Genomic DNA, 115,343 nt, shown 5'->3' with positions numbered 1-115,343 from the left:
CCCGCACCGATGGCGACCGCATCCCCTACCCACTCGCCGTGCGCCTGTCGGCTCGCGATACCGCAGAGCGCACCGCCCAACTCCCCGCCCTCAATCGTTGGTGCGATGAGACTCTCGACGCCGACCTGGAAGGCGCATTGCGGGTGCTGGCCCGTCCCACCGTGCGTATCGAGGTCTTCGGCGAGCGCGATACCGCAGAGCCATCGGCGGGAGTCGATGGCGGGCAGGACGGCACGGTCGAGGCGACGGGTTTGGTCGAACAGACCGGTCCCGTAGTCGCCCAGCCGAGCATCGCGGCGCAATCGCGTCCGGTTCGGGTACTCGGTGCGATCGCCGGAGATATCGCGGTGGTCGCGGCGCAACGCGCGGGCGCGACCACCGACCGCGGCGGCGATATACGACTTTTCGTCGATCGCGTGAAAAACCTTTCCGCACGGGTGATTTCGGTGCTGCCGGAGAATACGTCCGGCACCACACCGCAATTGACCGCACCGCTGGCCCGGGTCAACGAGGACAGCCGGGATCTGGTGACCGTGCCGGTAGCCGGACCCACCACGCCGACCCGAATTCGCAAGCTGCTCCGGCAATCCCGCGACGGTATCGGCCAGATCGTGGTCTCGGTGCGCCGAGCCGACGGCGAACTGCGTCCCTTCGGGGTGCTGTGCTGGATTGATGTGATCGGCGACGGTAGGTACTCGGTGCGCACCGGGATCGATGTAGATATCGTGCCGGTCACCGCCCAACGGTTCACCGCACAACTGCGGCCGATGGTCACCGCGGCCGAACGCACCCTCACCTTGGCCGAGCGTTGGTGACCGCGCCCCTGATCGGCGTGTGCGTCGGTCGGCGCTGAGGCCATGGTCGGCAATGGCACCACGGTCCTCGATCGGCGCGGGCACCTCATGCGAGGAGCGTGGTGACCTCGTCGTCTGCCAACTGGTGGAAGTCGCGGTACGCCATTCCGACGCCGCCGAGCGACCGCGGCACCCATGGGCAGACCACTTCATCCGCCTCTGCGGCCACCCGGCGCAGCGCCTCGGAGGACGACACCGGCACCGCAACGACGATCCGCGTCGGTTGATGCAGTTGGGCGACCCGGCATGCGACGGCCACCGTCGCCCCGGTCGCCATGCCGTCGTCCACGATCACCGTCGTGCGGCCGGCGATCGGGATCGGCTTGGCATCACCGCGCCACACCTCACGTCGGCGCTCGAGTTCGGCCCGTTCCAGCTCCTCGATCTCGGCGACCTGACGCGGCGTTATCCCGGTGTGCGACAACACATCCTCATTGAGAACCCGGATACCTTCCTCACCGATGGCCCCCATAGCCAACTCCGGCTGCCACGGCACACCGAGCTTGCGGACCAACAGGATATCGAGATCGCCTCCGATTACCTCGCGCACGGCGGCCGCCACCGGAACCCCACCGCGGGGCAGTCCGAGCACCAGCGGTTGCATCGCACGCAGGTGGCCGAGTTCCGAACCCAGCGCGCGACCGGCCGCTGTCCGATCGGAGTAGATCATCCGAATTAACGCTACTCCGGTGCGCGCTCGGTGACCGCGAATCGCCGCAATGCCAGGCTGGGATTGGTGCGGCGGACCGTGGCGAGCTGTTCGAGGTCGATATCGGCGGTGAGCACGCCCGGTTCGTCGCCGAGTTCAGCGAGGACGGCACCGGTCGGGTCGATGATCATCGACGCGCCAGCACCACGCGGGGCGCATTGATCGGCAGCGGCCATGTAGACGGTGTTCTCGATGGCACGTGCACGCAGCAACGTCGTCCACTGATCAACCTTCGCCGGACCGGGAATCCACTGCGCCGGCAGCACAAGCACCTGTGCGCCCGCAGCCGCGACGCGACGGCAGCCTTCCGGGAACCGAAGATCGAAACAGGTCTGCATGCCGAATGTCACAGCACCGACCGTGAAGGTGGCCGGCGCCTCGATCGCACCCGGCTCGACGACATCGGATTCGAGATGTCCGAACGCGTCGTAGAGATGAACCTTGCGGTACTTCGTCACCAGGTTCGCATCGGGTCCGAGCACGACGAGGGTATTGCGGATCCGACCCGCTTCCGGCGCCACTTGCTCGACCATTCCGGCGACCAGATACACCCCGCATTCGCGCGCGATATCGCCGAGGCCAGTGACGAACGGCCCGGTCAGCGGTTCGGCGACGGCCACGACCCGCTCGTCGAGCCGGGTCACGGCAAACATCGAGTATTCGGGCGCGACCACCACCTTCGCACCCCGTTCGGAGGCCGCGCGAACATACTCGCGCAGCGTTCGCAGATTGCTGGTCGGATCGGTTCCCGGCGCGAATTGAACCACCGCCACAGCCACCGCCGATGTCGTCGGATCGTGATGCGCGGACACGCTTTCGGGTTGCATACGTCTCACCGTATTGGCCCGGTGGCCGGGACGACCACCGGGAGGCAGTAAACTGCTGGTCAATGAGTACCAATCAGGTCGACAGCGTTCCTGGCGACAACGACAGGGACAACGACGGCCCGACCTTCGCCGATCTGGGCATCGATGACCGCATCCTCGCGGCCATCGCCGATGTGGGTTATGAGTCGCCGTCTCCCATCCAGGCCGCGACCATTCCACCGCTGCTCGAAGGCGCCGATGTGGTCGGGCTGGCCCAGACCGGCACCGGCAAAACCGCGGCATTCGCCATCCCGATCCTCATGGGTATCGAGGCGACCGGCAAACTTCCGCGCGCCCTCGTGCTGGCCCCGACGCGCGAACTCGCGATCCAGGTCGCCGAGGCATTCGGGCGATATGCCACCCACATTCCCGGACTGCATGTGCTGCCGATCTACGGCGGCCAGGCCTATGGCGTCCAACTCTCCGGCCTGCGCCGCGGCGCGCATGTCGTGGTGGGCACGCCGGGCCGGGTGATCGACCACCTGGAGAAGGGCACGCTCGACCTGTCGCAGCTGCAGTATCTGGTGCTCGACGAGGCCGACGAGATGCTGAAGATGGGGTTCCAGGAGGATGTCGAGCGCATCCTCGCCGACACCCCGCGCGAGAAGCAGGTCGCGCTTTTCTCCGCGACGATGCCCTCGGCGATCCGCAGCATCTCCAAGAAGTATCTGCGCGAACCGGTCGAGATCACCGTCAAGTCGAAGACCTCCACCGCTACCAACATCACCCAGCGCTGGGTGCAGGTCTCGCATCAGCGCAAGCTCGACGCACTCACCCGGATTCTCGAGGTCGAGTCGTTCGAGGCGATGATCCTGTTCGTGCGCACCAAGCAGGCCACCGAGGAACTGGCCGAAAAGCTGCGCTCGCGTGGATTCTCCGCCGCGGCGATCAATGGCGATATCGCGCAGAACCAGCGTGAGCGAACCATCGGCCAGCTGAAGTCCGGTGCGCTCGACATTCTGGTCGCCACCGATGTCGCCGCCCGCGGACTCGATGTGGATCGCATCTCGCATGTGGTCAACTACGACATTCCGCACGACACCGAGTCCTATGTGCACCGGATCGGCCGCACCGGCCGGGCTGGGCGCAGCGGTGAGGCGCTGCTGTTCGTCGCACCGCGGGAACGGCATCTACTCAAGGCGATCGAGCGTGCTACCCGGCATCCGCTGACCGAAATGCAGCTGCCCAGCGTCGATGATGTGAACACCCAGCGCGTCGCCAAATTCGGCGATTCGATCACCGAGAATCTCAGCTCGACGAACTTGGCGCTGTTCCGCAAGCTCATCGAGGACTACGAGCGCGAGCACAACATTCCGCTCGTTGATATCGCGGCGGCACTGGCGGTCAGCGGTTACGACGGCGACAACTTCTTCATGGAGCCCGAGCCGGAGCCGGTCGAACGCCCGCAGCGCGAACGCATGCCGCGCGGCGACCGCCCAGCGCGCGGATTCGAGGGCGAAGATCGCGGTCCATCGCATCACCGCGGCACCGGAGCCGAATTGGCGACCTACCGGATCAGCGTCGGCAAGCGGCACCGGGTGGTGCCAGGCGCGATCGTCGGCGCCATCGCCAATGAGGGCGGACTGCGCCGCAGCGATTTCGGACATATCAGCATCCGGCCGGACCACAGCCTGGTCGAACTGCCCGCCGACCTATCCTCGGAGACGCTGGAAGCGTTGCGGCGCACCAGGATCAGCGGCCAGCTGATTCAGCTGCAGCTCGATTCCGGGCCGCCGGGCGGACGTCCGTTCCGCGCCGGACCGCGTCGCGATCGCGACGGCGGCAAGCGACCCGAACGGCGTAAACCACGCTCCTGAACCGGGGACGGGTAAACCGCCTTTGGGAGCGACGGGCCCGGAGGCGGTAGCTTGCGTAACCACGCAGGGCCCCGCGGACACCGAATTCAACGCCGGTGGGAGCGACAGGCCCGGAGGCGGTAGCTTGCGTAACCACGCAGGGCCCCGCGGACACCGAATTCAACGCAGCCAAATCGGCTAGCTACAGTGTTGCCGTCCGTGTCCGGCGAAGACACAGGAGGCCGCGTTTGATCGTGTTCGGTGATCGTGTCGTCTGTTCCGCCGTCGACCTGGTACGCGCGGCGCGCTGTGAATTCGAGTTGCTGCGTGCCCTCGATACCGAACTGGGCACCATCGCTGGTACGGCGGATGTGGTGCCGGATCACGCGTCGCGCAGCGCATTCCACGATGCGCGCGCCCGCAGGCTCGCGGACTTCCGTGATCGGTTCGGCAGTCAGATGGTGGAGATCCACTGCGCCGCGCACGATCCGGTGGTCGATCCCGAGGGGTATATCGCCGCGCTGCGGACCGCCAATGCCGAGACGGTCGCGGCGCTGCGGGCCGGTGCGCATGTGCTGCACGGTGCCACCTTCTTCGACGGAAAATTCGTCTGTACCGGCGATTTCCTGGTGCGGGCTGGTCATCGGGTGCGCTACACCGTGCACGGCATCGCGGCCGGTCCACCGGATCGGATCGACGTGGCACTCGAACTCGCCGCCTGCGCCGACGCTGTGGACCGCAGCGGCGCGCTCACCGCTCCGCTGATCCGGTTGTACCTGGACGAGGACAGCGAGACCTTCGCGCTCACCGATCTGCTTCCGGTGTATCTGGCTCGGCGCGGCCGGGTGGAGCGGATTCTGGAAGACAAACTGAGCGAGTTGCTGCCCGTGCAGTGGGGCGATCCGCGCTATCTCGCCTGCGGCCACTGCCCGACCTGCACCAGCGCCATCTCGGCGGCGCGTGATCTGCTGCTGGTGGCCGGTATGCCGCGCACCGCGCGGGCCCGACTGCGCGAGGCCGGGGTGAGCACCATCGACCGGCTCGCGAGTAGCACCACCACCGCCGTGCCCGGCCTCCCGCCGCGCACCCTTACCGCATTGCGTCGCCAAGCCGGAATCCAACTGGCCCGAGAAGATTCCGGACAGCCGACCCACACGCTGGTCGACCCGATCGCATTGGGCGCGTTGCCGCCGCCGTCACCGGGCGATCTCGCGCTCACCATCGAGCAGGGGCCATCGGGGCGGCTGCTCGGTATCGAGGTGGGTGGCAACGGCACAGTCCACGTGACCTTCCGCGCCCCGTTCGGCGCGGCACCCGCACCGTATCGGGCGATGACCGATTTCGCCGACGAGGAGGCCGGGCAGCGGCGCGCGTTGGACGAGATGCTCGACTTCATCGCACAACGGCTGCGGATGTATCCGGATATGCGCGTATACCACTACACCTCCAGCGTGCGCTCGGCGCTGCTGCGGTGGACGGGTCGGTACGGAGTCGGTGAGGAGATCGTCGAAGATCTGCTGCACGCCGGTGTGCTCGTCGATCTGTATCCCATCGTGCGCAGTGCCCTGCTGATCGGCGAACGCTCCTATCGGCTCAGTCGGCTACGCCGGCTGCTGCCGAACACCGCAGGCCAGGAACGCGATTGCGTCACCGTGCTGCGGCTGCGTGACTGGCTGCTGGATCGGGCGGCCGAGCGGCGCGTGGACTCGGATGCGGTGCTGCTGGATCAGGCGAGTTCGTGGTGTCTGGTGCCGAGTCCGGAGGAGCCGGATCCGCCGCCGCCGTCGCGGCCGTCATCGATCGAGGCCGCACTCGCGGAATACGCGGCGGCACAGGGCGAGCCGCATCATCCTGCGGCATTGATGGCGGCAGCGCTCGGTTATCACCGGCGCGAACGTCAGCCGCTGTGGTGGGCGCATGCCGACCGGCTCAGCCATCCGGTGGACGAATGGGCCGACGCGCCAGGCGTATTGGTGGCCGATTGGGGCACGGTCGACACCAAATGGCATCGCAGCCCGCATCAGCCGACCATGCGCAGATACCTCACGCTGACCGGAAGGATCGGCATCGGCTGGGGCGGTAGCGAAACCGCGGGCGGCGCCGCGACAGGCACGGTGCTGACCCCGGGTGCCACTGTGTACACCTTCTACGATCAGCCGGTCGCCGCCGGGATGATCACCGCCGTCGGCCGACGAGCGACCGCCACCGCGACCGTGCTCGGCTGCTCGGTCGACGCGAATTTCGACGACACCGTGCGGCTGGAGGAACTACTGCCGCACGGCTGCGAACCCTATGACGAACTGCCGACCGCGATCGCGCCCGGCCTGCCCGCCTGGAACGAGAACATCGAGACCGCGGTCGAATTCGCGGCCCAGCAACTGCTGATGGCACTACCGCGGATCCCGGCGGGCGCGGTCTTCGACATCCTCGCCCGCCGACCCCCGCGGCTGCGGCGCGCCGCACGGCTACCGGATGTGCACGGTGACCACGCGGCGGCCATCATGGCCGCGCTGCGCGATCTCGACGATTCCTATCTCGCGGTGCAGGGTCCCTCGGGCACCGGCAAGACCTCCACCATCGCCAGGGCGGTCGAACGTCTGGTCACGCGGCACAAGTGGCGCGTCGGGATCGTCGCGCAGACGCATGCGACGGTGGAGAGCCTGCTCGACATGATCGTCGCGATGGGCGTGCTACCGGAACTGGTGGCAAAAAAGGATGCCGTGGCGGTGGCGCCGGAGTGGTCGGTGATCGATGGCACGCGCTATCCGCGGTTTCTGGACAATGCGGTCAACGGCTGCGTCATCGGCGGCCTACCAGCCGATTTCGCCGATGAGGAGGTAGTCCCCGGCAACAATCTGGACCTGCTCGTAATCGCCGATGCGGGCCGCTTCCCGCTCGCCGATACCGTCGCCGTCGCGATGAGTGCGCGCAACCTGCTGCTGCTCGGCGATCCCGCGCCGTCCGCGGCGCGCAGTGCGCATCCGGAACCGGTCGACGAGTCGGTGCTCGGCTGGCTCACCGAGGGCCGCCACACGCTGCCCGCCGACCGCGGCTACTTCCTGGACCGCACCTGGCGGATGCATCCGCGGGTCTGTGATCCGATCTCCCGGCTGTACTACGACAACCGCCTACGCTCCAACGAGACCGTCACGCTCGCACGCCAACTGGAGGGCATCGAGCCGGGCGTGGAGACGGTGCTGGTGCCGCACAGCGGCGATTCGACCGAATCGATGGCCGAGGCTCGCGAGGTGGTCCGCCGGGTGCGCGCCCTGCTCGGCGCCTCGTGGACGACCGGTGCGATGACGCGACGGCTACATCCGCACGACATCCTCGTGGTCGCGCCCTACAGCGCCCAAGTCGGCCTGATCCGAACGCTGCTGGCCCGGGCCAAGATCGAGGATGTGCTGGTCGGCACCGCCGAGCGGTTCCGCGGCCGGGAGGCGGCGGTGGTGCTCATGTCGATGACCACATCCAGCCCCGCCGACGCGCCTTACGGCATGCGATTCCTACTGTCGCGCAGTCTGGTTCAGGCGACGCTGTGCCGGGCGATGTGGAAGGCCGTCATCATTCGGTCACCACTACTCACCGAATATCTGCCGAGTACGCCGGACGATCTATCGGATCTGGCGACATTCCTGCGACTCAGCTGAATATTTCTTTCAGCATTCGGTCGGTTTGTGACCGAAATAATCAATCCGAACCGGTTGGTTCTTTTAATGGAATTCGATCTTGAAATTGCAGGCGCGCGCAATTCGCAATTAGCAGCCGGCTCAACCGAAGCAGTTGCCCTCACCGCGATAAGTGGGCACTGTCGTCCGCGTGCCCTCACCATCGATCAGATGGATCTGGTCGAACCGCTCGCACAACTCCCCCGCCTTGGCATGCCGGAACCAGACCCGGTCGCCGATCCGCAGTTCAGCGGCTCCGGACAGCGGCGTCTGCACCTCGCCGGCGCCCTCGGTACCGAGCAGCCGCAAACCGGTGGGCCACACCGGCTTCGGCACCCGCGACGCCCCGGTCGGACCGGAGGCGATGTAACCGCCCGCGAAGACCGTCGCGATGGACGGAGTCGGCTTGCGCAGCACCGATGTGGCGAAGAACAGCGCAGGACTCGGGGTGAAGGCGCGGTAGTGATCGAAGAGCGTCGGCACATACAGTCCGGAGCCCGCGGTCACCTCGGTGACATCCGGATCGGTGACGCTGACCTCGATGGATCCGGAACCGCCGCTATTAACGATCTCCAACTTGCCGACCACAGAGCACACCGCGTCCAGAACCTGCCCGCGCCGCTTGCCGATTTCGGCCGCCGAGGCCCGCTTCACCAGGCGCACAGCGATATTGGAGTCGGGTAGCCCGGCGATCTGCGCCTCATAGGTCATCACGCCGACCACGTCGAACCCACGGTTCATCGCCTCGCGCGCGAGCGCGGCGGCCTGTTCGGGGGTGCGCACCGGTGAGCGCCGAACGCCCAGGTGCAGCGGCCCGATCCGCAGCGAAGCGTCCACATCGAGGCAGATCCGCGGTCGCACCAGATCGGTACCGACCGCGGCCCGGATCAGGTCCAGCTGCGCGAGATCGTCGACCATCAACGTGATGGATCGGCGCAGCGTGTCGTCGGCGGCGAGTTCGGCGAGCGCCGCACGGTCTACGCTCGGATAGCCGAGCAGCACATCGCGCGCGCCGAGGCGGACCAGCCAGATGGCCTCCGCCAACGAGTAGGACATGATGCCCGCGAAGCCGCCGGACGCGCAGAGCCCGGTGCCGAGCACCTCCTCGAGCACCGCGCGACAGCGCACCGATTTACTCGCGACTCGGATGGACACCCCACCCGCACGACGGACCAGGTCAGCGGCATTGGCGCGGAGTGCAGTCAGGTCGAGGGCGGCCAGCGGCGGGTCCAGCTCGGCCGTGGCCGCATGCAGGGCGACAATCGGCGACGTGTCTGTCACCAGACCCACCCAACCACCAAACTGGTCAAACGTCCAGTATTGCGGGATCAGACTTCGGCAGCCCGGGTGGCCAGGCTGCTGACCAGGTCGTCGAGTACCACCAGCATCGTTTCGTCATTGCAATCCGCGAGCCAGCGCAGCACGGTGCCCTGGAGCACCGAGACCGCGTAGGCCGCGATGGCATCTGTCGGCTCCAACCACTGCGCGCCCGAACGGTCGGCACACAGGTCCAGGAAGCTTGCGACCTCGGAGTCCATCTCCCGGAACAGGGCCGTAGCCTGCGGGTCGGCGACACAGTCGGTCTGCGCCTCCCACCGTTCGGCCAGCTGATGCGCGGTCGCTTCGTACCTGCGGGCCTGCTTGGCCGGAGCCGCCTTGACCAGCGGCCAGTACGCACTCACACCAGCATGCAGCAGCACCCGAAGTGCTCGCACTCCGGTGAAATCGAGTGAGGCGGCCGCCTTCTCGACGGCCTCGCAGATGGTCGGCCGCAGCCTGACCGCCGCTATTTCTCCACGTACGCTCAACGACGACTCCCTCGAGGAAAGAACTCGCGCACCTTCGTCGGCGCGGCTCGCTGAACACGACAGGCGACTCTCATGAATCCCGCGTTAGGGAATTTCCTGGTTGCCCAGTCCAACATTCATCAATCGTAGAGGGTTTCCAGGTTTTAAGAACGGCTTCGTTGGGTATTTCCAGACTGGAAGAATGTTTTGTTACCCAAACGGGATCCCGCCGCAATCGGGCGGGGTTCACTGGAATCGCCTCCCAGGACGTCACTCTCGCGTCCGCCGCGCGCACGATAGACCATTGAGCACACTACGGTACGTAACGGTACCGCCCTGGCACTTTGTGGCGGATCCCACACCAACACCTCGCAAACTGGACGATCGACGGTTCCGCGATCGACACCGTGCCGACACCGCGAGGTAGCTAGCCTGGACCGGTGACTCTCTCGCCCTCGGCCGACCAGTTCTATCTGACCGGCACGTTCAACTTCCGCGATCTCGGCGGTCTGCGCACCATCGATGGCGCGCGCATCCGCCCCGGCGTGCTGTTGCGCTCGGCCCAATTGAGCGGACTCGATCTGCCCGGACACGCGATCCTGCGCGAGCTCGGCGTCACCGAGGTCTTCGACCTGCGCGGGCCGCGCGAGATCGAGCACATCGGCCACGACAATCTGCCCGAGGGCGTGCGACTGAATGTCACACCATTCGATTCTCGGATGGCCGAGGCGCCGCCGCACGATGCGCAGACCGGCTCCGCATTCACGCACATGCTGGAGGTCTACCGGTACTTCCCGACCCTGCCCGAGGCGAATACCGCGATCATCACCATCGCCGAGACGATCGCCAACGGCGAGGGTGCGGTGCTGGTGCACTGTGCGGCAGGTAAGGACCGGACCGGCTGGGCGATCGCGTCACTGCTGCGCGCGGTCGCGGTCGGCGAGGCCGATGTACTCGCCGACTTCATGGCCAGCAATGACGCCGTCCCGGCGCTGCGCGCCATGATGGCACCGAAACTCACTGCGGGAGTTGAACTTTCCATCGATATCCTCGGCGTGCGGGAGGACTACCTGCGCATCGCGACGGACGCGGTGCACGAACGCCACGGTGATTTCGAGACCTACCTGACCGCCATCGGGTTCACCGCGGATCTGCGCTCGCGGCTGCGCGATCGCCTACTCGAGTGAGTCACCCGGCCGGCGCTTGCTCGCGTCGGACCAGACCGTCGGCATCGATGCTGACCTGATCGCCGGTGTGGAACCAACTTCCGGTGAAGCGGTCGGCGGTGGCCACCGGATCGTTCCAGTAGCGATGGGTCACATTCGGTCCGCGACACAGCAATTCACCGTGGCCCGACTGCGCCTGCGGCCCCCACAGCGCCAATTCGGTACCGCCGAAGGGGAATCCGAGCACCGGATCGGCGCCTGGTGCGGTGTCGGTCTCGTGATCGACGACCAAGCCGATGCCGCTGGTTTCGGTCGCGCCCCAGACCGACCACTGCCGCGCGGCCGGGAACATGTCCCGCAGCGGCGCGACCAGATCAGCGGGATCGGTACGATCGGCGGCGCGTTCGCCGCGATGGCCCGCATTGCTGACCCGCACGATGCCCTCGGTGCGCAGTCCCGCACTGCGCAGCGCCGCGAGTTCGGGCAGCAGGCGGGCGAAGATGCGCGGTGTCGCGGAAACCATATCGATCCGTTCGGAGACAATGGTTTCCGCGAGACAGCGACTATCCGGGGCGAGGACGACGGTGCCGCCGACGGCGAAGGTCGGCAGCAGCTGGTCCACACAGCCGCTGGCATGTGCCAGCGGTAACAGCACTAGATTGCGCAACCCATCGGTCGGTAGATCCATCGCCGCGACGACGGAACGGATTGCCGAGAGCAGATTCTCGTTGGTCAGCTCGACGCCCTTGGGCGCGACGGTGGCATGGGCCGGACAGCCCCCCGTGCCGCTGGTGTAGCAGAGCAGCGCAAGATCGCTCAGGGCCGCACCGTCGTCGATGAAGGCGGCGCCATCGGGCAGTTCGTCGCTGCCGCCGTCGAGCGCGAAATCAGTACTGCTGTCGGCCATCACCCGCTCGGCCACCGCATCGGGCAGTCCGTCGTGCACCAACACCGGAACCGCGCCGCTGAGCAGCGCACCGAGGAAGGCCTGGACCCAGCGCACGCCCGTCGGCATGTGGATGGCGACCCGGTCGCCGTAGCCGATGCCGTGTTCTTGCAGGCCACCCGCGATGCGGGAGGCGCGGTGCCACAGCTCCCGATAGCTCAGCCGGGGGCCGCCGATCTCCACCACCGCCTCCCTGGTCGAGAAGGCATGCACCTGCAGATCCAATAGTTCGGTCAGCGCCGGGGTGAGGTTGCCGTAGCGCAGCACCCCATCGGCGCCGCGGGCCAGCGGGGCGTCGCAAGCGTGTGGACGGTTGAGTGGATATTCGACCAGAAACTGCGACATGAGTCCTCCGCACGCGCCTCGAGCCCGCAGGCTCTTGCGACTATATGACGCGAGTCACAATTTCGCTGGCATAGGAGAGGAACGTGTCCCGGCTGTCATCGGCCGGTGTAGGTCGCCTTCCCCGGTCCCACCTCCAGGAAGCTGCGCACCGCGCCGCGCAGATCCGCCGTATCGAACAGCGCGCCGGACACCTCCGGCGTCACCGAATCCGCATGCGCCACACCACCCGATCGCCACGCCTCGATGATCTGTTTCGTCGCGGCATGTGCCCGGGTGGGGCCATCGGCCAGTCGAGCCGTCAATTCCTTTGCCGCGGCGTCGACATCGTCGTGGACGGCGTTGACCACGCCCCATTCGGCCATGGTCGCGGCGTCGTAGAGGTCACCGGTCATCACGAATTCGCGAGCGCGGCCCGAACCGGCACGCTCGGCCAGGCGCTGCGGACCGCCCATCGACGGTGTCAGACCGACGACCGTTTCCACCAGACCGAATTTCGCCTTCGGCGCGGCCAGGATGATGTCGCAGGCCAGGGCCATTTCGAAGGCGGCGGTCAGGGTGAGGCCGTGCGCGGCGAAGACCACCGGACACGGAAGCGCTTCCAGCGGATGGATGATCTGCGCGAACAGGGCGCGCCACAGTTCAGCGCCCCGCTCAACCGCCGAGGGGATGGCATCCGATGGACTCGGCGGGGTGGGTGCGAGGAGCCCGTCGAAGACGTGCACGTCGACGCCGCCGGAGACCACCTTGCCCTCGGCCCGCAGCAGCACCGCGCGCGGCGGGTTGGCCGAGAGCTCGGCGAGATCCTCGACGAGCGCGTCCAACATCGACCGATCGAACAGATTCAGCGGCGGATTGGCCAGGGTGAGCGTCGCGACTTCGGCGCCGCCGTCGGTGGTTTCCCGGGTCAGCCTGGTGGCCTTCGTATCACTCATCCGGCAAGACTAAGGCGTCGATCTGCCAGACTAGGCGAGTGACCAAGTCGGTATCGGAAAACGGCTCCTACGTCGAGCCCGGTGAGTTCAACCGGGATACGAATTACATCACCACACGCATCACCGCTGACGGCCGCGACGGGTATCCGGTCGAGCCGGGGCGCTATCGGCTGGTTGCGGCGCGGGCCTGTCCGTGGGCCAATCGCACACTGATCGTGCGCAGGCTGCTCGGGCTGGAAGACGTCGTATCGCTCGGACTGTGCGGGCCGACACACGACAAGCTCAGCTGGACCTTCGATCTGGATCCCGGCGGGGTGGATCCGGTGCTCGGCATCCCCCGCTTGCGTGATGCCTACCTTGCGCGATTCCCGGACTATCCGCGCGGCATCACGGTTCCCGCACTCGTGGACGTTCCCACCGGGCAGGTGGTGACCAACGACTACGCGCAGATCACGCTCGACTTCTCCAGCGAGTGGACCGAATACCATCGCCCCGGCGCGCCGCAGCTGTATCCGCGGGAGCTGCGGGCCGAGATCGACGAGGTGAACCTGGCCGTCTTCCGGGATGTCAACAACGGCGTCTACCGGTGCGGCTTCGCTGGAACGCAGGAAGCGTACGAGGCGGCCTACGAGCGGCTCTTCGCCCGATTGGACTGGCTCTCCGATCGGCTCGCGACCCAGCGCTACCTGGTGGGCGACACCATTACCGAGGCCGACGTCCGGCTGTTCACCACGCTGATCCGCTTCGATCCGGTCTACCACGGCCATTTCAAGACCAACCGCAGCAAGCTGAGCGAAATGCCGGTGCTGTGGGCCTATGTGCGTGATCTCTACCAGACACCCGGATTCGGCGACACCGTCGATTTCGGGCAGATCAAGAAGCACTACTACGTGGTGCACGCCGATATCAACCCGACCCAGATCGTGCCGAAGGGCCCGGATCTGACCGACCTGCTGACCCCGCACGGCCGAGAAGGGCTGGGCGGCAGGCCATTCGGCGACGGCACCCCGCCGCCACCGCCGCCACTCACCGAGCGGGTCCCCGCGCTGCGCGAACCGGCGTGATGGAACCGACACGCTGGGAACCCGGCCGAGCGGGTACATCGTTGTCATGACGAGCCGATAGCGGTCGGTGCAATAAGGTCGTTGCGTACGGGCGGAAGAGGAGGATATCGCCGTGTTCAAAGGCACGTTCGAGAAGACGGTGGTCCAGCTACTCGATACCGGGTCGCGCCTGCAGGCGCCCGCGGTCGCCAAGTACGTCGACCGGCTGCGGCGTTCGCATCCGGCGGAGAGTCCCGCGCAGATCATCGAGCGGCTCGAGCACCAGTACCTACTCGCGGTCACCAGCAGCGGCGGTGCGGTCGGCGCGACAGCCGCAGTGCCCGGCGTCGGCACGATCGCGGCACTCGCGGCGGTCAGTGCCGAGACGACCTTCTTCATGGAGGCGTCCGCGGTGTTCACGCTGGCCGTCGCGGCCGTGCACGGTATCTCCCCGGAGGATAAGGAGACGCGGCGGGCGCTGGTGCTCGCGGTCGTGCTCGGCGAGAGCGGGATGGAGATCGTCGAGAAGACAGTCGGTCATTCGGCGAAGAACTGGGGCACACTGTTCGCCAACAGGATTCCCGGGCTATCGAGCATGAACGATTCGCTGCTCAAGCGATTCGTCATCCGCTTCATCACCAAGCGGGCGGCATTGATGGCGGGCAAGGTGGTGCCCGCCGGCATCGGCGCGGTGATCGGCGGCGTCGGCAACCGGACACTCGGCAAGACCACGATCAACAACGCGCGCAAGGCATTCGGCCCCGCGCCGGTGACCTGGCCCGCCGATCGGCAGCTCGTCATCGATGCCGATCCGCTGCCGGCCCTGGATCCGGGCAAGCCGCAACCCCCGACCACGCCGCGATGAGCGCGGGCCGACCGCTCGCCTTCTCCGTTCACGGCCTGACCAAGCGCTACAACCTGGTCACCGCGGTCGAAAACGTGAGCTTCACCGTGCCGTCCGGGACCACCGCCGCCCTGGTTGGTCCGGCGGGCGCGGGTAAGACGACGATTCTGCGGATCCTGCTCGGGCTGCTCCAGCCGACTTCCGGAACCGCCGCAGTCGGCGGGCCGGGTTCCCGGCGCGACGGATCGGCGGTCGTCGTCGGCGCCATGTTGCAGCCGCGAGGTCTGCATCCGGCTCGAAGCGCGCGTGATCATCTGCTGGTCTATGCGGCGGCCGCCAGGGTCGAGGACCCGCGGGTCGACGAGGTGATCCAGGTGGTCGGCCTCGGTGACTCGGCGAAGACGCGGGCGGGCGAGCTGTCGCCCGGATCGCAGACCCGGCTGGCCCTGGCGACCGCGCTGCTCGGCGACCCACAGCTGCTGATTCTCGATGAGCCCCTGGCCGGTCTCGATGCGGCGGAACGCGCCTGGCTGCCCGACCTACTGCGGCGGCACACCCGCCGTGGTGGCTCGGTCCTGTTGTCCAGCGAAAGTCTGGCGAATGTAATTCCCATGGCGGACAACATCATTGTCGTGAGCGAGGGTTCGGTGGTCTACCAGGGGACACCCGCTAGGCTACGGCGCGGTCATCCCGATCGGCTGGTCGTCGCCGCATCGACCCCGATCGCGCTCGCGACGATGTTGGCGGCACAGGGCTTCACCGATGCGGTGATCCGTCCCGACGGACGCCTGGCCGTTGCCGAGGCGAGCGAAGAGCAGATCCGTGCGGCGGCGACGGCGGCCAATGTGCGCGTGGACAATATCGTCGCCGATCAGATCCACCCGGACCGAGTGCTCGCCTCGCTGGTCAAACCGGCCCGCCCGCCCCAGCCCGCCCCCTATGCCGGGATCGCACCGCAGCAACCGACCCCCTATGGGATTCCACGATGATCGCTGTTCTGCCTCCGGACCTCGTTCCGGCCGTCAACTCCGAGGTCCGCAAGGTCAGCACGCTGCGCGCGAGCCGAATCCTGGCCGCACTGATCCCCGCGATCGCCCTCGTCGCGAGCACGGTGACCGCACTGCTGGCCGGACCCGCCGATCCGAAATCCAATCCGGCCACGGGCGCGGCGACCATCGGGCTCTATATCGGTCTCGCGGCCGCGATCGTGCTGGCAGGCGCCTTCGGTGCGGCCGGTGCGGGTGCCGAATATCGTTACGGGACAATATCGTCCACCGCCGTGTTCACCCCCGACCGGGATCGGCTGGCCGCCGCGAAGTTCCTCGTCACCGCGGGTTTCGCCTTGGCGGCGACCTTCGTCGTCGAACTCATCGCCTTCGTCTGTCTGCTCGGTTTCGGCCGCGGCAAATTCGACTTCGGAGTGCGCTTGCTGGCGGTTCTCGGCGGCGGGCTGCTCGCCGCGGTCTGCTGGTCCCTGATCGGGGCCGGTCTGGGATTGCTGCTGCGCACCTCCACCACCGCGGTCGCGGCGATGCTCGGTTGGCTGGTGATCATCGAGCCGTTGACCTGGGTGGTCGCCAAGGCGATCGGCCTCGCCGGAGTGGTCGCCGTCCTGCCCGGTTCCGCCACCGTCAGCACCGTCGCCGTCGGATCCTTCAAAGACAGCGATTTCCTGGCACCCACCCCCGCCGCCTTGGTGGTCCTCATTCTCTGGACGATCGCCGCCGCGGGCGGGGCCTGGTGGTTGCTCCGCACCAGCGACATCTGACGCCGCCCCGGCGGCGGGGAACAAACAACGGTGCGGCACGTGTCATTACCGTCGGGACAGCACGACAAGACGGGTGAGCAGCGGAGTGACCGAGCGCGATATGGGTTGGATGCGCAGACTGTGGACCGAGTGTCGGAGCCACCGGGGCACGGTCACGGGTATCGCGATCGCGTTGGCGGCCGGAGCGATGGTCGAGATCTCGGCGCCGCTGCTGACCAAGCGGGCGGTTGATGCGGCCGGAGTCGGCGATACCTCCGTTATCGGGACCATTGCGGCCCTGCTCGCCCTTGTCGCACTAGGCCGGTTCTCGGCTGCGTTCGGACGCCGCATGTTGGCCGGACGACTTTCCCTCGATGTGCAGCACTCGTTACGTGTCAGTCTGCTCGCCGCATTGCAACGACTCGACGGCGTCGGACAGGATGCGCTGCGCACCGGACAGGTGGTGTCGCGCTCGATCACGGATCTGCAGTTGGTGCAGGGGCTTTTGGCGATGACGCCGCTGTCCGGGCTGGCATTGCTCGAGTTCCTGCTGGCCGCCGCCGTCATGGTGTGGCTGTCGCCGCCGCTGGCCGCCGTCGCACTGCTGGTTGTCCCCGCCATCGCGGTGCTGGTGTATCGGATGCGGCCGCGCCTGTACGCGGCGACGTGGTCGGCGCAGCAACGCGCTGCCGAGGTCGCGCAACATGTGGAAGAGACCGTCACCGGCGTGCGCGTGGTCAAGGGCTTCGGGCAGGAAGCTCGGATGGTGCGCGTGCTGGAGGAGCACGGGCGCGTTCTCTACGCCGAGCGAATGCGCGCGGCCAAGATCAATGCACGCTTCGCACCCGTGGTGACCACGATTCCGCAAGCCGGGCTGGTCGCGGTGATCGTTGTCGGCGGACTGCTCGCGCTGCACGGCGTTATCGGTATCGGCACATTTCTCGCCTTCTCCGCGTATGTCACGACCATGACCGTGACCACCCGAACCATGTCGTCAGTGGTGATCATGGCCCAGCTGACCAGGGCCGCGGCCGAGCGCGTCTATCAGGTCATCGACGCGGCCCCCGAGATCGCCGACCCGCCCGCCCCGGCCGAGCTTCCCGATGGGCCTCTGGGTTTCGAAATCAATTCGCTGACTTTCGGATTCGACCCCGCAGAGCCCATCTTGCGTGACCTCGACCTGACCGTGCAGCCCGGCGAAACCGTTGCCATCATCGGCCCCGCGGGCTCCGGCAAGTCAACGCTGTCACTACTTCTCCCCCGCTTCTACGCCCCCGACTCCGGCAGCATCCGCCTCTTCGGCACCGAACGGGGCACCACCGCAGGTGAGTTCGCCGTTGCGAAGAACCGAACCGCCGAGACCGCCGACTCGTCTCCGGCAGCACCAGTCGTTCCACAGCTCGGCGGCCCCGCGTACGGCTCGACGGTGCGGGCAGACCCGCGAAATGCCGAGGCCGTAGATATCGCGGATCTACGGGCGACCGATCTCCGGAGCGCGATCGGGGTGGTTTTCGACGATCCGTTCCTGTTCTCCGACACCATCGCCGCCAACATCGGCCTCGGTCGACCAGCGGCAACCGATGCCGAAATCCGCTATGCCGCAAAGCTTGCCGCGGCCGACGAGTTCATCACCGAACTCTCGGACGGCTACGACACCGTCGTCGGTGAACGCGGATTGACACTCTCCGGCGGGCAGCGGCAGCGAATCGCTCTGGCCAGAGCGCTATTGGCGCAGCCACGGATTCTGGTACTCGATGACGCGACCTCCGCGGTCGACGCGGTGACCGAGGCGGCCATCTTCGAGAAACTGGCCGATGCGGGCGGGCGTACGACATTGATCCTGGCGCATCGGGAATCGACACTTGCGCATGCGGATCGGGTGATCCGGCTTCCCGGCCCGGTCCCATACGCCAATGACGAAGCCACAGTCGCTGCTACCCCAGCGTCAGCTGATGCCAAGCGCCCTACCGGTACCACCAGCGGTCCAGGTGGCTTCTCCGGCGCCGCAGCCGATCTCAGCGAAACCCCCGAATTGCGCCGCACCATCGAACGCCTGCCACCGGCCACCGAACGACCCGGCTCGGACGATGAGCGGCTGCGCCAACCAGATCCCGGATTCCGGCTCGCTCGGCTCCTGCGTCCGGTGCGCTGGTTGGTCCTGACCGTCATCACGCTGCTCGCACTGGACACCCTCATCGGCGTCGCCTTCCCACCGATCGTGCGCTACGCCATCGATTCCGGCGTGAGCGGCCATGATTCGGGCGCACTCGCCAGAGCCGGAGTGCTCGGCGCGGTCTTGGTGGTACTCGGTCTCGTGGTGGGCGCGGCGACCACCATCCTCACTGCCCGCACCGGCGAACGCGTCCTCTACGGCCTGCGCGTGCGCAGCTATGCCCATTTGCAACGGCTGGGATTGGACTACTACGAGCGCGAGTTGTCCGGTCGCATCATGACCCGGATGACCACCGACGTGGACGCACTGTCGACCTTTCTGCAAACCGGCGTCGCCACCACCCTGATCGGCGTGCTCAGCCTGGTCGGCATCGCGGTGGCGCTACTGGTCATCGATACCTCGCTGGCCGCGGTGGTATTGGTCGCACTTCCGCCGCTGCTGGTGGCGACGGCGCTGTTCCGCCGCGTCTCCTCGACCGCCTACACGGTCTCGCGCGAACACGTCTCGACCGTCAATGCGGATTTCCAGGAAAACGTCGCCGGTCTGCGCGCCGTTCAGGCCAACCGGCACGAGCCGATCGCCGCGCGCCGCTTCGCCGAATACTCCGATCGCTACCGCGCCAGTCGGATGCGCGCACAGCGCGCGATCGCCATGTACTTCGCCTTCGTCATCGCATGGGCCGATCTGGCGCTGGCCGCGGTCGTGTACTTCGGCGCGCGCGAAGTCGCCGACGCCGCCACCACCGCGGGCACATTGATCGCCTTCGTGCTCTACCTGCAGCTGCTCTTCGGCCCGATCCTGCAGTTGTCCCAGGTTTTCGACGGCTACCAGCAGGCGCGCGTCGGACTGCGCCGCATCGGCGACCTGCTGCGTACCCCGTCTTCCATCGCCGCTGATCCACCGGACGCGATCGCCATCGACCACGGACTGCGCGGCGAGGTCGTCCTCGACGACATCCGATTCCACTATCCGAGCACCGAGCAGCCCGCCCTCGATGGAGTTTCGCTGCGGATCCCGGCCGGATCCACGTTGGCCCTGGTCGGACCGACCGGCGCGGGCAAATCCACCATCGTCAAGTTGCTGGCCCGCCTCTACGACTTGCCGCGCGACGCCCATGGCGCGATCGCGGTCGACGACATCGACATCCGCGACTACCGCCTCACCGACTACCGCGCCCGGCTCGGCATCGTTCCCCAGGAAGCTCACCTCTTCACCGGCGATGTCGCCAGCAACATTGCATTCGGGAAACCTTGCGCCACCGAAGCCGAGATCGTGGCGGCCGCCACCGCCGTCGGTGCGGCCGACATGATCGCCGCACTTCCGCAGGGCATGCGCCACCCGATCGGTGAACGTGGCCGCGGCCTCTCGGCGGGCCAACGCCAACTGATCGCACTGGCCAGAGCCGAACTGGTCCGTCCGGATCTGCTGCTGCTCGACGAGGCCACTGCCACCCTCGATCCGGAGACCGAGGCATCGGTGCTGGTAGCAAGCCGATCGCTAGCTCGTGGCCGCACCACCGTCGTGGTGGCACACCGCTTGGGGACCGCCGCGCGAGCCGATCGGATCGCCGTCGTGGAACGCGGGCGAATCGCCGAAATCGGACCGCACGACACGTTGGTTGCGGCCGGTGGCCGCTATGCCCAGCTCTGGGCGGCGGCCAGCGAAACGGGGGGAATATTCTCGACTGAGGACGGGTCGTCATCTTTGGGATCACGTTTGTCCGGTGGTCAGTCGATTCACTGATTTGCTGCTGGGCCTATCCTCAGAGAGGGCGCATCGGCGCGCATCCGCTGATCCCCGTGCCGGGCACGTCACAAACGTCGCAGCGCGAAGAACGAAATGAGGCGAACACCTGCTGTGAGCAGCTCAACTTCCCAGTTCGGACAGAACCAGTGGCTAGTCGATGAGATGTATCAAAAGTACAAACAGGATCCATCTTCCGTCGATGAAAGTTGGCACGAGTTCCTCGCCGATTACACGCCCGAAGTCGCGGGTGATTCAGTTAACAGCGCCGCGCCCGCGGCCGCACCCGCGCAGGTGGCCAACCCGGCACCGGCTCCCGCGTCGGTGAAGGCGACCCCGGCCGCAGCGACCCCCGCCCCGGCACCCGCGCCCGCCGCGCCCAAGCCTCCCGCGCCTCCCGCTCCCGCGAAGCCCACCGCCCGCGCGCCGCAGACGACTCCCGCGCCGACCTCGAATGCCGCGCCCACCTCCGGCGCGCCGAAGCCCGCGGACACCGCGGCCGACGAGGCGAAGGTCCTGCGCGGACCGGCCGCCGCCGTGGTCAAGAACATGTCGGCGTCCCTGACGATCCCGACCGCGACCAGCGTGCGCGCCATTCCGGCGAAACTGATGATCGATAACCGCCTGGTCATCAACAACCACCTGGCCCGCACCCGCGGCGGCAAGATCTCCTTCACCCACCTGCTCGGCTACGCGATCGTGCAGGCGGTCAAGTCGTTCCCGAATCTGAACCGGCACTTCGCCGAGATCGACGGCAAGCCGAACGCGGTGACCCCCGCACACACCAACCTCGGACTTGCCATCGACCTGGCGGGCAAGGACGGCAGCCGCTCGCTGGTCGTCGCGGCCATCAAGGGCTGCGAGACCATGACGTTCGGGCAGTTCCACACCGCCTACGAGGACATCGTGCGCCGCGCCCGCGACGGCAAACTCGGCATCGACGACTTCACCGGCGTGACCATCTCGCTGACCAACCCGGGCACCATCGGCACCGTGCACTCGGTGCCGCGACTGATGCCGGGCCAGGGCGCGATCGTCGGCGCCGGCGCGATGGAGTACCCGGCCGAATTCCAGGGCATGAGCGACGAGCGCATCAACGAGCTCGGCGTCGGCAAGCTGATGACCCTGACCTCGACCTACGACCACCGCATCATCCAGGGCGCGGAATCCGGCGACTTCCTTCGCACCATCCACAACCTGCTGATCAGCGACGAGTTCTACGACGAGATCTTCCACGGCCTCGGCGTGCCGTATGAGCCGGTGCGCTGGCGCAAGGACGTCAAGGAGCGCGGCGTCGACAAGAGCACCCGCGTGCTCGAGATGATCGCCGCGTACCGCAACCGAGGCCATCTGATGGCCGACACCGATCCGCTGCGGCTGGTCAAGGACAAGTTCCGCAGCCACCCGGACCTCGATGTCACCCAGCACGGCCTCACCCTCTGGGACCTGGACCGCACCTTCGATGTCGCGGGCTTCCACGGCCAGGAGCGGATGAAGCTGCGCGATGTGCTCTCGGTGTTGCGCGATGCCTACTGCCGCCACGTCGGTGTGGAGTACACCCACATCCTGGAAACCGAGCAGCTGCAATGGATTCAGGAGCGCGTCGAGCAGAAGCACGTCAAGCCGACTGTCGCACAGCAGAAGTACATCCTGAACCGGTTGAACGCGGCGGAGGCCTTCGAAACCTTCCTGCAGACCAAATACGTCGGGCAGAAACGCTTCTCGCTCGAGGGCGCCGAGGCCGTCATCCCGATGATGGACGCCGTGATCGACCAGTCCGCCGAGCATTCGCTCGACGAGGTCGTCATCGGTATGCCGCACCGCGGTCGCCTCAACGTGCTCGCCAATATCGTCGGCAAGCCGTACTCGAAGATCTTCACCGAGTTCGAGGGCAATATGAACCCGGCGGCCACGCACGGCTCCGGCGACGTGAAGTACCACCTCGGCGCGCGCGGCACCTACCTGCAGATGTTCGGCGACAACGAGATCGAGGTCTCGCTCACCGCCAACCCCTCGCACCTGGAGGCGGTCGACCCGGTGCTCGAGGGTCTGGTGCGTGCCAAGCAGGACCTGCTGAACAAGGGCGACGGGCCCGAGGGGTTCTCGGTCATGCCGCTGATGCTGCACGGTGACGCCGCATTCGCGGGTCAGGGTGTGGTCGCGGAGACGCTGAACCTGTCGGGCCTGCGCGGTTACCGCGTCGGCGGCACCATCCACATCGTGGTGAACAACCAGATCGGCTTCACCACCGCACCGGAGAACAGCCGCTCCACCGAATACTCCACCGACATCGCGAAGTTCATCGGCGCGCCGATCTTCCACGTGAACGGTGACGACCCGGAGGCCTGCGACTGGGTGGCGCGCCTGGCGGTGGACTTCCGCCAGAAGTTCCGCAAGGACGTCGTGATCGACATGATCTGCTACCGGCGTCGTGGCCACAACGAGGGCGACGACCCGTCGATGACCCAGCCGTACATGTACGACGTCATCGACACCAAGCGCTCGGTGCGCAAGGCATACACCGAGAGCCTGATCGGCCGTGGCGATATCTCCATGAAAGAGGCCGAGGACGCGCTGCGTGACTACCAGGGTCAGCTGGAGCGGGTCTTCAACGAGGTCAGGGAACTGGAGAAGTACACACCGGAACCGAGTGAATCGGTCGAGGACGACCAGCAGGTGCCAGCGACGGTCGTGACGGCCGTGGACAAGGCCGTGCTGCAGCGCATCGGCGACGCCTTCCTCGGCGTGCCGGACGGCTTCAATGTGCACCCGCGCGTCAAGCCCGTGCTGGAGAAGCGCCGCGAAATGGCCTACGAGGGCAAGGTCGACTGGGCCTTCGCCGAACTGCTCGCCTTCGGCACACTGATCGATGAGGGTCGCGCGGTGCGCCTGACCGGTCAGGACTCGCGTCGCGGCACCTTCACCCAGCGCCACTCGGTGATCATCGACCGCAAGACGGCCGAGGAATACACCCCGCTGCACAACATCGGCAGCGCCAACCCCGGTTGGTTCGCGGTGCACGACTCGGCGCTGAGCGAATACGCTGCCGTCGGCTTCGAATACGGCTACTCGCTCGGCAACCCGGACGCACTCGTGCTGTGGGAGGCGCAGTTCGGTGACTTCGTCAACGGCGCGCAGTCCATCATCGACGAGTTCATCTCCTCCGGTGAGGCCAAGTGGGGTCAGCTGTCGGAGGTCGTGCTGCTGCTGCCGCACGGTCACGAGGGGCAGGGCCCGGACCACACCTCCGGTCGCATCGAGCGCTTCCTGCAGCTGTGCGCCGAAGGTTCGATGACGGTCGCCGTACCGTCCACCCCGGCGAACTACTTCCACCTGCTGCGCCGCCACGCACTGGACGGCATCCGCCGCCCGCTGATCGTCTTCACCCCGAAGTCGATGCTGCGCAACAAGGCCGTGGTCTCGGACTTGAAGGACTTCACCGAATCGAAGTTCCGCTCGGTCTTCGACGAGCCCACCTACGAACAGGGCATCGGCGACCGCAACAAGGTCAAGCGGGTCCTGCTGACCAGCGGCAAGCTCTACTACGAGCTGGTCGCCGAGAAGGCCAAGCAGAAGCGCGAAGACGTCGCCATCGTCCGCATCGAGCAGCTCTACCCGCTGCCCAAGTTCCGCCTCAACGAGGCACTGGCTGGCTACCCGAATGCGACCGATATCGCCTGGGTCCAGGAGGAACCGGCCAACCAGGGCGCCTGGCCGTTCTTCGGCCTGAACCTGCCCGAGCTGCTCCCGGAGCGCTTCACCAAGCTCCGCCGCATCTCCCGCCGCGCCATGTCGGCCCCCTCCTCGGGTTCGTCGAAGGTCCACGCGGTGGAACAAGCCGAAATCGTCGCCGAGGCCTTCGAGCCGACCGCATAGTTTCACCGATCCAGCGCCGGGCCGAATCCATTCTTCCGCAGAGTGATTCGGCCCGGCGTTGTTATTCAGGCATCATCTACGATTGACGACGAATGACCTTGCCCGGGACGCGAAACCCGGTGAAGCACAACACAATACGGGCTGCATGTCATGATCCCGATTCGATCAGCACATGCTCCAAGTGGGCGGTATCGTCGGAGTCTTCATCAACGCCGACCACTGCGACGAACTCGTGATCACCGGCGCGTCGCTGCAAGGGACTCCAGGAGTTGGCGAGATACCAGCTTGCCCCGGTGGTACCACGCGGGCCCAAGCCCGCGCAGAATATCCAGTATCGGTCGGGGTGCAGAACCGGGCTGGGTCGCACCCGCGCGATGACGCCAATACTGTGATCTCCGCTCGAGTCATACCGACTACCGTCCGTCAACTCCAATTGCTCGAAACTGGAACCGCCTTCGGCACTGATGACATTGAGAGTGAAAAGGGGGCGCTCGACGCTTTCGAGGTACATACGTGTGCAGTCGTTGCAAGTCAGTCCAAAGCTGATATAGGGGCGGTCGCTGTGCGCAACGATGTCCCGGTCACTCCGAATCTCAGTCAAAATGCCAGTGTGGCGCTGGAGCACAGAAAATACGTACAGCAGCCCGCGAACTTCCTTCTCCGGTAAGGCAGCCAGCACATCCGAGCGATGATCAGCCGCGAATGCGCGAACCTTCCCGAATGCGCACCCATAGGGAGCCTCGACCGAATCGAGTGCATGCAGCGGCCGCAGTGGTAGTTCGAAGGTCGGGTACACGAGAGTAATCCCGCTGGTGATCATCTCGGCCCCGAGGAATGCCTCGAGCTCGACATCCGTTCCGGGAGGATCCAACTCGTTCGCTCGACCGGTGACCGGTGCTGCATCCGCCATCTGAAACAAGCTCTCGATCGTCCAGCCAGGGAACATTCTGGCCAGCACCCGGCAATGGTAGTCGCGGGGAAGCCCGACCATCCCGCCCGAAAGCCACTGGTAGAACTGCGTCTTCGCGGGCCCGTAACCAGGGGGAATGGGAGGATCCAGCTGTGCGGCGAACCTATCGTACGCCGCCAGGAAATCCGAGTGGCTTTTGAGATGCTGCTGCGCCAGCAGCATCTTCAGAACGGTAGCCAATGAAACCCCCTTACCCCTGAAATCACCGCCCTGGTGGCGGCGACTCGATCTACAACCGCAGCTCGCACGGGCCAGCAACGCTGTCCGGTGACCGCCCGGACGCAGTACCGCTCGGACATGGTGTAGGAGACGCTGTTACCGATCTCACCCACCGTGGCCACGGTGAGCTGTACCGTCCCCTCCCGGCCGGGGCGAGCGCAAAAGCTGCAGTCCGGGTCGATGATCAACGCGGTAGCCCGCAATGCTGCCGACGAAAGCGATCGCAGTGGCGGTCGACAGTCCTGTCCCGGTGAGGCTGGGCTGTAGCACCGCCTGCGACAGGCCCTTGGATGGGACTGGTGCTGTTCACGGCAGGTATTGCAACGTTACAGCCACCGTTGCCGAGTCCCTCCGCGGGGGCGGTGACCTGCACCGTCCCGCAGACGCGATGGCGGTGACCTACCTATCCGAGTCGGTGGTGAAGGTGGTCGGGGTAGTACCGCATCGCGCGATCAAAGGACCGGTGAAGTCGATACCCATCACAGAACGTTTGCGTCTCTCGATGTGGGCGCCGATGTCGGAGAGCGGGAGGTTACGGTAGGCATGACGCTGGCTCCTTTGCCGCGATGGTGATTCCCCGACTGCACTGTATGGCTACTTCCAGTAAGCCTCCTACTCTGTTGCAGGGCAATGCATCTCTGATCCGTTTTCGTCCGTTTTCACATTTAGATCTTGCCTCCCGTCCTGTAATTCATTTTCCGGTGCAAGTCATTAGCCGGCGGCATAACCGGACCGAGCCCGACCGACCGCGGCAAGCCCGGGAAATTCCCATGGGCAGAGGCTTTCCCGCGTGATCCGGCAGCGTGTGCGCCCTTCGGGTGGCCGCGAGCCTGAATGACAGTGCGGCGCTGCGGCCGATGGTTCGGCGGTGGTGCGGTCGCGGCGCGAACCGCGCCTCGAACCGGACGAAGCCGCACCGGGACGAACGCCGAGTAACTATTTCCACTCGGCCGAATAGCGCATCCGTAAAGCGTGGGTCTCAATCACGCTGTGCCCGTGCGAAATGATGGTTCGACAGCAACCGATTCTCGGGTGCATCCGAAATTACGTACGGAATTCGGATTGTCGAAATATTCGGAATCGACGCACCCTTCGACGGCTCACCGACGATGTCATTGCGCACGCGGTCGGACGTGGTGCGGCGGCGTCCCGGCTGCCAGTTGCGGTGGTGTCGGCGTCGCGGGCTATACACGCGGAATCCGCACGGTGATCGCATCGGAGCACCGCCGGTGAGTGGTCGCACCGATGACGAAACCCGTTGCGGCGCAGGCCTCGAGGCTACCGGTGCGGTGTGATACCCAACGGCTGCGATAGCGCTTGCGATCACGGCTATCGGACGCAGGGCCGGTAGAGGTCGCCGACCCCGAACGGGCGTCTCCAGATCTTCGGCAGGCGACGGAAATCGGATAACGGACGAAAACGAACGCCTCAGGCCGGTCCACGACGTGTTTCAGGGACGTTAATGGAAGTTGCGGGCCGCCACAGCAACTCGGGCAACCGCTCAGTTGCATCACAGGAATTACAGCAGCAAGGAGGCATGCATCGTGCCTACGATCACGTCTATCTCCCCGACCTCGGGACCCACGACAGGGGGAACCAGCGTCACGATCACCGGTACGGGGTTCACCGGTCCCACTACTGTCCGGTTCGGCACTACCGCAACAACTTTCACTCTGGATTCACCGACGCAGATCACTGCGGTCGCCCCCGCGGGCTCAGTAGGTACTGTCCAGGTCACGGTTACCACCTCGGCGGGCACCAGTAACGGTGTCTCCTACACCTATCTCGCGGTTCCTTCCTTGAGCAGCATCAGCCCCAGCCAGGGGTCGACCGCGGGCGGAACGACGGTCACGCTCACCGGGTCGGGCCTGACGGGAGTTACCGCGGTGAATTTCGGTGGCACACCAGCCACTTCGTTCACCGTGAACTCCGACACGCAGATCACCGCCGTCACCCCGGCGGGCACCGGGATCGTCACCGTCACGGTCACCGGACCGGGTGGCACCAGCAACGCGGTTACCTACGTCTATGTCGTCGTTCCGACCATCACCTCCATCTCCCCGACCGCCGGACCCACTTCCGGTGGGAACAATGTGACGATCACCGGCACCGGATTCACCGGCCCGTTGACCGTCCGGTTCGGCACGACCGCAACGACATTCACCGTCAACTCCGCCACCCAGATCACCGCCGTCGCCCCAGCACATTCGGCCGGGACGGTGCAGGTGACCGTCACCGGCTCGGGCGGAACCAGTAACGGCGTCTCCTACACCTACGCCGCGGTGCCCACCCTGACCAGCATCACCCCCACGGCAGGATCGGTGACCGGCGGAACCACCGTCGTGCTGACCGGGACAAATCTGACCGGCGCGACCGCGGTGAGTTTCGGTGGCACACCGGCCACCTCGTTCACCGTGAACTCCGCCACCCAGATCACCGCCGTGGCTCCCGCCCATTCGGCCGGGACCGTGCAGGTCAAGGTCACGACGGCGGGCGGCACGAGCAACGGTGTCTCCTACACCTACGTCGCGGTGCCCACCTTGACCACGATCGTGCCCAACACGGGTCCGGTCGCTGGCGGGACCACCGTCGTGCTGACCGGGACAAATCTGACCGGCGCTACATCGGTGAGTTTCGGTGGCACACCGGCGACCTCGTTCACCGTGAACTCCGCCACCCAGATCACCGCGGTCGCCCCAGCCGGATCGGCGGGAACCGTGCTGGTGACTGTCACCACGGCGGGTGGCACCAGCAACGGTGTCTCCTACACCTACATCGCGGTCCCCACCTTGACCACGATCGTGCCCAACACGGGTCCAGTCGCCGGTGGAACCACGGTCGTGCTGACCGGCACGGCCCTGACCGGCGCGACATCGGTGAGTTTCGGTGGCACACCAGCCACCTCGTTCACCGTGAACTCCGCCACCCAGATCACCGCCGTGGCTCCTGCTCATTCGGCCGGGACGGTGCAGGTGACCGTCACGACAGCCGGTGGCACCAGTAACGGTGTCGCTTACACCTACGTCGCGGTGCCCACCTTGACCACGATCGTGCCCAATGTCGGATCGGTGACCGGCGGAACCACCGTCGTCCTCACCGGGACAAACCTGACCGGTGCGACATCGGTGAGTTTCGGTGGCACACCGGCCACCTCGTTCACCGTGAACTCCGCCACCCAGATCACCGCCGTCGCCCCAGCAGGGGCCGCTGGGACGGTCCTGGTCACCGTCACCACCGCAGGTGGAACCAGCAACGGCGTCGCCTACACCTACATCGCGGTCCCCACCTTGACCACGATCGTGCCGAACGTCGGATCGGTGACCGGCGGAACCACAGTAGTACTCACCGGGACAAACCTGACCGGTGCGACATCGGTGAGTTTCGGTGGCACACCAGCCACCTCGTTCACCGTGAACTCCGCCACCCAGATCACCGCCGTGGCTCCTGCCGGAGCGGCCGGGACAGTGCTGGTCACTGTTACCACCGCAGGTGGAACCAGTAACGGCGTGGCCTACACCTACATCGCGGTCCCCACCTTGACCACGATCGTGCCCAATGTCGGATCGGTGACCGGCGGAACCACCGTCGTCCTCACCGGGACAAACCTGACCGGTGCGACATCGGTGAGTTTCGGTGGCACACCGGCGACCTCGTTCACCGTCGACTCCGCTACCCAGATCACTGCCGTCGCCCCAGCAGGGGCCGCCGGGACAGTGCAGGTGACCGTCACGACAGTTGGCGGCACCAGCAATGGCGTCTCCTACACCTACATCGCGGTGCCGACTCTGACCACGATCGTGCCGAACGTCGGATCGGTGACCGGCGGAACCACCGTCGTCCTCACCGGGACAAACCTGACCGGTGCGACATCGGTGAGTTTCGGTGGCACACCAGCCACCTCGTTCACCGTGAACTCCGCCACCCAGATCACCGCCGTCGCCCCAGCAGGGGCCGCCGGGACAGTGCAGGTGACCGTCACGACAGTCGGTGGCACCAGCAACGGTGTCTCCTACACCTACATCGCGGTGCCGACTCTGACCACGATCGTGCCCAATGTCGGATCGGTGACCGGCGGAACCACCGTCGTCCTCACCGGGACAAACCTGACCGGCGCGACATCGGTGAGTTTCGGTGGCACACCGGCCACCTCGTTCACCATCGACTCCGCCACCCAGATCACCGCCGTCGCCCCAGCAGGGGCCGCCGGGACGGTCCTGGTCACTGTTACCACCGCGGGTGGCACCAGCAACGGCGTCGCGTTCACCTATATCGCGGTTCCCACCCTGACCGTGGTGGTGCCGAACGTCGGATCGGTGACCGGCGGAACCACCGTCGTGCTGACCGGCACGGCTTTGACCGGTGCGACATCGGTGAGTTTCGGTGGCACACCAGCCACCTCGTTCACCGTCGACTCCGCCACCCAGATCACCGCCGTCGCTCCCGCCCATTCGGCCGGGACGGTACAGGTGACCGTCACGACAGTCGGTGGCACCAGCAACGGTGTCTCCTACACCTACATCGCGGTGCCGACTCTGACCACGATCGTGCCCAATGTCGGATCGGTGACCGGCGGAACCACCGTCGTGCTGACCGGCACGGCTTTGACCGGTGCGACATCGGTGAGTTTCGGTGGCACACCAGCCACCTCGTTCACCATCGACTCCGCCACCCAGATCACCGCCGTCGCCCCAGCAGGGGCCGCCGGGACGGTCCTGGTCACTGTTACCACCGCGGGTGGCACCAGCAACGGCGTCGCGTTCACCTATATCGCGGTTCCCACCCTGACCGTGGTGGTGCCGAACGTCGGATCGGTGACCGGCGGAACCACCGTCGTGCTGACCGGCACGGCTTTGACCGGTGCGACATCGGTGAGTTTCGGTGGCACACCAGCCACCTCGTTCACCATCGACTCCGCCACCCAGATCACCGCGGTCGCCCCAGCAGGGGCCGCCGGGACGGTCCTGGTCACTGTTACCACCGCGGGTGGCACCAGCAATGGCGTCGCGTTCACCTACATCGCGGTTCCCACCCTGACCGTGGCGGTGCCGAACGTCGGATCGGTGACCGGCGGAACCACCGTCGTCCTCACCGGGACAAACCTGACCGGTGCGACATCGGTGAGTTTCGGTGGCACACCAGCCACCTCGTTCACCGTCGACTCCGCCACCCAGATCACCGCGGTGGCTCCTGCCGGAGCGGCCGGGACGGTGCAGGTCACCGTCACGACAGCCGGTGGCACCAGCAATGGCGTCGCCTACACCTACATCGCGGTTCCCACTTTGACGGTGATCGTGCCGAACGTGGGCCCGGTGACCGGTGGCACCACGGTCGTGCTGACCGGGACAAACCTCACCGCCGCAACGGGAGTGAGTTTCGGTGGCACACCGGCGACCTCGTTCACGGTCGACTCCGCTACCCAGATCACGGCGGTCGCTCCTGCCGGATCGGCCGGGACCGTGCTCGTCACCGTCACAACAGCGGGCGGAACGAGCAACGGGGTCGCGTTCACCTATATCGCGGTTCCTACGCTGACCGTGGCGGTGCCGAACGTGGGCCCGGTCGCTGGCGGAACCACCGTCGTACTGACCGGCACGTCCCTGACCGGAGCGACGTCGGTGAGTTTCGGTGGCACACCAGCAACCTCGTTCACCGTCGACTCCGCCACCCAGATCACCGCAGTCGCCCCTGCCGGAGCGGCCGGGACAGTGCAAGTCACTGTTACCACCGTGGGTGGAACGAGCAACGGCGTCGCGTTCACCTATGTCGCGGTGCCTACCCTGACCGTGGCGGTACCGAACGTCGGATCGGTGACCGGCGGAACCACGGTAGTACTCACCGGGACAAACCTGACCGGTGCGACATCGGTGAGTTTCGGTGGCACACCAGCCACCTCGTTCACCGTGAACTCCGCCACCCAGATCACCGCGGTGGCTCCTGCCGGAGCGGCCGGGACGGTGCAGGTCACCGTCACGACAGCCGGTGGCACCAGCAATGGCGTCGCCTACACCTACATCGCGGTTCCCACTTTGACGGTGATCGTGCCGAACGTGGGCCCGGTGGCCGGTGGGACAACCGTTGTGCTGACCGGCACAGCTCTGACCGGTGCGACGTCGGTGAGTTTCGGTGGCACACCGGCAACCTCGTTCACCGTCGACTCGGCGACTCAAATCACCGCGGTCGTCCCAGCTGGGTCGGCCGGGACAGTGCTCGTCACCGTCACGACCGCAGGCGGAACCAGCAACGGGGTCGCCTACACCTACGTCGCCGTGCCCAGTTTGACCACGGTGGTGCCGAACGTGGGCCCGGTGGCCGGTGGGACAACGGTTGTGCTGACCGGCACAGCTCTGACCGGTGCGACGTCGGTGAGTTTCGGTGGCACACCAGCCACCTCGTTCACCGTGAACTCCGCCACCCAGATCACCGCGGTCGCCCCAGCAGGGGCAGCCGGGACAGTGCTGGTCACCGTCACCACCGCAGGTGGAACGAGTAACAGTGCCGCGTTCATCTATGCCGCGGTGCCCACTTTGACCACGGTGGTGCCGAACGTGGGTCCGGTGACCGGTGGGACCACGGTCGTATTGACCGGGACAAACCTCACCGGAGCCACCGGAGTGAGTTTCGGTGGGACACCGGCCGTGTTCGCCGTCGACTCCGCCACTCAGATCACGGCGGTTGTCCCCGCCGGGACGGCGGGGACGGTCCTGGTCACTGTTACCACCGGGGGTGGAACCAGCAACGGCGTCGCCTACACCTACGTCGCGGTTCCCAGCCTGACCCTGGCGGTGCCGAACGTGGGCCCGGTGACCGGCGGAACCAGCGTCGTACTGACCGGAACGAATCTGACCGGAGCGACGGCGGTGAATTTCGGTGGCACACCGGCAACCTCGTTCACCGTCGACTCCGCCACCCAGATCACCGCGGTCGCTCCCGCCGGATCGGCCGGGACAGTGCTGGTCACCGTCACCACCGCGGGCGGAACAGTCGATGGTGTCTCCTTCACCTATGTCGCGGTTCCTACCCTGACCGTGGCCGTGCCGAACGTGGGCCCGGTGACCGGCGGAACCACCGTCGTCCTCACCGGAACGAACCTGACCGGAGCCACCGCGGTGGATTTCGGTGGCACACCGGCAACCTCGTTCAGCGTCGACTCCGCCACCCAGATCACCGCCGTCGCCCCGGCGGGGGCGGCGGGGACGGTGCAGGTGACCGTCACGACAGCGGGCGGAACGAGCAATGGCGTCGCGTTCATCTATGTCGCGGTTCCTATCCTGACCGTGGCGGTGCCGAACGTGGGCCCGGTCGCTGGTGGGACGATCGTCGTTCTCGCCGGCACGGACCTGACCGGTGCGACCGCGGTGGATTTCGGTGGCACACCGGCCACTTCCTTCACCGTCGACTCCGCCATCCAGATCACCGCCGTGGCCCCGGCGGGGGCGGCCGGGACGGTGCAGGTCACTGCCACGACAGCGGGCGGCACCAGTAACGGTATCGCTTTCATCTACGTCTGACAGTGAATGCGACTGGGCCGTCGGTGGGCATTGCCTGCCGACGGCCCAGCCGCGCGTGTCGGTGTCGTAGAACTCTGCGACACCGAGCAATCCGATCTCGGCGTCGTCGAGTCGCGGCCGCTGGAGGGTGGTCAGTATTCGTTGCCGTTATCGTGGGCCGGGTGTAACTCCAGCGCTTCCAGAGGTGGGCGCGCGATCGGCATCGGTGTGCGAAGCCGGGCTGATTCCTGGGATCCGTTCTTGCACAACGAAACTCGCGCGGGTGTGGATCGGGGCGCCGGGGCGGCGGATGTAGGGAACGACGCGGAAGTCGGTGCGCCACAGGGCATGGTCCAGGGTGACTCGGACGTATCCGCGTTGGGAATTGAAGAATTTCATGTCCGGGTTGGCGGTTAGCAGGTTGCGACCGGTGGAGTTCATGTCGGTGCCGTCACCGCCGGTAGTGATCGAGGTGCCGGTGAATTCGGCTGCTATGACCGGAGATTCGGGGGAGGTGTAGTCGGGGCGGAGTTCGGCGGCGTAGTTGTGGTGGCGGTCGCCGGTGATGACGACGAGATTGTGGACATCGCGGGCGGCGGCGGTGGCGAGAACGGTGTTGCGGTCGGCTACGTAGGCGTCCCAGGCGTCGGTGCCGAAATTGGTACCGGGACCGGGGTCGTAGTCGGATTCGGCCATGGCCACCTGGTTGCCGAGGATCTGCCAGCGCGCGGTGGATCGGGCGAGGCCTTCGAGCAGCCAATCTCGTTGCGGTGCACCCAGTATCGAGCGATCGGGGGAGAGTCGGCCGGGGCAGGCGTCGCCGATATTGCCGTTGCCGCAGGCTCCGCCGGTGCGGTATTGGCGGGTGTCGAGCATGGTGACCTCGGCGAGGTCGCCGAAGGTGTAGCGGCGATGGATGCGCATGGTCGGGCCGGACGGCAGAGCCGCGATGCGCAGTGGCTGATGTTCGTACATCGCCTGGAAGGCTGCGGCTTTGCGGCGGCGGAACAGGGCGGGGATGCGGTAGATGTCGAGGCCGAGGCCGGGGTGGTCGGCGAACCAGTTGTTGTCGATCTCGTGGTCGTCCATGGTGACCAACCATGGGAAGGCCGCGTGGGCCGCGCGCAGTGGTTGTTCGGCCTTGGCCTGGGCGTAGCGCAGTCGGTAGCCGGGGAGGTCGACCGCTTCCGCGGCGAGATAGGGCTGCACCGACATGCCCTCGCGACCACGGTTCCAGCCGCGTTCGTAGATGTAATCCCCGAGGTGCACAACGAGATCGAGGGCTTCGGCGCTCATATGCTCATAGGCGGTGTAGTAGCCGGAGGTCCACGATTGGCAGGACGCGAACGCGAAACGCATTCGCGCAGTGGGCTGTCCGAACGGCGGCGCCGTTCGGGTGCGACCTACCGGCGAAATCGCCGAACCTGCGCGGAATCGATAGAAGTACCACCGATTCGGCTCGAGTCCACCGACCTCCGGATGCACGGTATGTGCGAGTTCGCGCGTGGCGACCGCACTCCCCCGCGCCACCACGTCCCGGAATTGCTCATCGTTGGCAACCTCGTAATCGACGGTCACCGGATGCTGCGCCATCCCCCCGAGGCCATCCGGCGCCAACGGATCCGGCGCCAGCCGCGTCCACAACACCACCCCGTCCGGCAGCGGATCCCCCGAAGCCACCCCCAACGTGAACGGATCCCCCAACCACCGCGGCGCCCGAAACCGCCCACTGCTGGCCGCCGATGCTCCCACCAACACCGCGACCGATCCAGCCGTACCCATCCTCAACAGCTGCCGACGAGACAGACCCATACGTCAGGATATCCGCCGCTCGAAGTGCCCGTCAGCCGCGAATGGCGGCAGCAAGCGCGGGGTTCAGCGAAAGGGCCAAGGCGAGTAGGGATTCGACCAAGAGCTCGACCAACTGTTCGCGGGGGATGGTTTCGTGGCGGAGCCAGGTGAGGGTGGTTTCTTCTACGAAGGCGATCCAGCCGCGCATGGCGAGGATGAGACGAGGACGGTCGGCGTCCGGGATATCGACAGGCACTTCGGTCAGGATGATGTCGATGATGGCGTTGCGGGTCTGGTCGACGAGTGGAAGCACCTCGGCGCTGACACTGGCCGGGCCGCGCAGCAGCGATACGTAGGAATTGCGGTTCTCGCCGACGTAGTCGATGTAGCGCTCGATCGAATCGCGCAGCATCTCGAAGATTCCGAGGGTGCGGTCGGGGGCGACGCGTTCCAGTAGCTCGGCGTTGGCGTGGCGGACTATCGCCAGCTGGAAGTCCTGTTTGGTCGGGAAGTAGTGGAAGAGCAGGCCGCGGGAGATCCCGGCTTCCCCGGCGATTTCGGTGATCGAGATGTCTTCGATGGCGCGGTCGCCGAGCATCTTCGCGCCCAGGGTGATCAGTTGTAGACGGCGTTCGTCCGGGCTGAGCCGGGTGCGCTTGACGGTGCCTCGACTACTCACGGGGCCATCTTACTGAACGCTGGTCAATACTGTTGACTCGTGCTCAATAGGACCGTAGTCTGGGTTATATGAGTCGCAAGGTTACAGACAAAGCTGTCGGCAACCGCCACGTCAAGACCATCATCATCGGTAGCGGTTTCGCTGGTCTGGGCCTGGCAATCCGGTTGAGCAAGCAGGGCCGCAATGATTACCTCGTGCTGGAACGTGGCAGCGATGTCGGCGGCACCTGGCGCGACAACACCTACCCCGGCGCGGCCTGCGATGTGCCGTCGCACCTGTACTCGTACTCGTTCGCACTGAACCCGAACTGGTCGCGCTCGTTCTCCAAGCAGGGCGAGATCCAGCAGTACATCCAGGGCGTCGCGCGCGAATACAACGTGCTCGACAAGCACTTGTTCAACTGCGATGTGACCGCCGCCCGCTGGAACAACGCCACCAACCTGTGGCATATCGAATCCACCCGGGGCAGCTTCACCGCCGACACCGTGGTGTCCGCGGTCGGCGCGCTGTGCGAGCCCGCACTCCCGGATATCAAGGGCATCAACGGTTTCGAGGGCGAGACCTTCCACTCCGCCCGCTGGAACCACGACGCCGATCTGACCGGCAAGCGCGTCGCGATCATCGGCACCGGCGCCTCGGCCATCCAGATCGTGCCGTCCATCGCCGCGCGGGTCGCACACCTGGACGTCTACCAGCGCACCGCACCCTGGCTGCTCCCCCGCATGGACCGCCCGTACACCCTGCCCGAGCGTCTCGCCTTCCGACACATCCCGGGCTTCCAACGACTGTCCCGCGCCGCCATCTACGCCGCGCGCGAAACCCAGGTCGTCGGCCTGGCCAAGGTTCCGGCACTGATGCAGGCCTTCGAACTCCTCGCAAAAGCCAAGCTGCGGCTCGAGATTCGTGATCCGGAGCTGCGCAAGAAGGTAACGCCGGACTTCCGGATCGGCTGCAAGCGCATGCTGATCTCCAACGACTACTATCCGGCGCTGAGCCGCGCGAACGTGGACGTGGTCACCGACGGCATCGCCGAGATACGCGCCAACTCCATCGTCACCACAGACGGCACCGAGCGCGAAATCGACGCACTCATCGTCGCGACCGGCTTCCATGTCACCGATTCGCCGACCTACAACGCTATTTCGGGCAAGGACGGTCGTACGCTGGCGGAGGTGTTCGACGAGATCGGCCAGCAGGGCTACAAGGGTTCGGCCGTCGCCAACTTCCCCAATATGTTCTTCCTACTCGGCCCGAATGTCGGCCTGGGCCACACCTCGATGGTGTACATGATCGAATCGCAGATCAACTACATCGCCGACGCCCTGGCCACCGTCGACCGCCTCGGCCTGCGCACCGTCGAGGTGAAGCGCGCGGTGCAGGACTCCTACAACGAGGATCTGCAGGGCAAACTGGTCAAGAGCGTGTGGAATACCGGAGGCTGTGCCAGCTGGTACCTGGACAAGCATGGCAACAACACCACGCTCTGGCCGGACTTCACCTTCGAATTCCGCAGGATTACAAAGAATTTCGACGTCTCCGCCTATGAGACAACCAGCGTCGAAAGCTTCGGTAACGAACTGAAAGTGGTGGCAGGACAGTGAGCAATGATGCTTACTTCAAGGGCAAGGTCTGTGTGATCACCGGGGCGGGTTCCGGCATCGGCCGCGCCCTCGCGGAGAATCTCGCCAGGCGCGGTGCCAAACTCGCGCTCTCCGATATCGATACCGACGGCCTAGCCGAGACAGTGCGCCGCTGCGAAGCGTACGGGGCCGAGATCAAATCCGACCGGCTCAATGTTGCCGAGCGCGAAGCGGTACTGCTGTATGCCGACGCCGTGCAGGCGCACTTCGGCAAGGTGCACCAGATCTACAACAATGCGGGCATCGCCTACCACGGCGAGGTCATCCGCTCGGAGTTCAAGGACATCGAGCGCATCATGGACGTCGACTTCTGGGGTGTCGTCAATGGCACCAAGGCCTTCCTGCCGCTACTGATCGAATCCGGCGACGGCCACGTCATCAATGTCTCCAGCCTGTTCGGCCTGATCGCCGTCCCGGGCCAGAGTGCTTATAACGCGGCAAAATTCGCGGTGCGCGGATTCACCGAATCGCTGCGGCAGGAGATGCTGGTCGGCAAGCATCCGGTCAAGGTGACCTGTGTGCATCCCGGCGGCATCAAGACCGCCGTCGCCCGCAATGCCACCTACGCCGAGGGCATCGACAGCGAGCGCACCGCATCGCTTTTCGACAAGAAGTTGGCCATTCACACACCGGAAATGGCCGCGCAGACCATTACCGAAGGTGTCCGCAAGGGGCACGGCCGCGTGCTGATCGGTTGGGAAGCCAAGGTGCTCGACCTGTTCGTCCGGGTCACCGCCTCCGGCTACCAGCGCATCGCCGCCGCGGTGAACCGCCCCTTCCTACCCTGAACCGCGCGAGGAAACCCATGCGTGACATCAACCTTCCGCTACCCGTCGCGCGGGCGCTGCTCGGTCCGATCTTCCGGGTCTCGCTGAACGCACGGCTGCCCTGGCGGATGCAGCGGCTGCTGCTCGATCTCGGTTCGCGCGCACAGTTCGTGCCATCGGGCACGACCGTGCACCGGCTGCGGCTCGGCGGCCGACCGGCGGAACGAATCACGGCCGGCTCGGCCAGGCCGAACCTGAGCGCGGGTGCGGTGCTCTACCTGCACGGCGGCGGCTATGCGGTCGGGTCGCTGGCGACGCATCGCTCGCTGGCCGCCCGGCTGGCGCACGAAACCGGTTGCGCCGTCTACGTTCTCGACTACCGGCTCGCGCCGGAGCACCCATTCCCGGCCGGACTCGAAGATGCCGAAGCGGCCTTCATGGAATTGGTCGGCAATATCGGCTACCGACCGGAACAGGTCGCGCTGTCGGGCGATTCGGCGGGCGGCGGACTATCGCTTGCCACCGCACAGCGGCTCATCGCCGAACACGGCTATACCCCGGCGGCGCTCGGCTTGATCGCGCCATGGGTCGACCCGAATCAGGCACCGGACAAGTTCCGCGATCTGGTGATCAATCGAGCATGGTCGCGCGCGTGCGCCGCGGCCTATCTCGGCGACGGGGACGGCAAGGACGCCGGGTACGCACCGCTGCACGGTGAACTGCGGGGTTTGCCGCCGACCTACGTCCAGGTCGATATCAGCGAGCTGCTGCATTCGCAATGTGTCGAATTCGTGACGGCACTGCGGGCGGCGGGCGTACATGTCAGCTTTACTGAGAGCAAGGGGCTATGGCATGTCGCGCAGCTACAGGCCGCGCTGGTGGGTCCCGCGGCCGCCGCATTGACCGAACTGGCGGATTTCCTGCGAAAAGCCGTTCAACCGGTCTCGATCCGCGACTTAGGATAGATCTGTGAGCAGGCCGAGCTGACGTCCCGGTCACAGGTGTCGTAGATTACTGGCGAGTAAACCCACGTGGAAGGGCACTGATGCGAGAGTTCGAAGTCCCGGCTTCCTACACCATCCCGGAAGACGCGAACAATTCCGATAACGTCTTCCGGCATGCCGAGCAGTCGCCGGGCGCGGTGCTGTTCAACGTCACCCAAGACGGTGGCGGGTGGCGGGAAATCAAGGCCGCGGAATTCGCCGAGACGGTCACCGGTGTGGCCAAGGGCCTCATCGCCTCCGGCATCGAGCTCGGCGACCGCGTCGCCATCATGGCCCCGACCCGCTACGAATGGGTGCTGCTCGACTTCGCCATCTGGGCCGCCGGCGGTTGCACCGTCGCCATCTACGACAGCTCGGCCGCCGAACAGGCCAAGTGGATCCTGCAGGACTCGGCCACCAAACTGCTGGTGGTCGACAGCGATAAGCACCGCAAGGTCATCGATGAGATCGAGGCGGGCACGCTGCCGGATCTGAAGGAGACCCTGCAGATCGACAAAGGCGCGGTCGACGAGCTGATCGCGCGTGGCGCCGACCTCGACGACGCGACGGTGCAGGCGCGCCGCGCCGAGGTCAATGCCAAGTCCCCGGCGACCCTGATCTACACCTCGGGCACCACCGGCCGCCCCAAGGGCGTCATGCTCTCGCATTCGAATCTGTACGCGGAGTCCAAGTCCGACCGGATCGCGCTGAACAGGTACGTTGCCGAGGGCAAGAAGACGCTGATGTTCCTGCCGCTGGCGCATGTCTTCGCGCGTGCGGTCACGCTGGCCGCCTTCGACGCCAAGGTGATCGTCGCGTTCACCGCCGACTGGTCCACCCTGGTCGAACAGTTCGGCAGCTACCGTCCGCATTTCATCCTCGCGGTGCCACGCGTATTCGAGAAGGTGTTCAACAGCGCCAAGCAGAAGGCACACGACGGTGGCAAGGGCAAGATCTTCGACGCGGCCGCCGAGACCGCGATCGCCTACAGCCAGGCCCTCGACAACGGTGGGCCCGGCCTGGTGCTCGAGCTCAAGCACACGGTTTTCGACAAGCTCGTCTACAGCAAACTGCGGGTCGCGCTCGGCGGTCAGTGTGAGGCGGCGGTCTCCGGCGGCGGACCACTGGGTGCGCGCCTCGGCCACTTCTTCCGTGGCGTCGGCGTCACCATCTACGAGGGTTACGGCCTCACCGAGACCACCGCGGCCGTCACCGTGAACACTCCCGGCAATATTCGCGTCGGCAGCGTCGGCAAGCCAATCGAGGGCCATGCGGTCAAGATCGCTGAGGACGGCGAACTGCTGCTGCGCGGATCGGTTGTCTTCAACGGTTACTGGGGCAATGCCGATGCCACCGAGGACGCGTTCACCGACGGCTGGTTCAAGACCGGCGACCTAGGCGCCATCGATGGCGACGGGTATGTCACCATTACCGGCCGCAAGAAGGAAATCATCGTCACCGCGGGCGGTAAGAACGTCTCCCCGGGTCTGATGGAGGATTCGCTGCGGGCGCATCCGCTGATCAGCCAGGTCATGGTGGTCGGCGACGGACAGCCCTTCGTCGGCGCGCTGATCACCCTCGATCCGGAGGCGCTGCCGGGCTGGAAGGAACGCAACAACCTGCCCGTCGAGACCCCGATCGAGCAGGTGATCGAGAATCCGGCACTGGTCGCGGAGATCAATGCGGCGGTCGCGGAGACCAATAAGAAGGTCTCACATGCCGAAGCGATCAAGAAGATCCGCATTCTGTCCGTCGACTGGACCCAGGAGACCGGCGAGCTGACGCCGAAAATGTCGCTGAAGCGGGCCGTGGTGATGAAGCAGTACGCGTCCGAGGTGGAGAAGATCTACAGCTGACGCCGGTTTGCGAGGCGCCGTCCGCGAGTTGCGGACGGCGCCTTTGCTTTTGGCCGATCACCGGTCTGAGCGCCCACTCTTCGCGCAATTTCGTGCCGCTCCTGCGGAATTCGGCAAAAGTGGGCGCCGAGGCCACTCACTGCCGCACAGTGCGAGCATCCAGAAACTCGGCGATCAATGGCGCGATCTCGGCCAGGTGCGTCTCCAACGCGAAGTGGCCCGTATCGAAGACGTGCAGTTCAGCGTCGGGGAGATCGGCGAGGTAGGCGTGCGCGCCGGGCTCCGGGAAGAAGGGGTCGTTCGCACCCCAGACGATGAGGGTGCGCGGCGTGTACTTGCGCAGCCACTGCTGCCATTCGGGGTAGGCGGCGACATTCGACTTGTAGTCGAAGGCGAGGGCTACCTGGGCCTGCTTGCGGCCGGGCAGGTCGAGGAAGTACTGATCGAGGATCCACGATTCTGGGCTGAGCACGGTCGGATCGGGGACGCCGTGCTCGTACTGACCGCGGGTGCCTTCCAGCGTGAGCAGGCCGCGAATGGTGTCTTCGGCTCCTTCGTCCTCGGGACGCAGCGCGGTGAAGTCGCGAGCGAGATCCGATAGACCGGCCTCGTAGGCATTGCCGTTCTGAACGATGAGGCCATTGATCCACTCAGGGTGGCGCGCCGCGACGCGGAAGCCGACCGGAGCGCCGAAGTCGAAGACATACATGGTGAATTCACGCAGTCCGAGCTGCGCTAGGAAACCTTCGACCACATCGGCCAGTCGGTCGAAGGAGTAGTCGAAATCGGCTGCTGCGGTGGTGTTTCCGAAGCCCGGATAGTCCGGGGCGATCAATCGGTACTGCGCGCCGAGCACATCGAACAGCCTGCGGAACTGGTGCGATGCCGACGGAAAACCGTGCAGCAGCAATAACACCGGCGCGTCCGCACGGTTCGGGGCCGATTCGCGGTAGTGGACTTCGACGCCGTCGACATCGATGTGGCGGTACTGGATGACTGGCAGCTCGATCATGTGCTCACATGCTTTCTATCTGTGATGTTGCATTAGTTCTAGCTGACGGTCTTCTAATGTGTCAACTGCTCGATGTACCATTAGCTTCATGAATGAAGCTCCGCTGGTCGGCGAGCCGCTGGCATTGGACCTGGTCAATACCCGGCCGACCGGTGTCGATCTGTTGGCGACCCCGGATGACCTGGCGAATTGGCTTGCGCTGCAGGCCGCGCGGTTTCCGGAGCTGGCGGTCGCACGTCCCACTTCCGCCGACCTGGCTGCCGTTCATGCGGTGCGCGACCAGATCAGCGCCGCCCTGGACGCACGGCTGCACGATCGCCGCCCGCCAGCCGATGCATTGCGCGGACTCAATGCCGCGCAGGCCGCCGCACCAGCGATCCGACAGCTGGAATGGGATGGCGATGCGGTGATCGCGATCCAGCGCCGCGATGGCACGGTCGCCGAGAGGCTGGCCGCAGTCTTGGCCGAAGCCGCCGCCGACCTGCTCGCCGATCCGTCGATCGGCAAGTTGAAGCGCTGCGAGGCCGACGACTGCGTTCTGCTGTTCCTGCCCGCTCACCCGCGCCGTCGCTGGTGCTCGGCCGAACGCTGTGGAAACCGGGTCCGTGTCGCCCGCTACTACCAGCGGCACAAGTCCGTGGACTGACGTGCACGTCACCGAATGGTCATACTCCCCGAGCGCACCCGGCAGTAGGCTCGGACCATGGCTGAACTGCGCTTTCGGGTGGCGGCGGGCATTGTCGCCGCCGGTCTGGCACTCGGCGTCGCCGAGTTGGTTGCCGCCTTCATCGGCCCCGACAGCGCTCCACCGAACGCTCTCGGCTCGACTGTCATCGACCACACGCCGGACGGCGTGCGCGAACGGGTCATCCAAACCTTCGGCACCAATGACAAGACCCTGTTGTTCGTCTGCATGGCGCTCGTGGCCGTGCTGGTCGCCGGATTCATTGGAGTCATCGAACGAACCGACCGCCCTCGCGGATCGTGGCTGCTGGGCGCTCTCGGTCTGCTCACCGCGGCCATCGTCTTCGAACGCGCCGGATTGTCCGCCGCCTGGCCGACCGTAATCGGCGTCGCCGCAGGCATTTACGCCCTGCGCGCCCTAACATCCCGAATAGACGATGCAGTCGCGGCCGCGCCGACTCCCGGCCAAGTCCACACCGCATCCGGCGAGGACACAGCGAGTCGGCGCCAGACCGCGACCCCGAGTTCAGTCGGGTCCGAAACGCCGAAAACCGCTGCCACCGAGGCCGACTCCAGCATATCGGCCGCGCCGACAACGACCACACCCGGTGAGCAAGCGGTTGGCAGCGCGACAGCATCGTCATCGGAAACTCCCGCTGGCCACCGCGCCTCGTCCGAGCAAGGCGCGCCGGAGATACCCGCAACCGGTGCTGCCTCCGCGGACGAACAAGCGTCGAGCAGCACCGCTGCGCCAAACAACACCGCAGCGTCGGCGCCGGAAACGTCGGCTGAGCAGGCTCCAGGTGCTGGCCGGCAAACAGCCGATCGCACCCGGGTTCCACAGGCGAGCGCTACGGAGGCGGCGCCGGGGGTTCCCCCGGCCAGTTCTATCTCAGCGACCGAGAGCGAACCTGTGGTCGACGCGGCGGATTCTGCCGGGGGTCCTCAGCGACGACAGGTGTTGCGGGGCATCGCGGTCGCGGGTGGACTGGCGCTGCTCAGCGGAGTGGGCGGTCGCCTGATCGGAGCGCGGCGGCGCGATGTCTCCGGGGAGCGGGCAGCGATTCAGCTGCCGGAACCGAGTGGACCGACGGTGGCGCTCGCACCCGACGCGGATTTGAAATTGCCGGGGCTGACGCCATACCTGACGTCCAATAGCGACTTCTATCGGATCGACACCGCGCTGATCCTCCCGCAGGTATCAGTTGACGATTGGTCCTTGCGCATCCACGGAATGGTCGATCGCGAAATCCAGCTCAGCTGGGACGATCTCGCCAAACGCACGCCGGTCGAGAAGCTGGTGACGCTGGCCTGTGTTTCGAATCCGGTCGGCGGCGATCTGATCGGCAATGCAAGCTGGCGCGGCTACCGCTTGGACGAACTGCTCGCCGAGGCCGGCCCGCATCCGGACGCCGATATGGTCCTTTCGCACAGCATCGACGGTTTCACCGCGGGCAGCCCGCTTGCCGTACTCACCGACGGCCGCGATGCGCTGCTCGCCGTCGGCATGAACGGCGAACCCCTTCCCGTCGCACACGGCTATCCGGCCCGCCTGGTGGTTCCCGGCCTCTACGGATATGTCTCCGCCACCAAATGGGTGACCGAACTGGAGATCACCCGCTTCGACCGCGCCACCGCCTACTGGACCCGCCGCGGCTGGTCCGCCTACGGCCCCATCAAAACCGGCACCCGCATCGACACCCCGCGCGCTCGCGCCAAACTTCAACCGGGCAGCACCGCCATTGCCGGCGTCACCTGGGCCCAACATCGCGGCATCCGAGCCGTCGAAGTCCAAATCGACAACGGCCCATGGCAACCCGCCCGCCTGTCCACCGAACAATCCATCGACACCTGGCGTCAATGGGTCTACGACTGGAATGCCACCCCCGGCTCGCACACCATCCGCGCCCGCGCCACCGACGGCACCGGCGAAACCCAAACCGAAGCCCGCGCCTCGGTAGTTCCCGACGGCGCCACCGGCTACCCTTCGACCACTGTCACCGTCGGCTGAGTCCGATCACTTCGACGGCGCCCCACCAGTACGAGCGCGATGCGCCCTGCGGACTGATCGGCCGCAGGGCGCACTATCGACGACTCAGACGCCGACGGTATCGGCCTTGGCCAGGTCGGTCTTCGGGCCGGATACGGCGGATTGGCCGTGGCGGATGAACAGGGCCGAGGCGATTACGCCGACCACCAGGATGCCCGCGGGAAGCAGGACGGCTTGGCCGAGAGCGGTACTGAAGGCATCCTTGACGAATTCGGGGATGGGGCGTTGGCCCGCACCGCCTTCGGAGATCTTGCCACCGCCGAGGCCATTGGCGCTCATGCGGGCCGCGACCAGGGCGCTGATCGCGGCGCTACCGAGGACCGAGCCCACTTGGCGGGTGGTGTTGTAGACGCCGGCGCCCGCACCGGCCTGCTGGATCGGCAGGTTGTGCGTAGCGGTGGAAGCCAGTGGCGCCCAGATGCAAGCGTTGGCGAAACCCGCAAGCGCGGCCGAGAGCAGGAACCACACCAGTGCGGAATCCGGCGTCATCAGTGCCGAGAACCAGAAGATCGAGACCGAGAATCCGATGAATCCGATGGTCGGCACGAGACGCGGGTGCAGTTTGTCGGAGACCTTGCCGACGATCGGTGCGAAAACGCCGGTGACGATCGCCATCGGTGCGAATACCAAGGCGGACTTGGTCGGTGACATCTCCCGCACCGCCTGCAGGTAGAAGTAGGACGGCACCATAAACGAGGTGACGGCGGCACCCATGGCCGCGATGGCCACATTCGACAGCGCGAAGTTGCGCTCACGGAAAAGTCCCAACGGCAGCAGCGGCTCGCCGGTATTGCGCGCCTGATTCACCAGGAAGACCGCGAGCACGACGACACCCGCGCCGATCATCAGCCAGATGCGCAGCGACCAGTCGTAGGTATTGCCCTCCTGGATACCGAAGACCAGCAGGAACAGTCCGATTCCGCTGAGCACGACACCCGGGATATCGAACTTGTGCTCATTCGTCGGCAGTGCCGGAACCAACCAGACCGCGAGCGCGAAGGCAACGATGCCGACCGGCACATTGACGATGAAGATCCACTCCCAGCCGAGCCCGTCGACCAGCACACCGCCGAGGATGGGACCGACGAGCGTGGCGAGACCGGCGACACCGCCCCACAGACCCATGGCCGCACCGCGCTTATCCGGCGGGAAGGTCCTGGTGATCACCGCCATGGTCTGCGGCGTCATCAGCGCGGCGCCGAGACCCTGTACGGCCCGCGCGGCGATCAGCATGGTGATCGATCCGGATAGACCGCACCACAACGAGGCGGCGGTGAACACGGCCAGACCGACCAGGTACAGATTCTTGGGCCCGTAACGATCACCGAGCCGACCGGTGACCAGCAGCGGCACCGCATATGTCAGCAGATACGCGCTGGTCACCCAGATGACCTGGGAGATGTCGGCTTGCAGATCCGTCATGATCGCCGGATTGGCGACCGCGACGATCGTCATATCCAGCAGAATCATGAAGAAGCCGACGACCAGCGCGAACAGCGCCAGCCACGGATTGCGTTGAGTGGTCATGGATTTGGTTCCTATCTCGGATGTCTGTACCGGAGGCCGTGCGCACACCGGTACTCATCAGGGCGGTGACGCGCTGGTCTCGTTCCAGCGGCGCGGCACCGGGGGTGGTTCGGAACGGTCCTGGTCGGACCAGGGGTGCTGATGTTCGGTTATGCGGACGCCGGTGGCCGGGTCGAATTCGTCCCACTCCATTTCGCCGCTGTCGAGTTCGGTGATGAGGTTCTGGACCCACGCGATTTCGGCCGCGATAGTGGCCTGCAGATACGGGAGCACGAGCCAGTAGCGACGCGGCACGGCGTGCATCCCCGCCCACCGGCTCATCATCTCGACGTCGGCGAGGTCCTGCGCCAATCGCTCGACCCGCTCTCGCAATAGCGCGAGCACATCCGGCGCTGGCAGGTTGTGCGCCTCATTGAGCGCGACCGGGAACATCGGATACTCGCGCCCGGGATTGCGCAGGATCTCGGCGATCCGGGAACGCAATGTTTCCCGGCCACTTTCGGTGATCCGGTAGGTGGTGCGCTCCGGCCGATTCCCGTCCCGGTCGACCCCCTCGGCCCGTACCAATCCTTGGTCGGACAACCGCGTCACCGTGTGATACAGCGAGCCCGGCCGCAGCTTCACCAGCATGTCCTCCCGGCGCGCGATCAGCAGCTGATACGCCTCGTAAGGATGCATTGGCCGCTCTTCGAGCAGCGCGAGCACGGCGATCGCCAATGGCGTCACCCCTGGGCGCGCGTGCTGCCCCATTTCGGTCACCTCCTGCACAACACTCGCAGATGCGAGATCGAATCCCCGGGAGCACGGTAGCTGCGGCCACCGACATACTCCACATCAAATACTCCACATGGAATATACGGTGCGGAACAGTCCACCCACAAGACCGTGACTTCGAACGGAATTGTGATCGGCGACATAGCAAACGGCCCGAGCGCGAACCCGCTCGGGCCGTCGTGACCAGGGACTTTCTAGAGCGCGTGGTTGTCCAGCCAGGTGCGTGCCACCTCGGTGGTAGCGGCACCTTCGCCGACCTTGCGGGTCATCTCCGCCAAGTCATCTGTGGTGAGCTCACCCGAGACGTAGTTCAGCTTCTTGATCTGCCGATCGTCGAGCAGACCCTTGCGATACACCGCGAGCACGTTCTCGGCCCGCACCGCGTAGTCGTTATCGGCGAGCACGGTCAGCCCATCGGTCGCACCGGGGACCAGCGCGGGCGGCCCGGCCAGGATTCCGGCCTGGATTTCGCCGTCCAGCAATGCCTTTCGCAGCGCCGTCGCATCGGGATAGGGCCTGGTAGCAGCGAAGTCACAACCGGAAATCCGCACGGGCCCCGCCGTTTGCACCACACCGGGTACCGGTGCCACCCCGGCCTGGATTTCGCCACACCGGGGTGCCAGAGCGCCGAGCGACCGGACGTCCTTGCCCGCGGCTTCGGTCAGCAGCACCCGAGCCCGCATATCCGTGCCGTCGGCCGGATCGGAGACCGCGAGCCCCTCCGGTAGCGACCGGTTCAACTCCTCGGTCACCGACAGCCGAACCGGTGCGGACTTGTCCGCCTTATCGGTCGTCACCTCGGGCTCGAGCGCTCGCGCATCGGGATTCAGGAAGGTGAGCAGTTCGCCGCTGTGGTCGCCGACCACCGTCACCGTGCCCGCGTCCAATGCGGCCAGATAGTCCGCCCGACTACCGAGATCGGCGGTGACCGAGGTGCGCGCACCGGTCCGCGCCAACGCGCCCGCATAGATTTGCGCAAGGAGATTTGATTCCATCGAATCGCCCGCGCCGACCGCTATTGTCGGGCCCGGATTGTCACTTTCGCAGGAAACTGCCAGCCCGAGGGCCGTGACAACCACGACCCGCGCCAGCATCCGCCTCGACGCGGCCAACCCCATCCGGCGACACCAACCTTCGGTAGTGAACAGGAACTGCATGCAGCGGGCAATATGAACAACCAGAATGTACCGGGTGGCCGTGCGCGCACGGCTGCTCGGATCGCTCGTCATGCCGGAAGGACTCCAGTGAAAACCACGATCAACCCCGATGCCGCGCGGCACGGGCGGTTCGCGCTGCGGCTGACGCTGCGCGCCGCCCGCATTCTCGTCGCCGCCGCGGCACTGGCCGCCGCCATGATCCTGTCCGCCTGTGGTAACTCCGATCCGCTTGCGGCCAAGGGCAATTGCGAGGGTGACGGGCTGACCGTCGGCTCTGCGAACTTCCCGGAATCGGAAACAGTCGCGAATATCTATGCGGAAGTGTTGCGCGTCAACGGATTCAATGTCGACACCAAACTCGATATCGGTAGCCGGGAAGCCTATATCCCGGCACTGCGCCAGTGCGCGATCTCGGTAATTCCGGAATACAACGGCAACCTGCTGCAGTACCTGGACAAGAACGCCACCGCGACCAGTTCGACCGATATCGACGCGGCACTCACCAAGGCGCTGGGTTCCGATCTCGCTGTCGGCACCCCGGCCCCGGGCCAGGACTCGGACGCGGTCGTGGTCACCAAGGCCACCGCAGAGCGCTGGAACCTGCACAGCATCGCCGATCTGGCGACACATTCGGCCGAGGTGAAATTCGGAGCGCCCGCCGAATTCCAGGAGCGCGCCGGCGGTCTGCCCGGTCTGAAGAAGAACTACAACCTGGATATCGCCGCCAACAACTTCGTGCCGATCGCCGACGGCGGCGGGCCCGCGACGGTGCGCGCGCTGGTGGAAGGCACGGTTACCGCGGCCAATATCTTCACCACCTCCCCCGCGATCGCGCAGAACAATCTGGTGGTGCTGGAGGATCCGAAGCACAACTTCCCCGCCCAGAATGTGGTGCCGCTGTTCAACTCCGCCAAGAAGACCGATAAAGCACTCGCCGCGCTCAATGCCGTCTCGGCGAAACTCACCACCGATGAACTGCTCGAGCTCAACGAGGCGGTCTCCGGCAGCAGCAAGACCGAGCCCAAGGCCGCAGCACAGCAATGGGTTACCGCCCAGGGGTTGAACAAGCCCACCGGGTAGGAGCCAGCGTGTCCGATATCGAATTCAGCCATATCAGCAAGACCTATCCCGACGGCACGCATGCCGTCTCCGAACTCGATCTGCGCATCGAATCCGGCTCGTTCACGGTCTTCGTCGGACCATCGGGTTGCGGTAAGACCACCTCGATGCGCATGATCAACCGGATGATCACGCCCAGTTCGGGCACCATCACCGTTGGCGGCGCGGACATTTCGACGGTGAATCCGGTCGAGCTGCGGCTCGGTATCGGATACGTGATCCAGAGCGCCGGACTCCTCCCGCACCGAACGGTCGTCGACAACGTCGCGACAGTGCCTGTGCTGCAAGGGGTTCGGCGACGAGCGGCCCGCGCGGCCGCACTAGAGGTGCTGGACCGGGTCGGGTTGGACCGATCGCTGGCCAACCGGTATCCCGCCCAACTCTCCGGCGGACAGCAGCAGCGTGTCGGCGTGGCCAGGGCGCTGGCCGCCGACCCGCCGGTGCTGTTGATGGACGAACCGTTCAGTGCGGTCGATCCGGTGGTGCGCGAGGAGTTGCAGGCCGAAATGCTGCGGCTGCAAGCCGAACTGCACAAAACCATCGTCTTCGTCACCCATGACATCGATGAGGCGGTGAAACTCGGCGACCGGATCGCGGTATTCGGACCGGGCGGCGTCCTCCAGCAGTACGACGAACCTCAGCGCGTACTCGCCGCGCCCGCAACCGATTTCGTAGCGGGCTTCGTCGGACGTGATCGCGGCTATCGCGCACTGTCGTTCCGCAACGCGGATAGCTTGACACTGCACGATATTCACACCGCAACCGAACCCGAACTCGCCGAATTGCGCCTGGACCGGGGCGAATGGGTGTTGGTGGTCACCGATTCCGGTGTTCCGCGCGGCTGGATCGATGTCACCGGTGTGGAGAGCATCCGGGCCGGAAGAGCATTGCACGACAGCATCGCCGCAGGTGGATCACTATTTCCGCCCGACGGCGATCTGCGGCAGGCGCTGGACGCGGCGATTTCCTCGCCGTCGGGAATCGGTGTCGCCGTTGACGATTCCGGTGCGGCCCGTGGTGGAATCCGGGCTCCCGAGGTACTCGAGCAACTCGCCGGACAGCGCACGCTCGAGGACGACGAGCGCAATCGGCACTTCTTCGAAACCGAAAACGCATGAACTATCTGATCGACAACTTCTCCGAGATCATGGGTTTCACCAGAACCCACCTGTATCTCGCATTGGTGCCGCTACTGCTCGGGCTGATCATCGCGATTCCTGTGGGCGCGTTGGTGCGTCGAATCTCCTGGCTGCGGCGCGTCACAGTGACGGTGGCCAGCTTGTCGTACACCATTCCGTCGCTGGCCCTGTTCGTGATCATTCCGCCGCTGGCCGGAATTTCGACCATCGATCCGCTGAACGTGATCATCGCGCTCACCGTGTATTCGACCGCATTGCTGGTGATCGCCGTGCCGACGGCGCTGGATTCGGTCTCACCCACCGTCATCGATGCCGCCGACGCGGTGGGCTTCAGTTCGCTGCGGCGCACCGTGACCGTCGATATGCCGTTGGCCATACCGGTTTTCGTCTCCAGCCTGCGCGTGGTGGTGGTCACCAATATCGCCATGGTTTCGGTCGGCGCGCTGATCGGTGTCGGTGGGCTCGGTAAACTCTTCACCCAGGGCTATCAGCGCGACTATCCGGACGAAATCATCGCCGGCATCATCGTGACGCTCGCGCTGGCCCTGATCTTCGACCGCTTGGTGTATGTCATCGGACGCTGGGCGACCCCGTGGACGCGCGCGGACGCCAGGACAGCGAAAGGTGCTGCGGCATGAATCTTTTCATCGATGCCTGGCACTACTTCACCGACGGCGCGAACTGGACCGGCCCGGCGGGTATCCAACATCGCATCGCCGAACACCTCTGGTACAGCTTCCTGACCGTCGTGGTATCCGCAGCGGTCGCGGTCCCACTGGGGCTGGTAATCGGACATACCCGTCGCGGTGCCGCGGTGCTGGTCGGATTCGCCAATGCCATGCGCGCCCTGCCCACCCTCGGCCTGCTCACCTTCCTGGTGCTCGGCCTCGGACTCGGCCTGATTCCGCCCCTGCTCGCACTCGTCACGGTCGGGATTCCGCCGCTACTGGCCGGTGCTTACGCCGGGATCGCCAATGTCCCAGCCGATGTCGTGGACGCCTCGCGCGCCATGGGCATGACCGAGCGCCAGATCCTGTTCCGCGTCGAGGTGCCCAACGCGCTGCCGATCCTGCTCACCGGCCTGCGCGGAGCAACCCTGCAGGTCATCGCCACCGCCACCATTGCCGCCTTCGTCAACCTGGGCGGTCTCGGCCGCTACATCTTCGACGGCATCGCCATCTACCGCTACGACCGCGTCCTCGTGGGCGCACTGCTGGTCGCGGTCCTCGCCATGGTCATGGACGGCCTGCTGGCTTTCGCGGTCTGGGCCAGCGTCCCCGGCACGGGCCGCCTGCGCCGCAGCTCTCAGCTGCCCGTCACCGCCGCCGGAATCCAGCAGACCTCGAGCTCTCAGGCATAGGGATCGGTGATCTCGCGCAGCCGAGCCATAATGTCGCGCAGCTGCCGCATGCGCTGCGCACCGAGGTGCGTCGCCCACTCGGCCTCGATCCGGTCGGCGACGGAGTTGGCGTACGCCGCCATCTTCACCCCGCGTTCGGACAGCACGACCAACCGAGCTCGACCATCGCTCGGGTCCGGTACCCGCCGCACATATCCGGCGCGTTCGAGCTGATCGACCAGGAATCCGGCGGTTTGCTTGGTGACCTGGGCCTGCTCGGCCAACTCGGTCACGCGGCTGCCATCGGCGCCGATGCGCGCCGCGAGCCGTCCCTGCGCGACGGTGACGTCGTCGTATCCGGACTCGGCCAAGTCGGCGAAGATCCGGTCCTCCATCGATCGGTAGGCAATGAACATCAGCAGGCCCACATTCATCTCGCCGTCGGCCATCCCACTCCTTGACATTAGCCAGGTAATCTTACTACATTAATAAGTCTATCTGACCAATCTTATGCGAGGTGCGAACCCGGGAGCGCACGATGGACCGCGAAACCTGCTGGCAGACCATCGAACAGCAGCGGCGCGCGATTGCCGACCTGCTGGCTGAACTCTCAGCCAACGAATGGGAAATGCCGTCGTTGTGCGCGGGCTGGCGAGTCCGGGAGGTCGCCGCACATATCGCACTGACACCGCAGCCCCCGCCGATCGGCGTCATGCTCGCCAGCGGGATCCGCGCACGCGGCAACTACAACCGCTTTATTGATGATCTCACCAGGCGCTACGCGAAACATCCAACCACAGAACTCGTTTCGGCGATCCGTGACGACGCGGGCTCTCGCGAGCTGCCCAAGCTCACCAACTATCGCAATATCCTGTTCGACACCATGGTGCACGGCCAGGACATCGCGATACCGCTCGCCCGCACGGTCGATATCGAACCAGCGGCCGCAGCCGCCGCGGCCGCACATGCGGTAACCATCGGATGGCCGGTGTGGGATAAACACCGCATCGACGGAGTCCGCTTGGTCGCCTCCGACGTCGACTGGAGCCACGGCAGCGGACCCGAGATCCTCGGCCCGATCACCGCGCTTTTACTCCTGGTTACCGGCCGCACGGCAGCAATTGACCTGCTCACCGGCGACGGCGTCGCGTCGATGACGGCTCGCCTTCGCTGACCGTCCAGGCATTGACCAATGATGTGACATGGGTCACGATGTGACGTGGCCGCAGAAGTTTGCTTCGCGGATGCTCGACCCACGATCGCGGAGTCGAATTCTGCGGGATCACTCATCCGAGACCAGGAGGCGTACCGTGAACAGTCGCTCTATGAAGGCGCGCGACATCATGCACGAAAACGCGGAGTGGATCCCCGCCGACGAAACGCTGGATCGGGCCGCGCAGATGATGCGCAGGCTGGATATCGGCGCATTGCCGATCGGCAGCGACGACCGTCTCGTCGGCATGCTGACCGATCGCGACATCGTCGTGAAATGCATTGCGATGGGCCATGATCCGAGCAAGGTCCGGGCCGGGGATCTGGCCGAGGGCACCCCGCGCTGGATATCGGCCGATGCCGATGTCCGCCAAGTGCTGGACATGATGGAGCACGACCGGATCAAACGACTGCCGGTGATCGACGACAAGAAGCGACTCGTCGGCATGATCTGCGAATCCGATATCGCCAAGAACCTCAGCGATGCCGAAATCGCGGAATTCGTTTCGGCGGTCTTCGTTCCGCACTGATTCAGCCGCAGCACGCAATACGGGGCTGCTCACCCGGTGAGCAGCCCCGTATTTGCGGGTCGAATTACGCGACGCCCTCCGCGCGAGCCGCGGCGGCCACGGCCTCGGCCACGGCCGGAGCGACCCGCGGGTCGAGCGGGCTCGGCACGATCTTGTCCGGGGCGATCTCATCGGCGACCACGCTGAGGATGGCATCGGCGGCGGCGATTTTCATGCCCTCGGTGATGCGGCGCGCGCCCGCGTCCAGCGCACCCTTGAAGACGCCGGGGAACGCGAGGACATTGTTGATCTGGTTCGGGAAGTCGCTGCGCCCGGTGGCCACGATCGCGGCGTACTTGTGCGCGACCTCGGGGTGGATCTCCGGGTTCGGGTTCGACATCGCGAACACGATCGACTCCGGCGCCATCGAGGCGATCAGTTCCTCGGCGATGGTGCCCGCGGAGAGTCCGAGGAACACATCGGCACCGGCGAGCGCCTCGGCCGCACCACCGGCGAGCCCGCGCGGGTTGGTGCGCTGCGCCAGTTCTGCCTTCACCGCATTGAGATCGCCGCGCTCGATGTTGACGATGCCCTTCGAATCGAGCACGACAACGTCCTTGACGCCCGCGGCGAGCAGGATATTCGTGCACGCCACACCGGCCGCACCTGCGCCGGACACCACGACCTTCATGTCATCGATGGCACGATCCTGCACTTTGGCCGCGCCGTTGAGGGCGGCGAGTACCACGATGGCGGTGCCGTGCTGGTCGTCGTGCATGACCGGGCAATCCAGGGCCTCGATGAGCCGCTGCTCGATCTCGAAGCAGCGCGGCGCCGAGATGTCCTCCAGGTTCACCGCACCGAAGCTCGGGCGCAGCCGGATGATGGTCTCGACGATCTCGTCGACGTCCTTGGTGTCCAGGACGATCGGGATCGAGTTCAGTCCGGCGAACTTCTTGAACAGCGCCGCCTTGCCCTCCATCACGGGCAGCGAGCCGCGCGGACCGATGTCGCCGAGCCCGAGCACCGCGGTGCCGTCACTGACCACCACGACGAGCCGGTCGGTCCAGGTGTAGCGCTTGCACAGCGCCGCATCCTCCGCGATGGCCAGGCTGACCTTCGCGACACCGGGGGTGTAGGCGATGGAAAGGTCGCGTTGGGTCTCCAGCGGTGCGGTGAGTTCGACCGAGAGCTTGCCGCCTAGGTGGCCCGCGAAAATTTCTTCTTGGGTGATTTCTGAAAGGCTTGCGGTGGCATTCGCTGCGTCAGTCACAGGTGACACGATTTCACTCCTGATCGGGTCGGACAAGCCGGGGAACGGGTTACCGCCGGGTAATGGGTATTAGGTATTTCACACGCTCATCGAGTGCGCTGACCGGGACGTTTCGTGTCGTAAACAATCGTCGGAAATCCGACGATCCGATATCCAAACGTGGCGCGGCACTGATCCGCAGAGCGAGAGCCGGACGGGTGTGTCCGTGTAGAAATGCGGGGGGATCCTCGAGTCGCGACGGTGCGTCGCGAGGCGGTGATCGCCGTTGTTCCCGAACCCGGCGGTGGCGTAGGCGGGAATCCGCAACATTCTGCCAGCCGAGCGGACGCATTGCCAAACCGGCGTGTCGTATCCCGGTCCAGCGTCATCTTTCGAGGGTAGGGCGCGGGAATTACCAGGGGGTAAGCAGAAACTCGCAGTTCGGCAGCGGTATCCGGTGAGCTGTCACATCGGCAGCGGATCGGCCGCGGTGAGCTCCGGCGCGGGCATCGTATCCGCAACTGTCTGCCGTGCGGCCGAGTCTATCCACACCGTTTCGAGTCCGCCGCAGGTCAGCCGCACCCGCCGATCGGTCGCTGGGCCAGGATGATCGGTGCGTCGGTGCATACCCCGGCTCTCCGTGCGCGCGAGCGCACTGTATTTGGTCCAGCGCGCCACCGCCAGCAGCGCCGCCGCCTGTCTGGCCCGCAACCGGTCCGCCCCGAAGCCGCCGAGGTCAATTCGGCGCCCGGCCACATGGCATCGAGTTCGCCGATGCTGTCGCGCAAACTCCCGGCGCTGCGCCAGTAGCTACGCCGTAATGGCAAGGTGTGCTCTTGGACCAGCCCGACCACCGCGCGCGGATCGATGCGAGCCATCGGATTCAGTCCCGCACCGGCCACCTCGCGCACCGGACCGATCATGCCGCGCCCGCGTGCGAATCGCGCAGCGCCCCTCCCTGCCCATACCCCTGAGGCGATGGCCCATGCTCCGCCCTGACCGCCGAAGCCGCTGACCGCGCCGGTAATCGGCTCGCGCGTCAGCACGTCGCCCGCGCCGTAGAGTCCGCTCACCGTGGTCGCGCAGTCCGTCCCGGCGATGCACAATCCACCGGTCCCACGGACCGTGCCCTCTAACACCGCGCGTAACGGCACCCGACGGGTATGGTCGATCACTCCCTGTCTGGAGAGCCAGCGCCGGACCGGGTACGGCACATCGTCCAAGGCCGCGTAGATCCGGCGACCGTCCGCGATCGCGTTGAAGGCCGCGGCGCGATGCCCGGTGATCCGCGTGCCGGATTCGTCGTAGAGCGTCGCGAAATGCAATGCCAGCCCGGGAGCGAAGGCACTGCCGCGGGAGACCATCGGTGCGAGACCGTAGCCGCTGGAGAATTCCATACCCGACAGTTGCGCACCCGCCTCGGCGGCCAGCAGCAGTCCGTCGCCGGTATCCACATCGGTGCCAGCACCGCCGGAGAGGAAGGCGCAGCCGCCGGTGGCGACGACGACGGCCCCGGCCCGGATGGTCCATGGCCGAAAGCTGTTGCGGCGCTGCACACCGACCGCACCGGCGACCACGCCGTCGCGATCGACGAGCAGTTGCAGCGCGGGATGATGATCGAGAATGCGCACCCCGGCTTCGAGCAGGCTGCGGCGCAACCGGAGCAGATAGCCCGCGCCGTCCAGGCATACGCGCAACGACGTGGCACCGCTGGCCGCACCGGGAAACCGATAACCCCAGGCCACCAACTGCTCGACCCGTCGGTGCGTCTCGTCGAGCACCCGCAGCATCCACTCCGGTTCGGCGAGTCCGCCGCCGTGCGCGAATGTGCGGCGCATCGCCTCATCCCGCGCCGCGCCCGGCGGGATATTCCACAGCGAAGTCGTCCCGGCGGCGGTCGGCCCGCTCGCGGCACAGCGGCTCTTGTCGACGAGCGCAACCCGAGCGCCCGCGGCGGCGGCGGAGATGGCGGCCCAGTTCCCGGCGGGACCACCGCCGAGCACGAGCACATCCGTCTCGAAATCCGTCACAAATAGAAATGTTCGGCCACAATTCATCCGGCCGCAACCATTACAGATTTGTCAGCTCCACCACTGCGTCCACAGCAATATTCCGGCGACAATAAAAACGACGACCGATCCGGAAAAAGCTGCCAAACCGCGATGTCGATCCGAAAAAATCTGTGCGCCGAGGCCGATCGCCGAGGTGGCCACATGCCACGCCACCGATTCGCCGCCGGGTCCGGGAAAGCCACGACGAGCAGCGATTACCGCGGTACCGATGACGACAAGGGCCAGCACGAACATCCCACCGGCGACGATTCCGCTGAGTCCGCGCAGCACTCTCACGAGGCGATCACCGGCACACCCGTCGCTTTGCCCGCGAGTTCCTCGAATTGCGCGGAATCGGTAGTGGATTCACCTAGCCGGATGATTTTGTTCGATCCGTGATAGTCCGACGAACCAGTTGTGATGAGACCGAGTTCGGCGGACAACTGCGTGAGCAGCGCACGATCGGCCGCGGAATGGTCCGGGTGATCGACCTCGAGCCCGCCGAGTCCGAGCGTGGCCAGTTCGCGAATATCGTCGATCGCCAGCAGCCGACCGCGCTTACGCGCCCGGGTATGTGCCAACACACTCACCCCGCCCGCGCTCGCGATCATTTCGACGGCCCGGCGCAGCGGCGTATCCGCCTTCTCCGCGTAGTAGCGGCCGTGCGGTGCCAGCAATTCGGTGAAGGCCGAGTCCACGGTCGGCACCACACCGGCCGCGACGAGCGCACGCGCCAGATGCGGGCGGCCCGCCGACGGTCCGGCCGAGGCCAGCACCGCGTCCGGATCGATGGGTAGTCCGTCGTCACGCATGCGCTCGGCCATCGCGCGCAACCGCTCGACCCGTTCGGCGCGCAAACGTTCCCGTTCGTCGGCGAAACACCGATCGGTCGGGTCGAAGAGGTATGCGAGCAGATGTACCGGCACCGGCCACCCGTCCTCACCGAGCCCGACACACGACATTTCCATGCCCCGCACCAGCGTCAATCCCTTCGGTAGCGCGTCGACCGCCTCGACCCACCCGGCGGTGGTGTCGTGATCGGTGATCGCGACGACGTCCAGGCCGGCCGCCGCCGCATTGCGGACGAGTTCGGCCGGGGTATCGGTGCCGTCGGACGCGGTCGAATGGGTATGCAGGTCGATGCGCACGCCTTCTTTCATACCGTGCGCTCGCAGGGCGCATGCACGCGCACGCGACGTAGCATCGGTCGGTGCCATCGATTCCGCCGCTGCCGTCGTTCCGCGGCCAAGCCAGAACGGCCAAGCAATTGCCCCGCATACCGGTGCCGACCGCGCGCGCGATAGTCGATTGCGCGGTCTACATCGACGGCCAACGGCTGCCCGGCCGGTTCAACCATGTGGAGGCGTTGGCCGAGGTCGACAAGCGCGGCACCGGGTTCGTCTGGGTCGGACTGCATCAGCCCGACGAATACCAGATGGCCGATATCGCCGAAATCTTCGACCTGCATCCGCTGGCCGTCGAAGACGCCGTGCACGGCCACCAGCGACCGAAACTCGAGCGCTACGACGACACCCTGTTCCTCGTGCTGCGCACCGTCAGCTATGTCCCGCACGAAATCCACAGCATCAGCGAGATCGTCGAGACCGGGGACATCATGGTTTTCACTGGAGACAAATTCGCGGTCACCGTGCGCCATGGTGAGCACACCGGATTAGCCGGTGTGCGAAGGGAACTGGAAGAGCGGCCCGATCAACTCAGGCTGGGTCCCGGTTCGGTGTTGCACGTCGTGGCCGACCACGTGGTGGACTCCTATATCGATGTCGCGCAGGCGGTCGAGAACGATATCGACGAGATGGAAGAGGAGGTGTTCACCCCGCGCACCACGGTGACCATCGAATCGATCTACCAACTCAAACGCGAGGTCGTCGAACTGCGCCGCGCGGTCAATCCGCTGCAGCTGCCGCTGCAAATGCTCGGCCAGAAAACGGACCTACCACTACCCAAGGAGATTCGGCGCTACCTGCGCGATGTCGCCGATCACCACACCGCCGTCGCCGAGCGCATTACCGACTTCGACGAATCGCTGAGCGAATTGATCAGCGCCGCACTGGCCAAGATCGGCGTGCAGCAGAACACCGATATGCGCAAGATCTCGGCCTGGGTCGCCATCGCCGCGGTGCCGACGATGATCGCGGGCATCTACGGCATGAATTTCACGCAGATACCGGGGCTGGAATCGGCTTTGGCCTTCTGGCTCGTCATCGCCGTGACGCTCGCCATCTGTGTAGGGCTGTACGTCAACTTCCACCGCAACAACTGGCTCTGAGAACTATAGCGACGCAGCGCCTCTCGCGGGATCGTGCACATCGATTCCGGCCTCCGCCCACGCATCACGCAATGCCTGCGCACCGCGCACCCGCACCCAGGCCGCCTCGGTCGCGGTCACCGGAACCACCGCGAAATACCGCACCGGTTCGGCTGGCTCGGGCAGCGTGACTTCGGGAATATCGCTGTCTCCCAACAACACCGCGGTGAATGGCGCGTCGCGCCACATCGGCTCACCCAGATCGAGCAGCGCATCCGCTTGCAGCACAACGCCTTCCACGGCGGGTGCCGCGACGAGTACGCCGAGGGTGCGGGCGAGTCCGGAACTCGGGCCTACCCCGGCACGCAACGTCAGCACCAGTTCGGCCCGCGGCCCGCGCACCGGATCGGCATGCAGGTCACCGGGATCGCCCATGGGATGACGCGATCCGCCGAGAGTCACATAGTGCACCAGTTCCCCGCTAGGAATGCGCAGGATTTCGATGGGCTCGAGACCGAGGAAGGTCACCGATGCGGAGTCGACACCTGTCGAGGCGGCACCGAAGTGATCCAGCACCTCGGCGCGGACCTTGTCCACAACCTCCATGCGCTCAGATCGCCAACCGCGCCAGCATGTCCCGAGCCTGCTCGGCCGACTTCGGGTCGCACAGCACGTCATAGCGGCCCGCCACCAACTGCATGGTGGAGGCGAAGTCGCGCTGTCCCCTGGTCGCCGCGTACGGGATCGAGGTGGAGATGAGGCCGAAGATGATGCCGCCGACCAAACCGACCAGCACCGGGGCGAAACCGCCGCTGGTAGTGAACAAGCTCAGCAGCAGACCGAGGAACAGACCGAGCCACGCGCCCGAAACAATCCCACCGCCGATCACTTTGCCCCAGGTCAGTCGGTACAACACGCGCTCGACCTGCATCAGGTCCACGCCGACGATGGTCACGTCTTGCACGGGAAACTGGTTGTCGGCCAGGAAATCGACAGCCTTCTGGGCCTCGGCGTAGGTCGGATATGAGCCGACCGGCCAGCCCGATGGCGGCGTCGGCAAGCCCTGGCGCGCGCGATTCGAGTTCCCCAAGGGATTCGTCATATCTCTATTCTGCTATTCCTGGCCGGAGTTCGGGGGTGTGAAACGCGTGGTACGCGTCATCCCCGCCGCTCGGCCCTTATCGGCGATTACCTGAGCCATCTTGGCGCTGGCCTCATCGATCATTTCGTCGCCGAGCATTACCGCGCCGCGCGCACCGCCTTTTTCGGAGGTGTGGAAGGCGTAGGCATCCAGAATCAACTCGGCGCGATCGTAATCGGCCTGGCGCGGGCTGAAGATCTCGTTCGCTGCCTCGATCTGTCCGGGATGCAGCACCCATTTGCCGTCGAAACCGAGTGCGGCGGTGCGCCCGGCCGCCCTGCGGAATCCATCGATATCCCGGATTTGCAGGTAAGGGCCATCGATTGCCTGCAGGCCGTGCGCACGAGCGGCGAGCAGGATGGTCATCAGAATGTGGTGGTAGGCATCGCCGGTGTCATAGCCCTCAGGTTGTTCACCGACCACCAGCGTGCGCATATTGATACTGGCCATGAAGTCCGCCGGACCGAAGACCAGGGTCTGCACCCGCGGGCTCGCGGTGGCGATCTCATCTATATTGCGCAACCCGATGGCGTTCTCGATCTGTGGTTCGATACCGATTCGTCCGATCTCGAGCCCGCTGGCCTTCTCCAATTGGGTGAGCAGCAGATCCAGTGCCCGCACCTGACCGGCATCGGTCACCTTCGGCAGCAGAATCGCGTCCAGCGCCGCGCCCGCGCCCTCGACCACGGTGATCACATCGGCGTAGGTCCACTGGGTGGTCCAATCGTTGACTCGTACCACCCGCAGTTGCTCACCCCAGCCGGTGTCGTTGAGCGCGGCCACGATATTCGCGCGGGCCTCGGCCTTCGCCGCGGGTGCGACCGCATCCTCCAAATCGAGAAATACTTCGTCGACCGGCAAGCCCTTGGCCTTATCGATCATCTTCTTGCTGCTACCGGGGCAGGCGAGCACCGAGCGGCGCGGCTTCATGATCACTCCCGTCGATCGTGGCATGGTGCGAATACCGGTCCGCGCACCCTCTAACCTGACAGCCATGGCAGCAACGAGGGTGTACGTCGCCAGGCTGGCCGGGCTGGTGGTACTCGGCCCGGACGGCGAGTCTATCGGCCGCATCCGTGACGTCGTCGTGGCCATCCGCTACGACCGCCAGCAACCGAGGGTGCACGGTCTTGTCGTCGAATTGCCGTCCCGACGGCGCATTTTCGTGCCCATGTTGCGGGTGACCACAATTGAACCCGGCGTTGTCGCGCTCAATACGGGCACGGTGAGTCTGCGACGCTTCACCCAGCGTCCGGGTGAGATGCTCGCCCTCGCACAGATCGTGGATTCTTCGGTGCGCGTTGCCGATCCGGATCTGCCGGACCTCGCCGATGTCGATGTGCTCGTGGTCGATCTGGGTATCGAACAGAGCCGGACCAGGGACTGGCGGGTAACCAGGGTCGCGGTGCGCGGACATCGCAGGCTCGGCCGCCGCCGGACCGTGCACGTCGTGGACTGGTCGCAGGTCAGCGGGCTGACGCCGTACGAGATCGGCAGGCCGGGCCAGGATGTCACCCAGCTACTCGAGCAGTTCGAAGGCCTGCGTCCCGCCGATGTCGCGCATATGTTGCGCGAACTGCCGGAGAAACGGCGCATCGAGGTGGCGATCGCGCTCGACGACGAGCGGCTCGCCGATGTCGTCCAGGAACTCCCCGATGACGACCAAGTCGATCTGCTCGGTCACCTCGAGGTGCGCCGCGCCGCCGATGTGCTCGAGGCGATGGATCCCGACGACGCCGCCGACCTACTCGGCGAACTGCCGAAGGGTGAGCGCGAATCGCTGCTGGCGCTGATGGATCCGGAGGAGTCCGAACCGGTCCGCAGGCTGCTCGAGCACTCCCCCGATACCGCGGGTGGTCTGATGACACCGAAACCGGTGGTGCTGACCCCCGCCACCACCGTCGCCGAAGCGCTTGCCCGAGTCCGCAATCCGGATCTCACACCCGCGCTGGCCACCATGGTGTTCGTGGTGCGGCCGCCGACGGCAACGCCGACCGGCCGCTTCCTCGGCTCAGTGCATTTGCAGCGACTGCTGCGCGAACCACCGGCACACCTGGTGGGCGGCATCCTCGACACCGACCTCGCCCCACTGCGTCCCGATGCCCCGCTCGGTGCGGTGACCCGTTACTTCGCGACCTACAACTTGGTCTGCGGCGCAGTGGTGGACGAGGAGAACCATCTGCTCGGCGCGGTCAGCGTGGACGATGTGCTCGATCATCTACTACCGGAGGATTGGCGCGAGCAGGAAGATACGGGCCACGACGCGGTCGTCGGACATGAGGGGGTAGCCGATGCCGAGTGAGAAGAATCCGGCGCGTCAGCGGCTGGAAACGCCGCTGGAATCGCGGTTCCGCTTCGACTACGACGCCGAGGCGCTGGCCCGCTCCAGTGAGCGGGTCGCCCGATTCCTCGGCACCGGACGGTATTTGGCGATCCAGACGATTGTGGTAATCGTCTGGATCCTGCTGAACGTCTTCGTGATCGCGCTGCGCTGGGACCCCTATCCGTTCATCTTGCTCAACTTGGCGTTCTCCACCCAGGCCGCGTATGCCGCGCCGCTGATCCTGTTGGCGCAGAACAGACAAGACAACCGCGACCGAGTGTCGTTGGAGGAGGACCGCACTCGCGCCGCCCAGACCAAGGCCGACACCGAATTCCTTGCCCGCGAGCTCGCATCGCTGCGAATCGCGATCGGCGAGGTTGCTACGCGCGACTACCTGCGCAGGGAATTGGAGGAAATGCGAGAAGTGCTGGACCGGATCGAGGCCGCAGGGTCATCCGAGCCCGCATCGAGCCCCGATAAACCCGCGAAGGCCGTTCGCAAGAAAAGCTCCGGCAGAAAGCAGGGCACAGTTCAGGTTTCACCGCCTGTTGCTGACGATTGACAGGAAATGCTCAATAACGTTCTGACCCACGGGTAACCTGGACGACGTTGTCCCGAGCGAAGGGGCAGGGATGTCCCGGACAGGCGCTCTCACGACGTAGAGGATTGGTGTGGCCGAATGCGAATCTCTGCTCCGATAACCGTCTCGGCCCTGGTCGTCGCTGGTCTTGTGGCCACCGGCTCGGGTACCAATGCCACGCGGACCACCACTCCCGACACCGCCCCCGAGGCCTTGCTCGCGGCGTCAACCGGCGCGTCCGGCACCGACGGAACATCCGGCAACACCAGCGACGCCGCATTGTCCCGGACAGTTGGTCTCCTTCCGGTAACGCCGGAAGCACCCCGCAAACTTCGAGCAATGACTCCGCTTGCCGATGGCACCCCGCCGTTCGCGGGTTCGGTGCCGTTGCACGACATCGCCCTGCCCGCGACCGGCGGCGCACTCGGCATCCCGGAAATCGTGCTCGCCGCATATCGCAATGCCGAACTCGCGTTGGAATCCTCGATGCCGGGCTGCGGTCTGTCGTGGAGCCTGCTTGCCGGAATCGGGCGGATCGAATCGCTGCACGCGGGCGGCGGACGCACCGATGCGGCGGGCACCACCGTGACGCCGATCTTCGGACCCGCGCTGGACGGCTCGCTACCGGGCAACGAGGTGATCAAGGCGGCCGACGGCAGTGCGGTGCGCGCGATCGGGCCGATGCAGTTCCTGCCCGGCACCTGGAGCCGGTACGCCGCCGACGGCAACGGTGACGGTGTCGCCGATCCGCACAATGTCTTCGATGCCTCGCTCGCCGCGGGCAAGTACCTGTGCTCGGGCGGGTTGAATCTGCGCGATCCGCAGCAGGAACTGCGTGCGGTGCTGCGCTACAACAACTCCCTCGCCTACGCCGCCAATGTGCTGAGCTGGTCGGCGGCCTACCGCACCGGCGGCACGCCCAGCCAGGTGAATATCTCTCCCGACCTGATCCCGCCGGGTACCGCGCCGATCACCACGGGCCCAGACATGCTGGCCGCATCCTCGGCGGCACCGACGACCACAACAACCAAGCCCGAACTTCCCTCGAACACGGTGATCATCCCGACACCGACCGAGGTGATGATCACCATTCCCGGTCTGCCGCCGATCCCGTGTGGCATCTTCTGCCCGCGGCCGGTACCCAAGCCGCCGTGCGATCCGCAGCAGGTGGCTCCGGCGCAATTGCCAGCACCCGGCGATCCGGCACAGTCGCCCATCGCACCCGCGCAGACCTTCGGTGCTGCCGAAAACGGTGAGCCGAAGGATCCCGGGCAGCGGGACCAGCAGCGCCCGGATCAACAGCAGCCGCAGCAGCAACCCGCCAATTGCACTCCGGCCCAACCCGATGCGGCCCAGCCCGTGCCCGCACCGAATCCGCAGAATCCGGCGCAGTCGCCGGGCGGAGCGCCGCAGAGCACCCCGGAGAAGACACCCGAGCCCGGCGTGGCCGAGGCTCCGGAGCCGACGCAGACCGAGACAGCCACCCCGCCGCCCGCCCCTGGCATTACGCTGCCGTTCGGCATCGTGATCCCGTTGCCCGCGCCCGCGCCGGCCCCGTAGGGCTGAGACCAGGACCGATAGCTAACGGACTACGCCACGCCGAGAGCTGATAACGAAGCAGTAACAAAAAGGTCTCGGATGCGGTACTCTCTTCTTCGTCCATCACGAAGGGCTCGTTATCGAGTCAATGGGAGGGTCACCGCACAGTGGGGCGTCACCGAAAGCAGTCGCCTGCGACGATCAAGCGCAGTTCCGTTATCGCATTGACCGGATTGGTTCCCGCTGGACTGGTGGCTGTCGCCGCGTCCGCGGGCACCGGCGATCTGGCCGCATCTTCTGTCCTGCAACACATTCCGGGGGACGATCAAGACGACCAAGCGGCGAGACTTTCGGTCGCCGCGGAACCTGCGGCGACCGAATTCGTCGCGAACGCAATGGCAAAGCAGGCACCGAGTGCACCGCCGATCGTGAAAACCGTTGCGCTGCCGGATGGTAGGCAACCGGCTGCCCTGCCATCCGGCCCGCTCGGCATTCCCGGCGTCGCCGTCGCGGCTTATCAGAACGCCGAAAACATACTCGCCGCCGAGAATCCGGTCTGCGGAATGCCGTGGTCCCTGCTCGCCGGTATCGGTCGGGTCGAATCGACGCACGCCTTCGGCGGTAAGGCCGATGCGGACGGCAATCCGCTGACACCGGTCTACGGCCCGGTGCTCGACGGCAGCCTCTCGGGCAACCACGTCATTCGCGATACCGACGGGGGCGCGCTGGACGGACTCAGTGGATACGACCGGGCCATCGGCCCGATGCAGTTCCTGCCGGAGACCTGGAAGCGCTACGGCGCCGACGGCAACGGCGATGGCATCGCCGATCCGCAGAATCTGTTCGACGCGGCACTGACCGCAGGGCGGTACCTGTGCGACGGCGGGCTGAATATGCGCGATCTCACCCAGCAGACCCGTGCGATCCTGCGCTACAACAACTCCATGGCCTATGTCGCGAATGTCATGGCCTGGGCCGGGTCCTACGCCTCCGGCATCGCACCCAAGCCCAGTGACCTGCCGCGAATCTGACACAACGTAAAATTCGTGCCATGCCAGTGGTAACGGAAGCGGATGTGCGGGGAGCCCTCGCGAAGGTCGACGACCCGGAGATCCGCAAACCGATAACCGAACTGGGCATGGTGAAGAGCATCGCGATCGGTGCTGATAGCAATGTCCATATCGAGGTGTACCTGACGACGGCGGGCTGCCCGCTGCGCACCGAGATCACCCAGCGGGTCACCAAGGCGGTGGCCGACGTCGCGGGCATCGGCGCGGTCACGGTTGACCTCGATGTGATGAGCGATGAGCAGCGCACCAATCTGCGCAAGCAGTTGCGCGGCGACTCCGCCGATCCGGTGATCCCATTCGCCCAGCCCGGTTCGCTCACCCGCGTGTACGCGGTGGCCTCCGGTAAGGGCGGCGTCGGGAAGTCCAGTGTCACGGTCAATCTCGCCGCCGCGATGGCCGCGCGCGGACTGTCCGTCGGTGTGCTCGACGCGGATATCTACGGCCACTCGATTCCGCGGATGCTCGGAACCGACGCGCGCCCGACTCAGGTCGAGCGGATGATCATGCCACCGCAGTCGCACAATGTGAAGCTGATCTCCATCGCGCAGTTCACCCAGGGCAATACGCCGGTGGTGTGGCGCGGTCCGATGCTGCACCGGGCACTGCAGCAGTTCCTCGCCGATGTGTTCTGGGGCGATCTCGATGTACTGCTGCTGGACCTGCCTCCCGGCACCGGCGATGTCGCGATCTCCATCGCACAGCTGATTCCGAATGCGGAGATCCTGGTCGTCACCACCCCGCAGCCCGCGGCCGCCGAAGTCGCCGAACGCGCCGGTGCGATCGCACTGCAGACCCGGCAGCGGATCGCGGGCGTCATCGAGAATATGTCCTGGCTCGATCTGCCCGACGGCACCCGAATGGACCTTTACGGTTCCGGCGGCGGCCAATCGGTCGCCGATCGCCTCACCCGAGCCGTCGGCGCGAACGTCCCACTGTTGGGCCAGATTCCGATCGAGCAGCGACTGCGCGAAGCAGGCGACGAGGGCACCCCGATCGTCTTGGGCGATCCGGAGAATCCGGCTGCGAAGGCACTACTCGAGGTCGCCGACAAACTCGCAGTGCGGCGCCGCGGACTCGCAGGCATGTCACTCGGAATCGACACGACACGCCACCTGTAGCCAGAGGCCATACCTGCGGCTGAGACGTTGCCGATGCCGCCGACAAACCACGACGCGCCGACACGAATTCAGGCACGCCACCCTGAATCGACACGACGCAGCGGTCCACCTCACAAGCGCCACTTGTCACCACAGGCCACACCGGCCACTAACCCGCTGCGGACAAACCCACGACACGTCGCCACAGACTCCCAAGCACGCCGCACCGAATCGACACAACGCGGCGGTATCCGCGACCACCTCATTCCTCGGCACGCCGACACTCGCAGGCACGCCGCTCAGAATCAGCACGACACGCCACCTGTGGCCCGAGGCGCACCTATCACTGCGGACCACACTGTTACCGCTGCGCACCTGTCAAACGCGGACCGCCCCACATGTCACTGCAGGGCACAGCTGTCACTGGGCGGCCCGCAGGGCCGCACCGTCACCGGGGGCCGCTCGTCACCGCCGCGCACAGCTGTCACTGCGGTTCGCGCCGTCAGAGTGCGCCACAGTAACGAAGCGGGGTGATATTGCCGACGCCCCTGCGGCGCCATCGCGATGGCGGTCAGGCCCAGGCAATGCGTCGACTCGGATGGACGGGGCGATTTGCAGCTCGGGCTGCTGATGACGTGGTCGCTCGCAATTCGAGGTCCAATTTTCGCGGGCGGGCGGATGTCAGGTGTCGGCGTGGGCCAATAAGCTCGGGGACATGCTCACGCTGCTGTTGTACGTGCTGATTGTCGGCTTGGTCGCCGCGGTGCTGTTCCTGCTCGCCAGTGCGGTCTTCGGGCGAGCCGAGGAACTCGGACCACTGCCCGAGGGAACAACGGCGACCGTGCTGCCCGCCGAGGGCATCAGCGGCGCGGATGTGCGCGCCCTGCGCTTCCAACAGGTGGTGCGTGGCTATAAGGCCGGTGAAGTCGACTGGGCGCTGACCCGCCTCGCCGCCAGAATCGACGAACTGCAACTCCAACTGGCCGAAGCGCGCGGCACTCATGCCCCGAGCGTCCAGCTGCCGAAGCAGCCAGCCCAGCCGAGCCCGCCACACCAACAGCCCCAGGCACCGACCGCGCAAAACGGCACCACAACCCAGCCCCCGGCCCCGAACATCCAGCCGCCCCAGGTCCCCACTGTCCCGCCGAACGGCTCGATTCCCCAGCAGACACCGACCGTCCAGCCACCTGCGCCCCCACGACATCCCCTGACCGCCCCGCCGAACAGCACAACCCAAACACCAACCGCACAGCCATCAACCGCCCCGCCCCCGCCGCCGAGCGCTCGGCACGCCACACCCCTCCAGCCGAACCACACGATTGCTCAACCAGCACCAACCGGCCAGATCCCGGTACCAACCGACGCGAACACCCAGCCACCAGCCCCGACCGTCCAGCCCCAAGCCCCCACTGCCCCGCTGAACGGCTCGATTCCCCAGCAGACACCGACCGTCCAGCCGCCCGCGGTGCCACCGCATCTGCTGACCACCCCGCCGAACGGCACAACCCAAACAGCAACCGCACAGCCATCAGCCGCTCCGCCGCAGCCGATGACCAGCCGACCGAACCGCTCAACCGAAGCGGCGCCGATCGCACAGCCTTCAGTCGCCCCACCCCAACTGCCGACTGCCGGGCAGACCACGACTGTCCCGCAGAACAGCGCGATCGCCCAGCCGCCAACTACGCAGCCCACTGCCACCCCGCAGGCGGCCGCACAGCACGGCCCGAGCCCACTGCAAGTCCCAACCGCATCGCAGACGCCGACCGTGCAACAAGTCCCAGCTGCACAGCACGTCCGGGGCGTGGAGCACGGCCTAACCGCACAGCAGACCCCAGCGGCACGCCAAGTCCTCAGCACACAACAAGTGCCGACGGCGCAGCAGGCCCCGACCGTGCAGCAACCCCCGACGACGCAGCAAGTCCCGACTGCCCAGCAGGCCCCGAACGCACAGCACCACCCAGCCGCAGACCAAGTCCCGGGAACGCAGCACGGCCCGTCCGCGCAGCAACACATGCGGTTCGGGGTGGGCCAGTAATGACGGCGGAAACCGTGTCCGGGTCGGCGGCGACCGAGTCCGATGGGAAGATCCGTTGTCCGTGGTCGGAGGGGTCCCAGCTTTACCGGGATTATCACGACAACGAATGGGGCAAACCGCTGCATGGGGATGACGCAATGTTCGAGCGGATGTGTCTCGAGGCATTCCAATCGGGGCTGGCGTGGATCACCATTCTGCGTAAGCGCCCGGCCTTCCGTAGCGCATTTGCCGGGTTCTCGATCGAGCGGGTCGCCGCCTTCGGGGATGACGATGTGGCGCGGCTATTGACCGATCCCGGTATCGTCCGCAATCGGGCCAAAATCGAGGCGTCGATCGCCAACGCCCGAGTGGCCGCCGACCTCGATATCGGACTGGACGAGTTGATCTGGTCCTTCGCACCGGCCGCCCGGCCGCGTCCGCGCGTGATTGCCGAGGTGCCCGCGACCACCCCCGAATCCATAGCTCTGGCAAAAGAATTGAAGCGGCGCGGGTTCCGCTTCGTCGGTCCGACGACCGCCTACGCGTTGATGCAGGCGACCGGAATGGTCGATGACCACTTGGTCGATTGCTGGGTCTGACGAGGACGGCCCAACACAGGCCGAGCGGTCACATTTCGAACTCAGGTATCCGTCCACTCCGGCGATAGGGAAGAATGGGACGGGTGTAGCTCGCCAAATGCCGGCGAGCTCACTAGTTGGTGACAACTGGAGTTCCAAGAAAGTGCGCAGCATATCGCGCAGATCTGGAGGGAGCAGAGGATGGCGGCCATGAAGCCCCGCACCGGGGACGGTCCCCTCGAGGCAACCAAGGAAGGGCGTGGAATCGTGATGCGGGTTCCACTCGAGGGTGGCGGGCGTTTGGTCGTTGAGCTCACGCCGGATGAAGCGGCAGCGCTCGGTGACGAACTGAAGAGTGTCACCAGCTAATCCCACACTCGCTGATGTGGCCGGTCTGCTGGCCTGTCCCGATTGCGGTTCCGAAATGGAGTCGCAAGATCGGGTGCTGCGCTGCGGACGCGGGCACAGTTTCGACATCGCCAAACAGGGTTACGTGAGTCTGTTGACCGGTGCGTCGACGAAGATGACCGGCGATACTTCGGCGATGCTGGACGCGCGTGCCGCGTTCCAGGTCGGGGGACATTTCGCGCCGATCGCCCATGCGGTGGCCATGGCCGTCGCGGCCGACGATCCGGTGCTCGACGGTGCCGCCGTGCTCGAGGTCGGTGCCGGAACCGGCTACTACCTGGCCGCCGTGCTCGATGCCGTCCCGGCCGTCGGGATCGCCTTGGACGTGGCCAAGCCCGCGGCCCGACGCTGCGCCCGCGCCCATCCGCGTGCCGCCTCGGTACTGGCCGACGCCTGGCGCGGACTACCGGTTCGAGATGGTGCGTTGCATCGGGTGGTTTCGGTATTCGCACCACGTAATCCGAGCGAGGTCGCCAGGGTTCTTACTTCCGATGGCCGCTTCGTCGTCGCCACACCTACCCCACGCCACCTGGCCGAACTTATCGGGCCACTCGGCATGGTTACGGTCGATCCGGATAAGGAACGCCGTCTCACCGACGCCATGTCCGGCCACTTCGACGCGGTAGACCGCACCGTCGTCGAATATCGGATGCGACTCAGCCGCACCGATATTCGCAACGTGGTGGCGATGGGCCCGTCCGCCCACCACGCGACCAACCACCTGGATGCCCTACCGGACACGCTCGAGGTAACCGCCTCGGTCCAGGTCTGGACCTACCAACGTCAGAATTTGCGAACCTGGTCGTAGATCGCAACGGTTTGGGCGGCGATCTGCAGCCAGTCGAATTCAGCGATGGCACGGTGTCGTCCGGCCGTGCCGAATTCGGCGGCGAGCACCGAATCACCGGCGATCTCGTTGACCGCTTCCGCCAGCTCGTGTTCGTACTGCTCCGGCGCATTCGCGTCGTAGTGCACCAGACGACCCGTCTGTCCGTCGACCACCACCTCGGGAATGCCGCCGACATCCGAGGCGACCACCGCGGTCGCACATGCCATGGCCTCGAGATTCACGATTCCCAGCGGTTCGTAAACCGAAGGGCAGACGAACATCGTGGCCGCGGCCAGGATCTGGCGGATCTGCTCGGTCGGCAGCATTTCGCGCACCCAGAACACATTGCCGCGCGCCGCGCTGAGTTCGGCGACGGCCGCGGCCACCTCGGTTTCCAATTCGCGGGTGTCCGGCGCGCCCGCACACAGCACCAACTGGATCTCCGGATCGAATTCGCGGGCGGCGGCGAGCAGATGCCCGACGCCCTTCTGCCGGGTGATGCGACCAACGAAGGCCACGATCGGCCGATCGGTCCGCACGCCCAATTCGTCCAGAATCGGGCGAGATCCCTCGGCGGACGGTCCCGGATGCCAGACGGTCGCATCGATGCCGTTGTGCACCACGTGCACCCGGTCCGGATCGATCGTCGGATAGGCGTCCAGCACATCGTGACGCATACCTTCGCTCACCGCGATGATCGCATCGGCATATTCCACGGCATTGCGCTCCGACCAGGACGAGAGCCGGTAGCCGCCGCCGAGTTGTTCGGCCTTCCACGGCCGCCGCGGCTCCAAAGAATGCGCGGTCAACACGTGCGGGATGCCGTAGAGGGTCGCCGCGAGGTGTCCGGCGAGCCCGGTGTACCAGGTATGCGAATGCACCACGTGCACGTCACCGGCGGCATCGGCCATGCGCAGCTGGGCCGACATCATCTGCATCGCGGCATTGGCGGCGTAGAGCATCGGATCCGGTTGGTGCACCACGGCATCGGTGCGTTGCACACCCATGCAGTGCACGGTCACCTCGCACAACTGCCGCAACTGCGCGGCCAACTGGGTGACATGGACACCTGCCCCGCCGTACACCTCGGGGGGATATTCGCGCGTCAACATAGCAACGCGTAGCCGGTCGTGATCGCCGGCTCCCGCCCCCGCACCCCCGCCGCCCGTGCCGAAACTCACGGCTTCAAACTAGACGTTCACTTCGGCATGGGCCACCTGTACCCGCCTCGCGCGGTAGTTTGGCAGGTGTGAGGAGCCAGCCGCACGTACTCGGGATCGTGCTCGCCGGTGGTGAGGGTAAGCGCCTGTTCCCCCTCACCGCGGATCGGGCCAAACCAGCAGTTCCCTTCGGCGGTGCCTATCGACTGATCGACTTCGTACTCAGCAATCTCGTCAACGCGGGCTATCTGCGCCTGTGTGTGCTCACCCAGTACAAATCGCATTCACTGGACCGGCACATCTCGCAGACCTGGCGACTATCGGGTTTCGCCGGTGAATACATCACGCCGGTGCCCGCCCAGCAGCGGCTCGGTCCGCGCTGGTACACCGGCAGCGCCGATGCGATCATGCAGTCGCTCAACCTGATCTACGACGAGGATCCGGACTACATCGTGGTCTTCGGCGCGGATCACGTGTACCGGATGGATCCGGAGCAGATGGTCCAGCACCACATCAACTCCGGTGCGGGTGTCACCGTCGCGGGCATCCGCGTGCCGCGCAGCGAGGCGAGCGCGTTCGGCTGCATCGACTCCGACGAGTCCGGACGAATCACCCAATTCCTGGAAAAACCCGCGCATCCGCCGGGCACACCGGACGATCCGAACGTCACCTTCGCCTCGATGGGCAACTACGTCTTCACTACCAAGGTGCTGGTCGATTCGATCCGCGCGGACTCCGACAATTCCGATTCCGATCACGATATGGGTGGCGACATCATCCCGGCGCTGGTCGCCGCGGGTGAGGCCTCGGTCTACGACTTCGCCGATAACGAGGTGCCCGGCGCCACCGAGCGCGACCGCGGCTACTGGCGCGATGTGGGCACCATCGATGCCTTCTACGCGGCCCATATGGATCTGGTCTCGGTGCATCCGGTCTTCAACCTCTACAACAAGCACTGGCCCATTCGCGGTGCGGCGGAGAATCTGCCGCCGGCCAAGTTCGCGCAGGGTGGGCTCGCGCAGGAGTGTGTGGTCGGCGCCGGTTGCATCCTTTCGGCCGCGACCGTACGCAATTCGGTGCTCAGCTCCAATGTCATGGTCGACGACGGCGCGACCGTCGAGGGCAGTGTGATCATGCCCGGCGTCCGGATCGGGCGCGGCGCGGTGGTGCGGCGCGCGATTCTGGACAAGAACGTGGTCGTCGGCGAAGGCGAGATCATCGGCGTGGATCTGGATCGGGATCGGGATCGCTTCGCGGTCAGCAACGGCGGCGTGGTGACCGTCGGCAAGGGCGTCTGGGTCTAGCCGAAATCGCTACTGCGATTTCGATGGACAGAACGGCGCACAGGCGCCGGGTGTTTTCGGCACGGTGGTGGCCGGCGACTTATCGCCGAAATCGGCGGTGACGACCAATAGCATCAGCACAACGGCGATACCGAGCACCAGCACAAGAATGATCGCCGACCGGCCCCAGTTGATCGGGTCCCGATCATCATCATCGCGAAACACGCTGAACCTCTCCCGATGGCCACCCTGGGACATCCTCTACTCCTTGGATACCCAGTCGGCGGCGGTTTCGCGCAAAATATTGGCGGTTATCCCGGACCGGGCTGTGGTGGCGTCACGGTGCAGAACGGTTCGCACGGACCGGGAGTCAGCGGGACTTTTGTCCGCTCGGTGCCGAAATCAGCATTACTGACCCATACCAGCACCACCACGGCCAGCACCATGATGAAAATCAGCAGGCCGAGTGCGGGCAGCAGACAACCGCCGCGTTCTCGTCCCGCATTGATCGCGTGGCCGACATGGCCGATTTCTAGGATCTGGATTCCGCGCTCCCACATGGGCATACCTTGCCGTCGTCGAACCTGGCATGAGCTCGAATACCCGTCCGGCAGCGGCGAAATCAGCGCCCGGCTGACGAAATCCGAACGCGCCCAACGTTTATGAATAGCCGAACGGTTACTAGCCGCGCGATGCGCAGAGCAGACCGTCACCGACCGGGATCAGCACGCTGGTGAGTTCGGGATCCTCGGCGATCGCCCTGGTCGCGGCGCGCACGGCCTGGGTCGCGGGATCGCGCTGGGTCTGGTCCGGAACCCGGCCGCCGAGCAGCGCATTGTGCAGCAGGATCGCGCCACCCGCGCGCAGCAGCCGCACGGCCTGGGTGACGTATTGCGGATGCTCGAGCGGAGCCGCATCGATGAACACCAGGTCATAGGCACCGTCGGCGAGCCGGGGCAGTACATCGAGGGCACGGCCGTTGATCAACCGAGTACGCGCGGGCGGGATCTCGGCGGTGCGGAATGCCTCCCTGGCCGCCCGCTGATGCTCGGGTTCGGAATCGATCGTGGTCAGGGTCCCGTCCTCGCGCATGCCATCCAGTAGCCACAGCCCGCTGATCCCCGCGCCCGTCCCCACCTCGACCACCGCGCGTGCGCTCAGCAACTGGGCATACATGCTCAGCAGGGCGCCGACCGAGGGTGGTACGGGTAACGCACCGAGTTCAGTGGCCCGCTCACGCGCGCTGACGAGGACCTCGTCTTCCACGACGGATTCCTCCACGTAGGAGAGATTTCGCTCCAGATTCGATGCCACGCCTATGAATCTAGGGCACGAAGTCGCAAGTTTGGCTCATCGGTGAAGCGTTATCCCGTGGCCGTGCGATTAATTGTTTGTCGGGGGCGGGGGCGGATTCTCAGGTGTCCCTCAGGATCCCCTCACCCTCGGCATATCGAGGGAAGAAAGAGTATGGGCAAGCAAGACCAGCCGACCGCGGCACGGGGCGCGGGAACAACGACATACCGATCGACTGTTGTAACCGTCCATAACGATCCGAGACCCGGATCGCCACTAGATCCGCAGCCACGGTCTCGAGTAGGAGGTATCACCATCCACATGGACAGAGGGTCATTTTCGGCGCCCCCGGTGTCCTCCGCGGTTACGCCAGCTACCGCCTCCTGGGACGTCGCTCACGCCGGGGCGGCGCGCGAGTTCGCCACCCTGCCAGCGCAAGCTCTCCCGACGGAAGCAGCGCACGTTCTCCCGACGGAGGCCGAAATGCACGACGATGACATCACCGAACTCGAGCTGACCGGCACTGCGGCCTTCGACGCGACGGGCGATCGTTCCGCGATGCCGTCCTGGGACGAGCTGGTCCGCGAACATGCCGACCGGGTGTACCGGCTGGCCTACCGACTTTCCGGCGACGCTCAGGACGCCGATGATCTGACTCAGGAAACTTTTATCCGGGTATTCCGTTCATTGTCGAATTACCAGCCGGGCACCTTCGAGGGCTGGCTGCACCGCATCACCACGAATCTGTTCCTGGACATGGTGCGCAGGCGCAACCGGATCCGAATGGAGGCGCTGCCCGAAGATTACGACCGGGTGCCCGCCGAGGGCCCGAGCCCGGAGCAGGCGTATCACGACGCCCGTCTTGATCCTGACCTGCAATCCGCCCTGGATTCGTTGGCTCCGGAGTTCCGCGCGGCGGTCGTGCTCTGTGATATCGAGGGTCTGTCCTACGAAGAGATCGGTGCGACCCTCGGTGTCAAACTCGGCACCGTGCGTAGCCGCATCCACCGCGGCCGTCAGGCGCTGCGCGACTACCTTGCGCATAATGGAAGTGAGCAGCGGTTCGCCGCTGACGCGAACCCGGGGTGATCCGGCGCGAGCCGTAAGCACCCGGCGGCCGAATATCCGTTCGGTCGAGCGCAGAAGTGGATGAGTCGGTTGGAAGGGTGAGCACTGAATGAGTGGCGACGCCAGCACGTCAGGTCGTCCCCGTTTCCGTCCCACCGAGCATCTGGCCAGCGAGGCGATCGCGGCCTATGTGGACGGCGAACTGCGGATGAATGCCTATCTGCGTGCCGCCCAACATCTTTCCGTGTGCCCCGAATGCGCGGCGGAGGTCGATGCACAGCAGCAGGCGCGCATCGCACTGCGTCGGGCCGGTCAGGTGTCGATTCCGACCGATCTGCACGACAGCCTCACCCGCATTCCGCTCGCCGAACTGCCCGGCGGCGCGACGAGCGCGACCGCCCGGCCGCCAGCCGGAAGCTCGCGAAACGAGGCTGTTTTCGGATTTCTGACCGATTCGTTCACCGCGACCCGGTGGACCACCTGGTGGCGCAAGTAGAGTTTGCCGAGTGACCACCGAATCGACGAATTCCGGGCCGTCGGAATCGCGGCCCTCCGCAGGCGACACGAACGATTCGGCAGCCCGGGGAAAGCTGGATTCACCCGCCCCGCCGGCTACCACCCCCCTGAGGCCGTCGGATGCGCCGACCCTCGGACCGCGCCCGGTCTACCGCCCCCACGTGGACAATCACACGGCGAGCGCATTCCGCCGCCCCACCGGCCAGTCCGGTTCCTTCGGCGAGCAGCCCAGGTCGGCCGGTTCGGCTGTGCCGCAGGTCGGTCCGGAATTGCACAACAGCCCGCCCGACGCGGTACTCGCCGAGGCCTTCGGACGCCCGGAAGGCTCCACCGAACTCCTCCAGCGTGATCCGGACGCCGCTGATACCGGCGCACCCGTGGCTGGTCCGGCCGATCCGTGGCGCGATCCGGATGCCGCCGCACGCCTCGGCGCACCCGCCGTCGCTACCCCGCGTCCCGCACCGCTGCCCCAGGCGCGCAAGCTCGCGGCCAGGGAGGTGCTCTTCGGTTCCCGAGTGGCGCCCAAGGCGCTGGCCCTGCTCGCGGCCGTCGCGCTGGCCATCGGTGTGCTCGGCGGCCTGGTCGGCCGGTTGACCGCGGAGGCGACGTCCCCTTTGACCTCACGCAAGGTCACTTTGGAGCAGTCCGGTGAGGTCGAGCGTCCGCACGGTCTGATCGCGAAGGTGGCCAATGCGGTGCTGCCCTCGGTCGTCTCGATCCGGGTCACGGTCGGCGACAACGGCGCGACCGGTTCCGGCGTGGTGATCGACGGTGGGGGCTATATCGCGACCAACAATCACGTGATTTCGATGGCGGCACAGGACAAGTCGAACCGGGCCGCCATTCAGGTGACCTTCTCCGACGGCAGTCGGGTGCCCGCCAATATCGTCGGACGCGATCCGAAGACCGACCTGGCGGTACTGAAGGTCGATGTGAAGAATCTCACTGTCGCCAATCTGGGCAAGTCCAAGGACGTCCAGGTGGGTGACGACGTGCTCGCGATCGGTTCGCCGCTCGGCCTGAGCAAAACCGTCACGTCCGGCATCGTCAGTGCCCTGCACCGTCCCGTGGCGCTGTCCGGTGAGGGCAGCGATACGAAGGCCGTCATCGACGCGGTGCAGACCGACGCCTCGATCAACCCGGGTAACTCCGGTGGCGCACTGGTCGACATGGAGGGCCGGGTAATCGGCATCAATTCCGCGATCCGCAGTGAGACCGGCGGTTCGGTCGGCCTCGGCTTCGCGATTCCGGTGGATATGGTGACCAATATCGCGCAGGCCCTGATCCACGACGGTCAGGTGCACCACCCCAAGATCGGTCTCAGTGCCCGCAGCAAGCAGGTCGCAAACGATGTGATGAGCGGTGCGGCCGTTGCGGACGTGGAACCCGGCGGACCCGCGGCCAAGGCCGGAATCGTCGAGAACGACGTCATCGTGAAGATCGGCGATCGCGAGGTGACCGGTCCGGACGAGCTGGTGGTCGCGGTACAGCAGCGCAAGATCGGCGAGACGGTGAACGTGCAGTTGATCCGCGATGGCAGGCAGGTGGACGTGCCGGTCACCCTGGAATCGGACTGAGCCGCGGATGCAATCCCGAGCGGCTCGGCAACGTCGGCCCAGGTAGCCTGGACTCGTGTTCAGCAACATCAGCTGGGGCGAGATGATCATCCTCCTCGTCGCCGCCCTCGTGATCCTCGGCCCGGAGCGACTGCCCGGGGCGATTCGCTGGACCACGCAGAGCCTGCGCAAGGTCCGCGACTACGCCAGCGGTGCGACCCAGCAGCTGCAGCAGGAACTCGGACCCGAATTCGAGGACCTGCGTAAGCCGCTGGCCGACCTGAACGAGCTGCGCCAGATGTCGCCGCGCCAGATGGTCACCAAACATCTTCTGAATGGCGACGATTCGGTTTTCCGCGAATTCGAGAAGGCGATCCCGGATAAGCAGGACCTGCTCGGCACCAATAGCGGTATGCCGGACTACCCGATGCCCAAGTTCGAAAAGCCCTTGGAGCACAACGAACGTCCACCGATCGATACCGACGCGACGTGAAGTTACCTTTGCCGCGCCTGCGGCGCGACCACTAAGACTCGCTCCGTTGCGGGCGGTGATACGAGACGTCCGGCCCTGATGCACGCGGGCCCGATAGTCGAGACTCGCAACTTCGGCGCATGCGCTTCGACTCCTCGGACACGCGACGGGCCGCGAACCCTCGCCCGTAAGACTCGCTCCGTTGTGGTTTCCAAGGGCTGCAATGAGTCTGTTACGTCAAGCAGACTAGACGCTTGATCGTGTCGAGATGTCTAGACTTCGCACATGTCGGCCGATGACGTGGCGCGCGTTTTCGCGATCGAAGATAAAGTCGAGCGACTCAAGGCGGCCACTGATGGGGTGGCGGCGGCCCAGCAGACCATCAATGAGCTAACCCGGATCCGCAGAGCGGTGATCAGGGAACTTCATGCCGAAGGCTGGACCTTCGCCAGAATCGGTGCGGCGGCGGGACTTTCCCGCGCGCGGATCCATCAGGTGAGTACCCAGGGTCCCGCACCGGAAGGTCTGTTTTTCGGACACGGATCGCTCACGGTAATCGCACCGGAGGTGCGCGGCGGCCGAGTGCTCGGTGCGCCGGATCCGAGTGCGGCACAACGGCTGGTGGAGCTACTGGGTGAACTCGGCTTCACCGCAACGGTCGAACACTTCCTGCCCGGCCGACCCGTCGACCTGAATCGCGAGGGGCTGATCGTGCTCGGCGGGCCCGAACTCTCGCCCAGTATTCGTCAGCTCATCGCGGCCGATCCGCGACTGCGGCGTGCGGTGGCGCGGGCAGGAGATGCCCGGCGCGGCATCGAGGATCGGGCGGCCAGGCGGATATACCGGCCGGGCGGTCCGGAGCCGCACGATATCGCCTATGTCGCGCGCCTCCCGCGTCCCGATGGGCGTGGTACGGCACTGATCATCGACGGTCTGCATCCGCCCGGCTCGCTCGGCGCAATCCGTTTGCTCGCAACCAGATTGGCGACCCTGCACGAACGCGCTGCGACACATCTGTTTTCGGTGCTGGTCGCGGTGCGCTACGACCGTTCCACCGGTGAACCGGTCGATGCGGATCTGCTCACACCGGTGTACCGGCATGATGCGGAGCCGAGATCGACCTCTGGCCTCCGACGCTGAAATGTTCGACTGTCGGAAACCCTTTGGCAACCAAGTGGAGATCGGGGCAGCCGCGCGGTACCGCACGTTCAGCGGTGCGGCGCGATATTCGCTTGCGCCCCAACAGCCCAGGTAGCTCACATTAAACCGCAACGAATCCGTGATGTGTCACAGTCACCAATAGCTTCCATATCGGCTCGATAACCGCAATGCTGAGTTAGCTAGTCAATAACTACGGCAATAGGCGGGTTTCCTATGAATGTTCGACGTTCGGTGCGTGCCCGTACCGCACTCGGGTTGGGCACCGAAGCGGGGAGTCCGCCAGCGGAACCGATGACCAGTACCCATCGACTCACCTACAGCAATCGACTGAGGGTCTTCATCGGTCCGGACGACTCCGTGATCAGCTTCCTGCGCCCGCTGCGCCGACTGGACGGATTCGATTCCTATTCGGTGAATCTCACCCGGCTCCCGCATCCGATGCCTGCATCCGAGATCACGGCGACGCTCAGCGCCACGCCGGGCAGGAACTACGTGGAGTGCATCGGCTCGGCCGACGTGCTGGTCATCGAGCTGTGCACCGGGGCCGACGGGACGCCGCGCCGCTACCTGCTCGGCCTGCCCGGCGATCGGGTGGGCCACCCGGGCGTCGACGTGCCGAATGGAACCGAGCCGATGCGCGTGTACCCCGACGAGATCTTCGACGCCGAATATGCGGCCGAGGTATTCGCCACCTATTTCCATACCGGGGATATCCCGGCGGGCTTCCAACTTCGTGCAGTTCTCGATTGATGTGCGGCGTCTGGAGCGGACGACCATGAGTGTCATCGTGATTGTGAGTGTCGTACTTGTTATCGCCATGATCGCAGCGGTGGTCACCATGCTGGTGCGGCCGCGGCCCAACCGCATTCATCTGACTGTCGCGGAACTGCAGGCGCGGCTGGCCGAGGAGGCAGAGCGATTGCATTCCGACGGTGTCGAGCACGCAGTACCGCGGGAACTCGGGCGCAGCGCATAAGAACTGGTCGGTAGCTACGCTTGATGCCAGCGACGACGAAAGGGTCCGCCCGGGAAAGGATCGGTGGCCGTGCGCACGATGCTCGAACAGTTGGTGCAGCTGGCCGATCGAGAGCCGGTGGCGTTGGCCCGCATCGTGGATGCGACTGGGCCGGGGCCACGCGAATTGGGCGCGGCGATGGTGGTTACCGCGGACGGCGAGGTGCACGGCTCGTTATCGGGCGGGTGTGTCGAGGCCACGGTGGTCGAGTCGGCGCGGGAAGTGTTGGTCAGTGGACATGCGGTGTCGGATCGGTTCGGGTATGCCGAGGCCGACGGTTTCGCGGTGGGGCTGACCTGCGGGGGTGAGATCGAAGTCTTCGTCGAGCGGGTCGATGAGACGAGGCTGCTGGTGCTTTCGGCATTGCGCGCGGCGATCGCGGCTGGTGAGCCGGTTTCGCTGGCGACCACCCTGGACGCCGCGCCCGAGTGGAAACTCCTGCGTCCCGGCGGCTCCGAGCCCTGGCGCGGCGTCGACCGCGACGCGCGGGCGCTGCTCGCCGCCGGACGCAGCGGTCTGGTCGGCTCGGACGAATGCGAAACGGTGCAGGCCCCGCGCCCGCGTGTCTTCGTCCAGACCTTCGCCGCCCCGGCACGCATGATCCTGGCGGGCGCCAATGACTTCGTGCGCGCCCTCGCCCGCACCGGTCGCCAGCTCGGCTACCGCGTCACCGTCGTCGACGCCCGCGAAACCTTCGCCACCCCTGCCCGATTCCCCTCCGCCCACGAGGTTGTCGTCGACTGGCCGCACCGCTATCTGAGCGCCGAGCACGCCGCGGGGCGTATCGACGGGCGCACCGTGGTCTGCGTGCTCACGCACGACACCAAATTCGATGTGCCGATGCTGGTGGCGGCCTTGGCTATCGATGAAATCGGTTTCGTTGGCGCACTGGGTTCGCGGCGCACGCATGCCGAACGCATCGAACGCCTGCGTGCCGCCGGTATCACCGACGATCAGCTCAGACGCCTGAAAAGCCCACTCGGCCTTGACCTCAACGCCCACACGCCCGACGAGACCGCGATATCCATCGCCGCTCACATTCTCGCCGAGCGCGGTGGTGCGTCAGCCAGGCCATTGGCACAAACCGAGGGCCCGATACACCATTGACTCGGCGATCTACGCCCTGCTGCTTACCAGTGCCGCAAGATCCACCGTGATCGACACACCGGCCAGGTCGAGCACCGCCCGCGCGACCGCCACCGCAAATGCGTCCTCTCATCGGCATGTGCGCGTGTTCGACCAGCAAGGTCGGCCCCTGGCCGAGTTGAGCCGATCGCGCGGCGCGGCCACCGATGAGTTCCGGTGCGACTGGTCGTCATACCTTCGACCGACCGATTTCGAACTCAGACAGGGGCAGCAAATGGTCATAGTCGCAGGGCATCTCGTGGTCGACCCGGAACAGCGGAATTCCTACCTGTTCGACTGTGTGGGCATAGTCGAACAGGCTCGCCGCGCGCCCGGTTGCCTCGACTTCTCGATCTCTGCCGACCTGGTCGATGCGAGTCGCATCGTCATCTTCGAACGATGGGAGTCGCGGGCGGCCGTTGAGGATTTCCGTGACGGAGGCCCTAGCGACGCGCAGAGTGCTGCGATCCGCGCCGCCTCGGTCGCCGAGTACGACGTCGCGGGCGTGCGCTCGCTGACATGAAAACCGTATGGGATTCGGCAAAGCGGCCGCTCGTCGGCCACGCGCCAGCCGAATTGGCGGATCTTTATCGGCATTCACCTCGAAGCGGCGATCACCAACTGTCTGGTCGCCAGGTTCATGCCAGCGGGTTTTCAGTTGCCGTACTGTTTGGTTTCGGGTCGTTCGATCATGATCCCGTGAGCCGGTTCCTCGGCCACCGGCCGATGTTCGACTCCGCGCGGAACGACGAAGATTTCGCCGGGAACTAGCGTCACCGGCTCGTGGTCTTGTAGTTCGATGCGGAAGGTGCCGCTCCAGCACAGGAACAGTTCGTCCTCGTCGTGGTGGTGCCAGGGGAATGTGCCGTGGAAGCGGGCGATGCGTACCACGGCGTCGTTGGCAATGGCCAGGTCCCGCGGCTGCCATGGTCCGGTCAGGTCATCGACGACATCGGTGATGGAGATCTTGCTCATGACTTCATCCTCGCGGCGGCAGGGTCGTGTCCCTAGAGCCAATTGGGGCAGAATGGTTTGCGTATGGAGCCAATCGAACTTGCCGACCGGCTCGGTCGCTGGTCCGCCGACCGAGGGCCGCTATATCTGCTGTTGGCCGGGCGATTGCGGACGTTGATAGATGACGGTGAGCTGCGGTCGGGCCTGCTGTTGCCGCCCGACCGCAGGCTTGCGAAAGCACTTGCGGTGGGGCGCAGTACGGTCGTGGCGGCCTACGACCTGCTCAGTGTGGAGGGGCGGGTGGTGCGCCGCCAAGGTAGCGGCACCCGGGTAGCGGGGCCGGGAGCGCTCCCGGCCCGGGAGACCACGCACTCTCCGGCCTTTCTGCAGCTGCTCGAACCGGACGCCGATGTCATCGCGCTCGCCTGTGCCGCCCCAGCGACACCGCCGCCCGAGGTGGCTCAGGCGTATCGGCACATCCTGCCCGAACTCGCCGCGGCCGACGGCGACATCGGGTATCGGCCGACCGGACATCCGCTGCTGCGCACGACGATTGCCGATCGATACTCGGCACGTGGCGTGCCGACCGATCCGGAGCAGATTCTCGTCACCGGTGGGGGACAACAGGCGCTGTCCTTGCTCGCCCGCGCGCTGCTGCGGCCCGGCGACCGAGTACTAGTGGAGGCGCCGACCTATCCCGGTGCGCTGGAGGCATTTCGGGAGGTCGCTGCGATACCGCGGACAGGTCCGGTGGGCCTGGGCGCGGTGACCCCGGCGACGCTCGCCTACGTCGTGGCGACATACCAGAACCCCACGGGCGCGGTGCTTCCCGCACTTGCCCGGCGGACACTGATCGAGTCGGCGCGAACCGCCGGGGTGCCGCTGATCGATGATGAGGTGCTGACCGAACTCGGATTCCCGGGGACCGATCCGCCACCACCACCGTTGGCAGCCCTGGACGAGTCCGTGATATCCATCGGTTCGCTCAGCAAGATCGTCTGGGGTGGACTGCGCGTCGGCTGGGTGCGTGCACCGATCCCGGTGATCGCCCGGTTGGCCCGACTGCGCGCCGTGCATGATCTCGGCGGCAACATTCCAGCTCAGTTGGCCGCTGCCTGGTTACTTCGCAATCTGGATCCGCTGCGCGAGCGAATTGTGCAGCAGCGCAAGGAGAGTCACGATCTTCTGGTGGCCGAGCTGACCGAGCGCCTACCGGAATGGGAGGTCCCCACGGTGTCCGGCGGTCAGACACTGTGGATTCGGCTGCCCCACGGGGACGGCACTTCGTTCGCTCAGCGCGCCCTGCGGCACGGTGTCGCGATCCTGCCCGGCGCCGGCCTCGACGCCTCCGGCGGCAGCATCGATTATATCCGAATCAGCTTCGTCGCCGATCCCGGCAGCCTACGCGAGGCCGTACGCCGCTTGGCCGAGGCATGGCGAAGCTACGACCCACCTGACCAGCCCGCTCCAGCAGCACCACCACTCGCTGTCTAGACCGATTCTCATATCGTTTCGACTTGTTCGTGCTGATGCACGCCATTCGGCATAGAGGTTCACGTCACCGATGAGCGGTCAGCGGACCCATGCCGACTCGCTGACTCCAGCAACCTGTAATCGGTGACAACTACGGTCTACATCGCCCGCCGAAGGCCCTGCCCGACCTGCAACTGACAACCAAGTGCCGTCGTCACGTCGACGCACGCGTTATGCAGAGGAGGCATCTGGCGGTTCAGCGGCCCAGTCGGTCACTGCGGTGGCGAACCGAGTCATCAGCTCGATCGGTAGCTGCTTCGCCGGACCGGGCGGAATGTGTCCCGAAGCACCTGGAACCCGTTGCGGCAAAGGGCTACCCGCCGCGCACAGCGATGTCGTGGAATCGGTGGCCCGACGGGTGAGCCATTGGTCGAGCCGGTTCAGAGCGCCGCTGCAAACAATCGAGTCCGATGCGTCGACAAGGTTCCAGCCGTACGGTGGATTGGGTTCGCGCTCGACACGATAGCCAGGACCGGCGGCATTCTCGATGGCGCGCAACCACTCTCGTATCGAAGGCAGTTCATTCGCATGCCGCTCGTCGCCCGGCGTCTTATCCGCGTTCACTGCGGGAACCTGACCAAGACCGAGCGCCGGTACCTGGGAAACAGTTCCGTCCACATGTCGTGGCGTACCGCGTCCCAGAGCCGCGCCAGCTTCGGCCACTGCTCCCGCGCTCGAGCCAGATCCGGATACGAACTCGGGCCGAACGTGACGATCGGCAGAGGCTCAGATGTGTTGTGTACGTTCATGATTTCAACCTGTCGTAGGTGATTCAGTCGCCAGGTGGCCTGTACGCCGTCGATCTCGGTCCGATGGATCTCGTGCATCTCGCCCTCCCACGTCTGCCTGTCGAGCTATCGGTTGACCCTTGCCGTTGCCGTGCCATACTCAGATCCCTTTGCCGCCAATGTGTTTCGTCCTAGGCGCGTGATCTCGTATCGACCGCGCCGGGCTCCGGCGACGATCAGATTCCGCCTGGCGAGGTTCGCCACGGTTTGGCGGGTCGTCCACGCGGTGAGACTCGCGGAAATCTTGATCTGCCGTTCGGTGAGCATTCCGCCGCAGCTCAGCGCCCGCAGGACGCGCGCTTGCGGCACCGAGAGGCTTCCTTCTTGCTGGGCCATGGAGATATGTTGCTGCGAGCGGGCAGTCAAGGCGCCCCAAAACGGGCGGCCCGATTAAGGTCGGCCGTTCACCAAGGGGTTGGACCGGTCAACGCGAACGTAAGGCCCGAAACGGGCCGCAAACGAGGACCAAAACGGGTGGAGCAGGGGAAAGGGAGCGATGGCGAGGGATGATCAGCGCAGTACAACCCTGGTGCGTCGGCAACTTGGGCGGCTACTCAAAGAGGCGCGCGAGGGTGCTGGTCTGACGCAGGAGCAGGCCGGGCGGCTACTGGAGATGGGCAAGGCAACGGTTGGCCGCCTCGAGAAAGGCGAGAACGACAAGGTCAAACAGCGCGATGTGGATGCGATCGGCAATGTGTACGGCCTGCCTCCGGAAAAGATTGCAGAACTGAAAGCCCTTGCGGCACAAACGGCTACAAAGCCGTGGTGGCAGGCATCTCGGCACCTGATCTATCCCGGATACAACACCTATCTCGGACTCGAGGCCGGGGCCTCACAGCTGCAGTTCTACCAACCACTGATCGTCCCGGGAATTTTGCAGACCCCCGACTATGCGAGAGCTATCGAACAGCCGTATCGCCCGACCGATACGCCCGCCGACGTTGAAACACGTGTAGCGCTGCGAATGCAGCGCGCAGCCGTGCTGACCCGCCGGTACAAACCGGCACGCGCAGAGTTCGTACTACATGAGAATGTCCTGCATACAGTCGTGGGATCCCGAGATGTAATGGCCGGGGTGTGCCGACACCTCGCCGACATGAGTACGCGGGAGAACGTCAGCATCCGTATCGTGCCGTATATGGCGGGAAACCCCACGCACACGGTTCCAACGCCGTACATCATCATCGACTTTCCGCCTGAAAGCCGTGAGCCTTCGGTCGTCTACACCGAGACCACGACAGGGACAATGATTTTCGAGGAAGAAGCGGACTTGAAAGAGTTCCGTGACATTCACGAAACCCTCGAGCGTGCTGCGCTAGGGGAGCAAGAATCGAAAGATCGTCTCCGGACGATAGCAAGGAGATACAAGCCGTGACCATCGACACCACCGGCGCACAGTGGTTCAAATCAAGCTTTAGCAGCGGCAAGGAAGCGTGTGTGGAAGTCGCTTGGCTGGCGGCCGGATACGTCGGGGTCCGTGACTCCAAGAACCCGACAGGTCCAGCTCTCGTCCTCACGCCCGGCGAATGGGACGCTTTCATGGCAGGTCTACAAGATGGGGAATTCAACCGGCCCGACGCTTAGTGCCGCGTCCGGGTAGCTTCTGCCGCATCGCGACTCGGTTCGGAGGGTTCCGTCGAACGCAGTCGAATGGTGGTCGCCCGCGCCGCACCGACCGCCGCATCACTAAGCACGGCGAGCCGGAACTGGTGGCGCAGGAAGGTATCTGGACGAGGGCACTGCCCTCGATCGACAGCGAGCGGCCCTATTTCGGGACAGGGCCGCTCGCCGTATCTCTCGGTATAGCGGCGCGGGGACCTGATCAGGTCTGGTCCGCTGGGCGCTTCGGCAGCAGGAAGACGACAATGCCCGCTATGACAGCGATGACGAATGTCCCGAAGGACGCGACCGCGAAGGCGTGGCCCGCGGCGGCGACCCTGCCGACTGCCGCGGGATGAAATGAGCTGAAGTAGACCGCGCCGATAATGGCTACGCCTACTGCTCCCCCACACTGCTGAGCAGTGGACAACGCCCCGGACGCGACACCGGCCGACTCCGGCTCGACGCGGCTCAGCACCGTGTTGAGCGCCGGGGTGATGACCAGTCCGCCACCGACGCTCTGCAGAACGAGGGTGGGGATCACCAGCAATGGAGTGATTCGCGGGCCGGACATCAGCAGGAGCCCGGTCGCCAGGTAACCGCTCGCCAGTATGATCGCCCCGATTTCCAGGACCCGTCGTCCATATTTCGGGATGGTCCGGCTCGCTACCATGCTGAATACGAAAAACGCGATGGCTGCGGGCGTGTAGACCAGCCCCGCCCCGAGCGCCGACATATCGAGGCCTTGCTGCATCGTCACCGACAAGGCCAGGTAATACGAGTAGATCAGCGCGTACAGGGCCAGGACGAGAATGATCCCGAGCGAGAACGAGCGCTGTCTGAACAGCGTCAGCGGTACCAACGGATCTCCGTCCCGCCGTTCCAGGTCCCGCTCGATCGCGACGAATAGGCCGAACGCGACCGCGCTGCCCGCGAAGCAAGCCCAGACCCACCATGGCCAGCCTGCCTCCTGTCCCTGGATCAGCGGGAGCACCAGGAGGAACAGTGCCGCGCTGAGCACCAGGACGCCGGGCATGTCCAGCTTGCGGGTGGCGGCTGAGCCTGTCTGCGGCAGGTATCGCACGGCTAGCACGAGCATGACGATTCCGATCGGCACATTCACCCAGAACACCAGTCGCCACCCGGAGTCGAACAGATTGGCGCCGATCAGCAGTCCGCCGATGACCTGGCCGCCGATGGTGGCCATACCGATGACGATGCCGAGCACGCCGTATACGCCGTGCCGCCGCGCCTCGGGCACCAGCACCGTGACGTACGCGAACACCTGGGGAACCATCAGGGCAGCTCCGAGGCCCTGGATGACACGCGCGGCGATAAGGCTGCCTGCGTTCGGTGACAGCGCGCACGCGACTGACGACAGCGTGAACAGAGCTACCCCGAGAAGGAAAATCCGCTTGCGGCCGTACAGGTCGGCCAGGCGCGTAGCGGTAATGATGAAGACCGCGTAACTCAGCTGATAACCCGCCAGAACCCACTGGATATCACCGGAAGAGGCATGCAGGTCCGTCACGATAGAAGGGTCGGCGACCACGACGATGAATGAGTCGAGGACAGCAATGAATAGGGCGGTCAAGACAATCGATATCGTCATCCATGGAATCGCGTCGGCTTCCACTACCGGCTGGATAGCTGACCGCTGACTACTTGCCATGAGAAGAAGCCTCTTTCACTAGGGAATCAGCCAGCTTTTTGACCACCTCGGCCGCCATCACGGCCTGGCCCGAGGTCGAGAAGTGGATTCGATCCGCGCTGAGCAGGTTGTCGCGGTCGTTGATGGGGTGATCCCACATGTCCACCACGAGGGCGTCGTATTCGGCAGCGAGCTTTCGCACGATCTCGTTGACCGCCGCAACGCGCTCCGGCCAGTCAGGGAAGACCGGGACGATATATGCCCTTCCGAGGGTGAACGTCGTCAGCAGAGCGCCGGTCCCCTTCGCCAGGTCGTACATCTGCCGAAGCGTTCGCTCGATCTCACCGAAATCCGGCCTGCGCCGCACGATGTCGTTGGCCCCGCATGGCAGGTGGAGCAGGTCCGGAGAGAACTCGAGCATGCGGGCCGCCTGGTTCTCGAGCGTCTGTGCGGTTGTTGCCCCGATCTCGGAGACATTGAGGTACTCCAGATCCGGACGGACCGCAAGTAAGAGCTCAGCAACCCGGTCTGACCAGCCCCGATCCTGGTAGCCCGGGGTTTGATCGCCGGTTCCCGCCGAAAGGCTGTCGCCGATAACGGCATACCTGCCCCACGGGGCTCCGGTCAGCAATGCCACGGCATCCGCGTGGTCGAGGCAGAACGGGTCGTTCGACTCGGTGAAGGTGTGTTGTGCCATTCGCAAGAGAATACGGTCGACCGTATGTTTTCTCAAGCGTTCGCGCGCATCGTTAAGTCGCGGACAATCTCATGGAGATCGGAAGGTGTTGGAACTCAATGCCATTCGGTTCGAGTTCAGTGTGCGAGCGCGTCGGGGAAGCCGAACATCGCGACCAGCGCCGGATCGTGGAGCGCGATCACGCGGGAGACTCCGGTAGAAGTTGCGGCCAGCACCACGATGCCGTTTGCGCGGAACGCACCGTCGGCGTCGCGGTAGTAGATGACGGCGGCGGGCTGGCCATTGGCCGTGGTGGCCAGCATCCGCCAGCTACCCGGCGCGCCGAGCACGTACGCGTCGAGCACATGGATGCAATTCATCCGGCCCACGTACCACTCGCGGAATGGCGTCGCCTCCAGCGTGGCGTCGGTGCGCAGCACTTGTTCCAGTAGACCAGCATCGGCGCGTTCGAAGGCTGCGATGTAGCCGTCGAGTAGCGCACGTGCCCGCTGGTCGGTTGGTTCGAGTAGTTCCTCGGGCTCCGGCTCCAGTTCGTCCAGCCGGGCGCGGGCGCGCTGCAGACCGCTCTTGACCGCCGCGGTAGTGGTGCCGAGGATCTCCGCGGTTTCGGCCGCGGAGAATGCCATTACCTCACGCAGGATGAGGATCGCACGCTGGCGGGCGGGTAAGTGCTGCAGGCTGGCGATTAGCGCCAGCCGTAGCGACTCGCGCGCGATCACCGCCGCGGCCGGATCATCAGCGGGTGGGGCGAGCCACCCGTCCGGCATCGGTTCCAGCCACGAAACATCTTCCGGCGCAACGTGACTCGGCGGGCGATCGGGTCCATCGTAAGGACCTGCCAGGCCCGAGGGCAGCACCCGGATCCGGCGCGGCCGCAACGCCGTCAGACAGACGTTGGTGGCGATCTTGTAGAGCCATGACCGAATCGAGGCGCGGCCCTCGAATCCGGCATAAGACCGCCACGCTCGAAGATAGGTTTCCTGAACCAGGTCCTCCGCGTCGTGGGCCGAGCCGACCATGCGGTAGCAGTGCGCCAGCAGCTCCCGGCGGAACCGCTCGGTTTCGGCGGCGAACCGGTCCTTGTTCGCCGCCTCCAGCGCATCCGCTGTCATGCCGCGAGTTTAGGTCGCCGCCAGGCGAGCGGACTCGCGATGGCATCCAAGTCATCCGCCGATAGGCGGTTGCCTCGCGGCGTCCGCTCGTGGTCCGTCGCCGGAGCCATCAATCGCTTGCGATACCGCTCAACCATTGCCGTGGATTGCCCGCTCGCCATGCGCTGCTCCTTATCCCGATCGCTCCCGCCGCTCGGGACCGTCACCCAGTACGACCGAGACGCTATTGCGAAGGAATCGAAGCCCAGCTCAGCGGCTGTCAGGGCAGCAGTGCCAGTTTGCCGGTCGTAGCGCGGGTTTCGAGTTGCGCGAGGACCTTCGGGCCGTCGGACAAGTCGTAGGCGGTGGGCCGAGCGGGGGCGAGCACGCCGGTGGCGATGAGTGCGGACAGCTCACCCATGAGCTCGCCGAAGATCTGCGGTGCGGCCTGGCTCAGCACGCCGATGTTGAGGCCGATGATGGTGACCTGGTGTTTGTACACCAGCTCCCAGTTGGTGATCGCGGCTTCACCGCCTGCGACGCCGTACACGACAATCCGGCCGATGACCCGCTTGGCCGCGGCCAGGCTGGCGTCGAAGGTGGCGCCGCCGGCGGACTCGAGCACCAGGTCGGCACCGAGGCCGTCGGTCCGCTTCAGTACCTCGGCGGCGAGATCGTCGGCGCGGGAGTCCAGGACGTGATCGGCCCCGAGTGCCCGCACAGTCTCGTGCTTGCCCGGCGCGGCCGTGGCGATGACCGTCGCACCGTAGTGCTTGGCCATGGTCACCGCGGCTTGGCCGGTCGCGCCCGCCGCGGCGTGGATCAGCACGGTCTCTCCCGCGGCGATGCGGCCCAGCGGCCGGAGTGCGGCCAGTGCGGTCGGCCAGTTCACGACCAGGCCCAGCGCCTGCTCGGCGCTCCAGTCCATCGGTACCGGCACCGCCGCGGCCGCGGGCAGGAGCATGTACTCGGCGAAAGCGCCGTCGCCGACGCCGATAACGCGGGCACCCGGCTGCGGGCCGGTCACCGCCTCGCCCACCGCCACGACCTCTCCCGCCGCCTCGAAACCCGCCAGATACGGTGGCTGTGGGCCGCCGAGGAAGGTGCCGTAGGCCCTCGAGATATCGGCGAAGTTGACGCCAGCGGCATCGACCCGGATCAGGATCTCGCCTGGGCCGGGCCCCGGTATCGGCGCGTCGATGATCAAACGCATATCCTGCGGACCCATCAGGGAGGTCTGCTGCAGGGCGCGCATAGTGCTGGGAATTCGCACAGCAATCAACTCTCTTTCTCGGCTTGCCTCGTCGCGGTCGGTGCCGCACCGTCGACATGTAGACCTCGGCCAACTCGGAAAGGAATCGGCGGCCGCAGGGAGCTGTTCGGATCGGCCGCAGCTCGGCAGCCTGCGGACGAGGTTCGCTGAGTGCGGCTACCGAAGGGTGTTCAGCTCGTCGGCGAACAGGAGGGCGGGGTCGAGCCAAATCCTCCTGAAACGACACGATCGTCGCAACCTCTCACATCGAGAGTGTTGCGACGACCGCGTGAACCCGAGCTCGGCCGGGGTTCGTCGTTATTTCAGGCTGCGGCCCAGGCGGGGCGCAGTGTATTCATCGGCGGACGATCGGCGAGGGAGACCTCCGTGCTGTGCGCGGTGAAAGCATCGCCGATCAGCGGGAATTGGGTCAGGGCGGCGCCGGAGTCCTGGACACCGCTGCGGCCGAGGACGGTGCCGAGGATTTGGCGGCTCATTACGCCCAGGTCGGCGAGTGGGCGGTTGCGGTGGGTGCGCACGCCGAGATTCACCTGGCCGATCGCGGATAGACCGAGGCGGTCGTAGGTGTCGAGGAGCAAGCCGATCTCCACGCCGTAGCCGGGGGCGAACGGTACCGAGGTGAGCAGTTCACGGGTGCCCGCGTATTCACCGCCGAGCGGCTGCAGCACCTGCGACAGTCCCGGACGCAATGCGGCGAGCAGCGGACGGGCCACGAGTTCGGTGACGCGACCGCCGCCGTGGGCGTCGACGGCACCGGCCTGCCGCAGCGGCCTGCGATAGTAGGCCTTCACCAGATGCATATCGTCGACCAGTAGCAGCGGCCCGAGCAGCTTCGGCACGAATGCGGGATCCGGGTCGATGAGATCGGAATCGACGAAGGCAATGACATCGCCGCTGGTTACCGCCAGCGATCGCCACAGCACCTCACCCTTGCCCGGCATCGGATCGAGTTCGGGGACGGCCTGTTCGCGACTGATCACCTCGGCACCCGCGGCCAGCGCGCGTTCGGCGGTGGCATCGGTCGATCCGGAATCGAGCACGATCAGCTCGTCGACCAGGTTGCCGAGCAGCGGTCGAATGCTGGCTACCACATCGGCGACGGTGTTCTCTTCGTTCAGCGCGGGCAGCACCACCGAAACGGTGCGTCCGCGCTTGGCGGCGATCAGTCCCTCGACCGTCCAGTCCGGGGTGTCCCAGGTATTCGTCGTCGCCCAGAGCGGGCTGTCGTGGTGGTGGAAATTCATACCAGACCTCGCAGGGTTCGTGCGGGGGGCCGGATGCCCTGTATCGCGGCGATCATGTCCACGACGCGCCGGGTATCGGCGACCTCGTGCACTCGGAAGACTCGGGCGCCGGCGGCCGCCGACCATGCCGTTGCTGCCAATGTGCCCTCCAACCGTTCGGATAGACCGACACCTAAAGTCTCCCCGATGAAATCCTTGTTGCTGAGCGCCATCAAGACTGGCCATCCGGTATTTACAAGAACGTCTATTCCTCGCAACAACTCGAGCCCGTGGTAAGTGTTCTTGCCGAAATCATGGGTCGGATCGATCAGAATCGAATCCTTGCGAACCCCGGCGGCGAGTGCGTCTTCAGCGGCCCGCTGCACGGTCCGGGTTACTTCGGCCACCACGTCGGCGTAGCGCACCCGATGCGGACGGGTGCGCGGAACAGCCCCACCGGTATGGCTGCACACGATGCCGACGCCGCGATCGGCGGCCACGTGCACCAAATCCGGATCGGCGCCCGCCCACGTATCGTTGATCAGGTCCGCACCCGCCGTGACGGCCGCCTCGGCCACCTCGGCGCGCCAAGTATCGATGCTGATCAGTAGCTCCGGATACTTCTCCCGAATCGCCGCCACGAACGGGACCACCCGGCGAGCCTCTTCCGCCGCATCGACCACAGTCCCCGGCCCGGCCTTGACCCCGCCGATATCGACCAGATCGGTGCCCTCGTCGACGGCCCGCGCGACCGCGTCCATGGCTGCCGCATCGGTGAAGGTCGCACCCCGGTCGTAGAAGGAATCGGGCGTGCGGTTGACGATGGCCATCACCAACGCCCGATCCGTCGCCACCGGCTTGCCGCATAGGGTGGGAAGCGGCGCTGCGGTGGGGCTGAACATGCACCCGACTGTATCTCCCCCGCCTCCCCGGGTTACTTAGGCCATATAAGTAAGTGCGGTGCCGGCCCCAGGCGTGGCGTGTTGTCAATTCTTGGGCGCGCGGGCCGCGGCGACGTCGGCGGCGTATTCGTCGTAGGCCGGGACGTAGCCGTCGGTGCGACCGGCGAGCACATACAGCTGGCCCTCGGCGTCGGATTCGTAGCCCTGCTTGCGGAGTTCAACCTTGCGGCTCTTGAACGTCGAGGTCTGTTCGAGTTCGGCGACGACCCGAATGAACAGCGGGACCGCATAGCCGGGCAACCTGGAGTAGGCCAGTTCGGCGAGCGCGCGGCCATCGAATTCGGCATCCGGGTGCAGCGTCACCGCCGCCATCCCCGCCTTGCCGTCGGTGCCTGGGATATCCACACCGAATACGACCGCCTGCGAGATCGCGTCGGATTCGGCGAGCACACCCTCGACCTCGGTGGTCGCGACATTCTCGCCCTTCCAACGGAACGTATCGCCGAGCCGATCGACGAACGCGATGTGATGCCAGCCCTGATCGCGGACCAGATCGCCGGTGTCGAACCAGACATCGCCGTCGGTGAAGCCGTCGCGAACCAGCTTCGCCTCCGAGGCGGCCTTATCGGTGTAGCCGTCGGCGGGCGAACGATCGGTGACCTTCGCCAGCAGCAGACCGACCCCGCCGCGCGGCACCCGGCGCAACCGACCGTCCTTGTCGCGTTTGGCCTTTCCGGTCGCATCGTCGTATTCCACGATGGCATAGGGCAGCGGTCCGAAGCCCGCGGTGCGATCCACACCGAAGGCATTCACGAAGGCGATATTCACCTCGCTGGCACCGTAGAACTCCACGATCCGGCCGATGCCGAAACGGCTCTTGAACTCGTCCCACAGCTCCGGCCGCAGACCATTGCCGACCGCGAGCCGCACCCGATGCTGCCGATCGGTCGGCTTGGCGGGCTGATTGACCAGGTAGCGGCAGAGTTCACCGATGTAGATGAATGCGGTCGCCTGCTCCCGGATGATCTCGTCCCAGAACCGGGAGGCGGAGAACTGCCTGCCGAGTACGAAGGTGCCGCCCGCGGCCAGCACCGATGACAACGCGACGGTCAGTGCGTTGTTGTGATAGAGCGGCAGGCAGCAGTACAGAGAGTCGTTGCCGTGCAGGCGAATTCCGAGTCCACCGAGTCCGGACATGCTCTTGGTCCAGCGCAGATGGGTCATCACGCTGGCCTTGGGCAGGCCGGTGGTACCGGAGGTGAAGATCAGGAAGGCGCGTTCCTTGGCGGTGATCTGCGCGCAACTCGACGGATCGGCCGGGTCGGCGTCTTCGGCCGCCTTGTGCAGCTCTTGCGAAAAGAGCACGTTGGCAAGTGGTTCGGCGAGTGAGTCGAGTGCCGCCTGGCACTCTTCGCCGACTACGTTGAGCACGCTGTCGAGCAGTCCGAAGCTGTGCGCAAGCACCTGGTCACGCTGGTGGTGGTTCAGCAGGCCGACCGTCGCACCGAGTTTCACGGTGGCCAGCACCACGAACAGCGTTTCCGGGCGATTGGTCATCAGCACGCCGACCACGTCACCGCGCTGCACGCCACGGTCGGCCAGCACCCGCGCGTAACGATTCACCTGGGCGTTGGCGGCGCGGTAGCTGAAGGTTTCGCCCTCGCACTTCAGGAACGGCCGGTCCGGATGCCGGTGCGCGTTGCGTTGGAAATACAGACCGACCGAGGACTTGTCATCCGGCCCCACCAGCATGCCCAGCGCGCCGCGCAGCATGGACGGTGCGTCCAATGCCATGGGCGGCAACCGCTTCGCGATATCGAATAGGCTGACCTTCGGGCGGGCCGCGGTGCTCACTGCGTCAGTTCTCCTCGTCGAGAATGGAGCCGGGTTCCCGGGTCACCTCGGCAGCCTGCACTGGTTTCAGCGCCGCGAAGGCAGCGGATAGATCGTCGACCACGGTGATCCGGGCCATGGCCGACTGGGACACGAACTTCCGATCGTAGAGTTGGTCCAGCCAGTCGAACAGACCTCGATAGAACCCATTGGGATCGAGCACAACCACTGGCTTATCGTGTTGGCCCAGATAACCGCCGGTCCAGGTTTCGAAGAACTCCTCTAGCGTGCCGATGCCACCAGGCAAAGTGAGGAAGGCGTCGGCGCGGTCCTCCATGACCTGTTTGCGCTGGCGCATGGTATCGGTGACGATCAGCTCGTCGGCATCGACATCGGCTACTTCCTTGTGCACCAAGTGTTTCGGGATCACCCCGACGGTGTGCGCACCGCCCGCGCGGGCACCGGTGGCGATCGCGCCCATCATCGAGACGTGGCCGCCGCCGGACACCAATTGCCAACCCCGCCTTGCGATCTCGGTGCCGACCCGGGCGGCGAGGGTGAGCATCGCCGGATCGGCGGTGCTGGCCGAGCAGTACACGCAGACCGCGTATCCGTCCTCGCTCACCACTGATCCTCCGTCCCGAGAGCTTCGGTGTCGGTGGCACCGTCCGCGGTGGCCAGGATGATCTGCACGACCTCCTCGACGCTATCGGTCACATGCAGCAGGCCGAGGTCGCCGGGGGAGATCTTGCCCGAGCCGCCGAGTGAATCGCGCAGCCAGTCGACGAGTCCGGCCCAGTACTTGCTGCCGAACAGGATGATCGGGAAGCGGGTGATCTTGTGGGTCTGCACCAGGGTGAGCGCCTCGAACAGCTCGTCCAGGGTGCCGAATCCGCCCGGCAGACAGATGAATGCCTGCGAGTACTTCACGAACATGGTCTTTCGCGCGAAGAAATAGCGGAAATTGATGCCGAGATCGACCCATTCGTTGAGGCTCTGCTCGAACGGCAACTCGATGCCGAGCCCGATCGAATACCCGCCCGCCTCCGACGTGCCGCGGTTCGCGGCCTCCATGACGCCAGGTCCGCCACCGGTGATCACCGCGAATCCGGCCCGCGCCAGCGCACCGCCGATGGCCATGGCGGCGTGATACTCCGGATGCCCCGCCGGCGTGCGGGCCGAACCGAAAACGGTGACCGCGCGCGGCAGTTCGGCGAGCGCACCGAAGCCCTCGACGAATTCGGCCTGGATGCGCAGCACCCGCCACGGATCGGTGTGCACCCAATCGCTTGGCCCGTGCTGGTCCAATAGGTTCTGGTCGGCGGTGCCGCCCGGCTTGCGATCGCGGCGGAACATGATCGGTCCGCGGTACTTGGGTGTCGACTTCGGCGTGCTTGCGATCTCGCTATCGGCGGCTTCGGTGGACATGGCGCCCACGCTACCGGGATGTGCCGGTGAGGTAGCCGCGCAGCACCTCGGCGACCGAGGTGATCTGGGCGACCGGGACATGTTCGTCGCGCTTATGCGCGAGATTGGGGTCGCCGGGACCGAAGTTCACCGCCGGGATGCCGCGGGCGGCGAAGCGGGCGACATCGGTCCAGCCGTATTTGGCGCGCACGCTGTCGGCGCCGACCACGCTGATCAAATCCTTGGCGGCGGGTGCGGACAAGCCGGGCAGCGCGCCCGCGGCGGCGTCGGTGAGCTCGAAATCGAGTTCCAGTCCGTCGAATACCTCGCGCACATGTTCGGTGGCCTGGGCGACGGTGCGGTCGGGCGCGAAGCGGAAGTTCACGTCGACCTCGGCCTCGTCCGGAATCACATTGCCCGCAACGCCACCGCCGACGCGGACCGCGGAAAGGCCCTCGCGATAGACACAGCCATCGATATCGACCTCGCGGGCCTTGTAGTCGGCGAGCCGCTGCAGCACGGGGGCCAAGCGGTGAATCGCATTGTCGCCCTTCCACGATCGCGCCGAGTGCGCTCGCACGCCCTTGGTCGTGAGCCGCGCGCGCAAGGTGCCCTGACAACCCGCCTCGATAACACCACCGGACGGTTCGCCGAGAATGGCCAGATCGCCGACGAGCCAATCCGGGAGGTCGCGCTCGATGTGATTGAGCCCGTTGTAATTCGCGGAGATCTCCTCGCAGTCGTAGAAGATCAGCGTCAGATCGTGCACCGGTTCGGCGACGGTCGCGGCCAGATGCAGGAAGACCGCGTCACCGGATTTCATATCGACGGTGCCGCAGCCGTAGAGCTGGCGCTGCCCCGCCTCGTCCACAAAGGTGCTCGGCACGTTGTCGGCGATCGGCACGGTATCCAGGTGACCGGCGAGGATGACCCGAGTCGGCCGACCGAGGTTGGTGCGGGCGAGCACCACATTGCCATGCCGGATCACCTCGAACCCCGTCGTCTGCTCACGCACCGCCCGCTCGACCAGATCGGCGATAGCCGCCTCGTTCTGCGACACACTCGGGATGTCGACCAGAGCCGCGGTCAGCGTGATGGGGTCGGCGCGCAAGTCGATGGTCACGCGCCCCAGCCTACGACCGCCCGGACAAGGATCGGTCGACGTGGCTCACCATGGGCGACGGCAGGTGGGTAACCTCTGATGACGTGAGCATTCAGGGAGCAGCAGCAGTCGGTATCGCCAATGTGACCGCGGACGGGACGGTACTGGATACGTGGTACCCGAATCCGGAGTTGGGCGCGTTCGGTGACACCGGCACCAAGCGCCTGGACGAGGCACCCGCGGAATACGCGGCGCTGCTCGGATTCGACGAGGCGCGCGGGGTCGATGTGATCGCGGTGCGGACCACGATCGCCGATCTGTCGGCCGCGCCCGTGGACGCGCACGATGTGTACCTGCGGCTGCATCTGCTCTCACATCGGCTGGTCAAGCCGCACGAGGTGAGCTTGGAAGGGCAGTTCGGGCTGCTCAGCAATGTGGTGTGGACCAACCATGGTCCGGCCGCGGTGGAGGGTTTCGAGGCGACGCGCGCCAAGCTGCGTGCGCGCGGCCCGGTCACCGTGTACAGCATCGACAAGTTCCCGCGGATGGTCGATTACGTCGTGCCGTCGGGTGTGCGCATCGGTGACGCCGACCGGGTCCGCCTCGGCGCGCATCTGGCCTCCGGCACCACCGTCATGCATGAGGGCTTCGTGAACTTCAATGCGGGCACCCTCGGCGCCTCCATGGTCGAGGGCCGCATCTCCGCGGGCGTCGTGGTCGGTGACGGCTCCGATATCGGCGGCGGCGCCTCCACCATGGGCACCCTGTCCGGCGGCGGCACCACCATCATCTCCATCGGCGAGCGCTCCCTGCTCGGCGCCAACTCCGGTCTCGGCATCCCGTTCGGCGACGACTGCGTCCTCGAGGCCGGTCTCTACCTCACCGCGGGCACCAAGGTCACCACGCCCGATGGCACCGTGGTCAAGGCAGCCGAGCTCAGCGGCCAGAACAACCTGTTGTTCCGCCGCAATTCCACTACCGGCGCGGTCGAGGTCGTGCACCGCAAGGGCACCGGCATCGAACTCAACGCCGACCTGCACGCCAACGACTGAGCCGGGCTCCTCCGCCTCCCTCGGGCGCGCGGTCGGACAAGGCGTCATCGCCAACACGACCACGGCCAGCACCACACCGACCGCGATCACCGCCCGGCAGTGCGTCATCGCCGACGGCGCAGTCCCATCGGTAATGACGTCGCACGACCGACCACACAAAATCGCGACATCCGAAACACCGGCGGGCATGGCGAACACCACCATGGCCGGCACCGACCGCGATAACCGCCCAGCACGGGCGATATCGCGCCGTGCCCGTGCGGTGGATGTCTCGATACCACCACGCGTAGGGAGGGCTGTCAGCTCTTCACCCACATGCGCACGAGTTGTCGCACCGAACGAGGCGGTCCTAACCGTTGGTGACGCCCGCCTCCAGGCCGAAGGCGATCACTCGGGTCGGGTGGATGCGGATCATCTCTCGGGAGACGCCGGAGATGTAGGGCTCCACGTCGGTCAATTGTTCCGCGGTGCCGCGGATTTCGAGGCAGCGGACGCGCCATGGTTGAACCGAGGCGACATCGTCGACGACGAAGGCGATGCGGTTATTGGTGGCGATATTGCGGAATTTCCAGGACTTGCCCATATTCCAGCCCGCGATATCGATGGTGCCGAGTTCGGCGTTGTAGCGGAAGCCGACCGGGCTGTTCTGAGGTGAGCCGTCGGGGCGGACGGTCGCCAGTCGGCCCAGGCGCTGGGTGGCCAGGTAGTCGATCTGTTCGGGTGTCAGTGCTGCGCTCATACCGGCGACCGTAGAACCTGAACCGAAGTGGAGGTCAAGTCAGCCGAGCAGCTTCTTCTGCACCTTTCCCATCGCATTGCGCGGTAAGGAATCCACCACGCGGACCTCGCGCGGACGCTTGTGCACCGAAAGCTGTTCGGCCACATGCTCGATGAGCGTCTTCTCGATGGAATCCGGTGCGCTACCGCGCAATACGACGTATGCGACGATCCGCTGTCCCAGATCAGCATCGGGGAGGCCGACGACCGCCACCTCGGCCACATCCGGATGTCCGAGCAATACGGTTTCGACTTCGCCCGCACCGATCCGGTAGCCACCGGACTTGATGAGATCGACCGATTCCCGGCCGACAATGCGATGGAAACCATCGGCATCGATCGCCGCGACATCGCCGGTCTTGAACCAACCGTCCTCGGTCCAGCATTCGGCGGTCGCCTCGGCCCGGTTACGGTAGCCGTCGAACAGCATCGGCCCGCGAACCTGCAGGCCACCGATGGTCTCGCCGTCATGCGGGACATCCGCACCGGCCTCGTCCCGCAGCCGCGTCTGGACACCCGCGACGGGCGTGCCGACCCATCCGGGACGCCGTTCCCCATCGAAGCGCGTGGACAGCGTGATCATCGTTTCGCTCATCCCGTACCGCTCGATCGGCGCCTGCCCGGTGAGTTCGCGCAGCCGCTCGAACACCGGCACCGGCAGTGGCGCACTACCCGATACGAGCAGCCGCGCATCGGCCAATTGCCTTGCCACATCGGGATCTTCGACAATGCGGGACCACACGGTCGGTACCCCGAAATAGAGCGTGCCCCGCGCATCCGCATATGCCTGCGGCGTTGGCTTGCCGGTGTGGATCAGCGGACTGCCCACCCGCAGTGGCCCGAGCACACCGAGGATCAGCCCGTGCACGTGGAACAGCGGAAGGCCATGCACCAGAACGTCATTCGACGTCCAGGCCCATGCGTCCGCGAGTGCGTCGAGCCCGGCGGCGATGGCACCGCGATTGAGTACGACCCCCTTGGGCAGACCGGTCGTCCCGGAGGTGTAGAGCACGAATGCCGGTGTGGCAGCATCCGGTTCGGGGTAGCTGTGCCATGAGCGCGCGTGCACTCGCACCGGGACGACGGGCAGATCCGACCCCTGCGGCGCCTCACCCAACCACGCCTGCGCACCGGAGTCGGCGAGGATATGCGCCAGCTCGGCGGTCCCCGAATCCGGTGGTACCGGCACCACCGTGACCCCGGCGATCAGACAGCCGACCATCGCGAGCACCGTCGTCACGGTCGGCCGCGCCAGTACCGCCACGCGGTCGGCGCGCGCGATGCGCTCGGCCACCGACGTTGCCGCACCGAGTAAATCACTGCGCGACAGTGTCACCCCGTCGATGGTGACGGCATCCGGTATATCCGCTCCCCCGGCGACAGCAAGCGGATTGAGTGATCGAAGCAGCAGCGGCGGACCGAATGACATGCGCTCACGCTACTTCGGCAGTACTGCGCGCCACCACGCTCCCCCTCGAGGACAACGTGACGGTTGACACGCCCATGAGACAGTGAGAACGTCTAAGCAAAACCTTCTCACCGATGAGACCGGGGTAGCTGATGACCAGCCCGTTTCGCAAACCCGCGCCCACGCCCGCCGAGGACAGCTTCGATATCGAGCGGTACCTCGACGGTGTCGCCGCATTCTTCGGCGGAACGGCCAATGTCATCATGCAGCTCAGCACGCTGCCGGTTGGCTACGGCGTGCTGGAGAGCACGGTCGACAGCGGCAAGGTCATGCTGCATCCGATCAAGCGGCTGCGCACCACTCTCACCTATCTCTCGGTCGCCATGCTCGGCACCGATGATGAACGCGACGCCTATCGCGAGGCCGTGAATCTGTCGCATCGCTCGGTGAAATCGACCTCGGCGAGCCCGGTGAAGTACAACGCCTTCGATCCAGCACTGCAACTCTGGGTCGCCGCCTGTCTCTATTGGGGTGCCCGCGATCTCTACGAGCGCATGCACGGCCCGATGAACGACGCCGACGCGGAAGCCTTCTACCGCTACAGCGCTCGACTCGGCACCACGCTGCAAATGCATCCGGAAATGTGGCCCGCCGACCGCATCGCCTTCGACGAGTACTGGACCGAAAACCTCGCGAAGACCACCATCGATCCCCCGATCCGCGACTATTTCAACGATCTGATCGATCTGAAGATGCTCCCGCGCCCCGCTCGCATGCTGTTCGCGCGGTTCCACCGGTTCATGGTTACCGGACTGTTGCCCGAACATCTGCGCGACCAGATGGGCATGACTTGGACCGAGGACGACGATCGGAAACTCGCCAGAATCCTGCACGCCACCGGCTCTATCACCGCCCGAATACCGAAGCAGGCCAGATTGTTTCCGATCAATGCCTACCTATGGGATATGCGCATCCGCAGGCGGTTCGGCCTACGGATGGTGTGACTCGGGGCGGGTTGGCTACAGCCGGAACGAGACGACCACATGCTCGCGCGCGAACTTGCGGATCGCGGTGTCATCGTCGAGCGGAAGGACCGTTTGCGGAGTCAGCGCCAAGGACAGCGCCGTCCGCGCGATCATCTCGGCGACCGGCTCTGGATCGTATTCGGGCAACTTGCCCTCCCCCTGCAGCCGGGTAATGAATTCGGCCAGATAGTCGCGGCCGAGTTCGAGCACCGGCGCGCCCTTCACGGTGAGGTACGGCAGCACGATCTCCGGCTCGGTCTTCAACAATCGGTGGAGCAGCTTATTGCCGCGCAGTCCGTTCAGAAACGCGACGAACAGCTCCACGATCTGATCCTCGGCACCGGCATCGCGATCGACCTGCCGCTGCTGCGCCGCATCCACCTCCTCGACGAACTGCCGTGCCTGCCGCATCCCGACGGCCTCGATCAGATCGGATTTGCTCGCGAAGCGCCGATAGAGGGTGGCCAGCGACAGCCCACACCGCCGCGCGACCTCCACCATGCTGGTCCGCTTGATACCGAAATCCAGGAACGCCAACAGCGCGGCATCGAGCACCCGCGTCTGGTTGCGATCCTCCGGACCGGTGCTACGCACCAACGCCAGCAGTCTGGTCAGCGTCGCCATAATATCCACCCCTATTTCCGCTCCGATGACACGATGACACCGATAGCATCGCATGCCATCAACCCGCACCGCCCACGAACGCACGTTCGTCGCCGCATCCGACTGGGTAAACGCCGTACCAGGGGACCGTTTGACACGCTATCGAGATGATGAGAAGGTAAGTACCAATTCTTCTCATCACCTTTCGATCGCCGCTGATAAACCCCGAAAGACGAGGCCAACGATGACCTTGCCGCTACCCGTCGAACCACCCGATCCCGGACCGACCTGCCGCTACGGCACCGTCGACAACTTCGCGATGGACGAATTCTGGAGCGGCGTCGCGGCCTTCCTCGGCGGAACGGCCAATGTCATCATGCAACTCAGCCTGCGTCCGGTCGCCTACGGCGTCATGGAGAGCACGGTCGAATCCGGCCGCATCGATGTGCACCCGTGGAAGCGGACGCGTACCACGCTGACCTATCTCGCGGTGGCACTGATGGGCACCGAGCAGGATCGTGCGAACTATCGCGAGGCGGTCAACGGCTCACATCGCGCGGTGCATTCCGAACCGGGCGCGGCGGTCAAATACAACGCCTTCGATCCGAAGCTGCAACTCTGGGTCGCGGCGTGTTTGTATTGGGGCCTGGTGGATCTGGAGGAGCGCCTGCACGGGCCGATGGACGAGGACACCGCGGATGTGCTCTACCAGTACGCCGCTCGGCTCGGCACAACCCTGCAGATGCGACCGGAAATGTGGCCCCGCGACCGAAAGGCCTTCCAGGAGTATTGGAATGCCAATCTCGCGTCCAAGACCGTCGATGCCCGCACCCGCGCGTACTTCAACGATCTCATCGATCTGAAGATGGTCGCCTGGCCGTTGCGCATATTCGGTCCACTACAGCGGTTCCTGGTGACCAGTCTGTTGCCGCCACACCTGCGCACCGAGATGCGCATGGATTGGAGTGACCGCCAGGAGCGCTTCGCGAACCGATTGCTGCGTGCGATCGGCGCCGTGCACCGCATACTTCCCAAGCCCGCCAGGCTCTTTCCGATGAACCTGTGTCTGTGGGATATGCGCAGGCGGCATCGTCTCGGCAAGCCGCTCGTCTGAGCTCACCCACCCCGCCGGCTCCGCCGGCTGCCATCCCCTAGGACTTGCTGACCAGTGCACGCAGAAAGAATGTGAGGTTGGCCGGACGTTCGGCGAGGCGGCGAGTCAGGTAGCCGTACCACTGGCCGCCATATGGCACATAGACCCGCATGGCATTGCCCGCGGCGGCCAGTCGCAACTGCTCCGGATCGCGGATGCCGTAGAGCATCTGGTACTCGAATCGCTCTGGGCCACGGCCGGTTCCGGCGGCCAGCTGTTCGGCGGCGAAGATGAGCACCGGATCGTGAGTGGCCGCCATCGGGTAGCCGTCACCGCGCATCAGGATCTCCAAACAACGCAGGTAGGAATCGGTCACCTCGGCGCGACGCTGGTAGGCGACGGTATGCGATTCCCGATATGCACCCTTACACAAGCGAATTCGCGCTCCGGACAACTCGCGACAGTCCGCCTCGGTCCGATGTAGATAGGCCTGCAAAACCGCACCGAGCCAGGGGAATTCGGCGCGCAACTCACGAACCGTGGTCAGCGTGGCCTCGGTGGTTGTGTGCTCCTCCGCATCGACGGTGACCCACACTCCGGCCTGGGCCGCCTTGGTGCACAAAATACGCAGGTTCTCAGCGGCGATGGCCGGGCCGTCGACGGGAAGCGCTTGGCCGAGCGCGGATAGTTTCACCGATACCTCAGTGCGCGCCACGGCATCTCGGAAGCCGTTCAATGCCGCCAGATCATTGATCAGCGAAAGATATTCGGCCACCGTGGCGTCGGCCTGTGCCCGGTCGGTGGTGTTCTCCCCGAGGAAGTCGACGCTGATCAGCCGACGGCTCGCGAGCAGTTCCCGCGCCACCGGAATCAACTCGTCGCGGCCCTCACCTGCCACGAAGCGCCGGACGATCTGCGCTGTGATCGGCGTCCCGGTCAGGATGCGCTTCATCCGCGGTGAGGCGGAGGCCGCGAGTATGACCGGCCGCAATGGATTCATTCCGACCCCATGTGCGGATACCGGTAATCACCCGGCGGCACAAAGGTTTCCTTGATCGTGCGTGGCGCGACCCAGCGCAGCAGGTTCAGCGGCGAACCCGCCTTATCGTCGGTGCCCGAGGCGCGCGCACCGCCGAAGGGCTGCTGACCGACGACCGCGCCGGTCGGCTTGTCATTGATGTAGAAGTTGCCCGCGGCGAATCGCAGGGCGGCCGAAGCCTGTTCGACGGCCTTGCGGTCCTGGGCGAAGATCGCGCCGGTCAGCGCGTAGGGTGCCGCCCGCTCCACCTCGGCCAATATCGCCGCATAAGAGCCGGGTTCGGCATCGTCGTAGACGTGCACCGCGAGGATGGGACCGAAATATTCGGTGGCGAAGGCGTCGTCGCGGGGGTCGTCCACCACCAGCACCGTGGGTCGGACGAACCAGCCCTCGCTATCGTCGTATTCGCCGCCCGCCGGGATGGCGATACCCGCCGACTTGGCGCGTTCGATGGCGGCCACATTCTTGTCGTAGGCACGCTGATCGATCAGTGCCCCTCCGAAATTCGTCAGATCCGCGACATCACCGTAGCTGAGTTCGCGGGTCAGTTGCAGGAAGTCGTCACCGATCGTGCGCCAGACCGAACGTGCGATATAGGCGCGCGAAGCCGCCGAACATTTCTGGCCTTGATATTCGTAGGCACCGCGAATCAGCGCGGTACGCAATGCATCCGGATCTGCGGACGGGTGCGCGACGATGAAGTCCTTACCGCCCGTCTCCCCGACCAAGCGCGGATAGCCACGGTAGCGACCGATATTCGCGCCGACCTGGGACCACAGAAACTGAAATGTCTTGGTGGAGCCGGTGAAATGGATACCCGCCAGTCGCGGATCGACGAGCGCGACCTCCGACAGTTCGACACCGTCGCCGGTCACCATATTGATGACACCCGGCGGCAGTCCGGCCGCCTCCAGCAGCCGCATCGTGTAGAAGGCCGCGAGCGTCTGCGTCGGCGCGGGCTTCCATACAACGGTATTGCCCATCAGCGCGGGCGCGGTCGGGAGATTGCCCGCGATGGCGGTGAAGTTGAACGGCGTGATGGCGTATACGAAACCCTCCAGCGGGCGATAGTCCATCTGGTTCCACACACCGGCGCTCGACTGCGGCTGCTGCTGCAGAATATGGCGCGCGAAGGCGACATTGAAGCGCCAGAAGTCGACCAATTCGCACGGCGCATCGATTTCGGCCTGCTGGACCGTCTTGGATTGACCGAGCATGGTCGCCGCGGCGACCGTCTCCCGCCACGGCCCGGCCAACAAGTCCGCCGCACGCAGGAAGACGGCCGCCCGCTCGTCGAACGACGTGCTGCGCCAGCCCGGTGCCGCCGCGAGCGCGGCATCGATGGCACCGTGGGCTTCCGAATGCGTGGTGTCGGTATAGGTGCCGAGCACATGCCGATATCGGTGCGGAGCGACGATATCGTGCCGAGCCCCGATACCCGGCCGGTGTTTGCCGCCGATGACCAGCGGAACGTCGATGGGTTCGGCGGCGATCTCGGTGAGCTTGGTGATCAGCAGTTCTCGCTCAGGGCTACCCGGCGCGTAGGAATGCACCGGCTCGTTGCTGGGGACAGGGACTACCGTGACAGCGTCCATACCCCAAGGCTATCGCCGTTTCCGGTCATCGGGCACGACTGCGGGACGTGTCAGCTCAGGCGTTGCGCCGCGGCCTCGATGCGTTCATCGGAGGCGGTCATGGCGATGCGCACGTACTCCCCCGCGCCCGGTCCATAGAAGTCGCCCGGTGCGGCGAGGATGCCGCGCTCGGCCAGCCAGTCCAGGGTGGTGCGGCATGGTTCGCCCCTGGTGCACCACAGATACAGGCCCGCCTCGGAGTGATCGATGCGGAAACCCGCTTGCTGCAAGGCCTTTCGCAGCACCTCGCGGCGCGCACGGTAGCGCTCACGCTGCGCCGCCTCGTGGGCGTCGTCATCGAGTGCGGCGGCCATGGCCGCCTGGATCGGGAACGGAACCATCATGCCGGAGTGCTTGCGCACCTCGAGCAGTTCCGCGACGAGTTCCGCATCGCCCGCCACGAATCCGGCGCGGTAGCTGGCCAGGTTGGAGGTCTTCGACAGCGAGTGCACCGCGAGCAGACCGGTGTGGTCGCCGTCGCATACCTCCGGATCGAGGATCGAGACGGCTCGGCCCTCCCAGGCCAAGCCCAGATAGCACTCGTCGGAGGCCACGACAGCGCCGCGCTCACGCGCGAACTGCACCACTTTGCGCAGATGCTCGACACCGAGCACCTTCCCCGTCGGGTTCGACGGGGAATTCACATAGATAAGGGCAGGCGATTGCGGACCCAATTGGGTCAGCCCGTCCGCTCGCGCCACCCTGCTACCGGCGAGCAGCGCACCCACCTCGTAGGTCGGGTAGGCGACCTCCGGGATGACCACCAGATCGTTCGCGCCGAGGCCGAGCAGTCGCGGTAGTCCGGCGATCAGCTCCTTGGTGCCGATCACCGGCAGCACCGCGGCCGGGTCGAGTCCGGTGATCCCGTAGCGCCGCTTCAGTGCGTCTACCGCCGCGACCCGCAGTTCGGGCGTGCCATGCGTGGTCGGATAACCAGGCACCGCGGCGACCGAACTCAATGCCGCACGGATCAGCGGATCCACTGGATCAACCGGCGTGCCGACCGATAGATCGACGATCCCGTCCGGATGCGCGGCGGCCTTCGCCTTCACCGACGCAATGGTGTCCCAGGGAAAATCGGGCAGCAGAGCGCTGACCCGGCGACGCGGTGACACAGTACTCACTCAGTACCTAAATTACTCATTCAGTCGCCATCGGCGGCAGCTCTTTGATGAACGGCGGGTCGTAGTCCACCTTGCCGACCTTCGTCGCACCGCCGGGCGAACCCAGCTCGTCGAAGAAGTCGACATTGGCGTTCACGTATCCGCTCCACTGGTCCGGAGTGTCGTCTTCGTAGAAGATCGCCTCCACCGGGCACACCGGCTCACATGCACCACAGTCCACGCACTCGTCCGGATGGATGTACAGCATCCGACCACCCTCGTAGATGCAGTCCACGGGGCATTCTTCGATGCATGCCTTGTCCTTCACGTCAACGCACGGTTCAGCGATGATGTACGGCACTGCCGCTCTCCTAGTCTGTCCTCACGGGGATACTCCGCCCAGCGTCACACTAGCCCGGCAGCCCAGGTTACTCCGGGTCAGCCTGCCCTAACTAACTTCATCCCGGATGCCATTCGCTGGATATGAAATACCACTGACATCCGCGCCTTTGCGAATCGTCCGAGTGCGACGACCGGGAATCCGGTGTCGCCTAGCCCACCGTCAGTGGCAGCGCCGCGGAGATCTTCCGTGGTGGCACCCCATAAGTCGTGGTGCGTTCGCGCACCGGACGGTCGATACCCTCGGCTATCTCGGCGAGCTCCGCGACGGTCTTGGCGGAACCGTGCTGCGATCCGGCCATGCGGGAGATGGTCTCCTCCATCAAGGTACCGCCCAGATCGTTGGCACCCCCGTTGAGCATCATGCGGGTGCCCGCTGTGCCGAGTTTCACCCAGCTGGTCTGGATGTTATCGATGCGGCCGTGCAACATGATCCGCGCGAGGGCATGCGCCGCCCGGTTGTCGCGGATAGTCGGGCCCGGTCGCGCGGCACCGGCCAGGTAAAGCGGTGCGCTCTGGTGCACGAACGGCAGCAGTACGAATTCGGTGAAACCGCCTGTCTCGTCCTGGATTCCGCGCAGCACCCGCAGATGTCCGACCCAGTGCTTCGGATTGTCGACGTGGCCGTACATCATCGTGGAACTCGAACGCAGGCCGACCTGATGGGCTGTAGTGATCACCTCGACCCACGCCGAGGTCGGCAGTTTCCCCTTGGTGAGTACCCAGCGCACCTCGTCGTCGAGGATTTCCGCGGCCGTGCCGGGAATCGTGTCCAGCCCGGCTTCCCGCAGCGCCACCAGCCAGTCGCGGATGCTCTGGCCACCGCGAGAGGCACCGTTCACGATCTCCATCGGGCTGAACGCGTGCAGATGCATCGATGGCACCCGCTGTTTGATCGCGCGCACCAGATCGGCATAGCCGGTGACCGGGAGGTCCGGATCGATACCGCCCTGCATGCATATTTCGGTCGCGCCGTCGACATGTGCCTCCCAGGCACGATCGGCGACCTCGTCCATGCTCAGGGTGAAGGCGTCGGCATCACCCTTGCGCTGGGCGAACGCACAGAAGCGGCAGCCGGTGTAGCAGATATTGGTGAAGTTGATATTCCGGTTCACCACGTAGGTGACATCGTCGCCGTTGACGTCGCGGCGCAGTTGGTCGGCGAGTGCGGCCACCGCCTCCAGTGCTGGTCCGTCGGCCGTTGCCAATGCGAGGTATTCGGCGTCGGTGAGACCGGCCGGATCGTTTTCGGCGGCGCGCAGGGCGGCGAGCACATCGGAATCGAGCCGCTCGGGGGCCGCGACGGCGAGGTCACGAGCCTGTTCACGAATGGTGTCCCAGTCGCCGAAGGCCCCAACGACATCCTGGCCGAGTGCGGAATCGCTGCGGCTGTCGGTATTTCGGCCCTCGGTATCGATCGAGGTATTCAGGTCGATGCGGCCCGCGGATTCCCACGACTCGTCCGGTTCCTGCCAGGGCAGGCCGACCGGAATCGCATCCGGATTCGCAAGACCGGTCTTCGGATCGGTGAGCGCGGCGACGTGTGCGCCGATGCGCGGATCGACCCACGGGTTGCCCGCGCGCACGTACTTCGGGTGCGCCGAGGTGCGTTCGACGAGTTGGTAGCCTGCGGCCTCGGTGATTTCGCGCAGGGTATCGAGGTTCGGCCATGGCCGTTCCGGATTGACGTGATCGGGGGTGACCGGCGAGACGCCGCCCCAGTCATCGATGCCCGCATCGATCAGAGCCTGGCATTCCTCGTGCGACACCAGATTCGGCGGCGCCTGCACCGGAACGTCGGGGCCGAGCAGCAGCCGGGTGACCGCGATGGTGGCCCGGAACTCCTCCATACCGGCATCGGGAACATCGCGCATGGCGGTGTCGTCCTTGGCGCGGAAGTTCTGGATGATCACTTCCTGAATATGCCCGAATGCCTTGTGCTGCTTGCGAATCGCCATGATCGACTCGGCACGCTCGGTCAGCGTTTCGCCGATGCCGACCAGGATGCCGGTGGTGTAGGGCACCGAGAGCCGACCGGCGTCGGTAATCGCGCGCAGCCGAACCGCCGGATCCTTATCCGGACTTCCGTAGTGGCAGTTGCCCTTTTCGGTGAACAGCCGGGTGGCGGTGGTCTCGAGCATCATGCCCATGGACTGCGCCACCGGCTTGAGGCGCGAGATTTCCTCCCAGCTCATAACGCCCGGATTCAGATGCGGCAGCAGACCGGTCTCCTCGAGCACCATGATCGAGACGGCGCGCAGGTAGTCCAGCGTGGAGTCGTAGCCGCGTTCGTCGAGCCACTGCGCGGCCTCCGGCCAACGGTCCTCGGGCCGATCACCGAGGGTGAACAGGGCCTCCTTGCAGCCGAGCTCGGCACCGCGACGCGCGATCTCGAGTACCTCGTCGGGCTCCAGGAACATGCCCTTGCCCTCGGCGCGCAACTTGCCCGGCACCGTGACGAAGGTGCAGTAGTGGCATTTATCCCGGCAAAGCTTGGTCAGCGGGATGAAGACATTGCGCGAATAGCTGATGGTCTTCGGCCGACCCGCCGATTCCAGTCCGGCATCACGCACCCTGGCGGCACTGCGACACAGGTCGACGAGGTCAGCGCCCCGTGCGTGCAGCAGTACGGTCGCCTCGTCCACATTCAGTGTCACACCGTCGCGGGCCCGCCGCAGCGCGCGGCGCATGGCCGACGGCGTTGGCGGTGCGGGCGGGACGCTCGGGGTCGCTAGCTCGGTCACGCCCTCGATCATGCGCTACACATCCTGGGCTGTCTCCCTCCAGTGCTTGTGAGGGGTGATAACTGTGGGGTTTCACGCAGTATTCCGGATGGTCGGTGCGAATTATTCCCATGCAGGTAGGTGGGTTGGGGCGCAGGACGGAGACGGTCGCGCCGGGACGTGCAACCATGGCAAGCATGTCGCAGCCGCGCACGATCATGGCCGATCCGGCCTGGCGTCCGAGCACCAAGGCCAAGCTCCTGTGGACCATTCAAGCCGCGATCGGGTGGGTGATTCCGCTCGTGGCACTGATCTTGTGGATGGTCGTCGACTCCGAGCACCGTGGTTTGCAGTTGGTGGTGTTCGCGGTGGCGCTAGTGCTCGCGGCGGTGAGCATCGGGGTGATGCCGCTGTGGCGGTATGCGGTGCATCGGTGGGAAGTGACCGACGACGCGGTGTACACCAGGGTCGGGTGGTTGACGGTGGAGAGCCGGGTCGCGCCCATCTCCCGGGTGCAGACCGTCGATACCGAGCGCGGGCCGCTGGAGCGAATGTTCGGGCTGGCGACGGTGACCGTGACGACGGCGTCCTCGGCCGGTGCCGTGCGGATCTCCGAGCTCGATCTGCCGGTCGCCGAACAGACCGTCACCCGGTTGACCGAGATCGCCGCATTGCACCGCGGGGATGCGACGTGAGTACCTACCTACCGCTCGCGCCGGAGACCGAGCAGCCGTGGTTGCGGCTGGATAAGCGAATGTTATTGGTACACCCGGTCAACGAGGTCGTGAAGTTCATTCCGGTGCTCATCGGGTCGGTGATCCTGGGCACCAATACCGGTAATCCGCTATGGGGGCTCATCGTCTTGGCGGCGATCGTCGGGTTCGCGCTGACGCGCTGGTTCACCACTACGTACCGGGTCGGGACGACGGATATCGAGTTGCGGACCGGGTTGATTCAGCGCAAAAAACTGTCGGTACCTCGGTCACGGATTCGGTCGGTCGATATCGAGGCGGATTTGTTGCACCGGGTTCTCGGGCTCGCGGTGTTGGCGATCGGGACCGGGCAGCACGCGGATTCGAGTGAGAAATTCAAGCTCGATGCGTTGGACGCGGATGACGTGCCGCGGTTGCGGACGGTGTTGCTCGCCCATACCGCCGGTTCGCCGGAATCCACTGCGGAACAACAGGTTCCGAGCCTTCGGAAAGACCCGCCGGTGTCTGGGAACGCGCGGGAAATCGGTCATTGGCAAGCGAGCTGGGTGCGCTACGCGCCGCTGTCGCTGACCGGATTCGCCATCATCGCACCCATTGTCGGTTTGGCATTCCAGTATGGGTTCGACCAGATCGTGTTCAGTTCGCAGGCAGTGCACAGCATCGAGGATGGCAGTGCGGTCCGCATCGCCGTCGCCATCGTGCTGCTGGTCGTCGCGATCGTGGTGATCGTCAGTCTCGCGGCCTGTACGCGCTATCTGACAACGTATTTCCGACTGCGGGTGCTCGATAACGACCGCACGCTGCATCTGCGCCACGGCCTGTTCACGACCAGACAGATCACGCTGGATCTGGCTCGATTCCGCGGCGCGACCGTCAACGAGCCGCTGCTGCTCCGCATCGCCGGTGCCGCCGAACTCGAAGCCATCATGACGGGTCAGAGCCCGCGTCAGAAGATCCTGCCCCAGGCACCGCGCTCCGCGATCGAACGCACTCTCGCGGAATTACTCGCACCCAGGGCCGTCCGGCGCCCCGGTGCCGCCAACGAACTTTCGAGGCTCGGAGATTCAGCGCGGGAGCCCACCGTGGGCCGCGCGCACGCGACGGTGAGCACCGTAGCGCTGATCGCGCACGGGCCGGTCGCGCGCCGCCGTCGGTACACTCGCGCGCTCAGCCCGATCGCGATCATCGCGGTCGTTATGCTGATCAATTGCCTTGCTGGAGAATATTTTTCACCATGGTGGTGGCTGCTCCCCGCGCTCGCGGCACTGATCGCGGCCGCACTGGCAAACGACCGTTACCGAGGACTCGGCCACGCCGTTCTGCCCGCCACCGACGACAGCCCGGCCTGGCTCATCACCCGATCCGGCTCACTGGATCGCGACCGCGACTGCCTCGAGGCACCTGGTATCATCGGTTGGACTGTGCGCCAATCCTTTTGGCAGCGCCGCTCCGGCATCGCCACCGTGGTCGCCGCCACCGCGGCCGGTAAGAAGCGCTACCTCGTCGTCGATATTCCGCTCGACCAAGCCTGGGATCTCATCGAATCGGCAACCCCCGGCCGTCTCGGTCGCCGCTGATACTTGGTCACTCTCGCCAATCGAGTTCACGCATACCGAGTGACACCCGGAAGGGGTGCGCCGGAGTCAGGTGCGGCAGGCCGAGAGCGTCGGTCTGGGCATCCAGCGGCGGGGCCGTCAGCGCTTGTGGGCGCTGCGCCAGGACGGCGTGCCAGGATATGGTGCGGCGTTCCGAGCGCGGCTGGGACCGGGTCCTGCCGGAGGCGGATCCCACGGCAGGACCCCCGGCGAGTTCCTCGATGATGCGCCGTTTCATTCGTCGCTCGTAACCAACTGTCCGAGACCACCTCGCGCCCAGAATGGCGCGTAATCGCGCCGACTCGTGCGGTGTCGCTGACCGATTGCCAGCACCGTGCCGAGTTCAATGGTCAGCGTGGTCGAGACCCCGGTATCACGGACGCGGGAGTTACCCATCGCCGATCGCCGCATGCGACGGCTGCAGCGCGGCGATGAGTATCGACTCACCGCAATCGGCGGTTTAGCTGCGTTATCGCTGGATGCGCTGTCGAGTGTGGCCTACGGGCCCGAGGCGATCGTGCTGGTTCTTGTCGCGGCGGGTGCGGCGGCGGTGTCGTGGACACTGCCGGTTTCGCTGGTGATCGCGGTGCTATTGCTGGTATTAGTGCTGTCGTACCGGCAGGTTATCGCCGTGCATCCGGATGGCGGCGGATCTTACGCGGTGGCGAAGAAGGATCTCGGTCGCGGTGCAAGTCTGCTCGCGGCGGCGAGTCTGGTGGTGGACTATGTACTGACCGTCGCGGTGAGTCTCGCGGCCGGTGCGGCCAGTTTGGCCAGCGCGTTTCCGGTGCTGGCCGACCATCTGCTACTGATCACGCTGAGCGGACTCGCGGTGCTCACCGTGATCAATCTGATCGGCGTGGCCGAATCGGCGAAAGTGCTGATGGGGCCGACACTTCTGTTCATCGTCGCGATTGTCTCGGTGATCGTGGTCGGACTGTTCCGCGCGACACCGGTCGCGGTAATCGGTACCGATCCGGGGCCGATCGTGCCGTACGACACCGTCGGAATTCTCTTGCTGCTGAAGGCATTTTCGGCCGGGTGTTCGGCGCTGACCGGTGTCGAGGCGATTGCCAATGCCGTGCCGTCTTTCCGGACGCCCGCGGTACGACGGGCCCAGCACACCGAGGTGGCGCTCGGAGTGCTGCTGTGCACGATGCTGCTCGGTTTGGCGCTGCTCATCCGCCGCCATCACGCGGTACCGCGCGGCGATGTCACCCTGCTCGCGCAACTGTCCGCGGCGGCATTCGGGACCGGCTGGCCGTTCTATGTCACCAGTCTGGCCGTCACGCTGGCGCTGTGCCTGGCCGCGAATACCAGTTTCGGCGGCCTGCCGGTGCTGCTGTCGCTGCTGGCGAAAGACCATCGGGTCGCGCACCTGTTCGCGTTGCGCTCCGAGCGCCCGGTATTCCGCTATGGCGTTGCGGCCCTTACTATTCTGGCCGCTGTCGTGCTGTTGGTCGTGCATGCCGAAACCCACCGTGTGCTACCGGTTTACGCGGTCGGTGTGTTCATCGGGTTCACCATCAGCCAGACCGGGCTGGTGCGACACTGGCGCGAGCAGCGTGGATCCGGTTGGATTCCGCGCGCCATGCTCAACGGCTTCGGCGCGCTGCTAACCGCCGTCGCCGCCGTGGTTCTGTTCATCGAGAAGTTCGACGAAGGTGCGTGGCTGCTGCTGATCATTGTGCCCGCGTTGATAACGCTGTTCGCGCGCACCGAGAACTATTACCGCAGTGTGGCCGATCAGCTCAGCCTCGGCCGAATCCCTTTTCTCCCACCGCAATCACCGGATCAGGAACCGATGCTCATCGTGGTGCCGGTGGTCGCGGTCAGTGAAGTCACCGCGCGTGCCTTGCGCACCGCCCAAGCCTTCGACGGCGAAATCGTCGCCGTCGCAGCTGAAATCGACCCGGCCGCTACTCGGCGACTCAGCGCACAATGGAAGCAGTGGGATCCGGGAGTCCCCCTCACCGTCCTCCCGAGCCCACGCCGCAGTCTCATCACCACTCTCGTCGGCTACGTCCGCGCGCAAACCCGAGCCGGCCGTCAAGTGACCGTTCTGCTCGCTCAGGTAGAAGCCGCCCACTGGTATCACCGTCCCCTGCACAACCCGCGCGGCCCCGTGCTTGCCGCGACCCTGCGCGCCCGCACCGACGCCGTAATCGCCACCCTGGCCATTCGCCTCGACTGAATGCGCATTGCGGCCTTCGGGATCGGCGCGGAGTTCGGCGAATTCTGTCAGTGGCTGCTGAACAGGCCTGCGTTGCTTCGGATGTAGATATAGAGCAGCGGCGGGACCAATCCGCAGAAAAGAAGCAACAGGGTCCGCCAGTCGCTGCCCAGCATGATATCGCCGCCGGGGCCGGTTACCGAGCAGGTCAGGAACCCGAGGGTCCAGGCGGCGATGGGGAGCATCATCGCGCTGACGCGCTGGGTTATGGAGCGGACTCCCATCACCAGGAGCACATTGATCACGCCAGCAAGCACTGCGGACAGGGGGAAGGCAACGGTGTTGATGTAGGTCGGAAGGTAGAGGACCTCCAGGGCGAGGGTGATCAGGGCGTCCAGAATCAGGACGGCGATGATCACCGGGCCCAAGGGCAGGTTCTCATCGGCGCCGGAGGTGCGGTTCGGTGCCTTGTCGAAAGTGACCCTCACGCGACCGGCGGGAAACCGAGGAGAGTGAGCAGATGGCTCTGCATATCGACGAACGCGTACAGCACCGACATGTAGAGGTCGTGCTGTTGCTGCGCCCCAGGGCGCAGGCTGTCCACGAAGGCAGCGATGGCGTTCTGCAGATCCCAGTTGTACATGATCGGAGTCTAAGTGAGCGTCCGGAAACTTCGGTCATGCTCGGGTGAGTCGGCGTGACATGGTCATGATGGTGGCGATGTAGATCATGGCTTCGTGGTGGTCG

101 protein-coding genes and 2 pseudogenes (1 of these 103 running past the window's edge) are annotated in these 115,343 nt (G+C 65.6%); 52 read left to right on the top strand and 51 right to left on the bottom strand.

Features of this window, described 5'->3' with window-relative positions; all coding sequences use genetic code 11:
- Positions 1-815, top strand: the 3' portion of a protein-coding gene (locus ACIBG0_RS27315; RefSeq protein WP_397036036.1) for an ESX secretion-associated protein EspG. 58 nt of this gene lie to the left of the window's left edge; 815 of the gene's 873 nt are visible here — the last part of the coding sequence; its start codon lies beyond the left edge, outside the window; it ends in the stop codon at positions 813-815.
- A gap of 85 nt (positions 816-900) precedes the next feature.
- Here the strand turns inward: ACIBG0_RS27315 and ACIBG0_RS27310 are convergent, their stop codons facing one another.
- On the bottom strand, positions 901-1,524 hold the full coding sequence (locus ACIBG0_RS27310) for a phosphoribosyltransferase (protein WP_397036034.1): 624 nt from the start codon (positions 1,522-1,524) through the stop codon (positions 901-903).
- An 11-nt stretch (positions 1,525-1,535) separates the two neighbouring features.
- A complete protein-coding gene (locus ACIBG0_RS27305; RefSeq protein WP_397036032.1) occupies positions 1,536-2,390 on the bottom strand; it encodes a carbon-nitrogen hydrolase family protein in 855 nt (284 codons plus the stop codon).
- A 62-nt stretch (positions 2,391-2,452) separates the two neighbouring features.
- Here ACIBG0_RS27305 and ACIBG0_RS27300 point away from each other — a divergent pair, with 62 nt between their 5' ends.
- Complete coding sequence (locus tag ACIBG0_RS27300) at positions 2,453-4,246, top strand: DEAD/DEAH box helicase (protein ID WP_397036030.1); 1,794 nt, start codon at positions 2,453-2,455, stop codon at positions 4,244-4,246.
- Positions 4,247-4,479: 233 nt separating this feature from the next.
- Positions 4,480-7,875 carry an AAA domain-containing protein gene (locus ACIBG0_RS27295; RefSeq protein WP_397036028.1) on the top strand — a complete coding sequence of 1,132 codons (3,396 nt, stop codon included), beginning with the start codon at positions 4,480-4,482 and terminating at the stop codon, positions 7,873-7,875.
- A 120-nt stretch (positions 7,876-7,995) separates the two neighbouring features.
- Here ACIBG0_RS27295 and ACIBG0_RS27290 read toward each other — a convergent pair whose 3' ends face one another.
- Together ACIBG0_RS27290 and ACIBG0_RS27285 are read right to left on the bottom strand one after the other, a co-directional pair.
- Complete coding sequence (locus tag ACIBG0_RS27290) at positions 7,996-9,183, bottom strand: amino acid deaminase/aldolase (protein WP_397036026.1); 1,188 nt, start codon at positions 9,181-9,183, stop codon at positions 7,996-7,998.
- Positions 9,184-9,221: 38 nt separating this feature from the next.
- Entirely contained in the window at positions 9,222-9,701 is a 480-nt protein-coding gene (locus ACIBG0_RS27285) for a TetR family transcriptional regulator (protein WP_397036024.1), read from the bottom strand.
- 419 nt (positions 9,702-10,120) lie between these two features.
- On the opposite strand from ACIBG0_RS27285, the gene ACIBG0_RS27280 reads away from it, so the two are divergent.
- Positions 10,121-10,867, top strand: coding sequence for a tyrosine-protein phosphatase (locus ACIBG0_RS27280; protein WP_397036022.1), 747 nt, complete (start codon positions 10,121-10,123; stop codon positions 10,865-10,867).
- 1 nt (position 10,868) lies between these two features.
- Here the strand turns inward: ACIBG0_RS27280 and ACIBG0_RS27275 are convergent, their stop codons facing one another.
- Both ACIBG0_RS27275 and ACIBG0_RS27270 read right to left on the bottom strand, forming a co-directional pair.
- Positions 10,869-12,137, bottom strand: coding sequence for a class I adenylate-forming enzyme family protein (locus ACIBG0_RS27275; RefSeq protein ID WP_397036020.1), 1,269 nt, complete (start codon positions 12,135-12,137; stop codon positions 10,869-10,871).
- 95 nt (positions 12,138-12,232) lie between these two features.
- Positions 12,233-13,069 (bottom strand): enoyl-CoA hydratase/isomerase family protein, encoded by an 837-nt coding sequence (locus ACIBG0_RS27270; protein ID WP_397036018.1) that lies wholly within the window; start codon positions 13,067-13,069, stop codon positions 12,233-12,235.
- A 38-nt stretch (positions 13,070-13,107) separates the two neighbouring features.
- Between ACIBG0_RS27270 and ACIBG0_RS27265 the strand changes: the two genes are divergently transcribed.
- The 6 genes from ACIBG0_RS27265 (at position 13,108) to ACIBG0_RS27240 (ending at position 24,495) form a co-directional block, all read left to right on the top strand.
- The gene (locus tag ACIBG0_RS27265; protein WP_397036016.1) at positions 13,108-14,133 is read left to right on the top strand and encodes a glutathione S-transferase family protein; all 1,026 of its coding nucleotides are present in this window, start codon (positions 13,108-13,110) and stop codon (positions 14,131-14,133) included.
- A 112-nt stretch (positions 14,134-14,245) separates the two neighbouring features.
- Positions 14,246-14,977 carry a hypothetical protein gene (locus ACIBG0_RS27260; RefSeq protein ID WP_397036014.1) on the top strand — a complete coding sequence of 244 codons (732 nt, stop codon included), beginning with the start codon at positions 14,246-14,248 and terminating at the stop codon, positions 14,975-14,977.
- A complete protein-coding gene (locus tag ACIBG0_RS27255; RefSeq protein ID WP_397036012.1) occupies positions 14,974-15,945 on the top strand; it encodes an ATP-binding cassette domain-containing protein in 972 nt (323 codons plus the stop codon). Before ACIBG0_RS27260 ends, ACIBG0_RS27255 begins: the two co-directional genes overlap by 4 nt.
- Positions 15,942-16,724 (top strand): ABC transporter permease, encoded by a 783-nt coding sequence (locus ACIBG0_RS27250; protein ID WP_397036010.1) that lies wholly within the window; start codon positions 15,942-15,944, stop codon positions 16,722-16,724. Before ACIBG0_RS27255 ends, ACIBG0_RS27250 begins: the two co-directional genes overlap by 4 nt.
- A 100-nt stretch (positions 16,725-16,824) precedes the next feature.
- Positions 16,825-20,619, top strand: coding sequence for an ABC transporter ATP-binding protein (locus ACIBG0_RS27245; RefSeq protein ID WP_397036249.1), 3,795 nt, complete (start codon positions 16,825-16,827; stop codon positions 20,617-20,619).
- A 96-nt stretch (positions 20,620-20,715) separates the two neighbouring features.
- The gene (locus ACIBG0_RS27240) at positions 20,716-24,495 is read left to right on the top strand and encodes a multifunctional oxoglutarate decarboxylase/oxoglutarate dehydrogenase thiamine pyrophosphate-binding subunit/dihydrolipoyllysine-residue succinyltransferase subunit (RefSeq protein ID WP_397036008.1); all 3,780 of its coding nucleotides are present in this window, start codon (positions 20,716-20,718) and stop codon (positions 24,493-24,495) included.
- Positions 24,496-24,643: 148 nt separating this feature from the next.
- Here the strand turns inward: ACIBG0_RS27240 and ACIBG0_RS27235 are convergent, their stop codons facing one another.
- Positions 24,644-25,627: a hypothetical protein gene (locus tag ACIBG0_RS27235; RefSeq protein WP_397036006.1), complete on the bottom strand. Its 984-nt coding sequence runs from the start codon at positions 25,625-25,627 to the stop codon at positions 24,644-24,646.
- A 1,601-nt stretch (positions 25,628-27,228) separates the two neighbouring features.
- On the opposite strand from ACIBG0_RS27235, the gene ACIBG0_RS27230 reads away from it, so the two are divergent.
- Positions 27,229-33,192 (top strand): IPT/TIG domain-containing protein, encoded by a 5,964-nt coding sequence (locus tag ACIBG0_RS27230; RefSeq protein ID WP_397036004.1) that lies wholly within the window; start codon positions 27,229-27,231, stop codon positions 33,190-33,192.
- A 147-nt stretch (positions 33,193-33,339) separates the two neighbouring features.
- On the opposite strand, the gene ACIBG0_RS27225 is transcribed toward ACIBG0_RS27230, so the two are convergent.
- Positions 33,340-34,983 (bottom strand): alkaline phosphatase D family protein, encoded by a 1,644-nt coding sequence (locus tag ACIBG0_RS27225; protein ID WP_397036002.1) that lies wholly within the window; start codon positions 34,981-34,983, stop codon positions 33,340-33,342.
- A gap of 31 nt (positions 34,984-35,014) precedes the next feature.
- Complete coding sequence (locus ACIBG0_RS27220; RefSeq protein WP_397036000.1) at positions 35,015-35,641, bottom strand: TetR/AcrR family transcriptional regulator; 627 nt, start codon at positions 35,639-35,641, stop codon at positions 35,015-35,017.
- 68 nt (positions 35,642-35,709) lie between these two features.
- Between ACIBG0_RS27220 and ACIBG0_RS27215 the strand changes: the two genes are divergently transcribed.
- The 4 genes from ACIBG0_RS27215 (at position 35,710) to ACIBG0_RS27200 (ending at position 40,887) form a co-directional block, all read left to right on the top strand.
- Positions 35,710-37,242: a flavin-containing monooxygenase gene (locus ACIBG0_RS27215; protein WP_397035998.1), complete on the top strand. Its 1,533-nt coding sequence runs from the start codon at positions 35,710-35,712 to the stop codon at positions 37,240-37,242.
- A complete protein-coding gene (locus ACIBG0_RS27210; protein WP_397035996.1) occupies positions 37,239-38,069 on the top strand; it encodes an SDR family NAD(P)-dependent oxidoreductase in 831 nt (276 codons plus the stop codon). Before ACIBG0_RS27215 ends, ACIBG0_RS27210 begins: the two co-directional genes overlap by 4 nt.
- A 17-nt stretch (positions 38,070-38,086) precedes the next feature.
- Positions 38,087-39,013, top strand: a complete 927-nt coding sequence (locus ACIBG0_RS27205) for an alpha/beta hydrolase (protein WP_397035994.1) — start codon at positions 38,087-38,089, stop codon at positions 39,011-39,013.
- A gap of 80 nt (positions 39,014-39,093) precedes the next feature.
- Positions 39,094-40,887 carry an AMP-dependent synthetase/ligase gene (locus ACIBG0_RS27200; protein ID WP_397035992.1) on the top strand — a complete coding sequence of 598 codons (1,794 nt, stop codon included), beginning with the start codon at positions 39,094-39,096 and terminating at the stop codon, positions 40,885-40,887.
- A gap of 136 nt (positions 40,888-41,023) precedes the next feature.
- Here the strand turns inward: ACIBG0_RS27200 and ACIBG0_RS27195 are convergent, their stop codons facing one another.
- Complete coding sequence (locus tag ACIBG0_RS27195; RefSeq protein ID WP_397035990.1) at positions 41,024-41,899, bottom strand: alpha/beta fold hydrolase; 876 nt, start codon at positions 41,897-41,899, stop codon at positions 41,024-41,026.
- 88 nt (positions 41,900-41,987) lie between these two features.
- On the opposite strand from ACIBG0_RS27195, the gene ACIBG0_RS27190 reads away from it, so the two are divergent.
- Together ACIBG0_RS27190 and ACIBG0_RS27185 are read left to right on the top strand one after the other, a co-directional pair.
- The gene (locus tag ACIBG0_RS27190; protein WP_397035988.1) at positions 41,988-42,545 is read left to right on the top strand and encodes a CGNR zinc finger domain-containing protein; all 558 of its coding nucleotides are present in this window, start codon (positions 41,988-41,990) and stop codon (positions 42,543-42,545) included.
- 615 nt (positions 42,546-43,160) lie between these two features.
- Positions 43,161-44,594, top strand: coding sequence for a molybdopterin-dependent oxidoreductase (locus tag ACIBG0_RS27185; protein ID WP_397036247.1), 1,434 nt, complete (start codon positions 43,161-43,163; stop codon positions 44,592-44,594).
- An 84-nt stretch (positions 44,595-44,678) separates the two neighbouring features.
- On the opposite strand, the gene ACIBG0_RS27180 is transcribed toward ACIBG0_RS27185, so the two are convergent.
- The 3 genes from ACIBG0_RS27180 to ACIBG0_RS27170 all read right to left on the bottom strand — a co-directional run bounded on the left by ACIBG0_RS27180 (position 44,679) and on the right by ACIBG0_RS27170 (position 48,163).
- A complete protein-coding gene (locus tag ACIBG0_RS27180; RefSeq protein ID WP_397035986.1) occupies positions 44,679-46,160 on the bottom strand; it encodes a DHA2 family efflux MFS transporter permease subunit in 1,482 nt (493 codons plus the stop codon).
- A 57-nt stretch (positions 46,161-46,217) separates the two neighbouring features.
- The gene (locus tag ACIBG0_RS27175) at positions 46,218-46,910 is read right to left on the bottom strand and encodes a PadR family transcriptional regulator (RefSeq protein ID WP_397035985.1); all 693 of its coding nucleotides are present in this window, start codon (positions 46,908-46,910) and stop codon (positions 46,218-46,220) included.
- A gap of 218 nt (positions 46,911-47,128) precedes the next feature.
- Positions 47,129-48,163: a glycine betaine ABC transporter substrate-binding protein gene (locus ACIBG0_RS27170; protein ID WP_397035983.1), complete on the bottom strand. Its 1,035-nt coding sequence runs from the start codon at positions 48,161-48,163 to the stop codon at positions 47,129-47,131.
- Positions 48,164-48,238: 75 nt separating this feature from the next.
- On the opposite strand from ACIBG0_RS27170, the gene ACIBG0_RS27165 reads away from it, so the two are divergent.
- Genes ACIBG0_RS27165 through ACIBG0_RS27150 form a run of 4 tightly spaced genes read left to right on the top strand, consistent with a single transcriptional unit; the run spans position 48,239 to position 51,709 of the window.
- A complete protein-coding gene (locus ACIBG0_RS27165; protein ID WP_397036246.1) occupies positions 48,239-49,171 on the top strand; it encodes an ABC transporter substrate-binding protein in 933 nt (310 codons plus the stop codon).
- The gene (locus tag ACIBG0_RS27160; protein ID WP_397035981.1) at positions 49,132-50,328 is read left to right on the top strand and encodes an ABC transporter ATP-binding protein; all 1,197 of its coding nucleotides are present in this window, start codon (positions 49,132-49,134) and stop codon (positions 50,326-50,328) included. Before ACIBG0_RS27165 ends, ACIBG0_RS27160 begins: the two co-directional genes overlap by 40 nt.
- Positions 50,325-50,987 carry an ABC transporter permease gene (locus ACIBG0_RS27155; RefSeq protein WP_397035979.1) on the top strand — a complete coding sequence of 221 codons (663 nt, stop codon included), beginning with the start codon at positions 50,325-50,327 and terminating at the stop codon, positions 50,985-50,987. The genes ACIBG0_RS27160 and ACIBG0_RS27155 overlap by 4 nt, the downstream gene beginning before the upstream one ends.
- Positions 50,984-51,709 (top strand): ABC transporter permease, encoded by a 726-nt coding sequence (locus ACIBG0_RS27150; RefSeq protein WP_397035977.1) that lies wholly within the window; start codon positions 50,984-50,986, stop codon positions 51,707-51,709. The genes ACIBG0_RS27155 and ACIBG0_RS27150 overlap by 4 nt, the downstream gene beginning before the upstream one ends.
- On the opposite strand, the gene ACIBG0_RS27145 is transcribed toward ACIBG0_RS27150, so the two are convergent.
- A complete protein-coding gene (locus ACIBG0_RS27145; RefSeq protein WP_397035976.1) occupies positions 51,700-52,137 on the bottom strand; it encodes a MarR family winged helix-turn-helix transcriptional regulator in 438 nt (145 codons plus the stop codon). The two genes, ACIBG0_RS27150 and ACIBG0_RS27145, sit on opposite strands and share 10 nt — an antisense overlap.
- 89 nt (positions 52,138-52,226) lie before the next feature.
- On the opposite strand from ACIBG0_RS27145, the gene ACIBG0_RS27140 reads away from it, so the two are divergent.
- The gene (locus ACIBG0_RS27140) at positions 52,227-52,862 is read left to right on the top strand and encodes a maleylpyruvate isomerase family mycothiol-dependent enzyme (protein ID WP_397035974.1); all 636 of its coding nucleotides are present in this window, start codon (positions 52,227-52,229) and stop codon (positions 52,860-52,862) included.
- A gap of 151 nt (positions 52,863-53,013) precedes the next feature.
- A complete protein-coding gene (locus ACIBG0_RS27135; RefSeq protein ID WP_397036244.1) occupies positions 53,014-53,430 on the top strand; it encodes a CBS domain-containing protein in 417 nt (138 codons plus the stop codon).
- A 64-nt stretch (positions 53,431-53,494) separates the two neighbouring features.
- Here the strand turns inward: ACIBG0_RS27135 and ACIBG0_RS27130 are convergent, their stop codons facing one another.
- From ACIBG0_RS27130 to ACIBG0_RS27110, 5 genes and pseudogenes are all read right to left on the bottom strand, one after another.
- Positions 53,495-54,691, bottom strand: a complete 1,197-nt coding sequence (locus ACIBG0_RS27130) for an NADP-dependent malic enzyme (RefSeq protein WP_397035973.1) — start codon at positions 54,689-54,691, stop codon at positions 53,495-53,497.
- 435 nt (positions 54,692-55,126) lie between these two features.
- A complete protein-coding gene (locus ACIBG0_RS27125) occupies positions 55,127-55,339 on the bottom strand; it encodes a hypothetical protein (protein WP_397035971.1) in 213 nt (70 codons plus the stop codon).
- Positions 55,340-56,109: 770 nt separating this feature from the next.
- A pseudogene (locus ACIBG0_RS27120) lies at positions 56,110-56,718 on the bottom strand (FAD-binding protein); the annotation flags it as partial.
- A 24-nt stretch (positions 56,719-56,742) separates the two neighbouring features.
- Positions 56,743-57,009 (bottom strand): hypothetical protein, encoded by a 267-nt coding sequence (locus ACIBG0_RS27115; protein ID WP_397035969.1) that lies wholly within the window; start codon positions 57,007-57,009, stop codon positions 56,743-56,745.
- Entirely contained in the window at positions 57,006-57,860 is an 855-nt protein-coding gene (locus ACIBG0_RS27110) for a PHP domain-containing protein (protein ID WP_397035967.1), read from the bottom strand. The genes ACIBG0_RS27115 and ACIBG0_RS27110 overlap by 4 nt, the downstream gene beginning before the upstream one ends.
- A gap of 62 nt (positions 57,861-57,922) precedes the next feature.
- On the opposite strand from ACIBG0_RS27110, the gene ACIBG0_RS27105 reads away from it, so the two are divergent.
- Positions 57,923-58,999: a magnesium and cobalt transport protein CorA gene (locus ACIBG0_RS27105; RefSeq protein WP_397035966.1), complete on the top strand. Its 1,077-nt coding sequence runs from the start codon at positions 57,923-57,925 to the stop codon at positions 58,997-58,999.
- Between the two features lie 3 nt (positions 59,000-59,002).
- On the opposite strand, the gene ACIBG0_RS27100 is transcribed toward ACIBG0_RS27105, so the two are convergent.
- From ACIBG0_RS27100 to ACIBG0_RS27090, 3 genes are read right to left on the bottom strand one after another with little or no spacing between them, the layout of a single operon-like run.
- Positions 59,003-59,584, bottom strand: coding sequence for a suppressor of fused domain protein (locus tag ACIBG0_RS27100; RefSeq protein ID WP_397035965.1), 582 nt, complete (start codon positions 59,582-59,584; stop codon positions 59,003-59,005).
- Between the two features lie 4 nt (positions 59,585-59,588).
- Positions 59,589-60,080 carry a general stress protein gene (locus tag ACIBG0_RS27095; RefSeq protein ID WP_397035963.1) on the bottom strand — a complete coding sequence of 164 codons (492 nt, stop codon included), beginning with the start codon at positions 60,078-60,080 and terminating at the stop codon, positions 59,589-59,591.
- 12 nt (positions 60,081-60,092) lie between these two features.
- Complete coding sequence (locus ACIBG0_RS27090) at positions 60,093-61,049, bottom strand: HpcH/HpaI aldolase/citrate lyase family protein (RefSeq protein WP_397035961.1); 957 nt, start codon at positions 61,047-61,049, stop codon at positions 60,093-60,095.
- 64 nt (positions 61,050-61,113) lie between these two features.
- Here ACIBG0_RS27090 and ACIBG0_RS27085 point away from each other — a divergent pair, with 64 nt between their 5' ends.
- The 9 genes and pseudogenes from ACIBG0_RS27085 to ACIBG0_RS27045 all read left to right on the top strand — a co-directional run bounded on the left by ACIBG0_RS27085 (position 61,114) and on the right by ACIBG0_RS27045 (position 70,536).
- Positions 61,114-62,421 carry a magnesium transporter MgtE N-terminal domain-containing protein gene (locus ACIBG0_RS27085; RefSeq protein WP_397035959.1) on the top strand — a complete coding sequence of 436 codons (1,308 nt, stop codon included), beginning with the start codon at positions 61,114-61,116 and terminating at the stop codon, positions 62,419-62,421.
- Complete coding sequence (locus tag ACIBG0_RS27080) at positions 62,411-63,004, top strand: DUF1003 domain-containing protein (protein ID WP_397035957.1); 594 nt, start codon at positions 62,411-62,413, stop codon at positions 63,002-63,004. The genes ACIBG0_RS27085 and ACIBG0_RS27080 overlap by 11 nt, the downstream gene beginning before the upstream one ends.
- A 117-nt stretch (positions 63,005-63,121) precedes the next feature.
- Positions 63,122-64,582 carry a lytic murein transglycosylase gene (locus tag ACIBG0_RS27075; RefSeq protein WP_397035956.1) on the top strand — a complete coding sequence of 487 codons (1,461 nt, stop codon included), beginning with the start codon at positions 63,122-63,124 and terminating at the stop codon, positions 64,580-64,582.
- Positions 64,583-64,728: 146 nt separating this feature from the next.
- Positions 64,729-65,592: a lytic transglycosylase domain-containing protein gene (locus ACIBG0_RS27070; protein WP_397035954.1), complete on the top strand. Its 864-nt coding sequence runs from the start codon at positions 64,729-64,731 to the stop codon at positions 65,590-65,592.
- 20 nt (positions 65,593-65,612) lie between these two features.
- Positions 65,613-66,749 carry an Mrp/NBP35 family ATP-binding protein gene (locus ACIBG0_RS27065; protein WP_397035953.1) on the top strand — a complete coding sequence of 379 codons (1,137 nt, stop codon included), beginning with the start codon at positions 65,613-65,615 and terminating at the stop codon, positions 66,747-66,749.
- 694 nt (positions 66,750-67,443) lie between these two features.
- Positions 67,444-67,713: pseudogene (locus tag ACIBG0_RS27060) on the top strand (DivIVA domain-containing protein); the annotation flags it as partial.
- Between the two features lie 1,049 nt (positions 67,714-68,762).
- Entirely contained in the window at positions 68,763-69,341 is a 579-nt protein-coding gene (locus ACIBG0_RS27055; RefSeq protein ID WP_397035952.1) for a DNA-3-methyladenine glycosylase I, read from the top strand.
- Positions 69,342-69,521: 180 nt separating this feature from the next.
- Positions 69,522-69,689, top strand: coding sequence for a DUF3117 domain-containing protein (locus tag ACIBG0_RS27050; RefSeq protein WP_011211259.1), 168 nt, complete (start codon positions 69,522-69,524; stop codon positions 69,687-69,689).
- Positions 69,690-69,705: 16 nt separating this feature from the next.
- Positions 69,706-70,536 carry a putative RNA methyltransferase gene (locus tag ACIBG0_RS27045; RefSeq protein ID WP_397035950.1) on the top strand — a complete coding sequence of 277 codons (831 nt, stop codon included), beginning with the start codon at positions 69,706-69,708 and terminating at the stop codon, positions 70,534-70,536.
- Here the strand turns inward: ACIBG0_RS27045 and glgA are convergent.
- Entirely contained in the window at positions 70,512-71,669 is a 1,158-nt protein-coding gene (gene glgA, locus ACIBG0_RS27040; RefSeq protein WP_397036242.1) for a glycogen synthase, read from the bottom strand. The two genes, ACIBG0_RS27045 and glgA, sit on opposite strands and share 25 nt — an antisense overlap.
- A gap of 137 nt (positions 71,670-71,806) precedes the next feature.
- Between glgA and glgC the strand changes: the two genes are divergently transcribed.
- Positions 71,807-73,021, top strand: a complete 1,215-nt coding sequence (gene glgC, locus ACIBG0_RS27035; protein ID WP_397035948.1) for a glucose-1-phosphate adenylyltransferase — start codon at positions 71,807-71,809, stop codon at positions 73,019-73,021.
- A 9-nt stretch (positions 73,022-73,030) separates the two neighbouring features.
- Here glgC and ACIBG0_RS27030 read toward each other — a convergent pair whose 3' ends face one another.
- From ACIBG0_RS27030 to ACIBG0_RS27020, 3 genes are all read right to left on the bottom strand, one after another.
- Complete coding sequence (locus ACIBG0_RS27030; protein ID WP_397035947.1) at positions 73,031-73,258, bottom strand: hypothetical protein; 228 nt, start codon at positions 73,256-73,258, stop codon at positions 73,031-73,033.
- 53 nt (positions 73,259-73,311) lie between these two features.
- Positions 73,312-73,560: a hypothetical protein gene (locus tag ACIBG0_RS27025; protein WP_397035945.1), complete on the bottom strand. Its 249-nt coding sequence runs from the start codon at positions 73,558-73,560 to the stop codon at positions 73,312-73,314.
- A 121-nt stretch (positions 73,561-73,681) separates the two neighbouring features.
- Positions 73,682-74,314 (bottom strand): O-methyltransferase, encoded by a 633-nt coding sequence (locus tag ACIBG0_RS27020; RefSeq protein WP_397035943.1) that lies wholly within the window; start codon positions 74,312-74,314, stop codon positions 73,682-73,684.
- A gap of 462 nt (positions 74,315-74,776) precedes the next feature.
- Here ACIBG0_RS27020 and sigE point away from each other — a divergent pair, with 462 nt between their 5' ends.
- The 9 genes from sigE (at position 74,777) to ACIBG0_RS26975 (ending at position 81,729) form a co-directional block, all read left to right on the top strand.
- Entirely contained in the window at positions 74,777-75,382 is a 606-nt protein-coding gene (gene sigE, locus ACIBG0_RS27015; protein WP_397035942.1) for an RNA polymerase sigma factor SigE, read from the top strand.
- 88 nt (positions 75,383-75,470) lie between these two features.
- On the top strand, positions 75,471-75,857 hold the full coding sequence (locus tag ACIBG0_RS27010; protein WP_397035940.1) for a hypothetical protein: 387 nt from the start codon (positions 75,471-75,473) through the stop codon (positions 75,855-75,857).
- Between the two features lie 10 nt (positions 75,858-75,867).
- On the top strand, positions 75,868-77,454 hold the full coding sequence (locus tag ACIBG0_RS27005; RefSeq protein ID WP_397035939.1) for a trypsin-like peptidase domain-containing protein: 1,587 nt from the start codon (positions 75,868-75,870) through the stop codon (positions 77,452-77,454).
- 55 nt (positions 77,455-77,509) lie between these two features.
- Complete coding sequence (gene tatB, locus ACIBG0_RS27000) at positions 77,510-77,926, top strand: Sec-independent protein translocase protein TatB (RefSeq protein WP_397035938.1); 417 nt, start codon at positions 77,510-77,512, stop codon at positions 77,924-77,926.
- 264 nt (positions 77,927-78,190) lie between these two features.
- Positions 78,191-79,045 carry a hypothetical protein gene (locus ACIBG0_RS26995; RefSeq protein WP_397035936.1) on the top strand — a complete coding sequence of 285 codons (855 nt, stop codon included), beginning with the start codon at positions 78,191-78,193 and terminating at the stop codon, positions 79,043-79,045.
- Between the two features lie 312 nt (positions 79,046-79,357).
- Positions 79,358-79,816 (top strand): hypothetical protein, encoded by a 459-nt coding sequence (locus ACIBG0_RS26990; protein ID WP_397035934.1) that lies wholly within the window; start codon positions 79,358-79,360, stop codon positions 79,814-79,816.
- Positions 79,817-79,841: 25 nt separating this feature from the next.
- Positions 79,842-80,042: a hypothetical protein gene (locus tag ACIBG0_RS26985; RefSeq protein WP_397035932.1), complete on the top strand. Its 201-nt coding sequence runs from the start codon at positions 79,842-79,844 to the stop codon at positions 80,040-80,042.
- A gap of 69 nt (positions 80,043-80,111) precedes the next feature.
- Entirely contained in the window at positions 80,112-81,188 is a 1,077-nt protein-coding gene (locus ACIBG0_RS26980; RefSeq protein ID WP_397035930.1) for an XdhC family protein, read from the top strand.
- 253 nt (positions 81,189-81,441) lie between these two features.
- Positions 81,442-81,729 (top strand): putative quinol monooxygenase, encoded by a 288-nt coding sequence (locus ACIBG0_RS26975; protein WP_397035928.1) that lies wholly within the window; start codon positions 81,442-81,444, stop codon positions 81,727-81,729.
- A 131-nt stretch (positions 81,730-81,860) separates the two neighbouring features.
- Here ACIBG0_RS26975 and ACIBG0_RS26970 read toward each other — a convergent pair whose 3' ends face one another.
- On the bottom strand, positions 81,861-82,181 hold the full coding sequence (locus ACIBG0_RS26970) for a cupin domain-containing protein (RefSeq protein WP_397035926.1): 321 nt from the start codon (positions 82,179-82,181) through the stop codon (positions 81,861-81,863).
- Positions 82,182-82,244: 63 nt separating this feature from the next.
- Between ACIBG0_RS26970 and ACIBG0_RS26965 the strand changes: the two genes are divergently transcribed.
- Positions 82,245-83,654, top strand: coding sequence for a PLP-dependent aminotransferase family protein (locus tag ACIBG0_RS26965; RefSeq protein ID WP_397035924.1), 1,410 nt, complete (start codon positions 82,245-82,247; stop codon positions 83,652-83,654).
- A 210-nt stretch (positions 83,655-83,864) separates the two neighbouring features.
- Here ACIBG0_RS26965 and ACIBG0_RS26960 read toward each other — a convergent pair whose 3' ends face one another.
- Genes ACIBG0_RS26960 through ACIBG0_RS26950 form a run of 3 tightly spaced genes read right to left on the bottom strand, consistent with a single transcriptional unit; the run spans position 83,865 to position 84,817 of the window.
- Positions 83,865-84,257 carry a hypothetical protein gene (locus ACIBG0_RS26960; RefSeq protein ID WP_397035922.1) on the bottom strand — a complete coding sequence of 131 codons (393 nt, stop codon included), beginning with the start codon at positions 84,255-84,257 and terminating at the stop codon, positions 83,865-83,867.
- Positions 84,254-84,520 carry a hypothetical protein gene (locus tag ACIBG0_RS26955; protein ID WP_397035921.1) on the bottom strand — a complete coding sequence of 89 codons (267 nt, stop codon included), beginning with the start codon at positions 84,518-84,520 and terminating at the stop codon, positions 84,254-84,256. The genes ACIBG0_RS26960 and ACIBG0_RS26955 overlap by 4 nt, the downstream gene beginning before the upstream one ends.
- 27 nt (positions 84,521-84,547) lie before the next feature.
- Entirely contained in the window at positions 84,548-84,817 is a 270-nt protein-coding gene (locus ACIBG0_RS26950; protein WP_397035919.1) for a hypothetical protein, read from the bottom strand.
- Between the two features lie 160 nt (positions 84,818-84,977).
- Between ACIBG0_RS26950 and ACIBG0_RS26945 the strand changes: the two genes are divergently transcribed.
- Complete coding sequence (locus ACIBG0_RS26945; protein ID WP_397035917.1) at positions 84,978-85,856, top strand: helix-turn-helix domain-containing protein; 879 nt, start codon at positions 84,978-84,980, stop codon at positions 85,854-85,856.
- Positions 85,853-86,065: a DUF397 domain-containing protein gene (locus ACIBG0_RS26940; RefSeq protein WP_397035915.1), complete on the top strand. Its 213-nt coding sequence runs from the start codon at positions 85,853-85,855 to the stop codon at positions 86,063-86,065. The genes ACIBG0_RS26945 and ACIBG0_RS26940 overlap by 4 nt, the downstream gene beginning before the upstream one ends.
- A gap of 238 nt (positions 86,066-86,303) precedes the next feature.
- On the opposite strand, the gene ACIBG0_RS26935 is transcribed toward ACIBG0_RS26940, so the two are convergent.
- The 10 genes from ACIBG0_RS26935 to dapE all read right to left on the bottom strand — a co-directional run bounded on the left by ACIBG0_RS26935 (position 86,304) and on the right by dapE (position 97,280).
- Positions 86,304-87,692, bottom strand: a complete 1,389-nt coding sequence (locus tag ACIBG0_RS26935; RefSeq protein WP_397035914.1) for an MFS transporter — start codon at positions 87,690-87,692, stop codon at positions 86,304-86,306.
- A 49-nt stretch (positions 87,693-87,741) separates the two neighbouring features.
- On the bottom strand, positions 87,742-88,428 hold the full coding sequence (locus ACIBG0_RS26930) for an SGNH/GDSL hydrolase family protein (RefSeq protein ID WP_397035912.1): 687 nt from the start codon (positions 88,426-88,428) through the stop codon (positions 87,742-87,744).
- A gap of 116 nt (positions 88,429-88,544) precedes the next feature.
- Positions 88,545-89,540: an RNA polymerase subunit sigma-70 gene (locus tag ACIBG0_RS26925; RefSeq protein ID WP_397035910.1), complete on the bottom strand. Its 996-nt coding sequence runs from the start codon at positions 89,538-89,540 to the stop codon at positions 88,545-88,547.
- Positions 89,541-89,799: 259 nt separating this feature from the next.
- A complete protein-coding gene (locus ACIBG0_RS26920) occupies positions 89,800-90,792 on the bottom strand; it encodes an NADPH:quinone oxidoreductase family protein (RefSeq protein ID WP_397035908.1) in 993 nt (330 codons plus the stop codon).
- 302 nt (positions 90,793-91,094) lie between these two features.
- Positions 91,095-92,036 carry a glucosyl-3-phosphoglycerate synthase gene (locus tag ACIBG0_RS26915; protein WP_397035906.1) on the bottom strand — a complete coding sequence of 314 codons (942 nt, stop codon included), beginning with the start codon at positions 92,034-92,036 and terminating at the stop codon, positions 91,095-91,097.
- Entirely contained in the window at positions 92,033-92,917 is an 885-nt protein-coding gene (folP, locus tag ACIBG0_RS26910) for a dihydropteroate synthase (protein WP_397035904.1), read from the bottom strand. Before folP ends, ACIBG0_RS26915 begins: the two co-directional genes overlap by 4 nt.
- 84 nt (positions 92,918-93,001) lie before the next feature.
- Positions 93,002-94,771, bottom strand: a complete 1,770-nt coding sequence (locus tag ACIBG0_RS26905; RefSeq protein ID WP_397035902.1) for a long-chain-acyl-CoA synthetase — start codon at positions 94,769-94,771, stop codon at positions 93,002-93,004.
- 4 nt (positions 94,772-94,775) lie between these two features.
- Entirely contained in the window at positions 94,776-95,315 is a 540-nt protein-coding gene (locus ACIBG0_RS26900; protein ID WP_397036240.1) for a TIGR00730 family Rossman fold protein, read from the bottom strand.
- Positions 95,316-95,371: 56 nt separating this feature from the next.
- Complete coding sequence (locus tag ACIBG0_RS26895) at positions 95,372-96,178, bottom strand: TIGR00730 family Rossman fold protein (protein ID WP_397035900.1); 807 nt, start codon at positions 96,176-96,178, stop codon at positions 95,372-95,374.
- Positions 96,179-96,188: 10 nt separating this feature from the next.
- Positions 96,189-97,280, bottom strand: a complete 1,092-nt coding sequence (dapE, locus tag ACIBG0_RS26890; protein WP_397035898.1) for a succinyl-diaminopimelate desuccinylase — start codon at positions 97,278-97,280, stop codon at positions 96,189-96,191.
- A gap of 83 nt (positions 97,281-97,363) precedes the next feature.
- Here dapE and dapD point away from each other — a divergent pair, with 83 nt between their 5' ends.
- Complete coding sequence (gene dapD, locus ACIBG0_RS26885; protein ID WP_397035896.1) at positions 97,364-98,311, top strand: 2,3,4,5-tetrahydropyridine-2,6-dicarboxylate N-succinyltransferase; 948 nt, start codon at positions 97,364-97,366, stop codon at positions 98,309-98,311.
- 349 nt (positions 98,312-98,660) lie between these two features.
- On the opposite strand, the gene ACIBG0_RS26880 is transcribed toward dapD, so the two are convergent.
- Both ACIBG0_RS26880 and ACIBG0_RS26875 read right to left on the bottom strand, forming a co-directional pair.
- The gene (locus tag ACIBG0_RS26880; RefSeq protein ID WP_397035894.1) at positions 98,661-99,050 is read right to left on the bottom strand and encodes a PPOX class F420-dependent oxidoreductase; all 390 of its coding nucleotides are present in this window, start codon (positions 99,048-99,050) and stop codon (positions 98,661-98,663) included.
- Between the two features lie 39 nt (positions 99,051-99,089).
- Positions 99,090-100,517, bottom strand: a complete 1,428-nt coding sequence (locus ACIBG0_RS26875; protein WP_397035893.1) for an acyl-CoA synthetase — start codon at positions 100,515-100,517, stop codon at positions 99,090-99,092.
- Positions 100,518-100,648: 131 nt separating this feature from the next.
- Between ACIBG0_RS26875 and ACIBG0_RS26870 the strand changes: the two genes are divergently transcribed.
- Entirely contained in the window at positions 100,649-101,500 is an 852-nt protein-coding gene (locus tag ACIBG0_RS26870) for an oxygenase MpaB family protein (protein ID WP_397035892.1), read from the top strand.
- A gap of 15 nt (positions 101,501-101,515) precedes the next feature.
- Here the strand turns inward: ACIBG0_RS26870 and ACIBG0_RS26865 are convergent, their stop codons facing one another.
- Positions 101,516-102,145, bottom strand: coding sequence for a TetR/AcrR family transcriptional regulator (locus ACIBG0_RS26865; protein ID WP_397036238.1), 630 nt, complete (start codon positions 102,143-102,145; stop codon positions 101,516-101,518).
- Positions 102,146-102,368: 223 nt separating this feature from the next.
- Here ACIBG0_RS26865 and ACIBG0_RS26860 point away from each other — a divergent pair, with 223 nt between their 5' ends.
- Positions 102,369-103,238: an oxygenase MpaB family protein gene (locus tag ACIBG0_RS26860; RefSeq protein WP_397035890.1), complete on the top strand. Its 870-nt coding sequence runs from the start codon at positions 102,369-102,371 to the stop codon at positions 103,236-103,238.
- 37 nt (positions 103,239-103,275) lie between these two features.
- On the opposite strand, the gene ACIBG0_RS26855 is transcribed toward ACIBG0_RS26860, so the two are convergent.
- The 5 genes from ACIBG0_RS26855 to ACIBG0_RS26835 all read right to left on the bottom strand — a co-directional run bounded on the left by ACIBG0_RS26855 (position 103,276) and on the right by ACIBG0_RS26835 (position 110,148).
- Positions 103,276-104,217, bottom strand: a complete 942-nt coding sequence (locus ACIBG0_RS26855) for a proline dehydrogenase family protein (protein WP_397035888.1) — start codon at positions 104,215-104,217, stop codon at positions 103,276-103,278.
- Complete coding sequence (pruA, locus tag ACIBG0_RS26850; protein ID WP_397035886.1) at positions 104,214-105,851, bottom strand: L-glutamate gamma-semialdehyde dehydrogenase; 1,638 nt, start codon at positions 105,849-105,851, stop codon at positions 104,214-104,216. Before pruA ends, ACIBG0_RS26855 begins: the two co-directional genes overlap by 4 nt.
- Before the next feature lie 50 nt (positions 105,852-105,901).
- Positions 105,902-107,005, bottom strand: a complete 1,104-nt coding sequence (gene dapC, locus ACIBG0_RS26845) for a succinyldiaminopimelate transaminase (RefSeq protein WP_397036236.1) — start codon at positions 107,003-107,005, stop codon at positions 105,902-105,904.
- 25 nt (positions 107,006-107,030) lie between these two features.
- Positions 107,031-107,354 carry a ferredoxin gene (fdxA, locus tag ACIBG0_RS26840; RefSeq protein WP_040695137.1) on the bottom strand — a complete coding sequence of 108 codons (324 nt, stop codon included), beginning with the start codon at positions 107,352-107,354 and terminating at the stop codon, positions 107,031-107,033.
- A gap of 190 nt (positions 107,355-107,544) precedes the next feature.
- On the bottom strand, positions 107,545-110,148 hold the full coding sequence (locus ACIBG0_RS26835) for a bifunctional FO biosynthesis protein CofGH (protein ID WP_397035884.1): 2,604 nt from the start codon (positions 110,146-110,148) through the stop codon (positions 107,545-107,547).
- 164 nt (positions 110,149-110,312) lie between these two features.
- Here ACIBG0_RS26835 and ACIBG0_RS26830 point away from each other — a divergent pair, with 164 nt between their 5' ends.
- The gene (locus tag ACIBG0_RS26830; protein WP_397035883.1) at positions 110,313-110,810 is read left to right on the top strand and encodes a PH domain-containing protein; all 498 of its coding nucleotides are present in this window, start codon (positions 110,313-110,315) and stop codon (positions 110,808-110,810) included.
- Between the two features lie 59 nt (positions 110,811-110,869).
- Positions 110,870-112,405 carry a PH domain-containing protein gene (locus ACIBG0_RS26825; protein ID WP_397036235.1) on the top strand — a complete coding sequence of 512 codons (1,536 nt, stop codon included), beginning with the start codon at positions 110,870-110,872 and terminating at the stop codon, positions 112,403-112,405.
- A 7-nt stretch (positions 112,406-112,412) separates the two neighbouring features.
- Here ACIBG0_RS26825 and ACIBG0_RS26820 read toward each other — a convergent pair whose 3' ends face one another.
- On the bottom strand, positions 112,413-112,661 hold the full coding sequence (locus ACIBG0_RS26820) for a hypothetical protein (protein WP_397035881.1): 249 nt from the start codon (positions 112,659-112,661) through the stop codon (positions 112,413-112,415).
- Between the two features lie 117 nt (positions 112,662-112,778).
- Here ACIBG0_RS26820 and ACIBG0_RS26815 point away from each other — a divergent pair, with 117 nt between their 5' ends.
- Positions 112,779-114,617 carry an APC family permease gene (locus ACIBG0_RS26815; RefSeq protein WP_397035879.1) on the top strand — a complete coding sequence of 613 codons (1,839 nt, stop codon included), beginning with the start codon at positions 112,779-112,781 and terminating at the stop codon, positions 114,615-114,617.
- A 47-nt stretch (positions 114,618-114,664) separates the two neighbouring features.
- Here the strand turns inward: ACIBG0_RS26815 and ACIBG0_RS26810 are convergent, their stop codons facing one another.
- Together ACIBG0_RS26810 and ACIBG0_RS26805 are read right to left on the bottom strand one after the other, a co-directional pair.
- The gene (locus ACIBG0_RS26810; RefSeq protein ID WP_397035878.1) at positions 114,665-115,084 is read right to left on the bottom strand and encodes a hypothetical protein; all 420 of its coding nucleotides are present in this window, start codon (positions 115,082-115,084) and stop codon (positions 114,665-114,667) included.
- On the bottom strand, positions 115,081-115,239 hold the full coding sequence (locus tag ACIBG0_RS26805) for a hypothetical protein (protein ID WP_169338103.1): 159 nt from the start codon (positions 115,237-115,239) through the stop codon (positions 115,081-115,083). Before ACIBG0_RS26805 ends, ACIBG0_RS26810 begins: the two co-directional genes overlap by 4 nt.
- Positions 115,240-115,343 lie beyond the last annotated feature (104 nt).

The sequence above is a fragment of the Nocardia sp. NPDC050630 genome (assembly GCF_044457245.1).
Classification (GTDB): domain Bacteria; phylum Actinomycetota; class Actinomycetes; order Mycobacteriales; family Mycobacteriaceae; genus Nocardia.
Note: the sequence above shows the minus strand (reverse complement) of the source record. Positions and strands in the feature narration are given on the sequence as shown.

Bases quoted from the DNA above. Each gene is read 5' to 3' on its own strand.
- ACIBG0_RS27310 (WP_397036034.1), bottom strand. From the start codon at position 1,524: ATGATCTACTCCGATCGGACAGCGGCCGGTCGCGCGCTGGGTTCGGAA.
- ACIBG0_RS26990 (WP_397035934.1), top strand. From the start codon at position 79,358: ATGACCAGTACCCATCGACTCACCTACAGCAATCGACTGAGGGTCTTC.
- ACIBG0_RS27240 (WP_397036008.1), top strand. From the start codon at position 20,716: ATGAGGCGAACACCTGCTGTGAGCAGCTCAACTTCCCAGTTCGGACAG.
- ACIBG0_RS27215 (WP_397035998.1), top strand. From the start codon at position 35,710: ATGAGTCGCAAGGTTACAGACAAAGCTGTCGGCAACCGCCACGTCAAG.
- ACIBG0_RS26925 (WP_397035910.1), bottom strand. From the start codon at position 89,540: ATGACAGCGGATGCGCTGGAGGCGGCGAACAAGGACCGGTTCGCCGCC.
- ACIBG0_RS26935 (WP_397035914.1), bottom strand. From the start codon at position 87,692: ATGACGATATCGATTGTCTTGACCGCCCTATTCATTGCTGTCCTCGAC.
- ACIBG0_RS26865 (WP_397036238.1), bottom strand. From the start codon at position 102,145: ATGGCGACGCTGACCAGACTGCTGGCGTTGGTGCGTAGCACCGGTCCG.
- ACIBG0_RS27170 (WP_397035983.1), bottom strand. From the start codon at position 48,163: ATGACGAGCGATCCGAGCAGCCGTGCGCGCACGGCCACCCGGTACATT.
- ACIBG0_RS27140 (WP_397035974.1), top strand. From the start codon at position 52,227: ATGGACCGCGAAACCTGCTGGCAGACCATCGAACAGCAGCGGCGCGCG.
- ACIBG0_RS27095 (WP_397035963.1), bottom strand. From the start codon at position 60,080: ATGACGAATCCCTTGGGGAACTCGAATCGCGCGCGCCAGGGCTTGCCG.
- sigE (WP_397035942.1), top strand. From the start codon at position 74,777: ATGCACGACGATGACATCACCGAACTCGAGCTGACCGGCACTGCGGCC.
- ACIBG0_RS27065 (WP_397035953.1), top strand. From the start codon at position 65,613: ATGCCAGTGGTAACGGAAGCGGATGTGCGGGGAGCCCTCGCGAAGGTC.
- ACIBG0_RS27100 (WP_397035965.1), bottom strand. From the start codon at position 59,584: ATGGAGGTTGTGGACAAGGTCCGCGCCGAGGTGCTGGATCACTTCGGT.
- ACIBG0_RS27235 (WP_397036006.1), bottom strand. From the start codon at position 25,627: ATGCTGCTGGCGCAGCAGCATCTCAAAAGCCACTCGGATTTCCTGGCG.
- ACIBG0_RS27150 (WP_397035977.1), top strand. From the start codon at position 50,984: ATGAATCTTTTCATCGATGCCTGGCACTACTTCACCGACGGCGCGAAC.
- ACIBG0_RS26895 (WP_397035900.1), bottom strand. From the start codon at position 96,178: ATGTCCACCGAAGCCGCCGATAGCGAGATCGCAAGCACGCCGAAGTCG.
- ACIBG0_RS26955 (WP_397035921.1), bottom strand. From the start codon at position 84,520: ATGCACGAGATCCATCGGACCGAGATCGACGGCGTACAGGCCACCTGG.
- ACIBG0_RS27245 (WP_397036249.1), top strand. From the start codon at position 16,825: ATGGGTTGGATGCGCAGACTGTGGACCGAGTGTCGGAGCCACCGGGGC.
- ACIBG0_RS27275 (WP_397036020.1), bottom strand. From the start codon at position 12,137: ATGTCGCAGTTTCTGGTCGAATATCCACTCAACCGTCCACACGCTTGC.
- ACIBG0_RS26915 (WP_397035906.1), bottom strand. From the start codon at position 92,036: ATGAATTTCCACCACCACGACAGCCCGCTCTGGGCGACGACGAATACC.
- ACIBG0_RS27090 (WP_397035961.1), bottom strand. From the start codon at position 61,049: ATGAAGCCGCGCCGCTCGGTGCTCGCCTGCCCCGGTAGCAGCAAGAAG.
- ACIBG0_RS27145 (WP_397035976.1), bottom strand. From the start codon at position 52,137: ATGGCCGACGGCGAGATGAATGTGGGCCTGCTGATGTTCATTGCCTAC.
- ACIBG0_RS26860 (WP_397035890.1), top strand. From the start codon at position 102,369: ATGACCTTGCCGCTACCCGTCGAACCACCCGATCCCGGACCGACCTGC.
- ACIBG0_RS27135 (WP_397036244.1), top strand. From the start codon at position 53,014: ATGAAGGCGCGCGACATCATGCACGAAAACGCGGAGTGGATCCCCGCC.
- ACIBG0_RS26950 (WP_397035919.1), bottom strand. From the start codon at position 84,817: ATGGCCCAGCAAGAAGGAAGCCTCTCGGTGCCGCAAGCGCGCGTCCTG.
- ACIBG0_RS27010 (WP_397035940.1), top strand. From the start codon at position 75,471: ATGAGTGGCGACGCCAGCACGTCAGGTCGTCCCCGTTTCCGTCCCACC.
- ACIBG0_RS26875 (WP_397035893.1), bottom strand. From the start codon at position 100,517: ATGTCATTCGGTCCGCCGCTGCTGCTTCGATCACTCAATCCGCTTGCT.
- ACIBG0_RS26820 (WP_397035881.1), bottom strand. From the start codon at position 112,661: ATGAAACGGCGCATCATCGAGGAACTCGCCGGGGGTCCTGCCGTGGGA.
- ACIBG0_RS26995 (WP_397035936.1), top strand. From the start codon at position 78,191: ATGTCGGCCGATGACGTGGCGCGCGTTTTCGCGATCGAAGATAAAGTC.
- glgA (WP_397036242.1), bottom strand. From the start codon at position 71,669: ATGTTGACGCGCGAATATCCCCCCGAGGTGTACGGCGGGGCAGGTGTC.
- ACIBG0_RS26805 (WP_169338103.1), bottom strand. From the start codon at position 115,239: ATGTACAACTGGGATCTGCAGAACGCCATCGCTGCCTTCGTGGACAGC.
- ACIBG0_RS27305 (WP_397036032.1), bottom strand. From the start codon at position 2,390: ATGCAACCCGAAAGCGTGTCCGCGCATCACGATCCGACGACATCGGCG.
- ACIBG0_RS27030 (WP_397035947.1), bottom strand. From the start codon at position 73,258: ATGTCCCAGGGTGGCCATCGGGAGAGGTTCAGCGTGTTTCGCGATGAT.
- ACIBG0_RS27050 (WP_011211259.1), top strand. From the start codon at position 69,522: ATGGCGGCCATGAAGCCCCGCACCGGGGACGGTCCCCTCGAGGCAACC.
- folP (WP_397035904.1), bottom strand. From the start codon at position 92,917: ATGTTCAGCCCCACCGCAGCGCCGCTTCCCACCCTATGCGGCAAGCCG.
- ACIBG0_RS26830 (WP_397035883.1), top strand. From the start codon at position 110,313: ATGTCGCAGCCGCGCACGATCATGGCCGATCCGGCCTGGCGTCCGAGC.
- ACIBG0_RS27200 (WP_397035992.1), top strand. From the start codon at position 39,094: ATGCGAGAGTTCGAAGTCCCGGCTTCCTACACCATCCCGGAAGACGCG.
- ACIBG0_RS27190 (WP_397035988.1), top strand. From the start codon at position 41,988: ATGAATGAAGCTCCGCTGGTCGGCGAGCCGCTGGCATTGGACCTGGTC.
- ACIBG0_RS26965 (WP_397035924.1), top strand. From the start codon at position 82,245: ATGGAGCCAATCGAACTTGCCGACCGGCTCGGTCGCTGGTCCGCCGAC.
- ACIBG0_RS26930 (WP_397035912.1), bottom strand. From the start codon at position 88,428: ATGGCACAACACACCTTCACCGAGTCGAACGACCCGTTCTGCCTCGAC.
- ACIBG0_RS26855 (WP_397035888.1), bottom strand. From the start codon at position 104,217: ATGAATCCATTGCGGCCGGTCATACTCGCGGCCTCCGCCTCACCGCGG.
- ACIBG0_RS27085 (WP_397035959.1), top strand. From the start codon at position 61,114: ATGGCAGCAACGAGGGTGTACGTCGCCAGGCTGGCCGGGCTGGTGGTA.
- ACIBG0_RS27255 (WP_397036012.1), top strand. From the start codon at position 14,974: ATGAGCGCGGGCCGACCGCTCGCCTTCTCCGTTCACGGCCTGACCAAG.
- ACIBG0_RS27250 (WP_397036010.1), top strand. From the start codon at position 15,942: ATGATCGCTGTTCTGCCTCCGGACCTCGTTCCGGCCGTCAACTCCGAG.
- ACIBG0_RS27055 (WP_397035952.1), top strand. From the start codon at position 68,763: ATGACGGCGGAAACCGTGTCCGGGTCGGCGGCGACCGAGTCCGATGGG.
- ACIBG0_RS26900 (WP_397036240.1), bottom strand. From the start codon at position 95,315: ATGCTCACCCTCGCCGCCCGGGTCGGCACCGAGATCGCAAGGCGGGGT.
- pruA (WP_397035886.1), bottom strand. From the start codon at position 105,851: ATGGACGCTGTCACGGTAGTCCCTGTCCCCAGCAACGAGCCGGTGCAT.
- ACIBG0_RS26835 (WP_397035884.1), bottom strand. From the start codon at position 110,148: ATGATCGAGGGCGTGACCGAGCTAGCGACCCCGAGCGTCCCGCCCGCA.
- ACIBG0_RS26985 (WP_397035932.1), top strand. From the start codon at position 79,842: ATGAGTGTCATCGTGATTGTGAGTGTCGTACTTGTTATCGCCATGATC.
- ACIBG0_RS26880 (WP_397035894.1), bottom strand. From the start codon at position 99,050: ATGAGCGCAGCACTGACACCCGAACAGATCGACTACCTGGCCACCCAG.
- ACIBG0_RS26825 (WP_397036235.1), top strand. From the start codon at position 110,870: ATGTTATTGGTACACCCGGTCAACGAGGTCGTGAAGTTCATTCCGGTG.
- ACIBG0_RS27175 (WP_397035985.1), bottom strand. From the start codon at position 46,910: ATGGGGCAGCACGCGCGCCCAGGGGTGACGCCATTGGCGATCGCCGTG.
- ACIBG0_RS27155 (WP_397035979.1), top strand. From the start codon at position 50,325: ATGAACTATCTGATCGACAACTTCTCCGAGATCATGGGTTTCACCAGA.
- ACIBG0_RS27080 (WP_397035957.1), top strand. From the start codon at position 62,411: ATGCCGAGTGAGAAGAATCCGGCGCGTCAGCGGCTGGAAACGCCGCTG.
- ACIBG0_RS27180 (WP_397035986.1), bottom strand. From the start codon at position 46,160: ATGACCACTCAACGCAATCCGTGGCTGGCGCTGTTCGCGCTGGTCGTC.
- ACIBG0_RS27270 (WP_397036018.1), bottom strand. From the start codon at position 13,069: ATGAGTGATACGAAGGCCACCAGGCTGACCCGGGAAACCACCGACGGC.
- ACIBG0_RS27225 (WP_397036002.1), bottom strand. From the start codon at position 34,983: ATGGGTCTGTCTCGTCGGCAGCTGTTGAGGATGGGTACGGCTGGATCG.
- ACIBG0_RS26975 (WP_397035928.1), top strand. From the start codon at position 81,442: ATGGTCATAGTCGCAGGGCATCTCGTGGTCGACCCGGAACAGCGGAAT.
- ACIBG0_RS26970 (WP_397035926.1), bottom strand. From the start codon at position 82,181: ATGAGCAAGATCTCCATCACCGATGTCGTCGATGACCTGACCGGACCA.
- ACIBG0_RS27300 (WP_397036030.1), top strand. From the start codon at position 2,453: ATGAGTACCAATCAGGTCGACAGCGTTCCTGGCGACAACGACAGGGAC.
- ACIBG0_RS26870 (WP_397035892.1), top strand. From the start codon at position 100,649: ATGACCAGCCCGTTTCGCAAACCCGCGCCCACGCCCGCCGAGGACAGC.
- ACIBG0_RS27025 (WP_397035945.1), bottom strand. From the start codon at position 73,560: ATGTGGGAGCGCGGAATCCAGATCCTAGAAATCGGCCATGTCGGCCAC.
- ACIBG0_RS26945 (WP_397035917.1), top strand. From the start codon at position 84,978: ATGGCGAGGGATGATCAGCGCAGTACAACCCTGGTGCGTCGGCAACTT.
- ACIBG0_RS27195 (WP_397035990.1), bottom strand. From the start codon at position 41,899: ATGATCGAGCTGCCAGTCATCCAGTACCGCCACATCGATGTCGACGGC.
- ACIBG0_RS27075 (WP_397035956.1), top strand. From the start codon at position 63,122: ATGCGAATCTCTGCTCCGATAACCGTCTCGGCCCTGGTCGTCGCTGGT.
- ACIBG0_RS27160 (WP_397035981.1), top strand. From the start codon at position 49,132: ATGGGTTACCGCCCAGGGGTTGAACAAGCCCACCGGGTAGGAGCCAGC.
- ACIBG0_RS27205 (WP_397035994.1), top strand. From the start codon at position 38,087: ATGCGTGACATCAACCTTCCGCTACCCGTCGCGCGGGCGCTGCTCGGT.